Consider the following 95,006-nt stretch of genomic DNA (forward strand, 5'->3'; position numbering starts at 1 on the left):
TGCTGATAAAATCAAGGTTTCTTGATGCCGGCATATTGGTTTTTATCGTTTTGAGTACTTATAATCCGACTTTAGGGATAGAAAGGAAAAAATATGAATGATTTGGTAATTAAAACAGAGAATTTAACAAAGATTTATGGAGAACAGAAAGCTGTCAAGTCCGTAAACCTGCACGTGAAAAAGGGGCGTATCTATGGGCTGCTTGGACGTAACGGAGCAGGAAAGACAACGATTATGAAAATGATTTTAGGATTGACTTCCATTACATCTGGAGAAGTGCAGGTGTTTGGGAAAAACATCAAAGGACAGGAAAAAAGGATATACCCTCGTATTGGTGCAATCATTGAAACGCCTGGGTTTTATCCGAATCTGACTGGAACGGAAAATCTGGAGATTTTTGCAAAGTTGCGTGGTACATCCCGCCCAGATGCTGTAAAAAATGCGTTAGATGTTGTAGGACTGCCATATCGAGATAAAAAGCTGTTTAGCAAGTATTCTCTTGGCATGAAGCAACGGCTTGGAATTGCAAATGCTATCATGCATGACCCCGAACTGTTGATTCTTGACGAACCGATAAATGGTCTTGACCCGATTGGCATAGCGGAAATCAGAAAATTTTTGCAGGATTTAAGCAAAGAACGAGGGAAAACTATCTTGATTTCCAGTCATATCCTATCAGAGATTGACCTGCTTGCAGATGATATAGGAATCATTCACGAAGGAAACCTGCTGGAAGAAAGCAGCATGGACGAATTGAGAAAGAAAAACCAGAAATATGTTTTATTCCGTGTATCATCTACAGTAACCGCGGCTCGGATTCTGGAGCAGAAATGCGGCGGAGTAAATTATCTTATTGAAGATGATAATGTTATGCGGGTTTATGATACGGACATTGATTTAAGCAGGATAAATCAAGAGTTTATAACGAATAACATTGGTGTTTATGAAAGTAGGGTTTGTGATGAAAGTCTTGAGGATTATTTTAAAGAAATTACTGGAGGTGTTGGCATTGCTTAAAATGTTGGATACAGAGTTTAGAAAGATAAAACGGCAGAAAATATGAACCAAATTTCTCTAATTACCAGATGTCAGCAGCAATATTTGTACTTGCAGTATGCTTGTTTTTTTCTTTGCTCATTATAACTCTTGCAAGGAGGAATCTTTATGATTAATCTGATACAAACTGAATTTTCAAAACTTAAGAGACAGAAGACCATACTTATCATTACGGGAGTATTACTCTTATTTTGGGCAGGTATGGCATTTTGGAATTATCATGTCCCACAAAAGAGCTTCGAAGATTTTTATATGAAATATAGCAGCTATTTAGCTATGCTCCTTCCGTTTCTGTTAGGGCTGCTCTTTATTGAGATATACCATGCGGAATACAAAAACGATACTTTGAAAGAATTGCTGCAAATCCCTGTTTCAATGAACCAACTATTTTATGTAAAAATTCTGTTTTCGTTTTTGGCTGCGGTTATCATTATGTTGCTAAACTGTCTGCTCATTGTAGTTAGTGCTGTTATATGCAGGAGTACGGACATATGCATTTATCAGATTTTGATGCTGATAAGATTCTTTCTGCTTATTGCATTGGCTATGCCATTTACAATGTTTCCTGTGTTTCTGGTAACTGCTTTGACATCAGGAAACACGATTTTTTCAAGTACAGTATGCTTTATCTATTCGTTGTCAGGAATAATCGGGATTTCACAGTTGGCAGGAACGCATCCCTTATCCAGTATGTTAAATATTTTGTTTGGCAATCAACTTTCGTCAATAGCAACGGATGGGAAAAATCTAATATATATCGTAGATGTAATGCTTTTTGTTTTGATAACTGTTGTTTCTGTGAAAGTTTTTTATAAGGTGAAACGTGGAGATAAGTATAAGTAAGAACAAGAGGATTATCGAGTGAGAAAATGGAATAATTTTAAAGAATTTTGTGTTCATGTAATCATGGGAATAGATATTGTCTTGATTGGAATCCTGCTGATACTTATGGAAATATTATTTATGATTATTTCTGCTATTTGGGAAAGTGCGGACAAGATAATCCACAGATTGGAGGTGAAAATATGAAGCGAATATTGTTAGTTGACGATTTCACAGATTTCTTAAAGATTTTAGCACAGGCATTAGAACGAGATTTTGAAGTGCATACTGCAACAGGTGTTTCAGAAGCAATGGCGATAATTGGAGAAATAGAGATGGATTCGATATGTTCTGATTTGGAGATGAAAGATGGAACAGGTTTGGATATATTGGATTCACTGAGGAAAAACCATATAGAAATTCCGTTTATTCTTATGTCTGGAAAAGATGACTGTTTTGAAATTAAAATAGCAAAATGTTATGGTGCTGTCTTTATATCGAAAACTTCTTCTGATTTTCTGACGCAAATTAAAAATAATTGCGATAGAAGCAATTGACTGATTAATTAGTGTGGCGAAAATGTATATGTCTGCCAAATAAAAAAACAGCGTTTTGGCGGGCTGCATCTTCATGCCTGAATAAAAAATGATTTACCCTCTAAACCTGTTTTTGTGTTTGGAGGGATTTTTTATGTTCTTTTTTCGGGCAGTTATCCATCTGCTCATGCAATCGTCACCGCTATAGCTTTCAATTGACTTTTTAAGAATTTCGTAAATCCTCATTTCAATATCGTGTCTCTCTTTGTCGATGACTCCCAAGTCAAAATCTAAATTGCTATTTTCTTTGTACTCTATCAAGAGTTTTTCCAGCATTGTGCGCTTATTTTTTTGCCGCTCATATAAACGATGAAATTCAGTTCATTCTTTTTAGCATACTCTTCAGCATCCCGCAGCGATTTTTTAAAGATTTCTTTTGCCGTCATTGTATATCCTCCTCGTTGTGGTTTATGTATCCCGATGCCCTGTCACGGGCATTTCGTCTTAATTCTCAAAGACTCTTCAGGGGATTTACAGTTGTGAGAAAACTTTCATGTATTCGTATGCCACTTTCCGTGCTGCCCTGTCAACCTTTTCTACTCGTTCCCTTGCAGCTTGTGCTGTTTTGGCTACTTCAGGATTATCAGTATGTCTACTTTCAAAGGCTAAACAATATTTCCAATTACCAGCAAGGGAACTTATCTTCTTTTCGACTGCTGGATGCACGATCATGCTGAATGCCGTATCCATAAGCTTTATAAAATCAGCTTTGGATAGTTCGCAATCGGTGTAGATAGGCTCAATCTCGTTTGTGTATTCGGTGTAGGATATGTAGTTTTCGGTCTTGCCTGACAGTGTGAGGAATTCGCTGTACATCATAGTTTTTTACCTGTCCTTTCGTTTTGTTTGGTTTGTTAGTGTTCTTTGGTTGTTGGTATTTCTACCGATAGGGAAGCGGAGAACTGAATCTCCCACGGCTTGACCGTCACTCCCTGTTGTTGTTGGCCTATCACTTAACCCTTAACACATTGAAGAAGCTGACTTTCTCAAACGGTTTCAGGTCATCTCCCAGGATATCCGCCCATACCCACTAACCAAAGCACATTGACAATTCAATAGACTTTGCATCCTGAATGTGGTATACTCATTACATTGGGAGGTACAAGCGTATGACTGATAGTGAAAAGCTTGATTTGCTTTTAGCCGAAATGCAAGAGATGAAAACGGAAGTAAAGGAAATCAACCAAAGAGTGGCACAACTGGAAAAGAAAGTGGACAGGCTGGCAGTGGAAGAGACTAAAACACAAGGAGAACTGTTCAAAATTGACCGTAAGATTGAAAATGTCTATGGAGTAGCCCTTGACGCACTCGCAGCTACAGCCGAAAACAGGAAATGGCTTGAAACAGGCAGTGGCTCACTGATCTAACTGAAAACCGAATACCAAAAAAAGGATGCAAGGCCTATTGGATTGTCAAAGGCTTTGCATTTTTCATTCATGGAGGTATTCAGGTATGGGAAGATATTTCATCAATGTGAACACGCTGGAACAGCTACGGAGGCAGTACAAGGAGTTGCTTAAGAGGTTTCACCCTGACAACGGTGGATCTGAAGAAATCATGAAAGCTGTAAATGTCGAATATGATAAGCTTTTCAAGGTGCTGAAAGACAGGCACGAAAGCAAGTCGGCAGACGGTCAGGAAGAAACAGACAAAGCAAAGTCAGCCTATAACGCTAACATGTACGACTGGGAGAATGACAAGGCCTTGCGTGAAGTGCTTCAGAAGATAATCAACTTTTCAGGAATCGAGATTGAAATAATGGTATTGGCATAGCGAGGTTTTCAGGAAAAGGAGCCACAAGACGCTGAGCATGGAGGCCATAAGGGACTATTACGGCAGCACTAGAGTCGATACCATGCAGATGGTACTGGAAGCATAGAAGCATGTTACAGAAAATCGTAAAAAATGGGTGTAACCGTTTGATTGGCTACACCCTGGCAATATAAAGAATGGAAATGCCGTAGATACATGATTCAAGGCCATAGGATTGACTTTCACGGCCTTTTTTTACTTGGTTCTGATTATAGCTATATAAATGATTTTGGGGGCAAATTCGGCTTTAAATTGCTTTGGTGTATACTTTATCGGCTTGATAGAAAAGTGGCTAAATGGGGCAAATATCGCTTTGTAAATGGCAGTCTGATTGGCCGTTTTAGGGCATGATTAGCATGGCTGAAAAGGTAGTGCTGCATGTAGCCCAGGTGGGTTTACATTATTTTTTGAATGTTTTGAGTCGGGGAAGCGCCCATCTGTTCATTCTATACATCAGGCCTATTTTTCAGCCCCACCGAACCAGATATATAGGGGTAGGGGGTATGTTTCCATCTAAAATATATAAGTACCTAATGTATACCCTATACCCCTCTAAAAACAGGCTCCTTAATCAGCCAGTTATCAATATAATCCTATCAAAACTCTACCGGCTTGTACTCTCTCATATCCGGAATAAACCTGTCCTCATAAAAGTCAAGAAAGATTCGATAACATTCTTCCTCAGAACACATTTTATAATACAGTCGTGTTCCTTCCTCCTCAATCCCCAATTCTACCTCGATTTCACCATCATGTATACAGGCTTGGACATAGCGGACTTTATTTTGTGCCACAGATGCTGTCAGAATCACAAATTCATCTGGTGTAACGAACATATCCGACAGATAATCCTCGATGTCTACATCCCTGAAATCAGTAAGCTTTCCTTCCTGGTTTTCCAATGTGAATCCTTGTTGGCTCTTCACTTTCTGGAAGACTATTTCTTTATTCTTCTTAAATGGTAACTTCATGTTCTGGCCTCCTGGTGCAGATGACAATCCTTCTTAAGGATTCAAAATACTGATTCATTTGTTGCATGGCAAAAAATATTTACATGGATATCATACCACAAATACATCTTTATTTCTACATATAGTATGAAACCGTAAAAAAATAGGGCATACCAGATAAGTCCCCCTATCCGATATGCCCCTATAAACCGCTTAGATGACATCATGCTTTTTCAGTATCTGTAGATAACCCTCTGCAAGCTTTGGGTTAATCCTGACCAGTCCGCTGATGTTGTCATACATCCTCTGCTGCATCTCCTCCGCTTCTCTCTTTTCCTTCTGTTCCATCTCAGCCGCTTTCACTTTCTCCTTTCATAGTGCTTGCCATCAGATGCTTCCATGGCATCCTTCATTTCTTCCTGTTCCTCAAAAAATGCTTTTACGAACCTTTTGAATTTCCTGTCATCCAGGATAACCTTATCTGCATTGCATGGTTTACGGTGCCTGGGCTTCTTCTTTCTGCTATTGGAAGATTCCTTTTCTTTGCCCTTCTCAGGCGCATCAACCACGATGACACCCATGGCATTATTATCGCTCCGCTCATTCTGGAACGGCTTGAAGTGGACACTGCATCCCCTTTCTATATGCTCGCCGTCAAGATTGGCATGATGGATGAAATAAGTCTTCCTGTCCTCTCCAAGGATGAAGCCGTAGCCCCTATCCTGGAAATATCTCGTTACCTTGCCATACATAGTCTCCTGATCTCCTCCTGTAGATTTTCTGTAGTAATGAAATTGTTGTTTTAAGTTACTGGGATGCAAGGGCGTAGGATACCCCTGTAACGCGCTGTGGTGCCCATATAAGGGCTTTGATGGATGATGTATAGATTTTGTGTGTATTTATGTGTCTGTGGGATTCAGGCACTAAAATAAGCCCACCATCGACTATATTTCTATAATCAATAATGGACTTATTCAGATGTCCAAATATTCTATTTTGTGCCAAACTCTTTTACCGCACCATTACCGCACCATTTATCTATCGAACTATATAGAATTATATGGTGTTTCATACACTTTGAGTTTCCTGCAAACCCTTTATTCATGCTACTTTATAGCAATTCATGGAGTTATATAGAATTACATGAAATCGCTAGTAAAACAACGATTCCTAATTTCATTTTCTCTTTAACCCATCCAGAAAGCCTTATATTTTCAGGCTTCTTCCTTTCTCTATATTTCGCTCATTTTTTCATGCATTTTCATCCGTCATAGCGTAATCACCTGCCCCGCTGCCTCCGGTTCCCTTCCCGCTGCCGCATCTGATTCAGCTCCTCATACAACAGGCAATAGTTCTCATAGCGCATCCTGCTGACGGTGCCCTCCGCCACCGCCGTCTTCACGCCGCAGTCCTTTTCCCCGATATGCGCGCAGCCGCCGAACCGGCAGAATTTCTCACAGGCCGCAAATTCCGGGTAAAAGCCCGCCAGCTGTTCTTTCTCCAAATCGAACAGCCCCAGCGAGCTGAACCCGGGGGTGTCCAGAATATAAGCGCCCTCCCCTATGGCTATCAGTTCAGAATGCCTGGTGGTATGTTTCCCGCGCTCAATCTTCGCGCTGATTTCGCCGGTCTCCATGACCACGCCGCTCTGCAGGCAGTTGATGAGAGAGGACTTCCCCACGCCGCTGGGTCCGGCCACAGCGGTGGTATGTCCGGCCAGCAGGGATTTCAGTTCCTCTATGCCCAGCCCCTGCTTCGCGCTGACCGCCAGAGTGCGGTAGCCGCAGGCATCGTAAATCTTCCTGTGTTCTTTGCTGCTTCCGTCCTCGTCCATGTCCAGCTTGTTGAAACAGATGATGCAGTCGATCCCCTGCTGCCCCATCATAATCAGGAACCGGTCCAGCAGGTTGAAATTCGGCCGGGGTTTGACGATGGCGAAAATCACCAGAGCCTGATCCACATTTGCCACCGCGGGGCGTATCAGTTCACTGTCCCTGGGCAGCAGCCGGCTGATATTGCCCAGCCCCTCTGCCTCGTCCAGCACGTCCATCTCCACCCGGTCGCCCACCAGAGGCTTTCGGTTGTCCTTGCGGAACACGCCCTTCGCCTTGCATTCATATATCCTGTCTTCGCAGCACACATAATAGAATCCCGCGATTCCCTTGATGATTCTTCCCCTCATAATCTCTTTCCGGGCTGACCTCCAAATTTCCATGGCACTGCGGAATCCCGCAAGCTCAAAGCCGCCAGGCCGTCAAATCCGTGCCCGCTACTCCTCCACAAACTCGATTCTTCTGGTAAAGCTTCTCTCCTCCGTGGCGGGCTCCGGAGCAATGGGATTGCCCTCGGAATCCACACCAGGCTCCCCCTCTATAGTCACGGTATAAGTCATAGTGATAGTACCTCCCGAAGCAGTCAGCCCATAATAATTCGCCGCCTGGGGGAAGCTTGCCGTCCTTGTCTCCAAAAGCACATTGCCGTCATCCGTGACCAGCGTAATCAGCACCTCTGTCCCGGACGAGTAATCCGGCGCCTCCTCCACAGAGGGAGCCAGAATGCTGGCATTACATTTATAAGTGACAGCTTTCGGCCCTGTGCTGACCCTGATGTCTATAGTAGTCCCCGGTTCCACATAGGAGCCTTTTGAGTAGCTCTGGTAAAAAATCTTTCCTTCCCCCTGTTCATCGCTGCTCTCATAGGCCACATCCCCAATCTGCAGTCCGGCCTCCTGTATTTCCACTCTGCCGTCTGCCTCCGACTGCCCTATCAGGTTCGGCACCCGGATTTTCTCCTTGCCCTGGCTCACTATGACAGTGATATTGGTCCCCTTTGCCACCTTGGTCTGGGCGGCAGGCACCTGGGAGATGATCAGCCCCTCGGCCACATCGTTGGAGGACGCCTCCTCCCTTGTCACTGTGAATCCCTCGGCAGCAAGTCTGCTCTGCGCCTCCTCATAGGAAATCCCTGTCACCGAGGGCACCTCCACGCCCTGGGGGCCTGCACTTGCCACCAGCTTCACCTTGCTTCCTGCCTCGATTTCTGTACCGGCTTCCACATCCGCGCTGATTACCTTGCCCATCTCCACCTCGTCCGATTCCTCGTAGCCCACCTCAGACTCGATTTCCAGTTCCTTCAGCTCATTCCTGGCCTCTTCCACGCTCTTGCCCCTTACCTCCGGCATCTTCACATATTTTACTTCCGGCGACGGTGTAGGGGACTCTTCCTCCGAAGCAATCAGCGGATTATTCTCCTCTTTCCCGTCGCCGCGGTCTCCGAATACCTTGATGGCCAGAACTACCACAATCACGCAGATGACCACTCCTGCTATCAGGGCGAGAAAAGTAGTCACTTTCTCCATCTTGGGGTTATAATCGTAATCGTCCTCGTCCTCCGGCTCCTCCTCATCCTCATATACGGGCTCGGACTCGGCCCGCAGGCGCATGGACTCCTCTCTGGAATGCCTCTCTTCCATCTCCTCGTAATCCCGCTCATGATAGGCTGTCCGGCGCTTAATCTGCGCCCTCTCGCTGTCCGTAATCTTGCGGGTGCCCGCCTCCATGTCCGGGTCATTCTGCACGATGACCTCCTCCGGATTCATCAGAGACTGCTTCAGATCGGCAATCAGCTCCTGCATGTTCTGGTATCTGCGGTCAGGAGATTTCTGACAGCATTTCATCACGATGCCTTCCACGCTGGCAGGGATTTCCGGGACGAATTCCTTGGGCGAGGGCAGCTCCTCCTGGATATGCTTGATGGCGATGGCCACCGTGGTCTCCCCGTTAAAGGGCACTCTGCCGGTGAGCATCTCGAATATGGTGATGCCCAGGGAATAGATATCGCTCTTCTCATCGCTGTAGCCGCCCCTGGCCTGCTCCGGCGATGTATAGTGGACGGATCCCATCACATTGGAGGTGATGGTATTACTGGTGGCGGCTTTCGCGATGCCGAAATCCGTCACTTTCACCTTTCCGTCCTTTGAAATGATGATGTTCTGCGGCTTGATGTCCCTGTGGATAATGTGATTGTTGTGGGCCGCCTCAATTCCCATGCTGACCTGTATGGCGATGCTGACAGCCTCCTTGAAAGACAGCCTGGCCTTCTTCTCGATATACTTCTTGAGGGTGATGCCCTCCACAAGCTCCATGACTATATAGTAAATGCCGTTCTCCTCGCCAACATCGTACACATTCACGATGTTGGGATGCATCAGCCCGGCCGCCGCCTGGGCTTCTGTACGGAATTTCGACACAAAATTAGCGTTTTCACTGAACTCCTGTTTCAGGACCTTGATGGCCACAAAACGGTTCAGCTTATGACATTTTGCTTTATATACATCTGACATGCCGCCTGTACCGATTTTCTCCAATACCTCATAGCGGTCTCCTATCATCATTCCAATTTTAACCATATACGTTCTCCATTCTAACTATTCGGACAAAACAGGGACTTTCCGCCTGTATTATGCCAGAGGTTCAATCAAAATCACGCTGATATTGTCCTTGCCGCCGTTGTCATTGGCAGCCTCCACCAGCTCCTGCGCCCTTTCCACGATGTCCCGGGCCCCATTCATAATCATCCGTATCTCTTCATCCTCCAGCATATTGGTCAGCCCGTCCGTACACATCAGAACCGTATCCCCCTCTTCCAGGCGCACGGAAAAGAAATCTGCCTTCACCGTATCCTCGGCCCCCACCGCTCTCGTAATGATATTCTTATCCGGGTGGTTCCTCGCTTCCTCCCTGCCGATTCCGCCTCTCTGCACCATTTCCTCTACCCAGGAATGGTCCCTGGTAATCTGCCGTATTCCCCGGCGTCCCACTATATACAGCCTGCTGTCCCCCACATTCGCCACAGACAGGCGGTCCCCCTCACAGGTAGCCGCCACCACCGTAGTCCCCATGCCGGCTAACAGCGAAGACGCTGCCGCCAGCCTGCGTATCCGTGCATTGGCAGAATGTATCGCCCCGTCAAAAATGCGCGCGGCATCCGTCTCCGGCGAATCCGCTATATATTCCACAATCGTCTCCACCGTGACCTTTGACGCGTATTCCCCCGCGTTATGGCCTCCCATGCCGTCCGCCACCAGAAACAGATTGGGCAGACGCCCTATGGGCTGCTCTGACGAATACACGTAATCCTGATTCATTTTCCTCTTCCTGCCGATATTTGTTACGGAAAATGTCTTTAGCACGCTTTATTTCCTCCATATCCCCTGATACACTACTAAAAACGCAAACCCGAAAGCCGGCGCAAGTCCGGCAGAATCCTCTTCACCGGGTTCTGCCACGCGGGATTTAGACTTTCTTAGCCTGCGTCCTTTGCAGACTTGGAAACTCCTGCCGCATTGCGGAGCTGCCCGCAGGCCCCGTCAATATCCCGGCCCATTTCCCTTCTAATACTACCATTAATTCTATTTTTTTCAAGTATATTTTGGAAAGCCCTGATTCTGTCCGCATCCGGCCGGGTGAAATCCCGCTCTTTCACAGGATTCACCGGAATCAGATTGATGTGGCAGCGCAAAGGCCTGGCAAGACGGCAGAGCCTCTCCGCGTCCCGCTCCGAATCATTGACTCCCCTGATCAGACTATACTCCAAAGTAATCCGCCTGCCGGTCTCCTCGAAATAATACGCGCAGGCCTCCATCAGCTCTTCAATCGGATACCGCTTCGCTATGGGCATCAGCTGCATGCGCTTCTCATCCGTGGTGGCATGCAGGGACAGCGCCAGCGTAATCTGCAGTTTCTCCCTGGCCAACAGCTTCATCCGGGGCACAAGGCCGCAGGTAGATACTGTCACATTCCTCTGGCTGATATGAAGCCCGTCCTCATCCGTGAGCATCCGGATGAACGTCAGCAAATTATCGTAATTATCCAGAGGTTCTCCTATGCCCATGACCACCACATTGCTCACCCGCTCCCCTGTCAGTAGCGTGATGGCATAAACCTGATCCAGCATCTCCGCAGGCGTCAGGTTCCGCTCCAGTCCCCCCAGCGTGGAGGCACAGAAACCGCAGCCCATCCGGCAGCCCACCTGGGAGGAGATGCAGACACTGTTGCCGTGCTTATACTGCATCCAGACGCTTTCTACTAAATTTCCGTCCGACAGCTCGAACAGAAACTTTTTCGTGCCGTCGATTTTGGATTCCTGCACGCGGACTGCATGCAGGGCCGTATAGGTATACCGCTGCCTGCACTCCTCCCGCAGGGCCTTGGAGAGGTTCGTCATCCCCTCAAAATCCCTTGCAAGCTTCACATGCATCCACTCGTACATCTGTCTGGCACGAAATCCCTTTTCCCCTATGGAGGTCATCTCTGCCATGAGCTCCGGCAGCGTCAGGGACTTGACATCAATTCTTTTCCTGATTCCTTTATCCATTGTTTTATCCATTTCCTTTTTTCATTTTCTCATGGGTTTATACGCCTGAACCTTGCCAGGAAAAAGCCGTCCGCCTCAAAAAATCCCGGCAGAAGCTGTATACACGCCGCCTCTTCCGCCTCTGTAAGCGGAATGGCAGGCGCTGTCCCGCTTATCTCCAGCTGTGCCGCCATCTGTCTCTTCACGGCAAGAACCTCCTTAGGCAGCACACCCTCCAAAGATACCGGCTCGAACCCAAGGTCTCTTACCAGAAAGCGCACCATAGCCTGATTCTCCCTGCTGTGGATGGTGCAGGTGCTGTAGAGAAGCGTCCCGCCCGGCTTTACATATCCGGCGCTGGCTTTCACAATCTGCCGCTGAAGCTCCTGCAGACTCTCCAGATTCTCCGGCTTTATCCGATATTTGATATCCCTTTTCTTGCCCATGACTCCCAGCCCGGAGCAGGGCACGTCCAGCAGAACCACATCCGCTTTCCCCAAAAGGCTTTCATCCGTACATGTACCGTCAAACAGCTGCAGCTGTATATTTTCAGCTTTCATGCGCTTTGCGTTCTCCGCTATCCTGCCAAGCTTCTCCTCCGACAAATCTCTTGCCAGCACTTTTCCGCGACTGGCTTTCTCGGATGCCAAAATGCTCTTCCCGCCCGGTGCGGCGCAGACATCCACCACAAAATCCGACTCGCCGATTCCTGCCGATTCCACCGCCAGCACTGAACTGATGTCCTGCACCGTGCACAGCCCCTGCCCAAATCCCGCCAGCATTTCCGCTCCCTCCGCATGTTCCACCAGGTACACATACGGCAGATAGGGGCTCTGTCTCAGCGTCATCCCTTTCTCCCTCATGGATGCGCACAGTCTTTCCCGCTCTGCCTCCGGTATTCCAAGGGAAAAGCGCAGGGATACCGGGTGAATCGCCATCAGTCCCCGCAAAATGGTTCTGGTAATCTCCCGGCCATATTCCCTCTGCCACAGCTCCACCAGCCATTCCGGCATGGAATATTTGACGGAATCATGTAAAACAGGGGACGTTATTTCATCCGGCAGGGGGAGATTTCTTATGCCCGTGCACTTCGGGCCTTTTTCTCTGGAAATCCTGCGAAGCACGCCGTTCACAAAGCCTTTCAGGCTCTGGAACCCCCGCCTGGCAGCCAGCTTGCAGGCCTCGTCGCACACGGCGCTGTCAGGCACCGCATCCATGTATACCAGCTGATAGACGCTCATACGCATCAGGCAGCGTATCAGGGGCCGCATCTTATTTACGGGCAGACTGGAATAATGATTCAGATAATAATCCAGCTCCAGTCCCCGCTCCAGCGTCCCCTCTGTCACCCGCTTGATAAAAGCCTTTTCCCGGCCCTCCAGATAGTCATATTTGTCCAATACCGCTTTGATCAGCCTGTGGGAGTAATCCTCCTCCCGCTCCAGGGCAAGCAGTATATCCAGCACAAGTTCCCGCGCGTTCACGCCCACTGTCAGTCTCTCCTTCTATTATTGCCGCCAAAGAGCAGTACCAAACGCAGCAGCTGCAATCCGGCGGAAGCCGTCGCCGCCACATAGGTCATGGCTGCCGCGGTGAGCACCTTTTTACAGCCTTTTGCCTCCTGCGAGGTCAGCAGCCCGTACTGCTCCACTTTCGCCACCGCCCTGGCAGAGGCATTGAACTCCACCGGCAGCGTCACCAGCTGGAACACCACCGCCAGAGAGAATGCCAGGATACCAATCTGAATCAAAGTCTGATTCCAGCTTAAAATCACACCCAGCAAAATCAGGGGCATCCCCAGGCGGCTTGCGATATTCACCACCGGCACCAGAGCCGATCTGATGTTCAGCGGCGCATAGCCCTTTGCGTGCTGAATGGCATGGCCGCATTCATGGGCCGCCACCCCCACCGCCGTCACGGAAGCGTAATTGTAATTCCCCGCGGACAGCCGCACGGTATTGGTGCGGGGGTCATAATGGTCCCCGCTGTTCGAGGGCAGGCATTCCACCTGTACATTGTACAGGCCTTCATTGTTCAGAATCTGTCTGGCCGCCTCGGCCCCTGTCATGTTCCTGACATTGCGCACTCTGCTGTATTTACTCATGGCGCTGTTCACCATGGCGCTGGCGCCCATGCAGATAAGCATACCGATGATTACCAGGATATACGTAGGATCCCAATACATACTTTACCTCCTGTTCCGGCCCCATCTGCGGGGCCTGTCTCCCAGACCACTGTCTTTCCTGCAGGCAAATGCATTCGCCGCTTTTCATCCTGCAGCGTTGCAGACAAGTCACGGAAAATATCTCTGTCACTCTTCTCCCAGGACTTCTCCCGGCCGCATTCTGACTCCAAGCAGGAAATCATGGGCCGTCATCCTCTTTTTCCCCGCTAACTGCAGCTCGCGGATGCGCAGCGCTCCCTGTCCCGCAGCCACAGTCACGGAATCCTTATCCGTCCCCAGGATTTCCCCCGGGGTACGTCCGAAGACGTTCTCTGCCACCGCGGGCTCTGCCCGCCATATCTTCAGCTGCTTCCCCTTATAGCTGGTAAAGGCGCTGGGCCACGGGGTCATGCCGCGGATCAGGCGGTCTATCGCCATGGCATCCCGGGAAAAATCGATTTCCCCCATCTCCTTGCCGATAAGGGGCGCGTAACAGCTTAAGGCATCATCCTGCTTTACCGCTTTCAGTTTCCCCTGTTCCAGCAAGGACAGAGCCTCCACGATGGCCTCGCCGCCCAGCGCCGCCAGTTTGTCGTGGAGCGTTTCATAATTGTCTTCCGCCGAAATCCCGATTTCTTTCTGATAAAGAATGTCCCCGGTATCAATTCCTGCATCCATCTGCATGATAGTGATTCCCGTCCGCTCCTCGCCGTCTATGATGACATGCTGGATAGGGGACGCCCCTCTGTATTTCGGCAGCAGAGAGGCATGAATGTTCAGGCTGCCAAAAGGCGGAATGTCCAGAATCTCCCGGGACAGAATCTGACCGAACGCCGCCACCACGTAAGCCTCCGCCGGAAATCCGCGCAGCTCTTCTATGGCCTCCGGCCGCTTGATCCGCTTCGGCTGCATCACCGGAATACCATGCTCCATGGCACAAGCCTTCACCGGAGGAGGGACCAGCTCGCTGCTCCTCCCCTTAGGCTTATCCGGCTGAGTCACCACCGCCGTAATCTCATGTCCCGCCTCAATCAGGGCCTGCAAAGCCACCGCCGCATAATCCGGCGTCCCCATAAATACAATCTTCATTCCAAAACCTCCCATTCGCCGCAAACCATCAGGACTTCCTACACAAAACAAACTTTCCATCTGCCGCAAACCTGGAAGTTCTTAGCCTGTGTACTTTACAGGCTTAGAACTTCTTCTCACGATTCTTCCTCTACAGCGTCCTGAAGCGGCCCCTCTGCCTTTTCCACATACAGATGCCCGTCCAGATGGTCCAGTTCATGACAGATAGCCCGGGCCAGCAGCTCCGTGCCCTCCACCTCAAATTCCCTCATGTTCACATCCAGCGCCACCGCCTTGACATAATTGGGCCTGGTGACCTGGCCTGTCTTGCCCGGCACGCTCAGGCAGGCCTCCATCCCTGTCTGCTCGCCGCTGCTCTCTACGATTCTGGGATTGATGAGGATATAGGGATCCTCCCCTGTGACGTCTATCACCACGATGCGCTTGAGCACTCCCACCTGGGGAGCCGCAAGGCCTACGCCGTTGGATTCGTACATGGTGTCCAGCATATCCTCGATGAGCTCCTTTGTGCGCGGCGTCATCTCCGTCACCAGCTTGCAGGTCTTCCCAAGTACCTCTTCTCCCATTTCCCGTATGTTCCTGATTGCCATTTTCCTTGTCCCCTCCGATTGTCTCTTTACATTGTATTCATAGGATTGAAATCAAATTGCACCAGTTCGTTTGTGAGCTGGCGTGTTTGTATTTCCTCTTCCAGTAAATCCTTTATCTGTATCAGTTTATCATACTTTGGGCATTTCACATAGAACACAAATCTAAAAATATCATTAATTCTGCCGATGGAGGCCGGCGCAGGACCGATAATCTGCAGCTGTCCGGGCCTTTCGGAGGCGTTTTGGGGAGCATCTGCACATGTCCTCTCTTTCCTATTATCAAAATACCGCCTCGAAATATCCGCTAAATCATTCGCAAGTGTATGGCCCCTCTCCTGGGCTTTGGCAAAAATCTGCACTGCCAGCATATGAGCCGCAGGCGGATATCCCATCATCTCCCGATAGATGATCTCCTCCTTGTAAAAACCCTCATAGTTCTGGGCTGCCGCCTGGACCACTGCGTAATGATCCGGCTGATAGGTCTGGATTACCGCCTCGCCGGGCAGCGTCCCCCTTCCTGCGCGGCCTGCGGCCTGGGCCAGCAGCTGAAAGGTCTTTTCCCCGGCGCGGTAGTCCCCCACGCTTAAGGAGAGATCCGCCGCCAGCACGCCCACCAGCGTCACTTTCGGGAAATCATGTCCTTTCACGATCATCTGGGTGCCGATGAGCACATCCGCCTCCCCGCCCATAAAGGCCGACAGAATTCTCTCATAACTGTCTTTGGTCCGGGTGGTGTCCCCATCCATGCGCAGGGTCCGCACCCCCGGGAACATTTCCCTCAGCTTTTCCTCTATCTGCTGGGTCCCCGCCTTGAAGCCGCTGATATATTTGGATCCGCACTTCGGGCAGTTCTTCGGCTTCGGCTCGTGATAACCGCAGTAATGGCACATCAATATGCCCCTGTCCGCGCCTTTCCCCTCATTATGCTCTGACAGGGACACATCGCAGTGGGGGCATTTCATCACATGGCCGCAGGCCCTGCAGGACACGAAGCCCGCATAGCCTCTCCTGTTCAGGAACAGGATGCTCTGCTCTCCCCTGGAGAGCCTGTCTGCCAGAAGTTCCTGGAGTTTCCTGCTGAAAATGGAGCGGTTCCCCTCTTTCAGCTCCCTGCGCAGATCCACGGTATGGACCTGGGGAAGATGTCCCCCTGTCAGACGCTCTTTCAGGGTAAAAAGCTTATATTCCCCTGTCTCGGCCCGGTAATAGGACTCCAGCGAGGGCGTGGCGGACCCTAACAGCACGCTGGCCCCATGAAGCCTGGCCGCCTCGATGGCAGTCTCCCTGGCGTGGTACTTGGGGGAAGCTTCGCTTTTATAGCTGCCCTCATGCTCCTCGTCCATGATGATCAGTCCGATCTCGGGAAAAGGAGTGAACAATGCCGAGCGGGGGCCGATGATCACATCGATTTCCCCATTTCTGGCCCGTTCGCACTGGTCATATTTTTCCCCGGGAGAAAGGTTGGAATTCAGGATGCTGACCCTGTCGCCGAATCTGTTATAGAAACGCAGGAGCGTCTGGTAAGTCAGCGCGATTTCCGGTATCAGCACGATGGCCTGTCTGCCCCTGTCCACCATCTCCGACACCAGCTGCATATAGACCTCCGTCTTGCCGCTGCCGGTGATGCCGTGGAGCAGATAGATATCGGGGCGGCCTCTGTCAAAGTCCGCCATTATCTCTTCCACGATACGCCTCTGGTCGGCGCTCAAATGCTTTTTCTGCTCCTCCGTGCCGCTAAGCCTGACCGGATTGCGGAGGGTCTGGGTGCTTATGACCCGGACAGCCCCTGTCCTCTCCAGGCTTTTCACTGTCTGGGAAGATACGCCCAGCTTTCCTGTGACCCATTCATAGGGAATGGACTCCTGATTCACCAGTTCCTGCAGAAGCCGCTCCTTGGCCGCCTGTTTCTTTCTTCTGCTCTCTCCCAGCAGAGAGATGATTTCCTCTCTTCCCATGACCCGCTGCAGCGTCCTGTGCTCCAGCTTCTTCACGGAGCGCCTGGCCGGCAGCACTACCTTCAGGGCCTGTATCATGGTGGAACCATAGTTTTTCCGGATCCAGCCGGCCAGCGCGATCATTTTATCCTCCGCGCCTGCGCCGCCCATTTCGACGCCCCGGATTTCCTTTATCTTCCCGGCATCGTATTTGCATACGGTCCCTATGCCCACCACATAGCCCTTTAAAAGCTTATTGCCGTTTCCAAAGGGAATCGTCACGCAGGCCCCTGTCTCCAGCTTGCCCCAAAGCCTTTCAGGGATACGGTATTGGAAAGGCCTGTCCAGTTTCTCGTGAGAGATGTCCACAATGACATCCGCGTACCATTCGCTCACAGCTTTCCCTCCGCCCTCTTTCCGCCCTTTTGCTGCCGCACCGCCTTCATCCGAATCCACGCACAGGCCATGCAAAGCGCACCGCTTGACAGCATCCACAGCATGGCCGCTATCCTCGCTTTTTCCTGCTGTTCCTCTGTAGGCGCTGTCTCAAAAGAACCGCCCAGATACCAGCATAATGCCAGTATGAATCCGAGAAGAAAAATGACAATGCCCATATCGCAGATGAATCGAATTATTCCGGATTTCCTCATCCTTCGCCCTCATTTAAATATGCTCCAATCCCCCGTCCAGCAGCTCCTGAATGATGACCCGCTCGTCCATGGGGTATTTTACGCCCTTGATTTCCTGGTAGTCCTCATGGCCTTTTCCCGCCAGGACAATCAAATCGCCCTCCCGGGCATGGGAAATCACATAGGCGATGGCTTCTTTCCTGTCACAGATCTCCACATATTTCCCTTTTGTCTTTCCGATTCCAGTCTTGATGTCCTCGATGATATCCTGAGGTTCCTCGAATCGCGGATTGTCGGAGGTGATGACCGTGAAGTCCGCCAGATTCCCGCTGACCTCGCCCATCTCATAGCGCCTCTGCCTGGAGCGGTTGCCGCCGCAGCCGAACAGGCATACCAGCCGCCCGGGCCGGTATTCTTTCAGCGTGGACAAAAGGCTCTCCAGAGCCATGGCATTGTGGGCATAGTCAATCAGCAGAGTGAATTTGTCGGAAATCTTCACCCTCTCGATTCGGCCCTTGACTTTCGCTTCCCTCAGGGCGCGCTGGATGTCCGGGACATGCACCTGGAAATGGCGGCAGATGGCAATGGCGCACAGGGCGTTGTATACGCTGAACCGTCCGGGAGCAGGCACATGAGCGTCAAATTCCATCAGGCCCGCCACATGGAAATTCACTCCCAGCTCACCGGGAACATGGACCAGCTCCGGATTTTCCGCGCGGAGCATGCAGTCCGCACCCATGCCATAGGTCTCCAGCTCACAGCTGTGGCCCTTCACCAGTTTCTCGGTATGGGCATCATCGCCGTTCACGATGCCCACGCGGCACTGTCTGAACAGGAGACCTTTACAGGCCATGTATTCCTCGAAGCTCTCATGCTCATCGGGTCCAATGTGGTCTGGCTCCAGATTGGTAAAGATGCCGTAATCGAAAATAAACCCCTGGGTCCTGTGGAGCTTCAGCGCCTGAGAGGACACCTCCATGACCACTGTGTCCAGCCCGGCCTCCACCATCCTGGCGAAATCCTCCTGCAGGAGATAGGATTCCGGCGTGGTGTTCTCCGCATGGGTATGGACATCTCCAATGATGGTCTCTATTGTCCCTATCAGGCCCACGCGGAAACCTGCGTTCTCCAGGATGGACTTCACCAGATAGGCGGTGGTGGTCTTACCCTTGGTGCCAGTGATGCCGACTATTTTCAGTTTTTCGGCCGGGTGTCCGAACCAGGCGGCCGAGATGCAGGCCATGGCGTATCTGGTGTCTTTCACTTTGATTATAGTCACGTCTTTTTCCGCCACTGCATCTGCAGCCCGGGAGACGATCAATACTTTTGCCCCTTTTTCCACCACCTCCGCGGCATAGTCATGGCCGTCGAACTTTGCTCCCTCGATACAGATGAAGAGACAGTCAGGGACAATCTTTCTGGAATCGTAGACGACTGCAGACACCTCTGCGTCGGCGCTGCCCCGGAGACATTCGTAATCTATTTCTTTTAGTAAATCCGTCAGCCTCATATCTTTCCTCCTAATTCGATTTTCCTGTTATAAAATGTTTAAATTTTCTATGATTTGGAAACATTCTTTTCTATTTTACTCTAATTTTGTATTTTCTACCACCCCCATTTTTTATTTGTCTATCTTATTTGCATATATTTTCTCTTCAGAACATTTTCCATTGCAGAAAAGGAGCCTCCGCCCGACAGGATAATACAATTCCGTCTTCGCGTCAACTCCTTTTTTTGCATATTTCTTTTTTGTTGTATTCTGTCGCAGACAATGTCCGGAACTTACATCATGCCGCCCATTCCGCCTGCGCCTGCGGGCATAGCGGGTGTCTCTTCCTTGATGTTGGCCACGACGCTCTCGGTGGTCAGCAGAGTGCTTGCCACGCTGGTAGCGTTCTGCAGGGCGCTTCTGGTCACCTTAGCGGGATCCAGGATGCCTGCCTCAACCATGTTCACATACTCTTCCTTCAGCACGTCGAAGCCTACGCCGGGCTCGGACTCTCTCACCTTGTTGATGATGACGCTGCCCTCAAGGCCTGCGTTCGCAGCGATGTGGTACAGAGGGGACTCCAGAGCCTTCAGGACCAGGCTGGCGCCTGTCTTCTCATCTCCCTCCAGGGTCTCAGCAAGCTTGGCGACTTCCTTGGCAGCATGGATATAAGCGGAACCGCCGCCGCAGATGATGCCCTCTTCCACAGCAGCTCTTGTAGCTGCCAGAGCGTCCTCCATGCGGAGCTTCGCCTCTTTCATCTCGGTCTCGGTAGCAGCGCCTACGCGGATAACAGCAACACCGCCGGCCAGCTTTGCCAGTCTCTCCTGCAGCTTCTCCCTGTCGAAATCGGAAGTGGTCTCTTCAATCTGCTTCTTAATCTGGGCGATGCGGGCCTGGATTTCACTCTTGTCGCCCTCGCCGTCCACGATGACGGTATTCTCTTTCTGAACCTTTACGGACTTGGCATGGCCCAGCATATCCATGGTAGCATCTTTCAGCTCGTACCCTAAATCGGAGCTGATGACGGTACCGCCTGTAAGGATGGCGATATCCTGCAGCATATCCTTCCTCCTGTCGCCGTAGCCGGGGGCCTTTACAGCCACTACATTGAAGGTGCCGCGCAGCTTGTTGACGATCAATGTGGTCAGGGCCTCGCCCTCCACGTCCTCGGCGATGATCAGCAGCTTCGCGCCGGACTGTACGATCTGCTCCAAAATAGGCAGAATCTCCTGAATATTGGAAATCTTCTTATCTGTGATCAGGACACAGGGATTCTCAAGAGTCGCTTCCATCTTGTCCATGTCTGTAGCCATGTAAGCGGAAATATAGCCTCTGTCGAACTGCATGCCTTCCACCAGGTCGAGCTCGGTCTGCATGGTCTTGGACTCTTCGATGGTGATGACGCCGTCTCCGCTGACCTTCTCCATAGCGTCGGCAACCAGCTGTCCTACTTCCTCATCTCCCGCGGAGATAGCGGCGACTCTGGCGATATGCTCCTTGCCGTTCACCTTCTGGCTCATCTTGGAGATGGCTTCCACAGCGCACTCGGTGGCTTTCTTCATGCCTTTTCTCAGGATGATGGGGTTGGCGCCTGCTGCCAGGTTCTTGATGCCTGCGTTCACCATTGCCTGGGCCAGAACGGTGGCGGTGGTGGTGCCGTCGCCTGCCACGTCATTGGTCTTGGTAGCCACTTCCTTCACAAGCTGTGCGCCCATGTTCTCAAAAGCGTCCGCCAGCTCGATCTCCTTTGCGATGGTCACGCCGTCGTTGGTGATCAGGGGCGCTCCGAAAGATTTGTCCAGTACTACGTTTCTTCCTTTGGGTCCAAGGGTCACTCTCACGGTGTCGCTGAGCTGATTGACGCCGGACTCTAATGCTGCACGGGCTTCCGCTCCGTATTTGATCTCTTTTGCCATGATAATCATGCCTCCATTTTCTAAATGATTTATTTTTCTGACTTATCTTGCTTCACAACCGGAAGAAACACCGCTGCGTTTCTTCCGACAACTTATACTGCCTAACGATTTCACATGCCGTGAAACCAGACTGCATAACGCTGACTGGTTCAATCACATGATTACATTAGGCAGTATTCAGCGTTATGCAGTATAGAAACCTTTGGCCTGGTGCTTTCAGGCCTTAGATTTCCTTAGTTGTTTATGACTGCCAGGATATCGTTCTGCTTTACTACGATGAACTCTTCCTCGTCAAGCTTCACTTCTGTCCCCGCGTATTTGGAGTAGATCACGTTGTCGCCGGCCTTCACCTCCATCTTAATCTCCTTGCCGTCCACCATGCCGCCGGGGCCTACCGCGACTACCTCTGCCTGCTGGGGCTTCTCCTTGCTCTGTCCGGGAAGGACGATACCGGATTTGGTGGTCTCTTCTGCAACTAACTGTTTTAATACGACTCTGTCACCTAAAGGTACTAATTTCATGATAATTGCCTCCTGTTGTCTTCATTTTTTGTATCCAGGCCTCACGCGTGATTCCTGAGATATATTTGTTAGCACTCTTTTTATTTGAGTGCTAATCGTTAGAACATATGATAGTTTTATATGGAAATCTTTGCAAACATATTCACAGAAATCCAAAAACCTATTTCTCTCTTTTCCTCCTGTTTTCTTTCATTATCTCCTATTTTCTCATTTTCCTCCCTATGTCCTGATTTAATATTTATTTTAGAAATCCATTATTTTTTCCGCCTTTTTCGCCGATATATCTTATAACAAAATAAATGGCACTGTTGAAATACACATCCAAGGAGGGATTAACGCAGCAAACGGAATTCAAAGCTATTTCAAAGTGTATCCTGTTCAGATGGTATCCGGCGTATCAAAGCCCAGAAGGGAACATGAGGGCTCCAGGCAGAGAGATTCCCGGTCTTCAAAGCCCGCGGCTTTCAGCGCCATCCTCGAAGAGACCGCTCCGGAGAATTGTCCGAGTGAATGCTATATCGTGACTTATGACAGGCAGAGCAGGCTCCGGACTTATTCTTACCAGCAGTCCAGAGAGTATACCTTTTGAGCATGCGCCCCACAGGCGCAGAGGAAACCGGCATATGTCTTGTGCATATGCCGGTTTCTTTATATCAACCCTGTATCAATCATATTCTCCTGCCCCCGGGCAACTAGCACTTAATCTCCAGATATCCCAGCAGCTTGGACATGTCATACTCTTCCAGCACTCCCAGGTTGGAATCGTAGAATTTCCCGTCGAAATGCACCAGGTAATGGCAGAAGCGCCCCATCTTCTCCATCATGATACAGCATTTCGGCAGCACGGTATCACGGCCTTCCGTATAATTAATGACGTCGGCATGGTCGATTCCATAATAGTTCAGCGCGGAAATCATCATTCCCATGGTGGCCTGCCACTCCCTGCAGTCCATGACGCTGATTACCTCCGCTATGGTATTCCCCGCCAGCATGGCCACGCAGGACTGGCCGCAGAGCCCGTCCTCCGGCTGAATGATGACGTTAATGCCGTCTATCCTGCGGATCGGATTCTCAAAGCTGTAGGGGCTGTTCTGATCCATCCGGATCAGAGAACCGGATATATGGAGCAGGATTTTGTGGGGCACCCCCAGCTCCACGCTCACCGCGTCGTCGTCACCGATATGAATCTCGTAATTCCCTTTCTCTATGGGAAGCAGCTCACACTCGATAATCTTGTTGTCCAGAATCACCTCCGCCTGGATGAGATCCCGCTGCTTGCAGACCTCCCACACATTGAAAGGAATCTGAATCATATAGCCTTTGTCCTTCTTCTCTACCACCGATTGAAAGAAATACCTCATAGGTTACCTCCGTCCCGTTTTTTCTTACCAGAATCTATAGCAGAAACCAAAAGATGATTCTGTTATCATGCATTATAACAAAATCCGCGTCATCTTAAAACACTTTTTCGATAAGTTAAAAATTTGACAATCTTTCGGCTCACCCGCTCCGCCTGGCCTGGGAAGGGGAAATCCCGTACCGCTTCTTGAACAGCTTGCTGAAATGGTACGCATCGTCATATCCCACCCGGGCGGCCACTTCCTGGATGCTCCCCTCATACCCGCCCTCCAGCAGTTCTTTTGCCTTCTCCAGCCGGATGTTGATCAGATGCCTGATTGGCGCGTTTCCCGTCTCGTTTTTGAAAATCCGTGAAATATAAAACGGGCTTAAGTACATATTCTCCGCGATCTGATCCAGGGAAATCTTCTCGCTGTAATGGTCCTCGATGTAGCTTATGATCTGCTCCACCACATACTTCCTGTTGGCAGACTCGAAAGCGCAGCCTTTGGGCCTCTCCATAGGCTCGCACTGCTCCCTTATGATCAAGAGCAGAAGCTGTACCAGATAGGACTTCATCATGAAATACCGTCCCTGCCTGCGCACGGCGTTTTCCGCCTCCATGGAGGAACAGATCTTCAGGAACCTCTGGCGCAGTTCCCCTGCGGTATGCAGGATGTATTCCCCGCCCGGAAGCGGGAGAAAATTGTCCTGGCAGCCTGTGATCCTGATATCGGAAAAGCCCACGAAAAACTCCGTAGACGGCACTTCCGCCTCCGGGCAGCTCAGGGCCTGATGCCTGACACCGGGATTTAAAATGAGCAGGTCTCCCTCCTGCACCAGATAAATCTTGTCCTCAATGCGATACTTCCCCTCCCCGGCAAAGATATACGCTATCTCCAGATAATCATGGCTCCTGTATTCGCTGGGCTCCATATCTTTTTGTCTGATCCCCTTCCATATAAATAGGAAAGTAGGGTTCATCTCGTCTATGGAAATTTCTCTCATCTGCTGATTTTCCATCTTCACACCTATATCCTGTCTTTCTGCTTTCTGCGGGGCTCCACCTACTGGTTCCCGATTAATCCTGTTTCCTTATTTTACCCTTTTTGGGTTCAAAAGTAAAACAATTTTTCACTTTCTTTCCGGGTACAAAATTTTCCATCAAGGGTGCAAGATACTCCATTTCTTTTTGTATTCCAAAAAGTACAATGTACCATAAGCCCGAAACATTGACCGGGCGGAAGGAATGTAAAAACAACCTAGAAGACACATTCCAGGGAGGATTTGCGTATGACACCTATGAAATGGTTCTATGGCTTCTTGAAGAAGTACCGGAAACTGATGATCAGCGGCCTGTTCCTGACCACGATCATCGCGGCTCTGTCCATCGTCAACCCCTACATATCGGGCATCATGGTGGACGACGTCATCGTGGCAGGCAATTATGACCTGCTGCCGAAGCTGATCGGGTGCCTGGTGGCGATCACGCTGGTGACCTGCGTACTGCGCTTTCTGTACCTGCTCATGTTCGAGACAGCCTCTCAGGGCGTCCTCTACGACATGCGCAGCACCGTGTACCGCAAGCTTCTGGAGGAAGACCTGAACTTCTACAACAAGAAGCGCACAGGCGACCTGATGAGCCGCCAGACAGGAGATATGGACGCCATCCGGCATTTCGTGGCGGGCATCATCTACTCCGTCTACCAGAACGTACTGCTGTTCGCTTTCGCTCTGGTGATGATTTTCACGGTGAGCCCGAAGCTGGCTCTGTGCATGCTGGTGGTGCTGCCTTTCACGGCCATCTCCACTTTCATGCAGTCCAAAGAGGTGAAGCCCGCTTTCCAGCGTAACCGCGACTGCTTCTCCTCGCTGAACGCTTTCGTCCAGGAGAATATCAGCGGCAACCGGGTGGTAAAGGCTTTCGCCAAGGAAGAATACGAAAAAGGAAAATTCCAGGTTGAGAACGACAGATTCCGGGACGCCCAGATAAAGGGTTCCAGGGTGTGGATGAAATATGTGCCCATCTTCGAAATCCTGGCCTATGCCCTGACCGTGGTGCTGATGCTCTACGGCGGGTACATGGTCATCCAGGGGGAAGTCACTCTGGGAGACCTGGTCAAGGTCAACGGGTATCTGTGGATGCTGAACTCGCCGCTGCGCATGGCCGGTTGGTGGGTAAATGATATCCAGAATTTCGTTACATCCGTAGAGAAGATTTACGCTACCTACAGCGAGGAGCCCAAAGTGCGCACTCCCCGCTTCGCCCCGACACAGAAACCGGAAGCGGAATTCGACTATTCCCATGAGAAGATACGCGGGGAAGTGGAATTCCGGGACGTGTCCTACAGCGCGGACGACGAGGATATCGTAAAGGATATCAGCTTTAAGGTAGAGGCCGGACAGACCGTGGGCATCATCGGCTCCACCGGCTCCGGAAAGTCCACGCTGATGAACCTGCTGTGCCGGTTTTACGACGCCACCACCGGGCAGGTGCTGGTGAACGGAACGGACGTTCGGGACATGGACCTCTACAATCTGCGGGACAATATCGGCATGGCCATGCAGGATGTGTTCCTCTTCTCCGACACGGTGGAGGGCAACATCGCCTACGGCAGGCCCGACTGCAGCTTCGATCAGGTGAAGAAAGCCGCCATCATGGCGGATGCCAACCACTTCATCAAATCCATGCCGGACGGCTATGACACCATCGTGGGCGAGCGGGGCATGGGCCTCTCCGGCGGCCAGAAGCAGAGGATTTCCCTGGCCAGGGCCCTTTTGAAAGACCCCTCCATCCTGATCCTGGACGATACCACTTCCGCCGTGGACATGGAGACGGAGAGCTATATCCAGAAACAGTTGAAGAGCATCAAGGAGGGCTGCACGGTATTCATCATCGCCTACCGCATCTCTTCCATTAAAGACGCCGACCTGATCCTGGTCATGGACGAGGGACGCATCATCGAGCGGGGCACCCACAGCGAGCTGCTGGCAATGGACGGCTACTATGCCAAGGCTTTCCACAACCAGTACGGTGAGATTCCCGAGGAACTGCTGCAGAAAAAGAGCATTGCTTAAAAAGGAGTAAATCATGGCACGCAATCGATATGATATGGACGAAGTGTTGGAAGACAGCTTTGACGTCGGACAGCTGAAACGTCTGGGAGCCTATGTCTCCCCTTATAAGAAAAAAATGGCGGTGGTCATCGCCCTGATGCTCAGCGCCTCCGCCGCCACCATGCTGGTGCCCATTTTCTTTCAGAGGATCATGGACATCTATATCCCCGAAAAGGATATGAGGGGGATATGGATTGTCAGCCTCCTGACGCTGGCGGTAGCCGCCTATTCCGGCATCGCCATGCGCTTCAAGATCAAGATCATGAGCACGGTGGGCCAGAACATCATACACGCCATCCGCACGGATATCTTCAACCACCTGCAGGAGCTGCCTTTCTCCTACTATGACGACAGGCCCCACGGCAAGATACAGGTGCGCGTGGTGAACTATGTGAACAGCTTGAGCGACCTGTTGAGCAATGGTATCGTGAATACCATCACGGACCTGTGCAACCTGTTCTTCATCATCTTTTTCATGCTCTTCTGCGATCCGAGACTGACCCTTGTGTGCCTCTGCGGCCTGCCGCTGCTGGCCCTGGTGATTGTCTTCATCAAGAAGAAGCAGAGAAAGGCCTGGCAGATTCAGTCCAACAAGCAGAGCAATCTGACCGCCTATATCGCTGAGAGCATCAACGGTATCCGGGTCACCCAGTCCTTTGTCCGCGAGAATGAGAACAACCATATCTTCAACAACTTAAGCGGCAACTACAAAAAGGCCTGGATGCATGCGGTCAAGTTCAACTTTACCTTAGGCCCCAGCGTGGACATGATTTCCGTCATCACCACCTCCTTCATCTACGTGCTGGGCATCCGCTGGATCCTGGCTCCGGACGCCACGCTGACGGTAGGTGTGCTGATTGCTTTCACCTCCTACATCGGGCGCTTCTGGGCCCCGATCAATACGCTGGCCAACTTCTACAACTCGCTGCTGACCGCCATCTCCTACCTGGAGCGCATCTTCGAAACCATCGATGAGCCCGTTCTGGTAAAGGACGCGGAGGGCGCTGCCGAGATGCCTCCCATCAGGGGCCAGGTGGAGTTCAAAGACGTGTGCTTCAGCTATGAGGCGGGTCATCGGATCCTTGACAACATCAACTTCACCGCTAAGCAGGGGCAGACCTACGCTTTCGTAGGCCCCACCGGCGCCGGCAAGTCCACCATCGTGAACCTGATCTCCCGGTTCTACAATGTGGATTCCGGACAGGTGCTCATAGACGGCACGGACATCTCCACCGTGACCATCCGCTCCCTGCGGACCCAGATGGGCGTGATGATGCAGGACAGCTTCATCTTCTCCGGCACCATCATGGACAACATCCGCTACGGCAACCTGGAGGCTACCGACGAGCAGGTCATACAAGCCGCCAAGACCGTGTGCGCCCATGACTTCATCTCTCAGATGGAGAACGGCTATTACACGGAGGTAAACGAGCGGGGAAGCAGGCTCTCCGCAGGGCAGAGGCAGCTGATTTCCTTTGCCAGGGCATTGCTGGCCGACCCGAAGATCCTGATACTGGACGAAGCCACCTCCAGCATCGACACGGAGACGGAGATCCTGCTGCAGAAAGGCCTGAACGAGCTGCTGAAAGGGCGTACTTCCTTTATCATCGCCCACAGGCTCTCCACCATCAAGAACGCGGACTGCATCATGTACATCGACAAGGGAGGCATCCTGGAGCGGGGCACCCATGACGAGCTGGTGGCCCAGAAAGGCGCTTACTATGAGCTGTACATGTCACAGTATGACTTCCTGACCCAGGAGGCTGCGGGGGGACAGAGCCAGATGCCCCTGAAGTTCGAGACTGCCCAGTACACTGGTGCATGAATTCCCAAGCAATCATTGCTCGATGTCCGCGCCTGGCCCCATATAGCATTAATCACATAAAAGCTGCAGCCGGAACCGGGATTCCATCCCCATTCCGGCTGCTTTCTTTACGGGAAATACCACTATGCATTTGTCTTCATTCTAACCCTACAGCTTCCTGACCTGCACCGCCAGAGCCTCCCTGTCCGCGCACCCCGCCTTCTCCAGGATATGGGTCATATGCTTCTTCACAGTCCCCTCCGCGATGTACAGCTCCTTTCCGATCTCCCGGTTGCTCATGCCGCCTGCCGCCAGCCTGGCCACCTCCGACTCCCTGTCCGTAAGCCCCATGGCCCTGAGCCCAAAGTACACTCTCTGGCCGTCCGCCTCCGCCCGTTCCGCCTCGCTGTCCTGGGGCTCCTCCATGTAGGAGATCAGCATCCGCTCCAGCCTGAACTTCACAGGCATCAGCAGAAGAATGAGAACCGCCGTAAACAGGATGTCGCCGCTCATCATTACCGTAAGGAGAGAGACTACCGTGACAAACATATCCGCATTTCCCAGCATGTTTGCGGAAAACCCGTCGGCGAGCATATCCATAATATTCATCAGGAATGTGATGATACAGGCTACCACAGCCGCCTTCTCCACACACCGGACCGCCTCCACAGACCTCCGCAGCTCCATCCTGGAGCATCCCTTCCCTTTCCTGGCAAAGGCTCTTGCAAATCCCCGGAAGAAATCCTTCACCATTCCGGCCTGGTACAGAATCAGTACAATGATACAAACCTGGAGCATAGGAACCCATACGTCGCAATAGCGGATAATTTTCCACACTCTGCGGGGCCCTCCATATATCGCCAGACCTAAGTACAGAATCCAGGCAATCCCCAGCGCTGACCATAACCATCTGCATCTCAGTACCTTCCCTAATTTCTTCAGAAATTTTTTCATCTCGCTTCCACCTTCCCTCTTATTCCAGTTCCGCGTCTGCCCCGCCAGCACCCGGGCGTTGGCAGACGCTGTTTTCATTTTACCAGGCATGGCAGCCCGGCCTCCGCCCTTCCCGAAACAGGTCAGAGCACAACCATCTGCAGATGCCCTCATTTTACCGAAAGCGCCCTGCATTCTGCAAGATGATTTCCCATACCACCCTTGAAAAAGGGGGTGGTATCCTTCTACCACCCCCGTCATTCCGCTATTTATACTGCTTAACAGTTATAATTTCCGAGTAACCGGACTGCACCCTCAGGAATTTACCGGCGCTCCTCCGGTCCCTTAAATCCCCAGCAGCATAGTGGCGAACCGAAAGTACACCAACAGCGACAAAGCGTCCACAATCGTCGTGATGAACGGGCTGGCCATCACCGCCGGGTCGAATCCGAGCCGCTTGGCCCCGATGGGCAGCAGGCACCCCACCACCATGGCCATCAGCACCGCCGCCACCAGTGTCAGGCACACCGTAAAGGCCACCAGTATCCCCACCCGGTCGAACAGCATCAGCTTGGCGAAATTCGCTATCGCCAGCGTCCCGCCGCAGAGAACGGCCACCCTGATCTCTTTCCACACCACTCTGGGCACATCGCGATAGGTGATTTCCCCCAGGGAAAGCCCGCGGATGATGGTCACGCTGGCCTGGCCGCCCGCATTCCCCCCTGTGTCCATCAGCATGGGAATGAACACCGTCAGCACCGCGCATACGCTCAATGCGTCCTCAAAGGAAGCGATGATCGCCCCTGTAAAGGTGGCCGACACCATCAGCAGCAGCAGCCAGGGAATCCTTTTTTTGAAAGTCTCCCCCACCGTCGTCCGCATGTAGGGCTTGTCGCTGGGCACGATAGCCGCCATCTTCTCCATGTCCTCCGTGGTCTCCTCCTCCATGATGTCAACGATGTCGTCCACCGTGATGATGCCCACCAGACGGTTCTCGTTGTCCACCACGGGCATGGCGATGAAGTCGTATTTCTTGAATTTCTCCGCCACCTGCTCCTGATCCATCAGGGTATTGACGGAAATCACGTTCTCATGCATGATATCGGCGATGATCTCGTCCCCCTGGCTCAGCAGCAGATAACGCAGGGCCACTGTCCCCACCAGCTCCCGCCTGGCGTCCAGCACATAGCAGATATTGATAGTCTCGCTGTCCAGCCCCACGGCCCGGATGCGCTCAATGGCCTGATCCACCGTCAGGCTCTCCTTCAGGGACACATACTCCACCGTCATGATGCTGCCCGCAGAGTCCTCCGGATACCGCAGCAGCTGATTCAGGGCCTGCCTGGTCTCAGGGTTCGCGTTGGCCAGAAGCCGCTCCACCACGTTGGCAGGCATTTCCTCCAGCAGATCAGCCGCGTCGTCCGCCATCAGATTGTCGATGACATTGCCCGCCTCTCTGTCGGACAGGGAGTTGATGATCGCCTCCTGGCTGTCCACCTCCAGATAGGAAAACACATCCGCCGCCAAATCCTTTGGCAGGATACGGTACACTTTCAGCCGCTCTTCTTCCTCCAGCTCTTCCATGAGGAAAGCGATGTCCGCTTCATTGAGCTCGGCAAGAAATTGACGGATATTCGTATACTTCTTGGCGGCAAGAAGTCGCTTAAGTTCTTCTAACTCGATTCTTCTCTCCATAGCATTTCTCCTTATGTGGTTTTAATATTGGCTGGCTACTTCGACCAGGAAGAGGGTTGTCGCTGTTCATTTTCTGACTCTTCATATTATAACCACCACCTTTCGAAATGCTGTACTTTTCAGAACCTTCCGCGGCTCCCGGGACCTGCGCCGCTCTTTTTATTTTAACCTCAGCCTGTTTCTTTGTCAATGTAATAAATTTCTTTGAGCCCCTCCGGCTTCGCCCGGCCGCTGGTGGCATCTGCCATTTCTTTCCGCAAAGCCTCCAGCGCCTCGGCCGGGACGTTCAGGCGCAGGGCCGCCTTTTCCCCATAGTCCGCGGAAAGCGGCTCTATCCCGGCATTCCCCAGCAGGTACAGAAGCTTTCCCACATCTCCGTAGTCCGCCTCCACCGTCATCTCGTACCCATGGCGCATCCTGCCCGTGACGCAGTTTCGCAGCCCTTCCTTCACCGCCTGGGTATAAGCCCGGACCAGGCCCCCGGTGCCTAACAGCACGCCGCCGAAATACCTGGTGACCACCACCGCCACATTGCGGATGCCCTCTCCCGTCAGCACCTCCAGCATGGGCCGTCCCGCCGTGCCGGAGGGCTCCCCGTCGTCGCTGCAGCGGGTCAGTTCTCCCCTGGCCCCGATCACAAAAGCGTAACAATTATGCCTGGCATCCCAGTACTTCTTCTTCATCTCCTCCAGGAAGCCCAGCGCCTCCTCCTCGCTCTCACATTTGCGCAGCGTGGCGATGAAGCGGGACTTCTTCTCCACATACTCCCCCTGGCCGCCCTCAAGGAGCACCCGGCAGGAAGTCTCTTTTTCCTTATTTTTATCCATATGTTTCCCATCCAATTCTTTTCTGATTCCTGCCTTTAGGATAGCATAATTTGTCCAAAATGTGAAACAATTATTAAGAAGAAAAAGAAAACCTTTATTTACATAGTATTTTTTGGTATAATAGGATTTGATTATAGGTTTCCAAAGACTGTCCCTGTAATCGATACAAATACGCGTGTGACCCGGATTATCGGGATCAAAACCGATAATTACATGCGTCTCATCAGAAAGGCGAATCAAATGAATTATGGAAAAAGAGGTGTCCGGGCCAAACAGAGGGCACTTAACGCTAAGTCAAAGAAATGGAGCAGAAAGCTGGCGCTGACTTTGGTGAAGCTGAGCCTGGCGGCAGTCATCGGCGTGGTCATCTGCTGTGTTTCCGCCGGTATAGGCGCTTTCAAAGGCATCCTGGCCTCCACCCCGCGGATTCATTTAAGCGATGTTGTCGCCACAGGCGAAGCCACCATCGTGTACGACTGCGAAGGCAATGAAATCGACCAGTATGTCAGCATGAACTCCAACCGTATCCAGATCAACAACATGGACCTTATCCCGAAGCATCTGGGCGAGGCTTTCGTGGCGCTGGAGGATGAGCGTTTCTACCAGCATAACGGCATCGACATCCAGGGAATCGTCCGTGCCGGCTGGCATTTCGTAGAGTCCATGGGCAAGAAAAAGGAAGGCGCCAGCACGATTACCCAGCAGCTTCTGAAGAACACTATCTTCACCACCTGGACCGAAGAAGACGGCAATATGATTAAAATGGTCAAACGTAAGATCCAGGAGCAGAATCTGGCTCTGGCCATCTCCAAGGAATTCTCCAAGGAAGATGTGCTGCTGCGCTATATGAATGCTATCAATCTGGGCCAGAACACCCTGGGCGTGGAATCCGCCTCCCAGCGGTATTTCGGCAAATCCTGCAGCGATCTGACACTGTCGGAATGCGCCGTCATCGCCTCCATCACCCAGAATCCCACCGGTTTCAATCCCATTCATTTCCCCAAAGCGAATGCCGGCCGCCGGAAAGACTGTCTGGACAATATGCTGGAGCTGGGCTTTATCACGGATGAGGAATATGAGGAAGCCATGGCGGATACAGATGCCGTATACGACCGCATCAAGCTGCATGACATCGATTTCCAGACCACTACCAATACTACTGCGGGCTCCTATTTCTCGGATGCCGTGTACGAACAGGTGCGGGACGATCTGGTCAATATCGCAGGATACAGCGAGTCTATGGCAGAGACCCTGCTGACTTCCGGCGGCCTGCGTATCGAGTCCACCATGGATCCTACTATCCAGGCCATAGCCGACGAGGAATTCTCCAATCCGGAAAATTATCCGGAAAACGTGTACTGGTATCTGAATTACGCCCTCACTGTGTACGGTGCAAACGAGGAACAGTACAACTTCAGCAAGGAAAATATGATGACCTGGTTCCAGGATAACCTGGACAAAGGCTTTAACCTTATATTCAGCTCCCAGGATGCGGCTTATGAAGCCATCGAAACCTACCGCACGGCTGTGCTGGCTGATTTGGGCATAGCCGACAGAGAGGACAATTATGTCGAGACAATCTCCATGACCGCAGAGCCGCAGGCCGCGATGACCATCCAGGACCAGTCCACCGGTTATGTAGTAGCCATCGTAGGCGGGCGCGGCGCCAAGGAAGGACGGCGTACCCTGAACAGGGCCACCGATGCCAAACGCTCTCCAGGTTCCACATTTAAGGTGCTGGCTGCTTTCGCTCCCGCTCTCGACAGCGCGGGGCAGACACTGGCCACCACTTATATGGACGCGCCGTTCAACTTCAGTGACGGTACTCCTGTCAAGAACTGGTACAGCGGCTACCGCGGCATCAACTCCATCCGGGAAGCCATACGGGAATCCCTGAATATCATAGCCACCAAGACAGAGACTGTCATCACGCCCCAGCTTGGTTATGATTATCTCTTGAATTTCGGCTTCACGACTTTGACAGACGGCGTGTGGCTCAGGGACTCCAATGGCGAGGAACGGTTCTACACAGATATCAACCAGACATTGGCTTTAGGAGGGCTGACTTTCGGAGTGACCCCTTATGAACTGACTGCCGCTTATGCAGCCATCGCCAACATGGGGGCCTATGTGGAGCCAAAACTCTACACCAGGGTCACCAATACGGACGGCGATATCCTTTTGGACAATACCAATCCCACCTCCAGGCAGGTCATCAAGGAGACCACTGCTTTCCTGCTGACAGATGCCATGGTGGACGTGGTAAAAGGAGGCGGCACCGGGGCCAGCTGTAACTTCAGCAATGCTATGGCCATCGCCGGAAAAACCGGTACATCCAATGACTATCATGATGTATGGTTCGCCGGTTTCACCCCTTATTACACTTGCAGCGTATGGACAGGCTATGACAATAATGTGGGCCTGCGCACCACAAATCCCGGAAAGGAATCCGACCTGGCGAAGATTCTCTGGACAGCTATCATGAGCCGCATCCACGAGAACCTGCCCGATGAGAAGTTCACCACACCCCAGGGCATCGTCCGCGCTGAAGTATGCATCGAATCAGGCCTGCTGCCCATCCCTGGTGTCTGCACGGCCACACGTGGTGAATATTTTGCCGCGGGAACCGTTCCTACGGATCCATGCAACATACATTATGTGGGAGATATCTGTCATTATGACCTGCTGCCCGCAAGCCCTGAGTGTCCGATGAAAATACCCGGTGCGCTGGATCTGCCGTTCCAGGAGGATCCGGCCCTGCTGCAGGGTTCCTCTGGTGTCACGCAGCCGCTTGGTCCTGATGGACAACCGCTGCCATACGGCTCTGATACCCCTCACTGCCAGCATGATGCCGCATTCTTTGCGAATCCGGACTACGAGGCAATCCTGGCACAGCAGGAATGGGCCGCCAACGAACGCGATATACAGAATGCGCTGCAGGATGCCGGCTTAGAAGACACAGAATAACTTCCCTGAAATACCGCTCAAAGCCATGACGTTTCCACATGTGTCATGGCTTTTTGCCAGGCTGCATCTTTTCTTATATACTTGCATATAAATGTCGAATTATGATATAATATTGGCACGGAAAACATCTTGTTCTTTTCTTAAATTTAAGGTACACAAAGGCGTATATAGTTATGAGATAATAAGTATCAGCATACACCAAGGAGGTCAATCATGGAACAGCCATTATATACTTCAGTGAAAGTGAACAATGAAATAGAGTTATGCGAAGTCGCAGACTTGGAATGCAAGCAGCTTATCGAAAAGGCTCTCCTGAGCAAACGCATTTCCTATTATATCCGCTGGCCCAAGTCCTCTATCTTTCATCTCAGCAAAAGCAACTGTATCATATGCGTGAACGACAGTTCAAGGGAGATTGCCGAAGATATGGTCCGTTCCATTTGTGAGGAAAAGGGCTATTCCGTAAAATTTCTGATGCGCAAATCCCAGAACCAATATCTGTAAAGAACGATTTTTTATAAAATAACCAAAGCGAGGACACATATGAATTCCATAAAACTTTCCAGACTACGCGCAAAGCACATCGTGATTGGCCTACAAATCATTATTCTTCTAATCGCTGCCAGCAGCTGGCTTCTTAACCGCGGCAATGCTTACAGCAAAAACTTTACAGTTGACGACTATCTTCTCGCAGAAAACGCAATAATAGACGGCACGTTGATTTCCATGGATGATTCCTCAGGAAGTCAAGGAGTTTTTTTGTCCACGCCTTCGCTCAGTCTGAGTAAAGGCGTCTATCAGATACAGATTGATTATGCTGTGAATTGTCCTGGAAATTCCGTATCTGTCAGCTCCGGTCTGGGAAGTCTGGAAATGAAGTGCCCTTCTCTTGAGCTGGATTCCACCTGTTATACCCAAACTATGGTTTTAGATATTTCCCGTAGTGTAGATGATGCTGTTATTCATGTCTCTTTTTCCGGGAATGGCTATATCCGTATAAGTAATATCGGGATTTATGAAACCAGTTCCCTTTACAAAAAGAATTTTTTCTATGCTTTCCTACTATGCGTGCTCATCAATCTGGGCTATTTTTTTCTACGCTCTGATATCAGGATCAGAAAAATCATTTTGGCTCTGGCCGGTATCTTTGGGATATCCTGTTATCCGCTCTATACCGATTTTCTCATGGCCGGCCATGATATTTTGTTTCATTTGATAAGAATCGACGCCATCAGCCAGGGCCTTTCCCTTGGCACTTTTCCTGTAAAGCTCCATCCTCTATGGGCCAATGGATATGGCTATGCAGTGGGAATATTTTACGGCGATGCCTTCCTGTATTTCCCTGCTTTCCTCCGCATACTCGGTTTTTCCATTCAGGCTTCCTACAAATTTTTTGTAGCATTCATAAATCTGGGAACTGTCCTGATTGGCTATTATTCTTTCCGCAAGATGTTCTCGGATGAGAAAATTGCCCTGTTAGGTTGTCTGGCCTATACGCTGGCCCCCTATCGTCTCATGGACGTGTACACAAGAGCAGCGGTAGGAGAATATTGTGCCATGATGGTCCTCCCACTGATATTATGTGGATTTTACTTGGTTTTTCAGGACAGCAGAAAGGAAAATTGGTGGAAGCATTCCATTCTCATCGCCTTTGGGCTCACCGGGTCGATTCAGTCTCATGTGCTAAGCACTCTCATCGTAGGGCTTTTCATCATATTGACCTGCCTGATACTTATAAAACGCGTTTTCAGGAAATATGTGTTCCGTTCTTTGGTCACTGCCGCTGCACTGGCCATTCTTCTCAACTTGAATTTTATTGTTCCGTTCCTCGATTTTTATACGGAGGATATCATGGTTAATTCTCCAGAATGGTCAGGCGCTCCGCGTGGCTCCTTTCAGACAGGCGGACTATTTCCAATACAGCTGTTCGCGCTATTCCAAAAAGGTACCGGCAGCGCCTGGTCCACATCAGCCGGAATTGCCACAGAACCTACTTTCGGCGTCGGTATCCTGATGACGATTGGCCTGTTTGTATTTATCTATCTCCTCTGCATCCATAAGAAAGATTGCCAAAAAGACCGCAACTATATTCCAGCAATCCTGTGCGCACTGTTTGGCGTTCTCTCACTATATATGGCTACCTGCTATTTCCCATGGGATGCCCTTATATCTATAAATGAGGGCATCGAAAAAATCATTCTGACCCTGCAGTTCCCATGGAGAATGCTCATGCCCGCCACGATACTGCTGGTATTCGTTGTATGCTATTCCTTTCATATAGGCAAAAAGGTATGGGGGAACTGCCAAAATTATCTTCTCGCCGGCATCTTTCTCCTGATATTAAGCTGTGGATGGTATTTTTACGATTTCTCGTTTTCCGGGGAGCCCTATCGTATTTACAGCACATCAGAATTAGATACAATGCAGCTTTGCACATGTGATTACTTACCTTCCGGTACTGACCCTAATCTCATCCATGCGAACCTTGTCTATGCAAATGGAGTAGCCCCTCTGGAAGCCTATCAACAGCTGGGGACGGCAATTTCCTGCAACGTCAAGGCTCAATCAGAGGATGCGTATGTAGATTTTCCTTTATTATATTACAAATACTACCGCTGCACTGATGCGGACACCTCCCAGGCTCTCCCTGTATGCGCAGGCACCAACAATATGGTTCGTGTCCAATTTCCAAAGGGATATTCCGGCTCTATTTCTATCCGTTTTGTCGAGCCATGGTTCTGGAGATTGGCAGAGATAATATCTGCCCTTACATTAATTGGCATAATTTGGGGGCTGCCAAAACTAAAAAAAGTCCATTAAGAATTGTGCAAAAAATTTAGAATTTTTTGTTGACAAGGCTGCCGATCTTTGCTATAATATCATTTGTGAGCGCGGGAATGTTGCTCATGTGCTGCTGTGGCTCAGTCGGTAGAGCGTCGCATTGGTAGTGCGGAGGTCACGGGTCCGATTCCCGTCAGCAGCTTAAATAAAAATAGCGGAAATCCTGATAAAATCAGGATTTCCGCTATTTTGTATGCCAAAGGTTATGGGCCGCCGGAGGAATTCATTTATCCTACCGCGTTTTCAGCTTCCGATACAGCGTAAAATACATGGTGATAAAACATGCAAGTCCCCCGATGCAATTGGAAATGGGTTCCGCCCAGAACACACCGTCCACGCCCAACCCCGTTTGGGGCAGCATTATCGTCAGCGGCGCCACGATCACGGCCTTGCGCAGCAGGGAAAAAAAGACCGCATGTCTGGAATATCCCAGAGCGGTAAAGGCCGACTGCCCGGTAAACTGGAATGCCATAAAGAAAAATCCCAGGAAATACAGCTTCAGCGCGCTGATTCCTGCCTCCAGCATGGCGGCGTCCTCCGTAAAAATCGAAAGCAGAAAATGAGGACATTGTATCACAGCTCCCCAGGCCAGTAAGGTATACAGAATCCCCATACAGGCCGTAAAGCGGATTCCCTGACAGACGCGGTCATACCGTTTCGCTCCGTAATTGTACCCCAGCACCGGCTGGGATCCGCTGGTTAGGCCGCTTACCGGCAGCGACAGGATTTCCCTGACGGAATTGAGGACCGTCATGATGCCCACATACAAATCCCCTCCGTATATCTTCAGCGTCGCATTGCACACCACCTGCACCAGGCAGTTTGTCCCCTGCATGATGAAACCCGACATGCCAAGGGAGACGATTTCCCGGGTCAGTTTCCAGTCTGCCCGCAAATGCTGTTTCTTTATGCGGAGCCCCGCCTTTCTCCCGGTCAGGAAATTCAGGACCCAGATGCTAGATACAATCTGGCTCAAAATAGTGGCCAAAGCCGCTCCCCTTACCCCCATATCCATTACAAATATGAAGACAGGGTCCAGGATTAGGTTCAGCACCGCTCCGATCAGCGTGGTCATCATGCCCATCTTAGGGAAACCCTGGGCATTGATAAAGCCATTCAGCCCCGTGGAAAGCATGACGAAAGGAGTTCCAAACAGATAAATCCGCAGATACGCATCCGCATACACATAGGAAGCGTCGCTTGCCCCGAACAGATAGAGCACCGGCCTGCGGAACAGATAGCAGAAAAGAAACATCAGCGCGGAACAGCCAAGGAGCAGCGAACATGTGTTTCCCAATATCAGTTCCGCCCTCTCCTCCTCACCGGCTCCTCTGGCTATGGAAAACAGCGGCGTCCCTCCGGTACCGAACAGATAAGTGAACGCGGCAATCAGCGTAGTCAGCGGAAACGCCAGCCCGATGCCTGTCAGCGCCATACTGTCCGCTCCCGGCAGATGTCCGATATAGATGCGGTCCACCACATTGTACAAAAGCAGCACCAGCTGCGCCAGCATCAGAGGGATAGCCTGGGATATAATGTTACGCCATATCTTTCCTTTTGAAAAATCGTTCGTCATGAATGCCTCCCTCTCCATCCGCTCTTCTGCCGGAATATTTTACCTGTATCTTAATAAGTCTTGCTGTTGTCCACGATTACCTGGGACTCCTTTTTCACGATGGCAGAAGTCCTGATTTTCTCCTGGAGCAGCTCATAGAACCGATCATCCGGGAAGTTCTTCACATCCACAGTCTCTCCTGTCCATGCGCTCAGATGGATGGCATTGGAAATCGTAAGCCCTAATACCCCCTCTTCTCCCGGCGCCAGAAGCTGCCCGCCATGCAGCACGGCGAAAGCGAAATTGTTCAGAATCCCCACATGCTGAGGTCCGCCGGAGAAATCCGCCGGAATATTGCACTCCCAGCACTCCGGCTTTCCAAAAGGCTCCGCGTTGACTTTATTGTGCTCCCGCTCCGATATCACATTGCGGTGGAAGACAATCCTGTTATCCTCTACCACCACCTTGCCCATGTCGCAGGCAATCTCCAGGCGGTTGGTGCCCGGCGCTTCCCCGGTAGAGGTAATGTATTCTCCTGTGGTGCCGTTTTCGTACTCAAAATATGCCATCACATCGTCTTCCACTTCGATGTCATAATACTTTCCGAAGCTGGCCTTGGCAAATATCCTGTCCGGCATCCCGAACATCCACTGCCAGAGATCCAGCTGATGGGGATTCTGATTAATCAGCGCGCCGCCGCCCTCTGTCTTCCAGGTGGAACGCCATGTGCTGCTGTCATGATAAGCCTGGGGGCGGTACCAGTCCGTGATGATCCAGGTAATCCTCTTGATATGGCCCAGCTCGCCCTTCTGAATCATCTCCCGCAGCTTCTGGTATACCGGATTGGTCCGCTGGTTGTACATGATGCCGAACTTCCTGTCAGACTGCGCCGCGGCGGCGTTCATCTCCTTTACCTGTCCGGTGTAGACTCCGGCGGGCTTTTCCGTGATGACATGCAAGCCCTGGGCAAACGCCTCTATGGCAAGGGGCGGATGATAGTAATGGGGCGTAGCGATGAGAACGGCGTCGCACAGGCCGCTGCGGTACATCTCCCCGGCATCGCCAAATACCGGGATTCCGGGATACTGCTGCCTGGCCGCCTCGCATCTGGCCGGAGCGATATCGCAAATCGCGCCCATTACCATGTCGGGCACCTTACCCTCCGTCACGTTTTTCACATGTCCCGTTCCCATGTTTCCAAAGCCGATTACACCTAATCTTACTTTCTCCATAAAGCAAATCCTCCTACTCGATTATCTTATCTACAATCTCTTCCAGGGCACGGTAAGCCAGCGTAAAGGTTCCCTCTCCTCCCTGGGGGAGATCCAGCATCTTGTCGTCCAGTTCCAGCGAAGCCAGCCCTGCAAAGCTTCCCAGATGGGGCTCAAGGCTTAAGAAGCCGTCATATCCGTTGTCCAGAAGGCTCTTCAGAATATACTCCACATTTCCGTCGCCCGCTCCCGCCGGCACTACTTTTCCGTCTTCCAAAAATGCATCCTTGATATGTACATAGCTGATGAATTTTTCCAGCTTCTCATAAGCCTCTTTTGTATCCTGTCCGCACTGCACGAAATTAGCGGAATCGAATACGGCCCGGAAATGCTCGCAGGACAGTTCCTTCATTAAATCCGCACAGCGCTCTGCGGTATCTCCGTAAATGTCTTTTTCATTCTCATGGAGCAGCACCACATCCTGCTCTTTGGCATATGCCGTCATCCTGCGCAGACGGCCGATTACCTCCTCCCTCTCTTCGGCGGACCAATCCTGAGCGGTTTCTCTTTCAGCACCGCTGGCAGCGCCCTCTGCCGAATCGGGTTTCGCAGGACGATAGAAGCTGAACATCCTGATATATCTGGCATCCAGTTTTTTTGCTACTTCCACTACTCTCTGGAACTTTCTGAAATGCGCCTCGAAATCCTCGTCAAGCCTTATCTTCCCGATGGGAGAACCAATGGAGGATACTCTGATTCCGGCCTGCTCCATCTTCTCTTTCAGAGCCTCCGCCTCTTCATCGGAAAGATCCGCGATATTCTTCCCGTCAATTCCCCTTGGCTCAAAATAGCTGATATTCAGTTTCTGCAGCACCCTGAACTGGGTATCCACGCCCTCCGCGATTTCATCCGCAAAACCGCTGATTTTGTCATATTTCATCTGGCTTTTCTTCCTCCTTTATTTTGAGACTCTTTCGAATCTCCTCTTAATACCTTTAAAATAAAAGTACCATATTTTGTTCAATCTGTAAAATGTTTTTCATTCTATTTTCTCTAAAATAAAATGAGATAATGGCAGTTGGAATCCGTTAGTCCAGCTGCCATTTATACTGCTTAACAGTTATAATTTTCGAGTAACCAGACTGCATAACGCCAGCCATATGCGTTTAACCAGTGTAATACAGTAAATTCTGGCGTTATGCAGTATAATATTATGGGGCATCTAATCTGAAGTCTCTCTGCTGCCTGTAAATACGCACAGGACCCATTAATCCCGACACAAGATCCTCACTTTCTCTGTCAATATTGTCTTCATTCCAATAACGGTTCCATCCCAGAGCCATTCCTTCGTCTACCAGCATATGTCTTCTGGCCGGAGCAGCTGAATTGGACACTATGATAGTAATCTCATTTTCTCCTTCCTGGAGAAATTCCGTGATGTCTGCCCGATAAGAAGCCCATGGGGTCACTGCTGCCAGCTGATGATCGATCCAGACCTCCGCACAGGACTCTCTCTGTCCCCACTGCAGAATATAACGCAGCTCCTGCCCCTCTTCCCGGAAAACATCCGGTTTCCACCAGAAACGGTTACGATAAAGCGCCTGCCCTGAAAACCAAGGCAGTCCCAAAGAAGCCCATTCCCTATAAGATATAGGCACTGGTTTCAGGAGCACCTGTAGCGGTTGCTGCAGCCCATCCTCAGGGCTTTCCGCTTCTACATCCAATTCCAGCATCCGCACCCGGTCTATCGGCCGTACCCTCAATGCCTTTTCTTCTGCAAAGGATACCTCCACACCATCTAACCGACATCGATATCCGCCTTTCACACAAGGCGCCGCTATTTCCGCTGTTCCCACAGGCAATGTAATCTGATAGGCTACTCGCCTGGGCCATGAAAGTCTTTCCCCATACAAAGGCAAATCTCCCCACGGTTGAAGCGGCACATTTCCCCTTTCCCAGGCGTATAGCCACACGCCGTCCCTTTCCGCCCAAAGCTGGCGGGCAGGATCATGGCGACGGGCCTGGAGACGACGGCTCAGATTTTCCCAGCTTTCCTCATATTGATTGCTCACAATCCATTCAGAGTTACTCTGTATGCACACCGGATTTTCTCTCATGTCTTTCAGGTACAGTTCTCCTTCAAGCAGCAAGGAAATCATCCTGTCAGCCGGGAGCTTTTCCACAGAGCAGATATTGCTGTCCGGATAAGGGTTGGGATTGTGTACATGAACTGCAATCAGATTCTCCCCTTGATGGAAAAAATCACCTAACTCCAATGTAACAGGCTTCATGCCGCCCTCTCCTGCCAGATGCCCGTTCACATAGAGCGTAAACTGCTGCACTGCTGCAACACAGATTCTTCCTCCGGATACATCACTTTCCAAAAATACTTCTTTCTGAAAGTACAAATCCGCCTGATCCATGCTGTCCTGCCAATGAGGCCTCCTGGTAATCCAGGATGCTTTCCACAGGCTTAAATGCCTCCCGCACCTCCCCATTTCCCATCGAGTATTGCAGATACGGATCGGTTTGGCCTCCTGTCCATACCCCAGGCGTTTCCCCCAGGTTTCCACAGGTTCCTCCCCTTTCAAAGGCTCTACCAGAAGATAGCAGGCTTCATCTGCTGCAAGCATGATTTCCACCTGGACTTTCCCATCTACACATCTCGCACTGACGGGCCATATCTTCCCAGTGGCCGAATCCATTCGGCTCACTCTTCCCATAGCGTTAAGCCGTAGTTGCAGCGTTTTCTCCACATCTTCGCTGTTGCTGATAAAATAACTGTCACAGTTTTCTATTTTCCTGTGATTCACATATATCTCAGAGGAGTCACCTTTCAATATCTCCACATCCCGGCCAATCAGCCCTGCAATCTTCTCCGGCAGTTTACAGGATGGCAATTCCTCCCCATAGAAAAGCACTTTTCCGCCCGATATCTGATAACGATTCAGCCATGTCTTCAGCTCCGCTGTCAATACCGCCTCCTGCGGGAATAGAAGCACCTGGATTTTCCTTCCGCCGCTTTCCAGATATCCCTCCCTCACAGGAGCGGCCAGAATGGTATCTTCATCTATCACATCCGCATCCATCTGGTTCTCCACCAGACTGTATAAAGCCTGATTGTATCCCTCTTCTATATGCCGGGCCGTCCAATCAGATTCAATCCCTATGGTATGCCGCTGTATATCCCGGATGGGATAATAGAGCCCAATCTGCACTACCGGATTCCCAAGAGAATTCATATAACAGATTCTGCGAATTTCGTCCGCAAAGTGCCGGAAATATTTCCAGTAGGGATTCTGGTAGAAAAAGCTGGCGGGCCAATCTGCCTGGGATCCCTGATGGTCACATTCATAATACATGCCATGGAGTACAAAGAAATTGATTCCCATAGCTCCCATAGTATGCACGCCCCTGCGATATTCCTGAAGGCTGCAGCCCCATCCGGCGCCTCCCATGGCCTCTGACATGGCACGCTCTCTTCCATAGGCCCTTGCCACTGAAACCGAATACTTTGGCTCATGGAAAGAAATCTTTCTGGGCAGGCGATACCGATAGTCATGGCAATCAGCTTCGGGAATCTGCAGATGGCGCATAGTCCTGAAATAGTCTCCTTGCCGCCAGGAATGCATCGACAGATACTCCTCCGTATGGCCGGTGAGCATCAGATGGTGTTCCCTGCACCAGTCTCCCGTCTGCTTAAAAAATGCTGTCTCATACATATGTGCCGCAGTCTCAAAGTAGTCCTCGCGTACCTTGTCTTCCCGGGAACTACCCTCCTGTAACAGCCAGGGAAGATTTTCCAGCAAATCATAGTGATGCCTCTCCCGGAAAGTTTCCGGCAGCTTCTCTGTCCAGGCAAGCCCCCTGGCCGCCATATAAATCTCATCAAAGAAGATTCCGGGAATCTTCCCTCCAAAATGTTTTCCGTATCGAGCCGCGTATTCCTCATGGGTGCTGAAATCCATATTCGAAGGTACTTCCCGCTGTCCCGCTGGGCCACGCATATTCATCGTACAGCCAGGGATAAAAACCGATCCTCTCACCCTCTTCCACACAGGCCGATATCGCTTCCCACCATTCCTTCTCCAGGTAAGGCGTAGTGATATACGCCCTTGCATGCATAAACGCACCGCAGATTCCCTGCTCTTTCATCATACCCATTTGCCGTTTCAGCTCTCCCGGCTCCAGAGTTCCGTTCCAGAACCAAAACGGTATCACACTAAATTCCTCAGGTGGTTCACGAAATCTGTCTTTCCAATTCTCTCCCATAGTTAACTCTCCTCACTGCACATGCGGTAATGGAAAAGGCGGACACCACTGCGTCCGCCATGCCCGCCGCTTTCCAGCTCTTATGTCTTATCTCAAACCATAATAAGTATACAGCATTTCAATGTAATCCTGCAGCCCCATGCTGTCCAGCTGATCCAGATACGCCTGCCACTCGCTGTCATCATTAATATTCTTTCTTCCCATGACGAACTCTGTATCTGTCGCCTTGATATAATCATTGATGGTAGCACTGTAGTCTGTAACCGCCTGCACTACCTGCTCGTCCTCGCACCAGACAATATCAGGAATATGGTGGTTTACATAATAGGGTTCATAAGTTTGTGCTGCTTTCAGCAATGTAAACGTATTGTCCGTTTCCTTGGTGCTCTCATCCAAAACAGCCGCATAGCGTATTTCCTCCTTGTCATAGCGGGGGAAACAGCCAGAGTTCCATAAATATTCCGGAATCAGCCTGTCAACCGTCAGCTTGACAGCCCCATTGGTGCCGTAAAGGTTCTGTTCATCCACCATCTCATAGGTAATCCCCTCCATGCCCCAAACGCCCATCCAGGAACCTTCTTCACTAATCAGATAATCCAGAATTTCAAACGCTTTCTCCGGATGTTCGCACTGGCTGCTGATAGCGCCTACCAGATTGAAGTTGCCGCCGAAACGGGCTGCAGACTGCTGATAATCACCCTTCAAAGGCGCCATAGCCTCATAAGTGAACCAGCTCATAACCGTAGTGTCGATTTCTGCCCCCTGATACCAGCAGGGGAAAGTGCCGATTTGAGCCTCCTGCCCATCCTTATTCAGTATTGCCTTGAAAGTAGCCTGATCCTGAGCATATGTCGCTTCATCAATCAGACCCTCCGCATAGAGATCCGCAATATAGGCCAGACCCTCTCTCCACTCATCTGTGATGGCAGAAAAATGGATTTCATTGTCCTCGGTGATATAGTAATAATTGTTTGTATACAGCTCAAAAGGATTCATCAGGAAACAGATAGGATCCGTCTGTCTTCCATTGTTATATCCCATCAGAGGAATTTCATCGCCCGCATCCCCGTTTCCATTGGCATCCTTATCCCGGATGTCGATCAGAAAATCCTTGAATTCCCCGGGAGTGGTCGGCGGAGCATCCCACCCGATATTTTCCAGCCAATCTGTACGGTACCACATCTTGTACTCAGATGCCTTATGCACTCCTGTGTCATTGTAGAAAAAAGTATAGATATTTCCGTCCGGGCTGGTCGTAATTCTACCCCCATTCCTTGTTGTCCTATGGCTGTTCTTTCTCCCCATGTGGCAGCATCACTACCCTGCCGCATGTACAGATATGCCAATTCCAACAATTAATATTGACTTTATTTTTAAAGAATAGTATAATTTGACATATTCCACAATCATGATTCTTGTCATTTCTGATTGAATATTGCTATTATGTGCAGAATGCTGTTTCTTATGAGACAGCATTTCCAATGCGGCCAGACCTATAAATTATGCCTTGCGGCAACAATTAGGAGGAATCCATGCGTCCAGACCACACAGCCAATGACAGCGACAGTCTGTTCAGATTTTTTGAACCCTCTGACGTTTCCACCATTTATCCACTATATATCGCTTCAGCGGGCTATGTCTCCGGTCATTCTGACGACTGTACGGGCAGCAAAAACGAAGACGGAGCTATTTTCCTGTACACCATCGCCGGGAATGGCCTTGTCCAGCAGAAAAGCAAGTCTGTATCCCTGCCCCCAAATTCCTGCTGCCTTATAGACTGCAGGAATGGATACCGTTATGAGGCCTCTCCTTCAGAAGAGACCTGGAGCTATTATTATCTCTGCCTAAACGGCAGAGGGCTCCTTTCCTATGCGCCCCATCTGTTCCAAACTCTCCGGTGCCTGTATCCGCTACAGCCGGAGCGCATCCTGGAAATCTGCCGCATTTTCCTGCACGAACTGCCAGGGAAAATGACTCTATCGGCTTCCAGAGCCTGTCTTCTTCTGCAGGAATTGCTCAACAGCCTTCTGGAGTCCCGTCTGTGCGCACAAGTCCCGGTGAAAAGCAATGTTTTAGGAGAACAGAATCCGCTTTCTCCGGCTTTCGCACATATCCGCGAACATTATGCCGAACTGATTACTGTAGACGAACTGGCACGGATATGCCATCTTTCCAAATACTATTTTGTTCATTTGTTCAAGGAATTTTGCGGGGAATCCCCCTATCAGTATCTGAGCAGATACCGTATAGATGTCGCCAAGCATCTCCTTGCCGACAAGAACATTCCGCTCCATCATGTGGCGGCTATGGTAGGGTATCCTACCTACACCAACTTTTTAATGCAATTTAAGAAATATGTAAACGCCCCCCGCACTGTTCCGAGAGAACCTTACCAGTTAGGCGCAAAAGCGTCTGTCTGCAAATGATCGGAAAACCACGATTTGTCTAAAAAGCAAGCAAAAAGGTCTTGGAACCGAACTCCATACAGTACCAGAGTTTATTTCCAAGACCCAGAATATCTGCAATCTCAATATTGTTCCCCGGCTATCCGAAAATCGCCGCTGTCTGGCTGGGGCAAATATGTCATCCTTGCCCCAGCCATGCGGCAAATTCCCTTTGGATGCGCGACTTTAACTCCGCTCTCTCCTCTTCTGTGACAAAGGCTCCCTCTGCGGCGTTGAGCGCCAGCTGTTTCAATGCATCGTCTGTCAGGGCGAACTGCTTCTTCAGCAGCAGATATTCTTTTTTCAGATTGGTATCGGAGACGGTCATATTGTCCGTGCTGACCGTGACATAAAGCCCTTTCTCCATGAATTCCGGCAGCGGGTAATCCTCCGGCGAGTCCACCGCCCTTGTCTGGAGATTGCTGGAATAGCACATTTCCAGATAAATCTTCCTGTCCCTGAGAAGCTCCATCAGCCCAGAGTCCTCCATGGCGCGTATTCCATGTCCGATGCGCAGGGCTCCCGATTCCAGCGCTTTCCTGACACTTTCCGCTCCGGCCGCTTCACCGGCGTGGATGACCACAGGCACATGACGTTCCTGTGCCCTGCCGAAGACATCGGAAAACATTTCTGTGGGATAGGCTGCCTCGTTTCCGGCCAGATCCACGGCACAGACGCCCTTTCCAAGGAATCTCTCCGCCGCGGCCACAGTCTCCGTATTTTCCGCCCCATTCCCCGCTCCGCGCATGCAGCACAAAATCAGCCCGGCAGATATCCCGAACTCCCTGATTCCCTGTCCAAGCCCTGAAACCGCCGCGTGTACGGCAGCTTCCTGGGTGAGCCCCTTTTGCGTGTGCAGCTGGGGCGCGAAACGGATTTCCGCATAGCACAGCCCTTGTGTCCGCAATCTCTTTAGCAGACGGTAGACCGCATATTCCATGCTCTCCTTAGTCTGCAGCACCTGAAGCGGAAGGGCGAATTTTTCCAGATATTCGCCCAGATTCCTGCAGCCCGGTTCTACCATGAGCATTTTCCTGATTTCTTCTTCCCGCTCCGCCGGAAGCGCCGCACCTGACATTTCCGCCAGTCGGAACATGTCTTCCGGATGGATGGAACCGTCAAGGTGTAAATGTAAATCAATCATCAGGGCCCCCTTTTGCAGATTTTTGTACTTATTATACTACATAGCGCCAGAATTTACCATACTGCATTGGTTAAACGTATATGGCTGGCGTTATGCAGTCAGGTTACTCGGTAATTTTAACTGTTAAGCAGTATATATTGTACCAAGTCTTTCGCGTGACAGCAAGAGCAAAAAGATTTTTATGGGACTCAGGAAAATATCAAAAACATCTTTCCCGGCTCTCTTAAATATGGTAGAATGTTGAAACGGAAAATGGGAGCGCAGGCTGCCGCCTGTGGCGCTGCCCATGAAATTCAGAAGGATAAAAGATATGATAAACAAAACCACATTGCGACAATCCCTGATCCTGTTCACAGCCGCCCTGATATGGGGCTTTACTTTTGTGGCCCAAAGCGTGGGCATGGACTATGTGGGCCCTTTCACTTTTATCGCGATGCGGAATATCGTCGCCCTGATGGTGCTGCTGCCCATGGCGGCCATCATGGACAGACACGGCAAAAAGCAGCCCCGGCAGACTGACCGGAAAAAGAACAACCGGCTGCTCCTTTTCGGCGGCGTCTGCTGCGGCATCTGCCTGTTTCTGGGAAGCACTTTGCAGCAGTTCGGCGTGAGGGATACCACTGTGGGCAAAGCGGGCTTCATCAGCGCGCTGTATATGGTGCTGGTGCCGCTGCTGGGGATTTTCCTGGGGAAAAAGATTGGACTGCGCATCTGGGCCGCCGTAGGGCTGGCGGCTTTTGGCATGTATCTGCTCTGCATGACAAAGGGGGACTTTCATCTGCAGAAAGGCGACTTGTACCTCTTTGCCTGTGCCATTGTCTTTTCCCTCCAGATTCTGTCCGTAGACCACTTCTCTCCCATGATGGACGGCGTGAAGCTCTCCTGTATGCAGACCCTGACCAACGCTGTCCTGGGCGCAATCTGTATGCTTTTGTTCGAGCGCCCGGATTTCGGCAGCATCCTTGCGGCCTGGATGCCGATTGTATACGCGGGGGCGCTCTCCAGCGGAATCGGCTACACTTTCCAGATCATCGGGCAAAAGAATCTGAATCCCGCCATCGCCTCCCTCATCATGAGCCTGGAATCCGTGATCTCTGCCCTGGCCGGATGGCTGCTCCTGGACCAGATTTTAAGTCCCAGGGAACTGGCCGGATGTGCGCTGACTTTCCTTGCCATCATTCTGGTGCAGCTGCCGGGGCGGAGCCAAAAGCGTATTGCGGAAAAACCGGGGAACAGCGCCTGATTCATTTCAATGGGTTGAGACTTTTTCAATCCATGCCCGGATTCCGCTTCCGGAGATTCCGTGTTGTCAGCCCTTTTTCTTTTTGCCCTATATCTTCACCCACCAATCCAACAGAACACAGTAATGATTGTCTCCAGAATCAGGCGGATGATGTGGTGATGGACATGGACTTTCTTTTGCCGAAAGCCGTTCATCAACGCACCGATGGAAATGCATATCATTCCGAAGATTAAAATGAGGATAAAGTTTCTGTTCCAGAACACGTTGCATACAGTGTATCCCAGATTCAACAGGCATCCCGCTGTTATGAATGCGGAGGATGCGCTTTTCGTTTTTTCGGCGGAATGTGCTTCTTCCGCGGGAAGCATCCTTCCCGTGGGATGCACCCTTCCTGTGGAATGCTTCTCTTCCATGGGATGCGTCTCTTCCGTGGGATGTGCACCCTTTCTGGAATGCTTTTTTTCCATATATAATGCGAACAACATCAGCGCCACATAGAGCACTACCAGAATACATCCAAAGATTTTCATCTCAATCCCCCTCGTTTCTCTTATATTCTAAAATATCTCCCGGCTGGCAGTCCAGCACATCGCAGATGGCTTCCAACGTGGAAAAACGGATGGCGCTGATTTTACCTGTCTTCATTTTGGACAGATTCACATTGGCCACGCCCACCTTTTCCGACAGCTCTTTCAGGGATATCTTCCGGTCTGCCATGACTCTGTCTAATCTCATGATGATTGGCATTTGCTTCACCTCACAAAGTTTCGTCCGATTCCTGCTGCAGGTCGCAGCCGTAGCTGAATATCAGGGAAATGCTGTAAATGATGGCCGCGATCATCAATCCGATTGCATTGACCCGCCAGGTCAATTCCCCGATGGTGTAATAGTCCACCAAAGCGTCGGAATAGCTTCCCACTATGCCCAGAACGGCAGTAACCAATGCGATTTTCCGGATTCGGACGGTGTTCCGGCGGGAAAATGGCGTGCAGCCCTTCTTCATTTCCTCGAAGATGGCGTGGACAAAAAAGATGGCCAGTGATATCAATGCCGTATCTACCAGCATGAATGCGAACATGGTCAAAAGGGGCCGCGGCCCAATGCCGATTGTAGTCCCGTTGTTGGCCGTGACTTCAAAGGCGGCGAGAAAAGAGGACTTTAGCTCTTCTCCCGAAAACAGCAGGATACCGATTGCCATCAGTGCCAGCGCCATGATGACAACGGAAACGATAAGCCCCAGTTTGAGGATAATGCTTATTTTTCGGCTCAGTTCTTTGACTTTCTGTTGACTTGGTTTCATCTGTTTCCCTCCTTGTGATAATAAACCTGATATTGATTATATGAGCAATATAGATGAAAGTCAATATTTATTTTATGATAATCGTTAATTTTTTTATGTTAAAATAGGGTTTGGTCAGATGGCGCCGCACCGTTTGACAGCAGTCGTCAAAAACCTGTTATGTCCGCTGAAGCCGCTTCATATTTAAAACCGCTAAAGATCAATAAGGAACCGAACCGCCAAAACGGCATTAATTTGACACAGTTCTGTCAATAAGACTTGCATATTCAAGATAAAACAAGTATAATCAAATACAAACAGGCTTTATCAATTGCAAATACGAAATCGAGGTATTAATTATGTTTATGGAAGAACGGCAGAAGGATATTCTTCGCAAAGTAAACCAAACAGGGCGAATCCTGGTATCAGAGATTCAGGAATGTTATCAAATTTCGGCGGATTGTGCAAGGCGGGACTTAAAAGTATTGGAAAGCAGAGGATTGTTGCAAAGAACACATGGCGGCGCCATTGCAGTTCATCCAAAAGAAATATACCCCACGCCGACATATAATCCAATAGACATAAAAGAAATACAGACTGATTATCTGGCAGTTGCCAAAAAAGCAATCGAATATATTCAAAACAAGGAGGTCATTTATATTACCACGTCTTTGGTCGGATATTATATGGCTGAAAACTTACCGGGAGATGTAACCATTACAGTATTGACCAATTCCGTTACCATTGCAGAAGTATTGCGAAAAAAAATAAATATATCCGTTATATTATTGGGCGGAGAAATGTCTCATCGTGGTCACTGCCATGATTTTTATACCATTCAAATGGTAAAAAATATCCGCATGGATAAAGCGTTTTTATCGCACGCAGCATTGTCTTTGGATTTTGGAGCCTCGATTCACAATCCCGCTGGTGTGGAATTTGGAAAAGCTGTTATGCAGAACAGCGGAATGAATATCGGGCTATATCCGTCTAAAAAGATAGGAAAAAATTCTATCCATTCTGTATGTGAGGTAAAAGATTATGATTTACTGATTACGGACGATAATGTATCTGAGGATTTTCTGATACAGGCAAGGGAACTCGGAGTGGCTATAGAAACAGTTAATTTGAAGGGAGCATGAAAAATGTATTGTATATTAGTGACCGGTATTCCGGCAGCAGGAAAAAGCACTATGGCAGAAGCCATGTCAGAAAGGTTGAAATTGCCTGTTATTTCAAAGGATACCATAAAAGAACTGCTGTTTGACAATGTTGGTTTTCAGTCGAGAGCAGAAAAAGTAAATCTTGGAATTGCCAGTATGGAAATCATGTATCATGTCGCAGGTCAACTTATGAAAGCGGGACAACCTTTTATACTGGAGAATAATTTTGAACATTCATCAGAACATGGAATAAAAAATCTTTTGGAAAAATATCAATATTCCGCATTGACCATTACCTTGACAGGTGATTACAAAGTTATCTACCAGCGTTTTCTGAAACGGGAAAGCAGTCCTGACAGGCACAGGGGACATGTAGAGAATGACTGTTATCCAGAAAAGAAAGAGAATCATCCGAAAACTCCAAAAACAAAAACTATTTCTTATGAAAACTTTGTCTGCGGAATAGAACAAAGGGGATTTGATGCCTTCCTGATTGATGGCAGACAAATCAAAGTTGACACCACAGACTTATCAAAAATAAATATGGAAGAATTATTTTCACAGATTGCGGCATGGAAGGAGGAGATTCCGCATGATTGATGCGCATGTTCATTTGGAAAAAGGCGATTATTCAGTAGAATGGATAGAACAGTTTATTAAGTATGCTGTAAAAAGAAATATAGACGAAATTTACTTCTTGGAACATACCCATATCTTCCAGGAATGCCGTAATCTATTGTAAAGTGTAATGTGCCAATTCTGACAGCGTCAGATGCCCACTCGCCACAAAATGTCGGCTTATATATTAAAGAAATGAACGACTTAATCCAATCTGACCATTTTTTTCTATTCGAAAGTATTTCGGGATGATGATATCGGCGGAAAATTGTACGAAAGATATTATATTTTCTTGCATAATGATGCATACCAGCGATGAAATCTGCCGATATGTACCCGGAATCTTTCGCTTGTGAGTCAAATGAGTCGGATTGCACGGTAAGTTTTCGTGATTGCGAAGCATAAAATCCAGCTCAAAGAATTGCCAGGGAAGCAAAATTTCAGCAATCATATGGAATTGTCTACAAATAACTGATGCGAGTTTATAGCCGTTTTCCTTGTATTTCCGGGCTTTCTCCTAAACAAGCTGCATCAGTTATTTTCCGACAGTTCCTATGTAGGAATCTACATGGGAAGGCTTAGCGGATTACGGACGCTTATTCTTTTGACAGCTTCTGCATGACGGAACTGCTGCAGAACGGGCAGCTGTTATACGGCGCCGAAATCCGCAATCAGCTTGCGCTGCCCGTCCTACTGGAGATTCCGGCGGTCTGCAGTATAAGTCTCCGGGCAATCCGCTTTGATGGTCTTGACCCTGAAGCAGAAGTACAGAATATGGAACAACCACACGCATCCCAGCACGATGCGGCCTACGGGAACCTGATCCATCATGAGGAATCCCACGGACATCAGCAGGGTCACCGTGACCATGATGCGTATCTTGGTCTTCCGGGTCATGCCCCTCCCCTGGACATAGCTTTCCAGGTTGTTCTTGTACAGCCGGGTATTGGTAAACCACTTATGCAGCCGCTCTGAGCTTTTGGCAAAGCAGTAGGAGGCCAGCAGCAAAAAGGGGAAGGCGGGAAGCAACGGAAGCACTGCGCCCAAAGCCCCAAGCCCTACCACGATACAGCCTATTACGACATAGAATAGCTTTTTCAGTTTCATGACACTTTCTCCAATCTTTTCTTCTCTTTTTTCGTCTCCATGAAGGATGGGGGCATCATCTTTTTTCCGCCTAACTCTTCCGCCCGGTTTTACTTTCCACCGTGTATACGGTATCGGCAATCCGCATAGTGGACTGGCGGTGGGATACCAGCGCCACTGTTCTACCCTCCCCTTCCTCGCAGAGGGATTTCAGGATGACCGCTTCGTTCAGGCTGTCCAGGTTGCTGGTGGGCTCATCCAGGAGCAGAAAGGGCGCGTCGTGGAGGAAAGCCCTGGCCAGCCCCAGCCGCTGGCGCTCTCCGCCCGACAGGGTGTCGCCCAGTTCGCCTACGGGCGTGTCGTACCCATTCGGCAAGGTCATGATGAAGTCATGGACGGATGCCTTTCTACAGGCGGCTTCTATCTCTTCCTCCGTGGCATCCAGTTTTGCGATTCTCAGATTGTTCCGGATGCTGTCGTGGAACAGATGGGTCTCCTGGGTGACAAAGCTTTCGCAGTCCCTCAGGGATGCTGTGTTGATGCTGTGGAGCGAAACGCCGGATATGCGGATATCCCCGCTGTCCGTCTTCCAGAAGCGCATGAGCAGTTTCAGCAGCGTGGATTTCCCGGAGCCGCTTTTGCCGGTGATGCCCGTGATCCGGCCCGGCTCGCACACAAGGCTCAGATCCTCCAGAATCCTTTCGTTCCCGTAGGAGAAGCTGACTTTCTCTGCCTTCGCGCCGCCGAAGGCCATTCTGTCGAGAGCAGCGCCCCCGGTGATTTCCTCCGCCACAGGCTCCTCGTCCAGGATGTCCAGCACTCTGTTCCCGGCGGCAAAAGTGCTCTGGAGGGTGCTTCCCAGATTGGCCAGGGCGATGGCCGGGCCGAAGGAAGAAAACAGGGCCGCCGTGGGGATCAGCACGCCGGAGAAATCCACTTTTCCGGCCTGACAGAGCATGGCACTGGCGAACAGCATGCACAGGTCAAAGAGCAGAATCACCGTGTTCGCGGCGGCCATGTTCCTTCCGGAGATGCGCTTCATGCGTCTCTCGTCGCCGGAGAGCCCGTCTGTCCTGGCGTTCATTTCCGCCAGGCGCGCTTCCCCCTGTCCGTACTGAAGCGTCTCAGGAAGCCCACGTAGGCTGTCGAGGACGAAGCTGCTCAGTTCCCCGGATTTGGCGCGGAATTCCATGGCGGCGTTTCTCCTGGGTGATTTTCCTCCGGGGATTCCGGCATTGTTAAGTCCTGTTCTGGCCGGGTCTGTCCCAGCCAGGCCTGTGGATTCAGAACATTCTCTGTCCGCAACAACTTTTACTATGCTTTCTCTACCAAAGCCACTTCGCCTTGTCCGCGCTCCACTGTTGCTTAACCTTGATGTCACCAACGGAATTACAACTCCGACCACAAGGTACGCCACAAGCGCCAAAAGTCCCAGCGCCGGGTGGAAGGCACCGATGAAAAGGCTCATGACCACGGTGAAAAGAAACGCTATCGCCACCGGAGAGATGGTGTGGGCATAGAAGACTTCCAGCAGCTCGATGTCCGAAGTAATCACCGAAATCAAATCCCCTTTGTCCCGGCCCTCCAGTTTGGCCGGACAGAGCTTCCGCAACGCCTGGAACACCTTATCCCGAATCAGCGCCAGCAGCTTGAAAGCGATATAGTGGTTGCATCCCTGTTCCGCATAGCGCAGCACCGCCCGCAGCAGGGCAAACAGCAGAACGCAGATGAACACTGTCTTCGCGCCTATTGCCGTTTCATACCCCAGCACGTCAAGCACCGCAAAGCCGCCCAGGATGGTGATAAAGGCGGCGCAGAGGTGTCCGATGAATCCCATGAGCACCGCCAGAATCATATAGCCTGTCAGCGGCTTCACAAGGCCGATCAGCCTTGCCATCACCGCGAATCCGCTTCGTCTCTTCATCTCTCCGCCGTCTCCTTTCTGTTTTCATCGCTTTTTGAATCCGCCGCCTCCTGCCGGGTATGCCCGAAATTCTCCAGGCTCTGCTGGGCGTTCCACAGCTTGGCGTACACGCTTCCCTTTGCCAGCAGCGTCTCATGGCTGCCGCTTTCCGCCACGTTTCCATGCTCCATCACGTAGATACGGTCGGAAACCGTCACATTGGCCAGGCGGTGGGAAATCAGGATGACGGTCTTCTTCCCCGCCAGCCGATGAATCTCCCCCATGATGTCGTTCTCACTCTCCACATCGATATTGGAGGTGGCTTCATCGAAAATATAGACCGGGCTGTCGTGGAGCAGGGCCCTGGCCAGCGCCAGTCTCTGGCATTGGCCGCCGGAAAGGTTGGAGGCCTTCTCCGCCAGGGCCGTGTCCAGTCCGTTCTCGCCTTTCAGGAAGTCCGCCAGCTTTACCCGCTCCAGCACGGCCCACAGCTCGCTGTCGGAAGCGCCTGGCCTGGCCGCGGTCAGGTTTTCCCGCACGGAGCCTTTGAACAGGTAGCTCTGGTGGCTGATGTAGGTCAGGTTCTTCATCAGGCTTTCCTCGGAAAGCTCCGACAGCTCCTGGCCGCCGATTTTCACCCAGCCGCTATAGCCCCTGCTCCGTCCCATGAGGATTGCTGCCACCGTGGATTTCCCGCAGCCGCTCTCGCCCACGATGGAGGTAAAGCTGCCTTTGGGGAATTCCATTTGGATGCCGTGGAGGATTTCCCTGCCCTCTTCATAAGAAAAACGCAGCCCCTGGCACACAATGGAGCAGTCCTCCGGAACCGGAACCGTCTTCGCCGCGGGCTCCGGCAGATCCAGCAGCCGGAAAATCTTGTCGCTGGCGGCCATGCCGTTCATGGCGATGTGGAAAAAGCTTCCCAGCTGCCGCATGGGGATGAAGAAGTCCGCCGCCAGCCAAATGATCAGAAGGCATCCCGCCAGGGACACTTTCCCAGCCCCAAACTGGGTCACCGCCATGATGATTCCCAGCGCCGCGCCGCCGTAGGCAATCAGGTCCATGATGGTGATGGAGTTCAGCTGCATGGTCAGCACTTTCATGGTGATTTTGCGGAATTTCTCCGATTCCTCGTTCATTTCCTGATTCTTGAAGCCGTCCGCCTGGTAGATTTTCAGGGTGGTCAGGCCCTGGAGGTTCTCCAGAAAGGTATCCCCCAGCGCCGTGTACTGGCCCCAGTATCTGGACAGCAGTTTCTTCGCCCAGGTCTGGACTGCCGCTATGGCCACAGGAATCAGCGGGACGCAGATCAGCAGCACCACGGCGGAGGGGACGTTCACAAAGCAGAGGTACCCGAACAGGGTCAGGGGCGCCAGCATGGCGTAAAAGAACTGGGGCAGATACGCGCCGAAGTAGGTCTCCAGCTGATCCACGCCCTCCACCGCCACCTGGACGATCTCCGAGGTCTTCACCTGTTCCCGGCAGGAAGTCCCCAGCTTCAGCAGCTTCCGATAGATTTTCTCCCGTAGGGTCTTTTTCACCGCTTTGGAGGACAGGTAGCTCATGGCGCTGGAGCCTGTGGTGCAGACGTAGCGGACAATGACGGCAAGGGCCGCCAGGATGGCCGTCGCCAGGATATCGCCGCTGCCCGCCGTGCCCCGGAACAGTCCGGCCAGCAGCCTAGTGATGGCTGTCATCATGACGATATTGGCGGCAAGGGAACACCACTGCAGCGCCACGTTCCCGGCTATGTATTTCTTGCTTTCGCTGACTGTGCCTATCAGCCTTTTATTGATCATCATGGCACATCCTCCTAGGCTAATATTAATTAGATTCATCTAACCTTGATTCAAATAAAGGCGACTACCCATTGTTAGTAGTCGCTAACTATATATAGTATACTCCCTATGGTACAATTTTGTCAACGATATTTTGGTTCTTTCTGATCTTGGTTGAAATGATAATCCATTTCCCATATTTTGTGTCTTTGCCGGAAACGCCTGGGCGGAAAGCAAAAATAAAGGGCTGACAAAAATCCTGTCAGCCCTCATCTGTTGCCATGGATCGCTGCCGTGGCGGTCACGGCTTTCTCCGGACGCTTCCCTCCGCCGCGGCAATCCAATCATGGCCTTCCCACGGATACGAGTTTACTTCCTCTTGACCGGGATCCATATCTCGCTCTCGTAATCCGCCGCCTGGGTATTCCCGCTTCCGCTGTACCATTCCACATTGCCCGGAAAAGCGATTTCATACTCCGGGTTGCCCGGCAGCCACTGGCTGAAGATCTTCGTGTTCACCGCCTGTATGGCCTCCGGCATGGGGCCTGTGCAGCGGAACTTGGCCCAGGTCAGCTCCGGGAACCGGAACACCGACATCCCCTGGGGCACCTTTCCTCCATGGTAATCGCCCGCTATCATATAGCGGAATTTCCCACTCCCCACGTCTTCGATGCAGACGCCGTACATCCCGATGCCGCAGCTGCGAATCACTTCTTCCTCCTCATTCCGGGGCTCTTTCCCGGCGCACAGGCCAGCCATCTTCCCGGCGCGCACCTCATTCCAAAAACCGGGGATTTCCCGGTGCGCATCCTCAAAGCCGAACTGCCTCTCATAACCGATTACCTGGAACGCAATCTTCTCCTCCACACGATAGTCCATCTCATTTCCTCCTTTGATGTCCACTTGTATTTTCAGAGGCAGGAATACCCTGATGCCGGCCGGATTCGCCCTCACCTGCACGGGCGTGGCCCCATGGAACCTGGAAAACGCCCTGGAGAAGCTCTCCGGCGTCTCATAGCCATACTTGAACGCCAGGTCGATCAGTCTCTCCTTGTCGGCGATGATGTCCAGCGCTGCCAGATAAAGCCTTCTGTTCCGGATATACTCTGCGCAGGAATACCCGGTCATGACCTTGAAGCCCTTCTGCAGATAGAACTGCGAGAGGTACACCGCCCCGGCCACCTCTTCCGCCCCCTGCAAAGTCAGCAGATTCGTCTCCATGTAGTCTATGGATTTCCGTATGCTCTCCAACCAGTCCATCTTAGTTCCTCCCGGGAACTGTCACTGTTCCCTGTCCTCTGATGGGATTATGATAACATCTGTCGGCCGCTTTCGTCCTGACTTTTCCGGCACGAATCTGTCCGCGTGGACAGAGACCGCCGGAATCGTCTTTCCGGAAAGCGGATAGCTGCAAAATGACGAAACCCCCCGGTCTCAGACCGAAACCGCCGCCCCGTTCCTCTTCCGGGACTCCTCCGCCAGGAACACCAGCCTGTGGCCGGTCATGGAATCGTCCAGAGTGGTGCAGCAGGGCGAGGGCTCCCCGCCCCGGAGCAATGTGACGAAATCGTGGATGATGGCCTGATCCCCGCCGCCGTGGGCATTCCCGTGCTGGTCCCGGGAGACGTCCACCACCTCGGTGATCCTTCCCCCGGGCGCGTCCGGGGCGATACGGTGCACGGTGAACCGCTCTTCCTCGAAGAGCCCCAGGATTTCCCCCTTGGTGCCCGTGATGTGGATGTGCCGTCCCGAGGCGGAAGCGCCGCCGTTCATGGAAAATGTCCCCGTAGCGCCGTCCGCGAAGCTTACCAGCATGGACTGGTGGTCCACAATCTGGAGATTGCAGCGGTATACGCAGCGGCTGAAGGGATTCTCCGGGTCGCTGAGCACAGCCGTCTTCTCCTCCTCGGATATCTTCTCGTAGCCGATGTCATGCCAGATATTGCCTGTCCAGCGCTGGGGATGCTCTATATAGAGTCCTCTGGCCGAATAGGGGCATGTCCCCTCTATGGGGCAGTCGATCAGGCAATGGTTCCCCGCGCCCTCGGGCGCCATCTCTGGCTTGAACTGGAATATGTTCCCCACGCTGGACACGCTCACGGGGTCGTTCCCCCGCATGAGCCAGGTCATGATATCGATGTCATGGCAGGATTTGGACAGCAGCATGCCGGAGCCGCATATCTCCGGGGAGGCGTACTTTCCCCTCACGTACGACACGGATTCATGGAAGTAGCTCACCTGCTCCGCCATCCGGATGTCCACCACTTTGCCGATTCCTCCCGCCGTGAGGATTTCTTTGATTTTCCGATAAAAAGGGGCGTAGCGCAGCACATGGCAGACCATGATATGCCGGTCCGTCACATGCTCGCAGGTGAGCAGCCGCTCCGCTTCATGCATGTTCACCGCAAAGGGCTTTTCCAGCAGGATGTCATAGCCGTGCCGCAGCAGCGGCAGGGACGTGGGCACATGCTGCTGGTCCATGGTGCCGTTGATGACGCCGTCCGCGAACTTCGGCACTGCCACCAGCTCCTCCACGGAGGAGAAGCAGTGCTCCTCCGGGATTCCGAAGGTCTCACGAGCCGTCCGTATCCGCTCGGGATTGATATCCACCACGCCCACGATCTGGAACAGATCCGGATGCTCCAATGCCTCACGGGCATAAACCATGGACCTGACGCCCATGCCTACGATGATAATGCGAATTGGTCTTGATGTCATTTTCTTCTTGCCATTCCTTCCCGGTAAAATCGGCAGCTCTATTCTGTGCAAACGGAGCGGCTTCTTTCATTTTCCTATCCATAATAAACCATTGCTCCATATTTTTCTACAGTAATTTTATTTTCCGGATAACTTTTCCCTGCTTTACGTCTGCCCCATCTGGGTCATGTACATCCGGGCATACTCTCCTCCCAGCGCCATCAGTTGCTGATGCGTTCCCTGCTCCGCTATCCGGCCGTCCCGAATCAGAAGAATCAAATCCGAATCCCTTATGGTGGACAGCCTATGGGCAATGAGAAAGGAAGTCCTCCCCCGGGTGATGGCGAGCATCGCCTGACGGATATGCTGCTCCGTCACCGTGTCCACAGAGCTGGTGGCCTCGTCCAGTATCATGATGGGTGCCTGTTCCAGCACGGCCCTTGCAATGGTCAAGAGCTGCCTCTCTCCCTGGCTCAGCTCCGCGCCGCCCTGGTGCAGGATGGTCTCATAGCCCTGCGGGAGCCTGCGGATGAAGCTGTCCGCCCCCGCCGCTTTTGCCGCGGACGCCACCTGCTCCATGGGCACATCGTCATGTCCGTAGGCGATATTCCCCCGAACGGATGTCCCGAAAAGCGCCGTATCCTGCAGCACCACGCCGAAAGCCTGACGCAGCTCTCCCAGCCGGTACTCCCGCAGGTCCGTGCCGTCCAACAGTATGGCGCCCTCCTGCACGTCATAGAAGCGGGTGAGAAGATTAATCAGCGTGGTTTTTCCCGAACCGGTAGGCCCCACCACGGCCACTTTGGTTCCCGCGGGGATCTCCAGATTGATATTCCGCAGAATCGGCTTATCCGGCCGGTAACCGAAAGTCACATTCCGGAAGCTGACAGCGCCGCCCACTCCCACTGCGCTTCTGGCATCCGCCGCGTCCTCCGGCTCGCATTTCTCATCCAGAATCTCCAGGATGCGCTCTGCCCCTGCCACCGCCGTCTGGAAATTGTTATAGATATTGGCGATATCCACGAAAGGCCTGGCAAACTGCCTGGAATACAGCAAAAAGCTGGAAATCTCGCCCACTGTCAGCTTTCCCTCAAGGGCCATCACGCCGCTGACGATGGCTATCAGCACATAAATCAGGTTATTTATCACATTCGTCATGGGCATGAGATAGCCGGAGGCAATCTGTGCCCTGGTAGCTACCTGGCAGAACGCGTCATTGTTCTCCACGAATTTCTCCACCATCTCCTGCTCCCGGGAAAAGGCTTTCACCATGCTGATGCCTGAGATGCTCTCCTCCACCTGGCCGTTGAGTTTCCCCAGAATGGCCTGCTGCTCTCTGAACAGCACTTTCGTCCGCTTTGTCACGGCCCTGGTCAGCAGGAAAATCAGGAGCACCGCAAGGAGCGCGATACAGGTCAGCAGCGGACTCATGTATATCATGGCACAGAAAATACCTGTTATCGTAAAACCGTACATCATCAGCTGGGTCAGCGAATCCGATATGGTGGAGCTGATATTGTCCACATCATTGGTCAGGCGGCTCATCAGTTCGCCGTGCTGCCTGGTGTCGAAAAAGGACAGGGGCAGCTTTTCCATATGGGCAAAGAGGCTGGAGCGGATATGCAGGATCATCCGCTGTCCCACGCCCGCCATCAGGAACTGCTGCAGGAAACGAATCAGCCAGTCTCCCAGGTACAGAGCCGCCAGAATGGCCAGCAGATACAGGCCCGGATTTCCGTTGTCGATGCTGTTGACCGCCCTGCCGATCAGGTAAGGGGACAGAACGGCGGAGCCGGAGGCCAGTGCGGACAGGAGCAGAATCCAGCCCAGCCCTTTCCGATGGCCCTTTGTCAGATTCCACAGCCGCACCAGCGTGCCTTTCATGTCCTTGGGCTTCACGGCGGGGACCCCTCTCGCCCGGCCAAGCTGCGACGGCGGTGTCGCCATATTCTTATCCATGGAAACTGCCTCCTTCCTTCCCGGGCACCTCCGGAGCCAAAGCCGATTCTGCTTTCTCCGGTGCCTTTTCCCTCATTTCTTCCCGCACTTCTCCCTGCGCTTCCTCCGAAGTTCTTCCCTGCGGTTTCCCTTGCGTCCTTTCCCGGAATTTATTCTGCATTTTCTGTCGGGCTGCCTCCTGTCTCATTTTTTCTGTGAACGAATCCATTTCGGCTGCCTTTATGTCTCCCAGACCATTCCCTGCCGCTTCTTCTGTCTGGCTCTCGTTTCCAATCTGGGAGCGGTAGATAGCCTTATAAGGCTCGCAGCCAGCCATCAGCTCTTCGTGGGAGCCAAAGGCGCAGACTCCTCCGTCCTCCATGCAGAGGATATGGTCCGCTTTCATCACCGTGGAAATCCGCTGGCTCACCAATAGCACTGTCATTCCCGCGGACTCCCTGCGGATTCCCGCCAGCACCCATGCCTCCGTGGTGGCGTCCAGGGCGCTGGTGCAGTCGTCCAGAATCAGTATCCGCGGCTTTTTCAGCAATGCCCTGGCAATGGACAGGCGCTGCTTCTGCCCGCCGGAAAGGTTCACGCCTCCCTGGCCCAGCTGCGTCTCGTAGCCTTCCGGCAGCTTTGACACAAATTCATCCGCACAGACCGTCTCCGCAGCTTTACGGATTTCCTCCAAACCGGCCTGTCTATCTCCCCATCGCAGATTCTCCTGAATCGTGCCCGTGAAAAGCAGCGCTTTCTGGGGCACCACGGCTATCATTTCCCGCAGTTTTGACATGGGCATCCCAGTCACGTCACAGCCACCTACCAGCACCTGGCCCTCTGAGGCATCGTAAAACCGCGGAACCAGGTTCACCAGCGTGGACTTTCCTGAGCCGGTGGGGCCGATGATGCCGATGGTCTCTCCTGCCTTGATGGAAAAGCTGACCCTGTGCACTGCCGGGCGGGATGTGCCCGCATAGGCAAAGGATACCCGCCGGAACATGACGCTGTCTTTCCTTTCGTCCAAAGTTTCTTCTACTCTCCGATGCCCAAGCGTCCTGTCCAAATCCTCTGCTTCTTCTCCTTGTCCATGCATCCCGTCCAAGGCCTCTCCTGCCCCTCTCCGCCCAGGCATACTGTCCAGAAGCTCTCCCCGCTTCCCCTGCCCAGATATCCCGCCCGGAATCTCTCCCGCCTCTTTCTGCGCAGGCACCTCGTCCAGAATCTCCCTCACCCTGGCGGAGGATGCCACCGCGCGGACGGCGGAATTCAGGATATTGGACACCATCCCCAACGCGAACAGCACCTGAGTCATATAGTTGACACAGGCCATCAGACGTCCGATTTCCCCGCTCATCTCCCGCCCGGAAAGCCACAGCAGCAGCACGATTCCCTCGTTGACCGTCAGATTGATCATAGGGCCGAATACAGCCATGACCCGCATGGAAGAAATGCCCGCTTCGGCCAGCTGTTCGGCGACATCCCCGAATTTCTCCTGCTCCTGGCGCTCTGCCCGGAACGCCTTTACCACCCGGATGGCGCTCAGGAATTCCCTGCTGGTGCGGTTCAGGCTGTCCAGCTTTCTCTGCATCCTGTCGAACCTGGGATATCCCATCTTCATATTGCCGTAGATCAGCAGACCGGCACAGACCAGAATCACCAGCATCAAAGGCAGCAGCCCGGGCATCTGGAAAATAATCAGCATCACTGCGCCGATACAGGTCACAGGGGCTTTCAGCATGATCCGCATGATGCCGTTGATGAAATTCTGTATCTGGGTCACGTCGTTGGTGATTCTGGTGATGATGGACGCGGGCTGAAGCCTGTCGATATTTTCATAGGACAGGGTCTGTACTTTCTCATAGATGGCAAGCCTGATTTCCTTGCCAATCAGCTGGGACGTCCTGCTGGCGTAGATATTGCGCACCACCGCGCCCACAGCCCCCATGGCGGTAATCCCCAGCATAATCAGGCCATACCGCAGGATAGCCCCCATCTCCTGCCCTTTCACCCCTCTGTCCACGATGTAGGACATGAACGTCGGCTGCAGCAAATCCGCAAAGGTCTCTATGGTGAGGAACACCACCGCTGTCAGGAACATGCCCATGTGTCTTTTGATATAATGCATCATCAGCTTCATATACCATCCCCCCATGCCATGCGAAAAAGAGAACAAGCGCCTTTCCGTAAAGGTAAAAAAGGAGATAGCCGCATAAGGTATCTCCTTTTCATCAGTTTCGCATTCTTTCAGTTGGTAATTACATTTCCTATCTTATCCATTCTATGCCGGAATTGTCAATAGTATTTTTATGCTGCTTCGGTTTTTATTTTTTCTATGGCTTACCGCTTGATATCATAATTCAGTGGGCATAGCGCACATGGCGGGTCAAATCGCCCAGGCCCGAATACTGGAGCATGTACCGAAGCACACCGCCGCATGCTGTCACCAGGAGAATCAGCCCTGTGGGCTCCAGGGACTTTGTCATAATTTTTTCCAGTTCTTCCATTTTATACCCATGCTTCAGGCCTAAGACCAGCATGGCGACAATGGTGGCAATCAGCAATGCCACGAAAGGCTCTCCCAGGAAACCGAACACTGGTGCCAGCCCGCTCAGCGCCGGAACCACCCCCGCTACGGAGTCCAGGATAATCAGCACCAGGGGGATTAGGATGATGCCTACAATCGTCCAGAACTTGGGAAGCTTGGACTCGTCAAAGTCCGCCTGGTAAGCAATACTGCGAGCCCTACGATTGCCGCTATCACCAGTCTGGTAGGATTCAATGCCATTTCCTGCGTCATTTTCATGAGCTCCTTCATTGCAATTTCGTTTCTTTGTTTACTTTTGCATGCATGCTTTTGATTTCCGGATAACATTTCCATTTTTTGCACAAAAAAGAGGGGCCTTTCGATATAGCGTCCCTCTTTTTTTGTCTATTATGCCTATTCTATTTTTCAGGTTGTCTGTGGGGCGTTTCAATCTCCCTCTCTTCCAATATCTTCAGGATGGCCTGACGGTTGTAGGTCAGATGCATCATCATGGCGCAGCGGGCTCCTACCGAGTCCCGCTTCAAGATGGCATCCGTGACGGCACGGTGAGTCTCCAGCGTCTCTTCCAGCAGCAGGCGGTGGGTCACTTTCGCGAAAGTATAGACTGCTGTGTTGATCACCGGAATCAGAGTCTCCACCACCTGGTTCTTGCTGCAGCGGACAATGCAGGTGTGGAATTCTATATCCTTGCTGATATGATTATGGCCGCCCAGGTAGAGCTGTTCGGTCTCATCGCACAGCCTTTTCAGCTGCCGCAGCTCCTTTTCGGTGGCGCTCTTGCAGGCCAGGGCGGCTATCTCCGGATCAATCATGAGACGCACCTCGAACAAGTCCAGGGCAAGCTTATTCTTGTCCTGGATCCTGTCAAGCCCCAGAGGGTCTGTGTCTGTAGCGCTTGGTGCTGATGACATAGGTTCCCGCCCCTCTGCGCACTTCCAGGATGCCCCGGGACACCAGGCCCTTTACCGCCTCTCTTTCCTTTACCTCATCCAGCCGTATTCCGCAATGGTGAAGCCTGTCATTTTCGCTCTTCCGCCATAAGCTCCATTCTGCTTCGGATAATGTCTGCCACCTCTTCCAGGCTTTTCTGACCCGCAAAGTAATATGCCGCTTCCTCCTGCACAATCCGAAGACCTTCCATGTCCCCTCTCTTTATCATCCTGGCTCCCTCCACCATCTGCCTGAGACTGTCTGTGTCCTCCGGCCTGGGGGCGAAGACCTCTATTTCCTCCCCATTCATGTCATAGGTCAAAACAGGCGCTTCCTGCTGCCTGCCGTCCCTGTCGGTATACCATTGCTTCTCTTCCGCATCTTTCAGCTGCTGCTCAAACCTGTCCCTGTCTACGGAAAAAGCATAATTGGGGGTTATCTTCTCCTGCCATTCCCGGGTGAAGAAGCTTTCCACAAATTTCCAGGCGCCGTCTTTATGGCGGCTCTGGGCGCTGACTGCGTAACAGTTGTCCGGATACAGCATCATGCCGTTTCCCGCCCCTCCCGGAAATCCCACGAAAGCCACGTCCTCTCCCCACTGGGATTTATAGTACATATAGGTCTCCGAATCCATCAAGACGAACTGCTCAAACAGGAGCTTCCCATCCCGCCTAAGGGAATCATCAGTGATATATACTGCTTCTTCCGGCATATATTCCGCCAGCCGGATATACTTTTCCAGCAGACCGTCCTCCAGGACGGAAGTACCATCCTCCCCTCCGGCTCCAAACATGACCGAAAGACAGTATTCCAGCATATGCCTCTTACTGGACATGTTATCCCGCAGTTCAGGCTCCTCCTCCAGGACGCGCAGCAGTTCGTCTGCCGTCCATGTCTGTCCCGCTGGTGCCCACTTTTCCTTTGTGATGAATCCTCCCAGCTGGAAATTCGTCGGGAGCATGTACACTTTCCCCTCCGTCTGCAGAGCCTGATAGACAGAGGGCAGCAGATTCTGCGGGCTGACGACCTGGCTGCTCTCCAGGTACGGCGTCAAATCTTCCAGTATCCCCCGTTCACCCATGGTTCTGTCGTCCATATAACCGCCGTCCATCTGGAAGATGTCAGGCCCTGTCCCAGCTGTCAGCTCCGTATACAGGCGCATTGCCGCCGCAGACTCGTCTTCCGTGCCATAGTCCACCATCCGAATCAGGAAATCCGGATTCGTCCGGTTGAACATGGCCACCGCCTGCCGGGTGGCAGCGCTGTCCGACACGTACCCAAGTCTCAGTTCCGTCCGTTTCGTTCCTGTATCCCCTCCGTTCCATTGGGCCTCATACAGGATATCGTCTTCCCTGAAGAGGAACCGGGGGGCTTGTGTATCTCCATACATCCCGAGCACGCTGTCCCCCTGGATTCCGATATCTGTCCAATCGAATATTTTTGTATGTTCTCCCGTTGAAAGGTCGCACAGGGACGCTTCCATGTTCGTATACATATACAGGGTGTCTTCCCCGTTTCCTGTCCTGTTGAAGCGAGCGCCCTGGGAGATGTCTTTCAAAGTCCCAATCTTTCCGTTTTCCCGCCGGAACGTGCCATGGACGGTCTGGAAGTTCTCTGCCTGTAAAGTCAGCGCGTACTTTCCCCCGGCATACAGCACGTCATAGCTTCTGGGTTCTTTCCAGTCTTCCCTCCGGACAATCTCCCCCTCCTGGGAGATCAGGCGATATCCGTATTTTGAGACCAGGAGGAAATCCCCTCCTGGTACTGCCCTTATGCCCCAATCCCATATGCTTCCTTCGCCGCTGCCCAGGCAGATGTCGTTCAGATCCGCCACTGTCCTCTCGCTGCCGTCTGCAGACACCTCCAGCAGCTTTGCCAAATCCTCTTCCTCTGCGGCTTCTGTCAGGATGAAACAGACATTTCCGTCTTCTCCCGCAATGAAGTCTATCGCGCTTCTCTCATTATAGTCAAAACTGCAGAATGGCTCCTCCGGGAAATCTGACCCGGCTTTTGCATAATAGAACCTCTGCACATATGTAGTCTCCGATGATTCCGCGTCCGCTCCATCCTCGTCATCTGTTTCTGCAGCACCTGTTTCCACTATGATTCTGTCCCCGCAGCATCGGATGCCGGAAAAGGTTTCGTCCTCTTTCATCGGTATCTCTGCCATACTCATCACTGTCATTCCGCTGCCGCTCTGCTCCTGTGGGGCAGCATCCGTTGCCGCCCCGCAGGAGCAGAGAATTGCAGCACATAAAGCCAATAAACTAAATGCCTTTGCTCTCTTCATCATGTCCTGTCCTGCTTATTACTAATTAACCGAAATCAACTTGACGGTTCTGTTCATATTGCTCCATGTATTAACTGTACTCTTTCCAAGTCCCATAAAGACATCAATCTTATAACCTTTAATACTCCCTCCTCCATCTTCAGCTACACGGTTTCCTATGCCGGATATGTTGACAGTGGCCCTCTTCCAATTCCCTCCGACCTTCGCTCTGGGAATGAACTCGGGATCCACCGCAATCGTCCGGCCTGCCGTTGCCTCAGTTCCTGTCGCCGTAGTAGGTTTGCTAATATACGAATAGCCGCTGCCATTCCAATAGATGTACCTTCCTGAATCAGCTTTTCCTGTTCCATTCAATTTCACGGCGGCAAGGAAATCAGACCTAAATGTTGCGCCGGTGAGTCCAGAAGCAGACACCTTTGAAGCGCTGTAATCCTTTTCCAGCGCCACTATGTAAGCTGTACAATAAAAAGGATTCTGATAATTCGCAGACACTTTCGGCGTGGCGCTGATTTGATTTGACCAGGGAACCACCCCCTTTCTAAACCCACGACATCCCATAAAAGCTTTCCGCATAAAACACTATTCTACGCTGTTTATAGTATTTTTATATAAAATACAGGGCGGCAACCATACACTGCCGCATTACCGCCCTATACCTTATACCTCCGCCTTCTTCTATCTCTCAATAGATAAGATGTAAAGTCTCAGTAGACACGATACGAACCATCCACATCTACTGCCGTTCCAGTTCCGTTTTCTACGAACACTTTGTAGCTCCCTGACACTGAAACTGAAAAATCATGTGCCACTTTATCTCCCTTTCCCCAAATATACGTCTTCGTTCCATCCGGTTTGATGATTCCCACCTTTACGCTTATATTATCCGGCGAAATCCCCATGCTCACAGATATGGTATCCCCTTTCTTGCAGGAGAACGCTTCCGTCTCTGCCGCTTCCCCACCGTTTATCGTCCATTCCATTCCGACATAAGACCGTGTAATCCTGTATACCTCCCCAGTCCTGACCACAATCCCCTCTGCATACCCCTCCTCCGTATACTCCACATAATCGTCCACCCAGGGCACATACTCTTCTTCCTCCTCCACAGTCGTCAAATGATGCAGATACACATACAGATCCGCGCTCTTCACCGTGGCCGCATAGGCGGACACGGAGCCTGCCGCATAGACTGCTCCCGCCAGCCCCACTGCTGCCAGCTTCGTCATAAACCCTTTCTTTCTGTTCCTGTTCATTTCCTTCACCTTCTCAATCCTTTCTACCAATTCATTTTTGCTTTCCGTCAGCTGTGCCGCCAATGTTCCCTCCGCGGAGAACAGCGCCATGTCCGCTATGACCCGGAAGTACTGTTTTGCCCCTCCGATGGCACTGCACGCTCTGATGTCACAGGCATATTCGCTCCATTTCTGCACCTCCCGGCACAAAAGCCAGGCCAGCGGATTGAAAAAGTGCACGGCCCGCAGCAGCAGGATTCCCCATTTCAGAAGCATGGCTCCTTGCAGATAATGTGTGATTTCATGGGTGAAAATCACCTGTAATTCGTCCTTTTCATAACGCTGTGCCGGTAAGATGACCATTGGGCGCAGCACGCCGCACATACAGGGAGCCGCAAAACAGTAAGAATAGCACACCCGCAGTCTCCGTCCCTTTCCCCCCAAGGCTCCGGTACGCCTCCTGAAACTGTGTGCGGACTTCCGTCTCACAGGGCATGCAGCTTGAGAGCCTCCGGTGCTGCTGCCAGGCATCCCGGACCAGGCTCAGCGCAAGCGTCCCTGCCCCCAGAAGCCAGACCGCCAGGAATATCTTGCCAGCCAGGAACAGCCCGTATGACTTGCTGAACAGATAGCCATGCCCCAGCTCCCGGTTCACCGCTTTCTGCTTTAAAAACGCATAGGCCGCTGGCAGGAAAAAGCTGATCGCCGTCATCTTCAGCAGCCCGAATCCCGCTCTGGCCAGGCCGGCCCTCTCCAGCCCTTGCCAGGCCAGGCGCCAGACCAGGAAGAACAGGCTCCCCGTAAAAGAGGTCAGCAGAATCCCCCAGCCGAATTCAATCATCCAGTCCATCCAGAGCCCTCCTGATCTGTTCCTTGTCCTCCTCCGTCATCTCCCTGGCATGGAACAGACCGGCGACCAGCTCCGCCGGATTCCCCCGGTACCAGAAGTCCATCTCCTCCCGCAGAAGCTTCGCCTTGTAATCCGCCCCGTCTTTGAGCGCTTGGACATAGGACAGCTTTCCCTTTCGGTAGACCCGGACGAAGCCTTTCCCGGCCAGCTTCAGCAGAAAGGTCTGCACCGTAGTCCTGGCGTAGTCTTTGGCATATTTCACCTTCAGGGCTGTCATCAGATCCGGTACCGAGATATCCTCCCCCGCGTCCCAGATGGTCTTCATCACTATGGATTCTGAGCCGCTGAGGTTCCTCTCTTCATACGAAAGGGGGTCTTCCGTTTTTGCTGTTTTTTCCATATTTTCCATCTTCTCCTCCGTTTTCCGAATGCCTAACTGTCTGTCTTTTTCCATTTTACGATATTTATAGTATTTTGTCAATAAAAAGGCATCATTTGTATCCGCTCCACCTTTTTCGCCGGCTGCAATTATTATTATCTTTATGAATCATCAGACAGGCCGGCTGCAATTGTGGCTTGTGCAATTGCAGAGGACATCCTCATCAATGAAGACGCTGACGACATTACCAGCGAAAGTGATTGCTATGCTGAGACTATAACAAAAAATCCAGCCCGGCAGCCGCGTTCTTCTTTCCTGTTATAGTTTTTCTGCTTTTCTTTTTAAAGGCTACATCATCCCGCTGATGAAGATTTCCAGGCCGATGGCAATCAGGATGATGCCGCCGAAGATTTGGGCCTTATTGGAAAGCTGCGTCCCGAACCTCTCCCCTATGGCCAGCCCGGCCATACATATCCCAAAGGTGACCGCCGAGATAATCAGCGCGGCCGCCAGCGCCATCAGCCAGCCGTATTCCGCAATGGTAAAGCCCACGGACAGGGCGTCGATAGAAGTGGCGACACCCTGCACCAGCAGCGCCCCGATGCCCAGGCCCGGCTTCCCCTGACCGGACTCTCCGTTCCTGATGCCCTCCACCAGCATCTTCCCGCCGATGAATCCCAGGAGCAGCAGCGCAATCCACGGAATGCATCTTTCAAACATTTTGAAATACTGCACCACTGTCCGGACGCAAATCCACCCGATCATGGGCATCAGCGCCTGGAATCCGGCGAACACACCGGCTATGCCGCACATTTTGCCTCTCTTCATGTCCGGCTCGTTCAGGCCGTTGGCCATGGACACCGAAAAAGCATCCATGGCAAGCCCCACCCCAAGCAGCACGCTGTTGAAAAAGAAAACAAACCCCCACTCCATTTTTTATCCCTCCCTGCTCCTTTCGGCGGCTGTCGGCGCAGCCGAAAAGCTCTGCCCCGACCCCGGCTCTCTTCAAAGCAAAATTTCTCCTCACTGTATCACTTTTCGACAGGAAAGTCAACTGTTTGCCGTCATTTTGGAAAAAACCGGCCCCGACAAGCAGACTGTGGTCTCCTCTCTGCATTTTCGGATGGTATTCCAGGTTCAGACAAAGCCTCGCATGGAAGTCAGCTTTTCCATCTGATAGGCCAGGACAGACACTGCTTTCTTTCCCTGAAAAGGAATACTGCGTGGTCGCCGGAGGAAGTTATGGTTTTACATAAGGTAAGCTTTTTTAGTATTGGATACTTCAGAATTGATGCGCAGACATTTCACTGTGGATTGGCCGGACGCGCTGCATCGATTTTCCTGACGACAGAGCGATACAGGGCTGCCGCAGCCGCAGCCGTAAGGGCTTCCGCAATCCAAAAGGCATGCCAGACTCCCGCCACGCCGAAAATACGGCTCAGAATCCATGCCGCCGGCAATATGACCGCCACATATCTAAGCAGCGAAATGACAAAGGACATCCCGCCGAATCCAAGTCCCTCCAGCGTCCCGCACACCACCACGGATACGGCGGACACCATGAATCCGGCGCAGATGATGCGCAATGCAGACGCTCCCGCGCTGATTGTATCCCCATTGGACGAAAACATGCCGATCAGGTTCTGCGGAATCAGCAGGCAGAGGGCCGTCCCCAGGACCATCACCAGAAACGCCGAACCAAGCGCCGTCCTGAAAATCCCCCGGACACGCCCCATGAGACCGGCGCCATAATTGTACGCCACCAGAGGGCGGATTCCCTGGACAATTCCATTGGCCGTGAGATAGATAAAGGTCTGAAGCTTATAATAGACCCCCAGAATCAGGATATCCGTCTGGGAAAAAGCCGCCAGAATGGAGTTCAGTACCGTAATCAAAAGCGAAGGGAGCGCCTGGTTCAGAACCGCCGGTATGCCGATGCCATAAAGCCTCCCCGCAAGCCTGCGGCAGCGCCATCCCTCCGCCAGGGAGAGGTGCAGGCACAGCAGGCCTTTCGCCTGGGCAATGAGATAACAGGCGAGCGACACCGCCTGCCCGATGACCGTGGCTGTGGCGGCACCATGAATGCCCATGGCCGGGCAGGGCCCCAGCCCGAAAATCATGATTGGATCCAGAATGATATTTGTGACGCAGCCTGCAATCATGCTGAACATGGTGATGCGGACACGTCCGATGGCCTGAAAAAGTTTTTCATAAATCAGGCCGATCTGGCCCACGAACAGGAAGCCGAAGACAATGCGGGCATATTGGATTCCATAGGTGAGAATTTCCCTGTTTTCGGTAAAGCTCCTGAGAAAAGGCACCGCCGCAGCAAACAGGAGCGCTGTCAGGACAACGGAATGCGCAATGGACAAAAGCAGGCTCAGAGATGCCGCTCCATCCGCGTTTTTCTGGTTTTCCTCCCCCAGAAGGAAAGCCGTCACCGCATTGGCCCCCACGCCAAACCCGATGCTGACCGCGGCGGCTATATTCTGCAGCGGAAAGACCAGTGAAATCGCGGTCATGGCGTCCTCGCTGATTTTCGCTATGAAGAAACTGTCCACTATATTGTACAGCGCATTGATGAGCATCGACAATACCATCGGCACTGCCATGGACATCACCAAGGGCAGGATTTTTTTCGTTTTCATGTAAGTCTGATCCATACGTCGCACCTCCGCAGTAACTCATAAAAAAGCCACAGAGCCCGCAGGATTGTCATCCCTGCAGGACTCTGTGGCGAAAAAAGATTGCTCTGAAAAATCCACTTCCCGGCATCAGCCAGGTTTTAGTTATGTAACAGTATTTCTCACATCCATATCCTATTATATTTGCCCTTAAGCGAAATGTCAAATATTATTCCATTATTTTTTTATGATTTTTTCCCCCTGCACAGTTACTAATATCCTGGTTATAGGTGTCTGACCTGAAAGTTTCTCTGCATAATTTTCCGCCTGCTCATATGGAAGATATATCCCATCGGCCGGCGATGATAAAATTCCGGCTATCAGACAGGGTTCCCAATCTTCTAATTCATCATTGCTTTCTATTTTATCAATATCAACCAGGCAATATTGCCAGTCTATTTCCTGATAGCAATCCAAAAGCCCTTTTTGCTTTTTTTCTGAAATCTTATGTCCATTCACATCTTCCATCATCGCTATGCTGTTTTCTCCCAAAATCAATACAGGCGTATTTCCTACCTGCACTTCATTTGATTCTTTTACTGTCATAATCAATTCTGTCAAATCCACCCCCTGCAAAGAGATTTCCATTGTATAGCCTTCCGCACGGATCTTTGCCGGAATTTCTATGACAGGCGTAACAGAACGGATACCGGGAATCTGTCCTGCTTCTTCTAAAAATTCTTCATGACCAACTATAATAATGACGAAAACCGATATCTGCCAGGAATTTGTTTCCGCTTCCTCATTCACGGTGAGCGACAAAATCTGTGCCTTTTTAATCTCTGTCCGGAAATCCCGCTCTATCTCATAAGTCTTTCCCTTTGCATCCTCATATTTTAGGGTGATTGTTCCCTTCACCTCTCCATACTTTTCTTCATCACTTTTCCCCACGTCTGTACCAATCTCCGTCATTGTCCGTGTTCCTACATAAATGCGCATGGTTCCGGGCCTTTCCGTACCTGCCTCCATATTTCCAATAAATATGTCTTCCATTGGAAATAATCCGGTTCCCGATAAGCTGATCCGCACATTATATACACCGGTACGGCTAAGATTCAGCGCCTTAACGCAAAGTTCCTGCGTTTCAGAAGCATATACAAACGGCGGTATCTCTGCCGCATCCAGTTCCATTTTTATCGGGTAAGCCACAGACAGATTGGCTGTCTCCTGTCCGCTGATTCCCGTTCCCTCTTTATCCTCATAATTAAAATCAAAAGTCAATGGAATCACGCCGCTTTCCGCATCCGCTGCCACCGCTGCCTCAGTTTGCAGTTCTATTTTTTCTCCGGCCCCGATTTCACATTATACATAGCCTGTGATTTTCTGCAGTTTCTAAAAAAAGCCGCCATCTGCTCCTGACTGCCCGCTTCTAATTCTTTACCTGATAAATTATAGCTTTCTAATAATATTTGAGGCGATCGGGTAATCGGTTGTTCCGCAATAGATAAAACTACCCCTTCTTTCCCGACTATGACTGTTCCTTTTTCATCCTCGTATTCCAATTCAAACCCTAACGGAATCATACCGCTTTCTGCTTTTGACGCTACTTTAAGATTACCTTCTATATGAATCACTTCTCCAGGGCCAATTTGAGCAAAGTGAAACGACCCTGGTATCAGCTGCAAAACAGAGCCTGTAGAAACAGCTAGCGAGCATATGGGAGAAGAATTTACCCTCTTTCTGCCAATGTCAAAACAGAGTAGACTTTGTGACTATTTGGACGAGGCCGGGGAACCCGTATATGAATTTAGCTGTTTTGTTGAGTCTAATGTTGCTTACTCTATCGACAATCCGAAACTGGTATCGGTAGCAGAGAGAGATAAGGCGCTGCTGACCTATAAAGAAGAAATGCAGAATTACTTGAATGGACTAAGCGAAACTGAAATAACAGACGGTGATGTCAAAACAATGCTCATAGATAAGTCTGCTGAACTTGCAAATAGCTTGTCTACCGAAAATATGAAACTATCACCTTGTGAAATTTATATGCTTGATATCAACGACGCAGGAACAGAAATTCCCGCCTTCCAAGCGATTTTCTGAAGTCTGCCTGCGGAAACGGCAGACCGCCGCATATGACACTGCGCCATAGCGGCGGTCTTTACATGATTAGTGGCATTTCATCATAAGAATCGTAATCCTATTTGTCAGTCGGCACATTTGCCATTCTCAGGCATTGAACCATTTTTATCCATTCAATATCCGAATCCGAATACTGCATGTATTTCTGGCTTGTCCGGGCAATCTGCGGCAATAGCTGTTCCTTTTCATAATACCTTAATGCTGCTGTCGATAATCCCGTCATTTCTGCTGCTTCTTTTGCTGAATACATATAAATCCACCTTTCCCTGTTATCATAAACTATGAAGTGCGCTTCAAGTCAACAGCAATATTATGATATGCTTCCTCTTTCTGGTTAACTCCGTTTTTCTATATCAATTATCCGTTGCGCCCATTCCCTGTAAAAATTTTCCTCATGGGAAACAAGGAGAACTGTACCGGCAAATTCCGCCAATGCAGTTTTCAGCATCTCTTTTGCCTGAATATCCAAATGGTTCGTCGGCTCGTCCAGTATCAAAAAATTACACGGCTTTAGCGTCAGCATACACATCTTTACTTTAGCCTGCTCACCGCCGCTTAGCGTTCCAACAGGCTGCATGGCATGTTTACTTGAAATGCCGCACAGGGCAAGGGCTTTGCGGACTTCCTTCATTACCATATCAGGATAGCTGTCTGAAACAATCTGTATAGGAGTTCTTGCTGTATCTTCCCATATCAAATCCTGTTCAAAATATCCTATTGTAACCTGATCCGAAAATATGTAATGTCCATGCATGGATGGGATCTGTCCTACCAGTGTTTTCAATAAAGTGGATTTCCCAACCCCATTGAACCCCGTTATCACTACTTTCTGTCCGCCCTTTATTGTAAAATCGACCTCAGATAAAACCGGATGATAATAACCTACCGATAAGTCCTTTACTAAAAGGTGTTCTGTATTTGTGAACGATACTTCCGGGAAACGGAAATAAGGCGTTATCTCTTTTCGATCCAATGCCTCCATCTTCTCCATTCGCTCAAGTTGTTTTCTGCGTCCTCTGGCCATTTTAGATTTTCTTCCGGCAATATTTTTACGGATGAATTCCTCTGTCTTCTGAATCTCCTTCTGTTGGATTGAATACCGATGCACATAATCTTCCCTCAGAAGCGTTTTCTTTCTTAGAAATTCAGAATACGTCCCATAATACTTTGTGATACTGCCATTGTCGATATCGCATATCCGGTCTGCGGTTTTCTCCAGAAATGCGTAGTCATGCGATACTACCATAAATGCATTATCCAAGCCTGACAAGTAATCCGAAAGCCATGTAATATGTTCTTGATCTAAAAAATTGGTTGGCTCATCAAGCAAGAGAACATCTGGTTTCTCAAGAAGTAATTTTGCCAGTATCACTTTTGCTCTTTGGCCGCCGCTCATTTTATCAATCGGTCTGTCCAGCCCTATTGCCAGCAACCCCAAGCCATTAGCCACTTGTTCAATCTGTGTATCAATCGAATAGAAATCATGGATTTCAAGCTGCTCCTGATGCTTCGCCGCGAGGCTAAGATACTCCATATTTCCCATAGCTGCCCTTTCATAAGCCATTGTCATTTCTCTTTCAAGTTGGTATAGCCTTGAAAATGCTGATTTCAAAAAAGACTGCATTGTCAAGCTCTTTTCTATCTCTGCATATTGATCGAGGTATCCGACTGATATATTCGGCTGCCAGACAACACGGCCGGCATCCGGCATAATCTGTTCCGTACAAATTTTGATCAATGTACTTTTTCCGGTTCCATTTTGTCCCACAACTCCAATATGCTCACCTCTATTCAATGAAAAACCCGCATTTTTATAAAGCAGATTTTCTCCAAAAGAATGAGTCAAGCCTTCAATATCCAATAAGCTCATGTGAATCACATTCCTTTCATTTTTCATAATATACTGCCAAAAATACAAAAAGCAGAAAGCACCTGTACACATCCGTGTACTGCCTTCTGCCTCTATGGTTCCAAGCCCCCTATGGCAAAAGGCTACAGACAAAACATTGTCCATAGCCTTTCTTACGCTCAATCTGCATACGGAAAATAAACAATAAACATACTGGCATACAGTATCTCTATTGTTTCATTTCCCGATGAAATCCAAATGCGTTATCTATACGCTATACTCTGCACAATGTTTCATCGGAATGGATTGTACAGAGTCCAGTTTCCTCTTAGGTTGGTTCGTCAAATAGAAATTCATGCCACTTCCCCTTCCTTTGGTGAATAACTTCACCTCCGTCATAATACTATAATTGTGTTGATATGTCAATCTTCAATTTTTCAAATCCTATTTCCCAATGGCAATTCCAAAGCCCTTATCTTTTTCATAAACAGGCTCATCCAGAACAAAAAAACAGCGTATTCTTAATCCTGTCTTTATGCGTAATGATACCTGTCCTTGTTACGATTATAGCAGGAATTTCTATTCTTCTTTTCATCTATCTTGCGGTTTTAGTGATTTTAAAGCCTGAAATGGTTTCTGTACGTTGGGGCCGAGGTTTCCCACACCTTCCCTCAGCCCTCTTGAACCTCACGGCGAGAACCTTGGTGTTCAGCCATATCCTTCCCACTGCCGGGCGGATTCGGGACTTTCACCCGTTAGAACGCGCGCCCGCCGGGCGCACATGAAAAACAGCCGAAACCATTTCCGGCTGTTTCTTATGGTGCGATATTTGTTACGGCCGTCCTTTGAGAGAACCTCTATTTCCCCAGCCTGCCTACAGTCGGATATCTATAGGAACATAGGCATACTTTTTCAATGCCTCCTTGACTTCATCTCTGTAGTCATTCGTTATATAAAACCATCCCCTCTGTCATTCCATCTCTCTGAACGTGCCGGCCGTTCCCCCGACAAGGCTCCACTGGCGCTGCATATAAGATTTCAGATTTTCCGTGCTTTGCCTGTAGGCTCTGAAAGTCACTATGCTTTTGCGTCAAAACTATTCTGCGGATTTTCCACATTCACTGCTTCTTCACTCGTCAGAGGAATGCCTCTCTTTGCGTTTCCCCATGCCTCATTATAAATCATGCACATTTCCGTCTGTCTGGAAGCCTCCGCATTGGTGGTATACATCGTCCACCCATTATTGGAATAAGTCGCCACCATCTCCCCGTTCTTATCGTAAAACTCTATGTAATCGCTGTTTCCTGACGGCAGTTTCTGATATTTCACTTTCCCTTCCAGCAGCGTCGCCACAAAATCTATGGGCTTAAGCACATTCTGCCTGTTTTTAGAAACAGCTTTCAGACCGGAAGTGATGATTCCCTTTCTGTCCGGGGACACTTCCGATGTGTAGCTTTTCATCAGCCTGTTAAACCCTTCGGATTTGTTCTGGAACTGCCCTTTTGCAAAATCCTCATATGCCTGTTCCCTGATCTGCTTCCGGTATTCCTCATCACTGATGCCGCTTCTCTTCCTGGAGAAAACATATTTATCATTAAAGTCGGGCAGATGGATACCGCCTATGCTTCCTGTCCCTGAAAAATATCTGTTCTGCAATGAGCCATTGGACGAACTGACCTGCATTATTTCACCCTCCCCTGTAAATTTCCTAATCTATCCAACATTTCATACATCCTGCTATTCCCAAAAGTAAAATTCTGTAAAACAATTGCCATACATTTTTCCTCCCTATCCTCCATAATTCTGGGCAAATGCTTTAGGAATTGTCGGAAAATAACTGCTGCAATTGCTTCAGGCAAAAGCCCGGAAATACAATAAAAATTGCCATAAACTTGCAGCAGTTATTTGTAGACACTTCCTTATTCAGCCAAACAGTAAGTCTCCATCCGCTACAATGACATCTGTGACTGCCAACGCATTTGTCTTCCTGTTCTGTATTCTGCTTTCCGGAAAACTCCCAAAGAAACACTGCGGGCAGTATCCCTGGAACATGGCAGAAAACACTTCCAGCAGGCCGCTCACCACGTTTCTGCCGTCACTTAATTTATCGGCAGATTTTCTGTTTTTTTGGGGTGCAGGGAACGAAAAGCTTATAAAAGCACCTGCCGCAGTACCTGTTCCTTTCATACCAGCGGCTTAAGCGCAGGGCCGTAGCCCCGGCAAAGAAAGCCCATTCCGGAAGGACAGGAGGTTCCTGCGCCCGTCCCCCATATTACCTTGAACAGATGGAACGGATATAGTATGCTGCCTGAAGGAGGGACTCACATGAGCGACATGAAATCGCCGCTGCTCCAAGGCGCGGCTATGGTCAGGGTACAGAACATCTTAAGCGGGAAATGGAAGATAACGATATTAGATGTAAAAACGATAATAGAAACAGGCCGGGGATCAGAAATGCGCGACGCTACGCGTCTGATCCCGGCTTGTAAAATCAGGGAGGGAATCGAGATTATGTGCCGGGCTATGGAAGATATGAGAAATCAGACATTGAAAGAGGGAATGATAAATGTTGCCTTCTGGTAATAGCTCAGCCTTGGCATAAGCTTTGACCAGAAGTGGCAGCAGAATGCCCCGGTCTGCTGCTTTAGCTCCCGGCACTGCTCCAGTATGTCAGCCGCCGTGTACCCTTTGCCCGCCAGGGCGAGCGTGCCATCGTCACCGCTCTCCGTCCCGATGGTCAGCCCGTTTATCATATCCAAACTTGTCCTCCCGGGCTGTTTCCTATTACTGCAATGGTTCCTATACTGTGTCGTCCTTGATTGCCTCTACAATGACATCATCCCTGATTTTCTTAGATGCCAGCATATAAATCCCGTTGATTACAAATAGTACCAGAACAATATACACCATCAGCGCCCACACCGGGAATGCGTATAGGAATTCCATGACGGACACCCCCATCATATAACACTGTGCAACACATACAATGATAAGCATTGGAAGCCCAATCAGTATCGGCTTGACCGACAGCAGAAACCCTTCCATCCCAAGCAGCCGCCGGATTCCCTTTTCATCCACGCCTACCGAGCGGAGTATGGCAAATTCCTTCCGCCTCTGCCCTAAACTGTTCAGGATTGCTGAAAGCACCGAGGAAATGCCCACAACCCCGAACAGCACCGCAAGGCTGCACACGACAAACATTGCCGCCCCTGTCATCCTCCCGCGGTCCCTCATCCGCTCCGTCTTACTGGAAGTCATAAAATCGCTGCTGCCCAGATAGGCGCCGCATATCCTTTCCGCCTCGCCCTGGATTTCTTCATCCATTCCATCCGGCACAGCGTAATTTACATAGTTCCTGTAATTATAAACCTCCATCTCATCACTGAAATTCCCGATGATGGCATAATACTCCTCCATGGGCACGATAACAGGCAGCGTATAAAACGAAGGATCAAGCCCGATCTCCGGCATTGACGGAATCACTGCCGCAACATCCACGACAAACTCATAGTCACCCTGAGCATCATCCGAATACTTCTCTGTCAGCTCCACCCTCTGCCCCTGCCGGAGATTCAGATAAGGGACTGTTTCCTGCATTGCCTCATAATCCCTTGCACCGGGGTTCTTTGCCACACTGTTTACAATGATGGCGGAAGATTCCGGTAAAGCTTCCATGCCCGCTTCCCGCAGAACGCTTTCATAGGCATCCTGCTCCATCCCCACCAGCACACAGGTTACACGGTAACGCCCGTCCCGCTCCACGATATAGCCGTCTGCGGCATCAAAGCCTCCCGCCTGCAGGAATTCTGCCGCCTGGTCACTCCCGGAAAGCCAGACAGCGCATTTCGCCCTTGCATAAACAGATGTTTCCTGCACGCCCGGCATGGCTTTCAGTTCCGCAAGGAGCGCACCGTCTATCCGCTCCCCCGTCCCCAGCGTGATATTCACATCAAAATGATTCATATTCTCCGCCTGCGCATTGCTGATATCGGAAGCCGTAAAGACTGCAAGGAACCCAAAGGCAAGGAGCATACACAGGGAAAGCGTCACCATGCAGGTATGGTACAGTTTTTTCCCCGCATTTACCGAGTTTGCCGCTATCTCCCCAAGGAATCCGAAATGTTTTGCCAATATGGGATGGCTCTTTGCTTTCTTCGATGTGCGTCCCCACATTGCAATGCTGTACTGCTCCCCGCGCACTGCCTCTATGGGCAGAACCTTTGACATCTGTCTCGCCGGCCCGTGTGCGGCAAACAGGACCGTAACAAAGGAAAGCACTGCCGCCATGAGCGCCGCTGCCGGTGAAAAGGAAACCTCCATCCGGCTCCCGAACACCTCACTGATCATACCGGAATAGACCGACAGGACACCGAAGGAAAAAAAGTATCCCAGAATCATCGAAAGCAGGATCGGGATAACCGAGAGGATGCACGCCTCATAAATGACCGTCCTTCCTATCTGCTTCGGCCCCGCCCCTACAGATTCCAGGATGCCGAGCTGATGGATCTTCTGTTTCGCCGAAATCCCGAAAGCGCCCCTTATGATATAGGCAAATACCGCCATCGATGCGCCTGCCGCAAGCACAAGCCCCAGGAACAGCTTCGGCACATCACTCCGGAAAAAACTCCCAGGCGCATATACTCCATGCCATGCAAGCAGCGCGGCATGGTAGCGGCACGGGTAGTCCCCGTATTCATCCTTTGGAAGCCCTATTGCCTCCGCAATCTGCGGGACTGCCGTATATACTTTCCCCCTCCGCTCCATCTGGAGATAGACCGCCACCTCCCTTTCCGGCGAAAGCGCTTCCGGCTCCATAAAGCCATAGGCGAGGTATCCTTCATAGCCGGAGGAAACGGACACATCCAGTTCCCCCACAATGGTCAGGCTGGCCGCATCCTTCTGCCGGTTTTCTTCCATGTGCGTCCGCACATTGCTGACCATTTCCACGGCGAGCGTGTCGCCAATGCCATATGCCGGGTTCTGCAGGAAGAACTCCTTGCTGACCGCCACCTCGCCGGAAGCCTGCGGGACACGCCCCCGCAGGAGCATATTCTTCTCATACATGGCATCCCAATAGCCGCTGTCACAGTTCTGTATCAGCAGGCGGGGAAGCGCCGTCCCTTCCGGCAGGAACGCGGTCTGGTTGTCCCCTTTTACAAACATGGCTTTTACACCCGCATTGTCCCTCACCATGCCAAGCCTGTCTGCCGGGACATCCATAAGCTCCGCATCCCAATCACCTCCAATATAAATTTCCTGCTGCACCATCTGGTTCCAGAAACTCTGTGCAAAAACAAATAATGTACATAATAAAGTGGAAGCGATCAGAACCGCCACAATAATGGAAACTGAGGTGCGGCGGTTTTTACGCACCTGGTCTAAGCTGTATTCCCGTATGATGTTCATGGCTATACCTCCCTGCCCGCCACTGCGGGCCTCCATGCAATTACACCGCCTTATCCGAGACAATCTTCCCATCCTCTATCTTGATGATGCGGTCTGCTTCCAGTGCCACATTCTCATCATGGGTGACCAGCAGGATGGTCTGTTTATACTGGCGGTTGGACAGTTTCAGCAGGGAGACGATTTCCTCCGTATTCTTCCGGTCAAGGTTCCCTGTCGGCTCGTCCGCCAGCAGGATCGCGGGCTGGTAGATCAGGGCGCGCCCGATTGCCGCCCTCTGCTGCTGTCCCCCGGAAAGCTGCCCCGGCAGGTGTTCCAGCCTGTCACCCAGCCCTAGTGTCCTTACGATATCGTCAAACCGTTCCTTACCCGGCTCCTTATTATCCAGGAGCATGGGCAGACAGATGTTCTTCTTCACACTGAGCGTGGGGATAAGGTTGTAAAACTGGTAGATAAGCCCCACCTTGCGCCTGCGGTACTGCGCCAGCCGTTCCTCCCCAAATGTCGCTATGTCCACATCTTCCACAAATATCTTCCCGCCGTCAGGGCGGTCAACGCCTCCCAGCAGATGGAGCAGCGTTGACTTGCCGGAGCCGGACGCCCCGATGATGGCAACGAACTGCCCCCTTTCCACCTGCAGGTCCACATGGTCTAAAGCCGTCACCATTGTCTGCCCCGTCCCATACTGCCTGGTCAGCCCCTCGGTCCTTAAAATATCCATAAACAGCACCTCTCATTTCTCCGGATTCCGGAAGAACGCCGTCTTTGCGTTCTTCTACATGAACTTCTTTTCATGTTACCGCCCTTATGTGCTAATTTGGTGACAATGGTAAAATTTAATATAGAATCCTGCGCCCCCTGTCTCTGTATTTTCTGCCGTGACCGTCCCGTTTTCTTTCTCAATGATGGATTTTGCCAGGGAAAGCCCGATTCCTGCACTGTCTTTGGAAGAGCCTGCGCCCCGGTAAAACCTCTCAAACAGGCGGGGAAGGTCTGCTTCGTCAAATCCCCCGCCGCTGTCCTGAATAACGATTTCCGTATAGATAGGATTGTCCCGGCAGACAATGCTGATATCTCCCCGCTCCGGCGTATGCTCCACGCAGTTTTTGATGATATTGCCGAACGCCTCGCTGCACCATCCGAAATCCCCGGAAAGCGAAATCCCGTCAGCGCCCTGTATCCCAAAGCATATCCCCTTTTCTTCCATCTGCCGGACAAAGGGCTGGACTGCATCCACCAGCATCTCCTCCAGGTCAAACTCTTTTTCTTCCAGCTTCAGCACGCCCGCGTCCAGCCTTGACAGGGTGAGCATGGAGCCGACCAGGCGCTGGAGGTGGCCGACCTGTCCTTCCATCCGTATGATGTCCTGTTTTGTCTCTTCATCCCACGCTTTCTTTTTCAGCAGCGAAAGGGTAAGCCCTATGGATGCCGCTGGGGTCTTTAACTGGTGGGACAGATCGGCGATGTTGTCCGCAAGGTTCTCCTTTGCCCTCTGCGCCTGCTCCCGTTCTTCCCGGAGAAGCACCACCGCTTTATAGATGCTGTCCTCCAGCGCGGAACCGGTATCATCTTTCATCAGGGTGTCGTACTGCCCTTCCATAATCCTGTCCAGATAGCCGGAAAGCGCCTCTGTCCGCTTCTCTGCCTCCTTCCTCTTGCGCCTCCAGCAAAGCCCAAAAGAAAACAGCATCACCGATATGATACAGAAAGGGATGGCATATGCCGCTGCCCCAAACCATGCCGGGACAAAAGAATATGCATCCCTCCCATAACCGTACTGCCCTAAGATTTCTTCCCCCGCAGCCCTCAGGCCATCGCCGGACTTGTATAGATGCATGATATCGCCAAGCTGTTCCGGTGCAGCAATCCCCACAGCCCCGGCCATATCCGCAATACCGCTTCTGATGAACGTTTCTGACAGATGTAGGGTAACACCGCCTGCCAGAACGCACAGGCAGACGGAAAGCGCAATCCCGCATATAAAAATCCTGTTCCCCTTCTTTTTATCCCTCATAGTCCACCGCCTTATACCCAAATCCCCGGACGGTCAGGAGCATCTTCGGCATCTGCGGATGCTCCTCCACCTTCTGCCGCAGGCGCTTTACCAGCGTGGTAAGCGTATTGTCATTGACATAATTGCCGTCCACATCCCACAGCTTTTCCAAAATCTGCTCACGGGTTATGGTCTGGTTCTTATGTTCCAGAAGCAGGAGGAGGAGCTGGTACTCATTCGGCGTCAGTTCTACCGGGCAGTCTTTTTTATAGACTTTGGATGTCTTTTTATTGATGCAGACATCCCCGCAGTAGAGGCTTCCGTCCTCCGGCCTGCGGTTCCTCACCCTGCGCAGCAGGGCCCGCATCCTTGACACAAGGACATCCATGCGGAAAGGCTTCGTCACATAGTCATCCGCCCCGATGGACAGCCCCTGCACCATGTCCCGCGCCCCGTCACACACCGTCAGCAGAATGACGGGAATGGCTGTATTTTCACTTAAGCTGCGGCAGAAAGCAAATCCGTTGCCATCCGGCAGGTTTATATCCAGCAGGCATAAATCAATCCCGCTGTCCAGGTATTTCCGGGCCTGCGCGAGACTTGATGCGGCATACGGCGTGAAGCCCTCCGCCTGCAGGCTGCGGCAGAGGGTATCAGACAGTTCCGCGTTATCTTCAACCACCAGAATTTTATCCATACAAATTCCCCTTTCTTTGGGAGTATGGTTTTTATTATGCCACTGTACGCCTTTATCTTCAACTTCTGTTTCAGGAATATTTTTTAATTCTTAGGAATTGTCGGAAAATAACTGATGCAACTTGTTTAGGAGAAAGCCCAGAAATACAACGAAAACGGCTATAAACTTGCATCAGTTATTTGTAGACAATTCCTTAGTATCGCTCTGTATCCTTCCCGTGACATTTACCTCACAACCTACACCCAGTCTGGAGGCCCGTATTGCATCCCTTCCCCATACGATGCAAGGAATCTAGTCGGATTTTCCATAGGGACGGTTTACCGCCTTGTCTTTCATCGTCTCTTCCCTCTCTTTTGATGTTACAGAACACGCTATATTGATTGACAATCACAGAGCTATTCCAGTATAATGAATAAAACAGACAAAACCGCAGATATACAGGTGAAAGGAGTTAAAATGGAGCTAAACATTCAGACCGCGGAAATGGCATTAAAGGAAGCTGCGCAGTCCAATCCGGGGGCATGGGTAGCCCATTCCTGGTATGTAGCCAAAGCCTGTAAAAATATTGCTTCACACTGTAAGGATTTATCTTCTGAACAGGCGTATCTTTTCGGGCTGTTACATGATATTGGACGTTATGCCGGAGTGAGTTCGGAAAGGCATTTGATAGACGGCTATCGTTACTGTATGGAGCGCGGGTGGGGAAAAGCTGCACAAATATGTATATCCCATGCATTTATGATACAGGATATTGATACTTCTATCGGAGTGTTTGATGTCAGTGATGAGGATTACCTGTTTATGAAAAATTTTGTTGTAAATGCGGTATATGATGATTATGACCGTCTGGTACAGCTATGTGACGCATTGGCTATGCCTACGGGATTCTGCCTTTTGGAAAAGAGATTTGTGGACGTGACAATACGGTACGGCGTCCATCCGGCGACAATAGACAGGTGGAAAAAAATTTTAGAGATTAAAGAACTGTTTGAAGAACAGATTGGCTGTTCTATTTATACTTTGCTTCCGGGCGTTGTGGAAAACAGCTTTCGTTAAGGGAGGGATATTGCGTATTACGAGGCAAGCGATTTTTTGGAAACTGCGGACAGCGATACGTTAGAGCAGATTGCCCGCACAAGGGAATTTTGATTGCTTCAAATGAGCACTACGATCAATACCAATTTCCTGATGCTGTCAAAACGCCGGGTTTCAGCTTTTCAATTTGTGCGGCGCTCAACTTTAGCGGCGAAAACGCATCAGAGCAGCCTTAAAAGCTGTACCAGCTCATGCGACTCGTCCGCATCTGATGCGGTCTGTCTGGTATCAAACTGAGAGAAACGATTATCACGGTAAAATGATAATAGCTTTTCCTCTTTTTCCGCTTCCAAGAATGTTACTATGCCTCCGCCCAAATACTGTATCTCTTTAATTTTGTCCCATGCAAGTTTCAGAAGTTCTGCCCCCGTGATTTCTGTTCCGCCACTCTCCGAGAAATTTTTCCCAAGTTGTGCAATCAGATATGCCGACATGGTATAGGTATCCGATTTTTCATCCAACTCACTAATTCGCAACAGCTTTCTTTTCATGGTATTGCTCACTGTTTCACCCCTTACCGTCAATGGTTTTAATGCAAGGGTAAAATATCCAAGCAATCTGACATCCTCTGCTGAAACTACAAGATATGTAACAGACTGGTTCTTTTTCGTGAACTCTATGGCACTTTTTTTCAAAAAATGTTCCACGTCCTTATTCTTCGGACTGGAAAAACCGGAAAGCAACTCAACCAATGCTGGCTCTCCGGCTTCTTCATCATTCCCCAATGCCAAATACTCACGGATATTGACTGAAAAGAATTTATCATTTCCTGGCATTTTCCTTCTCCTTTATTTTCATCTTCCGCAGCCGCATCATTTCCCTCAATTCAGGTTCTCCCTTTATCTCTCTCGCAGCCACAGATATATGAACAGGACGGTTCTTGGCAGATTCTTCAATCGCATTAACAAACATCTCCACCTGTTCCTTGCCGGAAATGACAAAATTCTTTGTGATACTTGAAGTTGCCATGATATACACCTCCTTTGTTAGTATGGTTCTTCCGCTATAATTCATACTTTTCTATCTCTATTTTATTATCTTATATCGGTTAATGCAACAAAACATTTTATGAATTTTTTATAACTTATTTTCCGCTTGCTATCCCGCCAAAACAGAGTTAAGATACGACACCACAGAGAGGAGGGATTGGAGCATGTCAAGGAGCGTCTCGTAGCGCCCCTGCTCTTTTTTCAGCTTTTCCTCTATGATGGATTTATCCCGCAGCACTTCCGTCTGCCCTACCCCTGCCGCACCGAGGCCGAGGATTGCCGCTGCTTCCCGGAGCGTCCCCTCCGGGTCATCGAAAACGGCGTGGAGGACCTTCTGCGCATCGTGTGTATCTGTCCGAGCCACTCCACATAGGGAGCGCAGCCCCTCGTGACATAGCGGAACCGGGGATCAATCCTTTCATTCCGCAGTTTGTCCGTGGAGGCATAGGCTTTGGGGTGCTGCACCTGCGCACGGATGCCAAGCTGGGGCGTTTCAAAGGATAGCCTCGTTTTGCCCCTCTGCGTCACTCCAAGGCCGCAGAAATTGTTCTGCGGAAGAGTGACCGCAGAGCCTTCCCCGATGATGTGCGTATCTACGATATGCCCCACCGCCACAAGGCTGAAAATAATGACCTTCTTGAAGATGCTCATCCATCTTCTTATAGATGCTGTATGTCTCCCCGCCGTGCAGAACACGTTCTTATGCTTGCTGGTCTCGATATAGATGATATCGTCCACCCGCAGGCTCACATTCCCCTCCACGAAGCCGAACTCCACCACACGCTCCTCACGCAGAATGTCCTCCACGCACTCCGACAGCGTCTGTTCCAGGTCATCCTTTAACAGGAAACGGCTGGCTTTCACCTTAATAGACAGACCGCCGCATATGGCAGTTTGCCATAGCGGCGGTTAGCTTTTGTGTATTTCTTTAGTTTGCTTACATCAAAGCAAATTTCTCATTACGGAAATTTAAGCATCCGAAATGATCAGTTTTCCTCAGTAGCATAATCAGCGGAAGCTGTGGGCTTATTTGCCTGCAGCAGTAATTGTGCATCACTTTCTGAAATGGTTTCTATTTCTGTGATGTTATGGTTTCCGTCTCGGCTGACAGAAAGACATATTCCCTTTTCATCTGTGTAATAAACAATAGCCCTTTCGCTATCAATCAGTATCTTAATCTCATTACCGCCATAAAACCAGCGGCCATACGCGCCGTCAAAGGATACACCATACTCTTCATACTCCTTTAACGACTCTCCGTTGCTCTTCCCTGTTTCGGCTGCCATTGCTGCATTTGGTTCCGTACTGATAGACATATCCTTAAAATGCTCCTGCTTCTGCGTATGACGGTCATATACTTCCTGAGAGCATTCTTCGATACCGACAAGGTTATTGTCTGCGTCACGCTTCGCTTCAATATCCACCGTCCCCGTGAAGAAATTCGTAAAGCTCGCCCCTGCTGCCGAATCATTGAAGAAACGCACGATGTTCCCATTGTAGGTATAGCAACCCGTCTTTTCATCATAGGACAGCCCATATGCTTCATATACAGACCAGTCCACGCTGCCGGGAATTTCCGCCGCAGACGAATCCTCTACCATTCCAGTGTCATATGCAGGTATTGCAGACAGCAAAGTTCCATTCTGAACGCTTGCGGCTACATTTCCCGCACAGCCCGTAAGCATACATATACTGATCAGGACAGATGCGGATAAAATCCTTTTTATCATTTTTAATTTCATTTGAAGTTCTCCTCTCTTTTTGATAGTTCTATCTTATCAAAAGTATTTGGAGTTTCCTTGTGGACTTTATGTGTTTTGTGTGAAGTTTCCCACAAAAGAAGGCGGCAGGCAAATCATATGCCGCCACCCAGTTTCTGATGATTATATAAAAATTCAATGTTAAAACATACGCCTTGTTGGGTATTCCTTATCTGATAGTCCGCTCCATGCTGCTCCAGAATCATCTTTACAATATAAAGCCCCAATCCGCTGCCACCCGTTTGTCGGCTGCGTGACCGTTCCACCCGGTAGAAAGCGTCAAAGAGTTTTGGTATGTCATCTTCCGGCAAATGAACCCCCGTGTTCTCTATGGAAAATTGTATCCTCCCGCTCCTGGAATGAGCCGTAACAAAAATATCACTGCCTTCCGGCGAATAATGGATTGCATTGGAAACAAGGTTATTTACCACTTTCCCCAAGAGTGCTTTGTCTCCCCGGAGCATCAGCCCATTCTGTATATCCTCATGCCATTCCTGCCCCTTGCCTACAATCATATCTTCAAATAGTCCATACTCACTTTTTATCATGTCTGAAAAATCAAATATTTCCTCCTGCAAGGCAGTTTCTGATGATTTGATGCGGGAAACAGTCAGGATTTCCTGCACCATCCCTCCCATTGCTTTTACCACTTCAAGAGAACGAGCAAGATATTTATCACGTTCTTTGTATTTCCCCACATTCAGCAGCATCCCTTCAAGTTGCCCCTTAATGACTGTGATTGGTGTTTTCAGTTCATGGGATACTGCCGAAAAGAAATCAAGCTGTGCCTGTTCCAACATACGCTCCCGCTCAATGTCCGCTTCCAACCGGCTGTTTGCCGCCTGCAGTTCACTGAGCGCCGAAGACAATTTCCGGGCCATTTCATTCAGGCTGTGCGCCAGTATCCCTAATTCGTCGGAGCGGCTTTCCGTACAATCCCATGAAAAGTCAAGGTCGGACATTTTTTCTGACACCCTGCTGATCTCTATGACAGGCTTTGTGACATACCTAGAATAAAGTGCTGCACCTATGGCTGAAATGAATATCACCATGACCAACAGAGGCGGGACTATATTGCCGATGGTATCCATCAGCCGATTTACCGGCTCTGCGTCTCCGGCAACAGACAGGGTATAGACCATCCCGGAATCGCTGAAACGAAACAGGTAGCTGTGCGTTACCCCATACGCAGAAGGCGCCCCTTCAAAAACAATGCCGTCACGAACCGCACCCGGGAAATCCGTGTTATGCTGTGAGGGCAATGCAATCTCCCTTCCGTCCTCATCATACAACTGGAGCAGCACATCATTGTTCAGCAGAAATTCGTCAAACAGAATCCCACTTTCCTCTCCCGCAGTAAACTCCAGTTCTGAAATGAATGCATTCACTTCCTTATCCAGTGCTGCATCCAGATCTGTGCTGTATGATTCTGGAACCAGCCATGCGATAAAGCAGTAGGTGGCCAGGCAGCTTATCACCATCAGCAGGCAGGTTACGGCAAATATTTTAATAAACAGGCTTTTCTTTCCCCTCTTTTTCAATTTTATATCCAACTCCCCGGATTGTCTCTATGTAGTCAATGTCCAGCTTTTTACGGAGATTTTTGATATGCGTGTCAACCACCCTCTCATCCCCGTAAAAATCGTACTTCCACAGTTTGTTCAGGAAATGCTGCCGTGAAAGCACCTTCCCCTGATTCAACAGCAGCTCTTTCAATACCTCAAATTCCCTTTGTGTCAGGTCATATTCCACATCCCCGGCGTAAATCCGGTAACCATCCATATCCAAAGTAAGCCCTTTGTAATGGAGCAATGCACTTTCGCCATCCTCCCGGTTTCCGGTCCGCCGCAGGACAGCCGCTATTTTTCGCAGCAGCACCGGCATGGAAAAGGGTTTTGTTACATAGTCGTCGGCCTGCAGGTCCAGCCCTTTAATCTGGTCTCCTTCACTGCCCAGGGCCGTCAGCATAATAATGGGAACCTGTGACTGTTTCCGGATCAGTTCGCAGACAGTGAACCCATCTATTTTAGGCAGCAGGATGTCCAGCAGAATCAGGTCATAAAGATTCTTCGCAAACATATCCACAGCTGCCACGCCATCACCTGCAATATCGGCCTTATATCCTGCCTCCTGCAAAAATTCCTGCAGAAGTTCCTGAATATCCATATCATCTTCAACAATTAAAATCCTCTGCATGGTATCACCTCCACACTCTTTAACCATCATACCATACTTTTTTGTAGTTTGTGTGTAGTTTGCCTAAGTTATATAAAACCATCGCCTCTGTCATTCCATTTCCTTGAACGTGCCGGCCATGACCTCCACGCCGCTCTCCTTTGCTTTCCCCGCAAGGCACTCGTCAAAATGACTGCGCCATACATTCAGCCCCTCCTGCTCGAAGCGGTATTCTTTCCCTGTATCATTTGTGAATATCATGCCCCTGTTCTCTGTCGGGGTACACATGGCAGATTCCGGCACATCCTCCCCGAAATAACTTTTCACAAGTTCCATTGATTTCTTTATCAGAACGCCCGAACAGGACTTATACCTTGGCATTTTGAACTTCTCCACCAAGAGAACCTTATAGTCTTTTTCCGCTAAAGCCTAGGCAACCGTGCATCCCGCAGGCCCCGCTCCGACCACTATCACATCATACATCCGTATATCATCCTCTCTGCTGTTTTCTATTACTTCGGCAGAAAGCCGTTCCTGCTAAAGCAAAAGCATCCTCTGAATTATACCATAAAAATTTTCTGTTTTTCACCCGCTGGCACTAAACGACTATTTTTCGGGAATGGAAAGCAGGGGCCATTGGATGAGTATATCCGCTGCCGCTTCATCAATGTACATACGCTGTCCTCTTGCCACTTGTGCATTTAAGACTTTACGGAAATATCATACTGAAAGATGGCGACCGCGAAATGCTGATGCTTTTAACTCACAAGTGAAATTTATAGTAGGATTTTTTAAGTGTCAGTACCATTCAGCTTCTTCCGTCACCCAGAATCTAATCCTCGCCCCTGTTCAATTCTTTTTTCGTTAAGCGCTTTTCAAAGCAACAGCTTTATCTCAATTTTGGCGCTATCGCCTTTTTTATTGTTCTTCACAGATTCTCTGCTCTCTTTATTTCATTGGAGATTCCTTCTGCAATTCTCTGTGCCAAACTTTCCTGATAATCGTCATCCAACAGCTTTTGACTCTCAGAATAATTTGAGAGGAATCCCATTTCTACCAAGACAGCGGGCATTTGCGTGTTTCGCAAAACATAATAGCCCTCTGTTTTCGCGTGCCTCGTTTCAATATCCTCGCTTAGCGAAACTGCATCGATGATGCTTTCTGCATATCTTTTGCTTTCTGTCGCATTTGAATTGTCGTAATAACATTCCAAGCCTGCTATCCGGGCATCTTCCTCATAGTAATTGCAATGAAGACTGATAAAGAAATCCGCATTGGAGTCATTTGCAACAGAAGTACGATCTGGAAGGCTTATATTTTCATCGGAGCTTCTGGTCAGAATAACTTCTATATTGTCATTCTCCAGAATAGCTTTCAGCTTCCATGCAACCGAAAGGTTAATATCCTTTTCTACTGCCTTGCCGCTGACAGTACCTCCGTCAATTCCTCCATGCCCCGCATCCACGACAACACAAAACCCCGGGGCGTTATTCTCTGTTGAAGCAACAGGAGCAGCATCGTTGCCTGCGTTTCTATCTGTGTATATATCCGTGTATTTATTTACCTTTTCATCTTCCTTTGTAAATCTCTCGTATATGTAAAGACATCCGCAAACCATAAGTATCATCATTATAATCGGTATCAGTATGACGATCGCCCTCAGCAGATACGCAATCATAAGCCGCTTAATCTTTCTCTTCCTGAGTCTTTTCCTCTTTCCGTATTGTTTCCTGTTCATTGCCGCATTTGTTCCTCAATCTGGAATAAGTCAATACCCCCGCGGGAATCAATGGCTTTTTGGTAAAACGATTTCCTCACCGCTTTCTTTTGATAACACATAAATATTTCCCGTATCACAGGTAACAGACATTGCAGGTATATGACTGATCAATTTCTTGTTATTCCCATCCTTGCCGCAGGAATACAAGTCTCCGCCGTCCGTCCTGGAGACATAATAGATTGACTGCTCATCCATGCAGAAATCATATGCAACTATATTTTCATAAGTGTAAGTTTCATTATCGGAAACGTCATATCTTGTTAAAACCCCCTGTTCATTTTTGTAAAAGATGCTTTCCCCGTCGAATGAAATATTTCCGTTTACAGGAATGTCCAGCTTTACAGTTTTTCCGGTATACCGGTTTACTTTTGTTATGCCATCGTTGCCAATGAAAAACAGATTGTCGTCATTCAGGAAAAAAGCCTGGTGAAAATCCAGGAACTTCCATTTATCCCCCGTTTCATAGTCAATGCCCAAAAGAGAACGCCCGGAATTCGTCATCTGCTCAAAGATTGTTTTTTCCGCAAAGGTATCCAGATTCAGCTCTACAACCGACACTTTCGTTATATTGCTGTTATAGTTTCCCACCCGGTTGACATAGCTTTCCATAACCGATGTGGTGTAATACAGATATGGCGGGCACACATAAAACGCACGTATTTCTTCGTCATCAGAAAATACCCCAAACACAGGGGAACGTGCGAAAGGATATGTTTCCCCCGTGGAAGTATTTCTGAGAAAATACTCAAAATTCTCTTCATCCCATATGATTTCATAACCCATACAGTCATAGACTGCCGATGAATTATAGACAACGCTTCCCGTTTTTCCACGGCCTGAACATCCCGTCACTGCCAATGCCAGGCCAAACATGACAACGAAAGCCGCCCCACGCTTCTTTTGCCCTGATTTCATCAGCCAACTGTTAGAATTGCGCCGTAAAATCCAGACAACGGCCAAAGCACACAAAAGCACGGATACAGAGAGCAGGGGCAATAGCGTAACCGTGCCGACCTCCGCAAAAATAATTTTCTCATCACCCGTCAGGGCATCGCTCATAACAATATCCCCTGCAAAAAAGTCTGTTCCAAGCAGAAACGGCAGCGGCAGCGGCAGACGGTAAATGCTGGTCTTCGATAAGCCTATATAGGGAATCATCACGGACACCGCACCAGCCAGCAGGGTGACCGCATACTTTTTTGCCAAAACGGAAATGAACATCAGGAGTATGGCAAGAAACATACCGCCAAACATCCGGAGCAGCCCTATAGATACATATCCCTCCAGCAGGGACATCCCCTTGCTGCTGCCTGCAAAGTAACGAATGCTCTGAATCGGATAATCCCCATCCGGCAGTCCGTATTTGAACCTGTAAAATCCGTATTCCATAAGCGAAATGCAAAGCGACAGGAAAAGGACAACTGTGGTAATAATGAGCAGCTTATACAGAGCGCTTTTTCGCCCCTCCCTTGCGGTCAGGATCAGGGTGTCCATCTGGCAGCTGTACTCAGAACAGAAAACAGGCGTAACAATCAGCAAAATGCCAAGGAAGAGAATGAAATTAAGCGTACCCTTGCCAAGAAGCCCCATCCATCCGTTTGTCTGGAGAAAACAGCGGTTCCCCGGGTTTTCGCAGATATAGAGATACTGCCGATAGATAACCTCAAATCCATTTTGACGCTCCAGAACCTTCTCTATTTCCCGGCTCTCCTTTTTATATTCACTTTCACCGATCTTCCCGTCATAGTAGTTCTCCAAAAGGCTGTTCTGCCTCTCCTTCGCTTCCGCAATCCTCTCCGCCTCCTGCTCCAGATAAAGGGAAGATTCCTCGGTGCAGTATCCGTTTACCTTTTCCAGATACCATTCATATTCCTTTTTATACTGCTCCATCGCTATGTCTGCGGGGTTGTCGGACAGGGCAAGCCAGACCGTGCCAAGGAGCAGGACAAGGGCAATATAGAACAGCCCCCTTTGCCAGAGCATAATCTTTTTTACTTCATACATAAATCCAGACATTTTATCCTCCCTATAATGTCAAGTGATTTTCCTTAAAAAATCAAGGAATTTTAAGTTTCATATCTCAGATGAATGAGCCAAGGAGATGGACATTTCTCTGTATCTGGTACGAAAATAGATGGTGTAGGGTACACGAAGTAGAACGTCTTTGTTTTCGCTCTACATGGCCTTGTGTATACCCCTCCTTCTACGGCAGCGAACCTCCCGTGTCTACCAGGATCACCGTCTCGCGGGTCCTAACTTCCTTCGTTCCGCCTGTCCATAACCAGGGTGTCAGCTCAGCTCCTTTACAGGGTCCTGCCCTATGGAAAATATTCCTGCCGACTACTGGCTCATTCTTTGTCATAAGTCTTACTGACCTGCATGGCCCCCGGCTGGCACCTTGCGGTGGACGTTTCGCCCAGCCTGTCCCTCATGTCCCCCAGCCTTTCCTGTCATGGCTGGACTCAGCTCCCGGCGGTGCCTGCCGGAGGCCC

The 95,006-nt window shown here is 50.5% G+C and carries 86 protein-coding genes, 1 tRNA gene and 4 pseudogenes; 20 read left to right on the forward strand and 71 right to left on the reverse strand.

The genetic code is table 11. The features are described 5' to 3' along the window. The first annotated feature begins 93 nt into the window (after positions 1–93). The 4 genes from NFS35_RS19210 (at position 94) to NFS35_RS19225 (ending at position 2,435) form a co-directional block, all read left to right on the forward strand. Positions 94–1,017 carry an ABC transporter ATP-binding protein gene (locus NFS35_RS19210; RefSeq protein WP_160253988.1) on the forward strand — a complete coding sequence of 308 codons (924 nt, stop codon included), beginning with the start codon at positions 94–96 and terminating at the stop codon, positions 1,015–1,017. A gap of 147 nt (positions 1,018–1,164) precedes the next feature. After that, positions 1,165–1,899, forward strand: a complete 735-nt coding sequence (locus NFS35_RS19215; protein WP_251208716.1) for an ABC transporter permease — start codon at positions 1,165–1,167, stop codon at positions 1,897–1,899. Positions 1,900–1,917: 18 nt separating this feature from the next. Continuing rightward, positions 1,918–2,085, forward strand: coding sequence for a hypothetical protein (locus NFS35_RS19220; RefSeq protein WP_251208717.1), 168 nt, complete (start codon positions 1,918–1,920; stop codon positions 2,083–2,085). After that, positions 2,082–2,435 (forward strand): response regulator, encoded by a 354-nt coding sequence (locus tag NFS35_RS19225; protein ID WP_251208718.1) that lies wholly within the window; start codon positions 2,082–2,084, stop codon positions 2,433–2,435. The genes NFS35_RS19220 and NFS35_RS19225 overlap by 4 nt, the downstream gene beginning before the upstream one ends. A gap of 296 nt (positions 2,436–2,731) precedes the next feature. Here the strand turns inward: NFS35_RS19225 and NFS35_RS29075 are convergent, their stop codons facing one another. Then, a complete protein-coding gene (locus NFS35_RS29075; protein WP_275564710.1) occupies positions 2,732–2,860 on the reverse strand; it encodes a hypothetical protein in 129 nt (42 codons plus the stop codon). Positions 2,861–2,945: 85 nt separating this feature from the next. Then, positions 2,946–3,293 carry a hypothetical protein gene (locus tag NFS35_RS19230; protein ID WP_251208719.1) on the reverse strand — a complete coding sequence of 116 codons (348 nt, stop codon included), beginning with the start codon at positions 3,291–3,293 and terminating at the stop codon, positions 2,946–2,948. A gap of 290 nt (positions 3,294–3,583) precedes the next feature. Between NFS35_RS19230 and NFS35_RS19235 the strand changes: the two genes are divergently transcribed. Next, the gene (locus NFS35_RS19235; protein ID WP_251208720.1) at positions 3,584–3,841 is read left to right on the forward strand and encodes a hypothetical protein; all 258 of its coding nucleotides are present in this window, start codon (positions 3,584–3,586) and stop codon (positions 3,839–3,841) included. 85 nt (positions 3,842–3,926) lie between these two features. Further along, positions 3,927–4,247, forward strand: coding sequence for a hypothetical protein (locus NFS35_RS19240; protein WP_251208721.1), 321 nt, complete (start codon positions 3,927–3,929; stop codon positions 4,245–4,247). Positions 4,248–4,882: 635 nt separating this feature from the next. Here the strand turns inward: NFS35_RS19240 and NFS35_RS19245 are convergent. From NFS35_RS19245 to NFS35_RS19315, 16 genes are all read right to left on the reverse strand, one after another. Beyond that, the gene (locus NFS35_RS19245) at positions 4,883–5,257 is read right to left on the reverse strand and encodes a hypothetical protein (RefSeq protein ID WP_251208722.1); all 375 of its coding nucleotides are present in this window, start codon (positions 5,255–5,257) and stop codon (positions 4,883–4,885) included. Between the two features lie 192 nt (positions 5,258–5,449). Next, the gene (locus NFS35_RS29080) at positions 5,450–5,584 is read right to left on the reverse strand and encodes a hypothetical protein (protein ID WP_275564711.1); all 135 of its coding nucleotides are present in this window, start codon (positions 5,582–5,584) and stop codon (positions 5,450–5,452) included. Between the two features lie 11 nt (positions 5,585–5,595). Further along, positions 5,596–5,988, reverse strand: coding sequence for a cold shock domain-containing protein (locus NFS35_RS19250; RefSeq protein ID WP_251208723.1), 393 nt, complete (start codon positions 5,986–5,988; stop codon positions 5,596–5,598). A gap of 527 nt (positions 5,989–6,515) precedes the next feature. Further along, a complete protein-coding gene (gene rsgA, locus NFS35_RS19255) occupies positions 6,516–7,418 on the reverse strand; it encodes a ribosome small subunit-dependent GTPase A (protein ID WP_251208724.1) in 903 nt (300 codons plus the stop codon). Positions 7,419–7,505: 87 nt separating this feature from the next. After that, positions 7,506–9,644, reverse strand: coding sequence for a Stk1 family PASTA domain-containing Ser/Thr kinase (pknB, locus tag NFS35_RS19260; RefSeq protein WP_251208725.1), 2,139 nt, complete (start codon positions 9,642–9,644; stop codon positions 7,506–7,508). Positions 9,645–9,695: 51 nt separating this feature from the next. Continuing rightward, on the reverse strand, positions 9,696–10,382 hold the full coding sequence (locus NFS35_RS19265) for a Stp1/IreP family PP2C-type Ser/Thr phosphatase (protein WP_251208726.1): 687 nt from the start codon (positions 10,380–10,382) through the stop codon (positions 9,696–9,698). Positions 10,383–10,540: 158 nt separating this feature from the next. Further along, positions 10,541–11,611 carry a 23S rRNA (adenine(2503)-C(2))-methyltransferase RlmN gene (rlmN, locus tag NFS35_RS19270; protein ID WP_251208727.1) on the reverse strand — a complete coding sequence of 357 codons (1,071 nt, stop codon included), beginning with the start codon at positions 11,609–11,611 and terminating at the stop codon, positions 10,541–10,543. 29 nt (positions 11,612–11,640) lie between these two features. Beyond that, positions 11,641–13,080, reverse strand: a complete 1,440-nt coding sequence (rsmB, locus tag NFS35_RS19275; RefSeq protein WP_251208728.1) for a 16S rRNA (cytosine(967)-C(5))-methyltransferase RsmB — start codon at positions 13,078–13,080, stop codon at positions 11,641–11,643. 2 nt (positions 13,081–13,082) lie between these two features. Beyond that, positions 13,083–13,775: a zinc metallopeptidase gene (locus tag NFS35_RS19280; RefSeq protein ID WP_251208729.1), complete on the reverse strand. Its 693-nt coding sequence runs from the start codon at positions 13,773–13,775 to the stop codon at positions 13,083–13,085. Positions 13,776–13,901: 126 nt separating this feature from the next. Then, positions 13,902–14,843, reverse strand: a complete 942-nt coding sequence (gene fmt, locus NFS35_RS19285) for a methionyl-tRNA formyltransferase (RefSeq protein WP_251208730.1) — start codon at positions 14,841–14,843, stop codon at positions 13,902–13,904. Positions 14,844–14,959: 116 nt separating this feature from the next. Next, positions 14,960–15,433, reverse strand: a complete 474-nt coding sequence (def, locus tag NFS35_RS19290) for a peptide deformylase (protein ID WP_251208731.1) — start codon at positions 15,431–15,433, stop codon at positions 14,960–14,962. 26 nt (positions 15,434–15,459) lie between these two features. Next, positions 15,460–17,763 carry a replication restart helicase PriA gene (gene priA, locus NFS35_RS19295; protein ID WP_251208732.1) on the reverse strand — a complete coding sequence of 768 codons (2,304 nt, stop codon included), beginning with the start codon at positions 17,761–17,763 and terminating at the stop codon, positions 15,460–15,462. Next, positions 17,760–18,017: a hypothetical protein gene (locus NFS35_RS19300; protein ID WP_251208733.1), complete on the reverse strand. Its 258-nt coding sequence runs from the start codon at positions 18,015–18,017 to the stop codon at positions 17,760–17,762. The genes priA and NFS35_RS19300 overlap by 4 nt, the downstream gene beginning before the upstream one ends. Positions 18,018–18,030: 13 nt before the next feature. Continuing rightward, entirely contained in the window at positions 18,031–19,506 is a 1,476-nt protein-coding gene (locus NFS35_RS19305) for a UDP-N-acetylmuramoyl-L-alanyl-D-glutamate--2,6-diaminopimelate ligase (RefSeq protein WP_251208734.1), read from the reverse strand. 272 nt (positions 19,507–19,778) lie between these two features. Further along, positions 19,779–21,404 carry a chaperonin GroEL gene (gene groL / locus NFS35_RS19310; RefSeq protein ID WP_251208735.1) on the reverse strand — a complete coding sequence of 542 codons (1,626 nt, stop codon included), beginning with the start codon at positions 21,402–21,404 and terminating at the stop codon, positions 19,779–19,781. A 233-nt stretch (positions 21,405–21,637) separates the two neighbouring features. Continuing rightward, a complete protein-coding gene (locus NFS35_RS19315; RefSeq protein WP_251208736.1) occupies positions 21,638–21,925 on the reverse strand; it encodes a co-chaperone GroES in 288 nt (95 codons plus the stop codon). A gap of 367 nt (positions 21,926–22,292) precedes the next feature. Here NFS35_RS19315 and NFS35_RS19320 point away from each other — a divergent pair, with 367 nt between their 5' ends. Next, positions 22,293–22,514 carry a hypothetical protein gene (locus NFS35_RS19320; protein ID WP_251208737.1) on the forward strand — a complete coding sequence of 74 codons (222 nt, stop codon included), beginning with the start codon at positions 22,293–22,295 and terminating at the stop codon, positions 22,512–22,514. 103 nt (positions 22,515–22,617) lie between these two features. Here the strand turns inward: NFS35_RS19320 and NFS35_RS19325 are convergent, their stop codons facing one another. Together NFS35_RS19325 and NFS35_RS19330 are read right to left on the reverse strand one after the other, a co-directional pair. Further along, positions 22,618–23,286 (reverse strand): DUF1905 domain-containing protein, encoded by a 669-nt coding sequence (locus NFS35_RS19325; protein ID WP_251208738.1) that lies wholly within the window; start codon positions 23,284–23,286, stop codon positions 22,618–22,620. 139 nt (positions 23,287–23,425) lie between these two features. Beyond that, on the reverse strand, positions 23,426–24,286 hold the full coding sequence (locus NFS35_RS19330) for an AraC family transcriptional regulator (protein WP_251208792.1): 861 nt from the start codon (positions 24,284–24,286) through the stop codon (positions 23,426–23,428). Positions 24,287–24,556: 270 nt separating this feature from the next. On the opposite strand from NFS35_RS19330, the gene NFS35_RS19335 reads away from it, so the two are divergent. After that, on the forward strand, positions 24,557–26,341 hold the full coding sequence (locus NFS35_RS19335) for an ABC transporter ATP-binding protein (RefSeq protein ID WP_251208739.1): 1,785 nt from the start codon (positions 24,557–24,559) through the stop codon (positions 26,339–26,341). 13 nt (positions 26,342–26,354) lie between these two features. Next, positions 26,355–28,205: an ABC transporter ATP-binding protein gene (locus NFS35_RS19340; RefSeq protein WP_251208740.1), complete on the forward strand. Its 1,851-nt coding sequence runs from the start codon at positions 26,355–26,357 to the stop codon at positions 28,203–28,205. Positions 28,206–28,352: 147 nt separating this feature from the next. Here the strand turns inward: NFS35_RS19340 and NFS35_RS19345 are convergent, their stop codons facing one another. The 3 genes from NFS35_RS19345 to NFS35_RS19355 all read right to left on the reverse strand — a co-directional run bounded on the left by NFS35_RS19345 (position 28,353) and on the right by NFS35_RS19355 (position 31,639). Continuing rightward, the gene (locus NFS35_RS19345) at positions 28,353–29,228 is read right to left on the reverse strand and encodes a response regulator transcription factor (RefSeq protein ID WP_251208741.1); all 876 of its coding nucleotides are present in this window, start codon (positions 29,226–29,228) and stop codon (positions 28,353–28,355) included. A 234-nt stretch (positions 29,229–29,462) separates the two neighbouring features. Then, complete coding sequence (mgtE, locus tag NFS35_RS19350; RefSeq protein WP_251208742.1) at positions 29,463–30,812, reverse strand: magnesium transporter; 1,350 nt, start codon at positions 30,810–30,812, stop codon at positions 29,463–29,465. A 170-nt stretch (positions 30,813–30,982) separates the two neighbouring features. After that, on the reverse strand, positions 30,983–31,639 hold the full coding sequence (locus NFS35_RS19355; protein ID WP_251208743.1) for a YigZ family protein: 657 nt from the start codon (positions 31,637–31,639) through the stop codon (positions 30,983–30,985). A gap of 240 nt (positions 31,640–31,879) precedes the next feature. On the opposite strand from NFS35_RS19355, the gene NFS35_RS19360 reads away from it, so the two are divergent. The 4 genes from NFS35_RS19360 (at position 31,880) to NFS35_RS19375 (ending at position 37,589) form a co-directional block, all read left to right on the forward strand. Next, positions 31,880–34,606, forward strand: coding sequence for a transglycosylase domain-containing protein (locus NFS35_RS19360; protein WP_251208744.1), 2,727 nt, complete (start codon positions 31,880–31,882; stop codon positions 34,604–34,606). Positions 34,607–34,819: 213 nt separating this feature from the next. Beyond that, a complete protein-coding gene (locus NFS35_RS19365) occupies positions 34,820–35,110 on the forward strand; it encodes a hypothetical protein (protein WP_251208745.1) in 291 nt (96 codons plus the stop codon). Between the two features lie 39 nt (positions 35,111–35,149). Next, complete coding sequence (locus NFS35_RS19370) at positions 35,150–37,426, forward strand: hypothetical protein (RefSeq protein ID WP_251208746.1); 2,277 nt, start codon at positions 35,150–35,152, stop codon at positions 37,424–37,426. Between the two features lie 90 nt (positions 37,427–37,516). Continuing rightward, positions 37,517–37,589, forward strand: a tRNA-Thr gene (locus tag NFS35_RS19375). Between the two features lie 90 nt (positions 37,590–37,679). On the opposite strand, the gene NFS35_RS19380 is transcribed toward NFS35_RS19375, so the two are convergent. From NFS35_RS19380 to NFS35_RS19405, 6 genes are all read right to left on the reverse strand, one after another. Further along, the gene (locus NFS35_RS19380) at positions 37,680–39,023 is read right to left on the reverse strand and encodes an MATE family efflux transporter (protein WP_251208747.1); all 1,344 of its coding nucleotides are present in this window, start codon (positions 39,021–39,023) and stop codon (positions 37,680–37,682) included. A 50-nt stretch (positions 39,024–39,073) separates the two neighbouring features. Continuing rightward, the gene (locus NFS35_RS19385) at positions 39,074–40,234 is read right to left on the reverse strand and encodes a Gfo/Idh/MocA family protein (protein WP_251208748.1); all 1,161 of its coding nucleotides are present in this window, start codon (positions 40,232–40,234) and stop codon (positions 39,074–39,076) included. 13 nt (positions 40,235–40,247) lie between these two features. Next, positions 40,248–41,153 carry a sugar phosphate isomerase/epimerase family protein gene (locus NFS35_RS19390; protein ID WP_251208749.1) on the reverse strand — a complete coding sequence of 302 codons (906 nt, stop codon included), beginning with the start codon at positions 41,151–41,153 and terminating at the stop codon, positions 40,248–40,250. A gap of 271 nt (positions 41,154–41,424) precedes the next feature. Next, on the reverse strand, positions 41,425–44,181 hold the full coding sequence (locus NFS35_RS19395) for a glycosyl hydrolase (RefSeq protein WP_251208750.1): 2,757 nt from the start codon (positions 44,179–44,181) through the stop codon (positions 41,425–41,427). Further along, positions 44,162–44,485 (reverse strand): hypothetical protein, encoded by a 324-nt coding sequence (locus NFS35_RS19400; protein ID WP_251208751.1) that lies wholly within the window; start codon positions 44,483–44,485, stop codon positions 44,162–44,164. The genes NFS35_RS19395 and NFS35_RS19400 overlap by 20 nt, the downstream gene beginning before the upstream one ends. 87 nt (positions 44,486–44,572) lie before the next feature. Further along, on the reverse strand, positions 44,573–45,790 hold the full coding sequence (locus NFS35_RS19405; RefSeq protein WP_251208752.1) for a type 2 periplasmic-binding domain-containing protein: 1,218 nt from the start codon (positions 45,788–45,790) through the stop codon (positions 44,573–44,575). 227 nt (positions 45,791–46,017) lie between these two features. Here NFS35_RS19405 and NFS35_RS19410 point away from each other — a divergent pair, with 227 nt between their 5' ends. After that, on the forward strand, positions 46,018–46,911 hold the full coding sequence (locus NFS35_RS19410) for a helix-turn-helix domain-containing protein (RefSeq protein WP_251208753.1): 894 nt from the start codon (positions 46,018–46,020) through the stop codon (positions 46,909–46,911). Between the two features lie 157 nt (positions 46,912–47,068). Here the strand turns inward: NFS35_RS19410 and add are convergent, their stop codons facing one another. Continuing rightward, a complete protein-coding gene (add, locus tag NFS35_RS19415; protein ID WP_251208754.1) occupies positions 47,069–48,073 on the reverse strand; it encodes an adenosine deaminase in 1,005 nt (334 codons plus the stop codon). A 310-nt stretch (positions 48,074–48,383) separates the two neighbouring features. On the opposite strand from add, the gene NFS35_RS19420 reads away from it, so the two are divergent. Further along, positions 48,384–49,316, forward strand: coding sequence for a DMT family transporter (locus NFS35_RS19420; protein ID WP_251208755.1), 933 nt, complete (start codon positions 48,384–48,386; stop codon positions 49,314–49,316). A 95-nt stretch (positions 49,317–49,411) separates the two neighbouring features. On the opposite strand, the gene NFS35_RS19425 is transcribed toward NFS35_RS19420, so the two are convergent. From NFS35_RS19425 to NFS35_RS19435, 3 genes are read right to left on the reverse strand one after another with little or no spacing between them, the layout of a single operon-like run. Continuing rightward, positions 49,412–49,846: a hypothetical protein gene (locus NFS35_RS19425; protein ID WP_251208756.1), complete on the reverse strand. Its 435-nt coding sequence runs from the start codon at positions 49,844–49,846 to the stop codon at positions 49,412–49,414. Position 49,847: 1 nt separating this feature from the next. Continuing rightward, positions 49,848–50,063 (reverse strand): helix-turn-helix domain-containing protein, encoded by a 216-nt coding sequence (locus NFS35_RS19430; protein ID WP_251208757.1) that lies wholly within the window; start codon positions 50,061–50,063, stop codon positions 49,848–49,850. Positions 50,064–50,073: 10 nt separating this feature from the next. Continuing rightward, positions 50,074–50,616 (reverse strand): DUF2975 domain-containing protein, encoded by a 543-nt coding sequence (locus tag NFS35_RS19435; RefSeq protein WP_251208758.1) that lies wholly within the window; start codon positions 50,614–50,616, stop codon positions 50,074–50,076. Positions 50,617–50,954: 338 nt separating this feature from the next. On the opposite strand from NFS35_RS19435, the gene NFS35_RS19440 reads away from it, so the two are divergent. Both NFS35_RS19440 and NFS35_RS19445 read left to right on the forward strand, forming a co-directional pair. Further along, positions 50,955–51,737, forward strand: a complete 783-nt coding sequence (locus NFS35_RS19440) for a DeoR/GlpR family DNA-binding transcription regulator (protein ID WP_251208759.1) — start codon at positions 50,955–50,957, stop codon at positions 51,735–51,737. Positions 51,738–51,740: 3 nt separating this feature from the next. Then, positions 51,741–52,358 (forward strand): AAA family ATPase, encoded by a 618-nt coding sequence (locus NFS35_RS19445; protein WP_251208760.1) that lies wholly within the window; start codon positions 51,741–51,743, stop codon positions 52,356–52,358. A gap of 708 nt (positions 52,359–53,066) precedes the next feature. On the opposite strand, the gene NFS35_RS19450 is transcribed toward NFS35_RS19445, so the two are convergent. The 19 genes and pseudogenes from NFS35_RS19450 to NFS35_RS19535 all read right to left on the reverse strand — a co-directional run bounded on the left by NFS35_RS19450 (position 53,067) and on the right by NFS35_RS19535 (position 74,316). Continuing rightward, on the reverse strand, positions 53,067–53,483 hold the full coding sequence (locus NFS35_RS19450; RefSeq protein WP_251208761.1) for a YbaN family protein: 417 nt from the start codon (positions 53,481–53,483) through the stop codon (positions 53,067–53,069). 70 nt (positions 53,484–53,553) lie between these two features. Further along, positions 53,554–55,386 (reverse strand): amino acid ABC transporter ATP-binding/permease protein, encoded by a 1,833-nt coding sequence (locus NFS35_RS19455; RefSeq protein WP_251208762.1) that lies wholly within the window; start codon positions 55,384–55,386, stop codon positions 53,554–53,556. Next, complete coding sequence (locus NFS35_RS19460; RefSeq protein WP_251208763.1) at positions 55,383–57,167, reverse strand: ABC transporter ATP-binding protein/permease; 1,785 nt, start codon at positions 57,165–57,167, stop codon at positions 55,383–55,385. Before NFS35_RS19460 ends, NFS35_RS19455 begins: the two co-directional genes overlap by 4 nt. Before the next feature lie 345 nt (positions 57,168–57,512). Further along, positions 57,513–58,403, reverse strand: a complete 891-nt coding sequence (locus NFS35_RS19465; protein ID WP_251208764.1) for an AraC family transcriptional regulator — start codon at positions 58,401–58,403, stop codon at positions 57,513–57,515. Positions 58,404–58,577: 174 nt separating this feature from the next. Further along, positions 58,578–59,861 carry a Gfo/Idh/MocA family protein gene (locus tag NFS35_RS19470; protein ID WP_251208765.1) on the reverse strand — a complete coding sequence of 428 codons (1,284 nt, stop codon included), beginning with the start codon at positions 59,859–59,861 and terminating at the stop codon, positions 58,578–58,580. A gap of 144 nt (positions 59,862–60,005) precedes the next feature. Further along, positions 60,006–61,799: an ABC transporter ATP-binding protein gene (locus NFS35_RS19475; RefSeq protein ID WP_251208766.1), complete on the reverse strand. Its 1,794-nt coding sequence runs from the start codon at positions 61,797–61,799 to the stop codon at positions 60,006–60,008. Next, positions 61,792–63,918 carry an ABC transporter ATP-binding protein gene (locus NFS35_RS19480; protein WP_251208767.1) on the reverse strand — a complete coding sequence of 709 codons (2,127 nt, stop codon included), beginning with the start codon at positions 63,916–63,918 and terminating at the stop codon, positions 61,792–61,794. The genes NFS35_RS19475 and NFS35_RS19480 overlap by 8 nt, the downstream gene beginning before the upstream one ends. Positions 63,919–64,165: 247 nt before the next feature. After that, a pseudogene (locus NFS35_RS19485) lies at positions 64,166–64,513 on the reverse strand (GntT/GntP/DsdX family permease); the annotation flags it as partial. Continuing rightward, complete coding sequence (locus NFS35_RS29085) at positions 64,456–64,578, reverse strand: hypothetical protein (protein WP_275564713.1); 123 nt, start codon at positions 64,576–64,578, stop codon at positions 64,456–64,458. The pseudogene NFS35_RS19485 and the gene NFS35_RS29085, both read right to left, overlap by 58 nt. A gap of 146 nt (positions 64,579–64,724) precedes the next feature. Beyond that, on the reverse strand, positions 64,725–65,237 hold the full coding sequence (locus tag NFS35_RS19490; protein WP_330640367.1) for a FadR/GntR family transcriptional regulator: 513 nt from the start codon (positions 65,235–65,237) through the stop codon (positions 64,725–64,727). 107 nt (positions 65,238–65,344) lie between these two features. Beyond that, positions 65,345–67,549, reverse strand: coding sequence for an ABC transporter substrate-binding protein (locus tag NFS35_RS19495; RefSeq protein WP_251208768.1), 2,205 nt, complete (start codon positions 67,547–67,549; stop codon positions 65,345–65,347). An 18-nt stretch (positions 67,550–67,567) separates the two neighbouring features. Beyond that, complete coding sequence (locus NFS35_RS19500; protein WP_251208769.1) at positions 67,568–68,104, reverse strand: 3D domain-containing protein; 537 nt, start codon at positions 68,102–68,104, stop codon at positions 67,568–67,570. A gap of 146 nt (positions 68,105–68,250) precedes the next feature. Beyond that, the gene (locus NFS35_RS19505; RefSeq protein WP_251208770.1) at positions 68,251–69,222 is read right to left on the reverse strand and encodes a M56 family metallopeptidase; all 972 of its coding nucleotides are present in this window, start codon (positions 69,220–69,222) and stop codon (positions 68,251–68,253) included. Beyond that, positions 69,113–69,628 (reverse strand): hypothetical protein, encoded by a 516-nt coding sequence (locus tag NFS35_RS19510; protein WP_251208771.1) that lies wholly within the window; start codon positions 69,626–69,628, stop codon positions 69,113–69,115. Before NFS35_RS19510 ends, NFS35_RS19505 begins: the two co-directional genes overlap by 110 nt. After that, positions 69,612–70,028: a BlaI/MecI/CopY family transcriptional regulator gene (locus tag NFS35_RS19515; protein WP_251208772.1), complete on the reverse strand. Its 417-nt coding sequence runs from the start codon at positions 70,026–70,028 to the stop codon at positions 69,612–69,614. The genes NFS35_RS19510 and NFS35_RS19515 overlap by 17 nt, the downstream gene beginning before the upstream one ends. Positions 70,029–70,355: 327 nt before the next feature. After that, positions 70,356–70,940, reverse strand: a complete 585-nt coding sequence (locus NFS35_RS19520; RefSeq protein ID WP_251208773.1) for a manganese efflux pump MntP — start codon at positions 70,938–70,940, stop codon at positions 70,356–70,358. 371 nt (positions 70,941–71,311) lie between these two features. Continuing rightward, on the reverse strand, positions 71,312–72,670 hold the full coding sequence (locus tag NFS35_RS19525; protein WP_251208774.1) for an MATE family efflux transporter: 1,359 nt from the start codon (positions 72,668–72,670) through the stop codon (positions 71,312–71,314). A gap of 198 nt (positions 72,671–72,868) precedes the next feature. Further along, a complete protein-coding gene (locus tag NFS35_RS19530) occupies positions 72,869–73,822 on the reverse strand; it encodes a COG1361 family protein (protein ID WP_251208775.1) in 954 nt (317 codons plus the stop codon). 143 nt (positions 73,823–73,965) lie between these two features. Continuing rightward, the gene (locus NFS35_RS19535; protein ID WP_251208776.1) at positions 73,966–74,316 is read right to left on the reverse strand and encodes a hypothetical protein; all 351 of its coding nucleotides are present in this window, start codon (positions 74,314–74,316) and stop codon (positions 73,966–73,968) included. A 31-nt stretch (positions 74,317–74,347) separates the two neighbouring features. Between NFS35_RS19535 and NFS35_RS19540 the strand changes: the two genes are divergently transcribed. Next, positions 74,348–74,734, forward strand: coding sequence for a hypothetical protein (locus tag NFS35_RS19540; RefSeq protein WP_251208777.1), 387 nt, complete (start codon positions 74,348–74,350; stop codon positions 74,732–74,734). Positions 74,735–74,831: 97 nt separating this feature from the next. Here the strand turns inward: NFS35_RS19540 and NFS35_RS19545 are convergent, their stop codons facing one another. The 3 genes from NFS35_RS19545 to NFS35_RS19555 form a co-directional block, all read right to left on the reverse strand. After that, the gene (locus tag NFS35_RS19545; RefSeq protein WP_251208778.1) at positions 74,832–75,023 is read right to left on the reverse strand and encodes a MerR family transcriptional regulator; all 192 of its coding nucleotides are present in this window, start codon (positions 75,021–75,023) and stop codon (positions 74,832–74,834) included. Between the two features lie 84 nt (positions 75,024–75,107). Then, the gene (locus NFS35_RS19550) at positions 75,108–76,643 is read right to left on the reverse strand and encodes an ABC-F family ATP-binding cassette domain-containing protein (RefSeq protein WP_251208793.1); all 1,536 of its coding nucleotides are present in this window, start codon (positions 76,641–76,643) and stop codon (positions 75,108–75,110) included. A 1,056-nt stretch (positions 76,644–77,699) separates the two neighbouring features. Further along, the gene (locus NFS35_RS19555) at positions 77,700–78,305 is read right to left on the reverse strand and encodes a hypothetical protein (protein WP_251208779.1); all 606 of its coding nucleotides are present in this window, start codon (positions 78,303–78,305) and stop codon (positions 77,700–77,702) included. Between the two features lie 810 nt (positions 78,306–79,115). Between NFS35_RS19555 and NFS35_RS29940 the strand changes: the two are divergent. Further along, a pseudogene (locus tag NFS35_RS29940) lies at positions 79,116–79,196 on the forward strand (nuclease); the annotation flags it as partial. On the opposite strand, the gene NFS35_RS29390 reads toward NFS35_RS29940, so the two are convergent. The 6 genes and pseudogenes from NFS35_RS29390 to NFS35_RS29945 form a co-directional block, all read right to left on the reverse strand. Continuing rightward, complete coding sequence (locus tag NFS35_RS29390; RefSeq protein ID WP_330640369.1) at positions 79,163–79,381, reverse strand: hypothetical protein; 219 nt, start codon at positions 79,379–79,381, stop codon at positions 79,163–79,165. The pseudogene NFS35_RS29940 and the gene NFS35_RS29390 overlap by 34 nt on opposite strands. 40 nt (positions 79,382–79,421) lie before the next feature. Then, positions 79,422–82,028 (reverse strand): ABC transporter permease, encoded by a 2,607-nt coding sequence (locus NFS35_RS19570; RefSeq protein WP_251208781.1) that lies wholly within the window; start codon positions 82,026–82,028, stop codon positions 79,422–79,424. Positions 82,029–82,068: 40 nt separating this feature from the next. Continuing rightward, complete coding sequence (locus NFS35_RS19575; protein ID WP_251208782.1) at positions 82,069–82,746, reverse strand: ABC transporter ATP-binding protein; 678 nt, start codon at positions 82,744–82,746, stop codon at positions 82,069–82,071. Positions 82,747–82,830: 84 nt separating this feature from the next. Beyond that, positions 82,831–84,039, reverse strand: coding sequence for a sensor histidine kinase (locus NFS35_RS19580; protein ID WP_251208783.1), 1,209 nt, complete (start codon positions 84,037–84,039; stop codon positions 82,831–82,833). Next, positions 84,029–84,715 (reverse strand): response regulator transcription factor, encoded by a 687-nt coding sequence (locus tag NFS35_RS19585; RefSeq protein ID WP_251208784.1) that lies wholly within the window; start codon positions 84,713–84,715, stop codon positions 84,029–84,031. Before NFS35_RS19585 ends, NFS35_RS19580 begins: the two co-directional genes overlap by 11 nt. 171 nt (positions 84,716–84,886) lie before the next feature. Then, positions 84,887–85,039 (reverse strand): annotated as a pseudogene (locus tag NFS35_RS29945) (single-stranded DNA-binding protein); the annotation flags it as partial. 132 nt (positions 85,040–85,171) lie between these two features. On the opposite strand from NFS35_RS29945, the gene NFS35_RS19590 reads away from it, so the two are divergent. Continuing rightward, entirely contained in the window at positions 85,172–85,771 is a 600-nt protein-coding gene (locus tag NFS35_RS19590; RefSeq protein WP_251208794.1) for an HDOD domain-containing protein, read from the forward strand. A 200-nt stretch (positions 85,772–85,971) separates the two neighbouring features. Here the strand turns inward: NFS35_RS19590 and NFS35_RS19595 are convergent, their stop codons facing one another. The 10 genes and pseudogenes from NFS35_RS19595 to NFS35_RS19635 all read right to left on the reverse strand — a co-directional run bounded on the left by NFS35_RS19595 (position 85,972) and on the right by NFS35_RS19635 (position 94,530). Further along, positions 85,972–86,586 (reverse strand): GNAT family acetyltransferase, encoded by a 615-nt coding sequence (locus NFS35_RS19595; protein ID WP_251208785.1) that lies wholly within the window; start codon positions 86,584–86,586, stop codon positions 85,972–85,974. After that, the gene (locus NFS35_RS19600) at positions 86,573–86,779 is read right to left on the reverse strand and encodes a hypothetical protein (RefSeq protein ID WP_251208786.1); all 207 of its coding nucleotides are present in this window, start codon (positions 86,777–86,779) and stop codon (positions 86,573–86,575) included. The genes NFS35_RS19595 and NFS35_RS19600 overlap by 14 nt, the downstream gene beginning before the upstream one ends. Positions 86,780–86,908: 129 nt before the next feature. Then, positions 86,909–87,037, reverse strand: coding sequence for a hypothetical protein (locus tag NFS35_RS29090; protein WP_275564714.1), 129 nt, complete (start codon positions 87,035–87,037; stop codon positions 86,909–86,911). A 113-nt stretch (positions 87,038–87,150) separates the two neighbouring features. Next, a pseudogene (locus NFS35_RS29730) lies at positions 87,151–87,372 on the reverse strand (N-acetylmuramoyl-L-alanine amidase); the annotation flags it as partial. 413 nt (positions 87,373–87,785) lie between these two features. Then, positions 87,786–88,541, reverse strand: a complete 756-nt coding sequence (locus NFS35_RS19610; RefSeq protein ID WP_251208787.1) for a hypothetical protein — start codon at positions 88,539–88,541, stop codon at positions 87,786–87,788. A gap of 113 nt (positions 88,542–88,654) precedes the next feature. Then, positions 88,655–90,100, reverse strand: coding sequence for a sensor histidine kinase (locus NFS35_RS19615; protein ID WP_251208788.1), 1,446 nt, complete (start codon positions 90,098–90,100; stop codon positions 88,655–88,657). Then, entirely contained in the window at positions 90,066–90,755 is a 690-nt protein-coding gene (locus tag NFS35_RS19620; RefSeq protein WP_251208789.1) for a response regulator transcription factor, read from the reverse strand. Before NFS35_RS19620 ends, NFS35_RS19615 begins: the two co-directional genes overlap by 35 nt. Positions 90,756–90,845: 90 nt before the next feature. After that, complete coding sequence (locus NFS35_RS19625; RefSeq protein WP_330640372.1) at positions 90,846–91,115, reverse strand: NAD(P)/FAD-dependent oxidoreductase; 270 nt, start codon at positions 91,113–91,115, stop codon at positions 90,846–90,848. A 547-nt stretch (positions 91,116–91,662) separates the two neighbouring features. Then, entirely contained in the window at positions 91,663–92,472 is an 810-nt protein-coding gene (locus tag NFS35_RS19630; protein WP_251208790.1) for an N-acetylmuramoyl-L-alanine amidase family protein, read from the reverse strand. A gap of 48 nt (positions 92,473–92,520) precedes the next feature. After that, positions 92,521–94,530, reverse strand: coding sequence for an ABC transporter permease (locus tag NFS35_RS19635; protein ID WP_251208791.1), 2,010 nt, complete (start codon positions 94,528–94,530; stop codon positions 92,521–92,523). Positions 94,531–95,006 lie beyond the last annotated feature (476 nt).

The sequence above is a fragment of the Acetatifactor aquisgranensis genome (assembly GCF_943193215.1).
Taxonomy (GTDB): domain Bacteria; phylum Bacillota; class Clostridia; order Lachnospirales; family Lachnospiraceae; genus Acetatifactor; species Acetatifactor aquisgranensis.

Excerpts from the sequence above, each read along its gene's own strand:
- NFS35_RS19210 (WP_160253988.1), top strand. The coding sequence starts at position 94 with ATGAATGATTTGGTAATTAAAACAGAGAATTTAACAAAGATTTATGGA.
- NFS35_RS19215 (WP_251208716.1), top strand. The coding sequence starts at position 1,165 with ATGATTAATCTGATACAAACTGAATTTTCAAAACTTAAGAGACAGAAG.
- NFS35_RS19225 (WP_251208718.1), top strand. The coding sequence starts at position 2,082 with ATGAAGCGAATATTGTTAGTTGACGATTTCACAGATTTCTTAAAGATT.
- NFS35_RS29075 (WP_275564710.1), bottom strand. The coding sequence starts at position 2,860 with ATGACGGCAAAAGAAATCTTTAAAAAATCGCTGCGGGATGCTGAAGAG.
- NFS35_RS19230 (WP_251208719.1), bottom strand. The coding sequence starts at position 3,293 with ATGATGTACAGCGAATTCCTCACACTGTCAGGCAAGACCGAAAACTAC.
- NFS35_RS19235 (WP_251208720.1), top strand. The coding sequence starts at position 3,584 with ATGACTGATAGTGAAAAGCTTGATTTGCTTTTAGCCGAAATGCAAGAG.
- NFS35_RS19240 (WP_251208721.1), top strand. The coding sequence starts at position 3,927 with ATGGGAAGATATTTCATCAATGTGAACACGCTGGAACAGCTACGGAGG.
- NFS35_RS19245 (WP_251208722.1), bottom strand. The coding sequence starts at position 5,257 with ATGAAGTTACCATTTAAGAAGAATAAAGAAATAGTCTTCCAGAAAGTG.
- NFS35_RS29080 (WP_275564711.1), bottom strand. The coding sequence starts at position 5,584 with ATGGAACAGAAGGAAAAGAGAGAAGCGGAGGAGATGCAGCAGAGGATG.
- NFS35_RS19250 (WP_251208723.1), bottom strand. The coding sequence starts at position 5,988 with ATGTATGGCAAGGTAACGAGATATTTCCAGGATAGGGGCTACGGCTTC.
- rsgA (WP_251208724.1), bottom strand. The coding sequence starts at position 7,418 with ATGAGGGGAAGAATCATCAAGGGAATCGCGGGATTCTATTATGTGTGC.
- pknB (WP_251208725.1), bottom strand. The coding sequence starts at position 9,644 with ATGGTTAAAATTGGAATGATGATAGGAGACCGCTATGAGGTATTGGAG.
- NFS35_RS19265 (WP_251208726.1), bottom strand. The coding sequence starts at position 10,382 with ATGAATCAGGATTACGTGTATTCGTCAGAGCAGCCCATAGGGCGTCTG.
- rlmN (WP_251208727.1), bottom strand. The coding sequence starts at position 11,611 with ATGGATAAAGGAATCAGGAAAAGAATTGATGTCAAGTCCCTGACGCTG.
- NFS35_RS19280 (WP_251208729.1), bottom strand. The coding sequence starts at position 13,775 with ATGTATTGGGATCCTACGTATATCCTGGTAATCATCGGTATGCTTATC.
- fmt (WP_251208730.1), bottom strand. The coding sequence starts at position 14,843 with ATGAAGATTGTATTTATGGGGACGCCGGATTATGCGGCGGTGGCTTTG.
- def (WP_251208731.1), bottom strand. The coding sequence starts at position 15,433 with ATGGCAATCAGGAACATACGGGAAATGGGAGAAGAGGTACTTGGGAAG.
- NFS35_RS19300 (WP_251208733.1), bottom strand. The coding sequence starts at position 18,017 with ATGAGGAAATCCGGAATAATTCGATTCATCTGCGATATGGGCATTGTC.
- NFS35_RS19305 (WP_251208734.1), bottom strand. The coding sequence starts at position 19,506 with ATGAGGCTGACGGATTTACTAAAAGAAATAGATTACGAATGTCTCCGG.
- groL (WP_251208735.1), bottom strand. The coding sequence starts at position 21,404 with ATGGCAAAAGAGATCAAATACGGAGCGGAAGCCCGTGCAGCATTAGAG.
- NFS35_RS19315 (WP_251208736.1), bottom strand. The coding sequence starts at position 21,925 with ATGAAATTAGTACCTTTAGGTGACAGAGTCGTATTAAAACAGTTAGTT.
- NFS35_RS19325 (WP_251208738.1), bottom strand. The coding sequence starts at position 23,286 with ATGAGGTATTTCTTTCAATCGGTGGTAGAGAAGAAGGACAAAGGCTAT.
- NFS35_RS19330 (WP_251208792.1), bottom strand. The coding sequence starts at position 24,286 with ATGGAAAATCAGCAGATGAGAGAAATTTCCATAGACGAGATGAACCCT.
- NFS35_RS19335 (WP_251208739.1), top strand. The coding sequence starts at position 24,557 with ATGACACCTATGAAATGGTTCTATGGCTTCTTGAAGAAGTACCGGAAA.
- NFS35_RS19340 (WP_251208740.1), top strand. The coding sequence starts at position 26,355 with ATGGCACGCAATCGATATGATATGGACGAAGTGTTGGAAGACAGCTTT.
- NFS35_RS19345 (WP_251208741.1), bottom strand. The coding sequence starts at position 29,228 with ATGCCTGGTAAAATGAAAACAGCGTCTGCCAACGCCCGGGTGCTGGCG.
- mgtE (WP_251208742.1), bottom strand. The coding sequence starts at position 30,812 with ATGGAGAGAAGAATCGAGTTAGAAGAACTTAAGCGACTTCTTGCCGCC.
- NFS35_RS19355 (WP_251208743.1), bottom strand. The coding sequence starts at position 31,639 with ATGGATAAAAATAAGGAAAAAGAGACTTCCTGCCGGGTGCTCCTTGAG.
- NFS35_RS19360 (WP_251208744.1), top strand. The coding sequence starts at position 31,880 with ATGAATTATGGAAAAAGAGGTGTCCGGGCCAAACAGAGGGCACTTAAC.
- NFS35_RS19365 (WP_251208745.1), top strand. The coding sequence starts at position 34,820 with ATGGAACAGCCATTATATACTTCAGTGAAAGTGAACAATGAAATAGAG.
- NFS35_RS19370 (WP_251208746.1), top strand. The coding sequence starts at position 35,150 with ATGAATTCCATAAAACTTTCCAGACTACGCGCAAAGCACATCGTGATT.
- NFS35_RS19380 (WP_251208747.1), bottom strand. The coding sequence starts at position 39,023 with ATGACGAACGATTTTTCAAAAGGAAAGATATGGCGTAACATTATATCC.
- NFS35_RS19385 (WP_251208748.1), bottom strand. The coding sequence starts at position 40,234 with ATGGAGAAAGTAAGATTAGGTGTAATCGGCTTTGGAAACATGGGAACG.
- NFS35_RS19390 (WP_251208749.1), bottom strand. The coding sequence starts at position 41,153 with ATGAAATATGACAAAATCAGCGGTTTTGCGGATGAAATCGCGGAGGGC.
- NFS35_RS19395 (WP_251208750.1), bottom strand. The coding sequence starts at position 44,181 with ATGGATTTCAGCACCCATGAGGAATACGCGGCTCGATACGGAAAACAT.
- NFS35_RS19400 (WP_251208751.1), bottom strand. The coding sequence starts at position 44,485 with ATGGGAGAGAATTGGAAAGACAGATTTCGTGAACCACCTGAGGAATTT.
- NFS35_RS19405 (WP_251208752.1), bottom strand. The coding sequence starts at position 45,790 with ATGGGGAGAAAGAACAGCCATAGGACAACAAGGAATGGGGGTAGAATT.
- NFS35_RS19410 (WP_251208753.1), top strand. The coding sequence starts at position 46,018 with ATGCGTCCAGACCACACAGCCAATGACAGCGACAGTCTGTTCAGATTT.
- add (WP_251208754.1), bottom strand. The coding sequence starts at position 48,073 with ATGATTGATTTACATTTACACCTTGACGGTTCCATCCATCCGGAAGAC.
- NFS35_RS19420 (WP_251208755.1), top strand. The coding sequence starts at position 48,384 with ATGATAAACAAAACCACATTGCGACAATCCCTGATCCTGTTCACAGCC.
- NFS35_RS19425 (WP_251208756.1), bottom strand. The coding sequence starts at position 49,846 with ATGAAAATCTTTGGATGTATTCTGGTAGTGCTCTATGTGGCGCTGATG.
- NFS35_RS19430 (WP_251208757.1), bottom strand. The coding sequence starts at position 50,063 with ATGCCAATCATCATGAGATTAGACAGAGTCATGGCAGACCGGAAGATA.
- NFS35_RS19435 (WP_251208758.1), bottom strand. The coding sequence starts at position 50,616 with ATGAAACCAAGTCAACAGAAAGTCAAAGAACTGAGCCGAAAAATAAGC.
- NFS35_RS19440 (WP_251208759.1), top strand. The coding sequence starts at position 50,955 with ATGTTTATGGAAGAACGGCAGAAGGATATTCTTCGCAAAGTAAACCAA.
- NFS35_RS19445 (WP_251208760.1), top strand. The coding sequence starts at position 51,741 with ATGTATTGTATATTAGTGACCGGTATTCCGGCAGCAGGAAAAAGCACT.
- NFS35_RS19450 (WP_251208761.1), bottom strand. The coding sequence starts at position 53,483 with ATGAAACTGAAAAAGCTATTCTATGTCGTAATAGGCTGTATCGTGGTA.
- NFS35_RS19455 (WP_251208762.1), bottom strand. The coding sequence starts at position 55,386 with ATGAAGAGACGAAGCGGATTCGCGGTGATGGCAAGGCTGATCGGCCTT.
- NFS35_RS19460 (WP_251208763.1), bottom strand. The coding sequence starts at position 57,167 with ATGATGATCAATAAAAGGCTGATAGGCACAGTCAGCGAAAGCAAGAAA.
- NFS35_RS19465 (WP_251208764.1), bottom strand. The coding sequence starts at position 58,403 with ATGGACTGGTTGGAGAGCATACGGAAATCCATAGACTACATGGAGACG.
- NFS35_RS19470 (WP_251208765.1), bottom strand. The coding sequence starts at position 59,861 with ATGACATCAAGACCAATTCGCATTATCATCGTAGGCATGGGCGTCAGG.
- NFS35_RS19475 (WP_251208766.1), bottom strand. The coding sequence starts at position 61,799 with ATGGATAAGAATATGGCGACACCGCCGTCGCAGCTTGGCCGGGCGAGA.
- NFS35_RS19480 (WP_251208767.1), bottom strand. The coding sequence starts at position 63,918 with ATGAAGCTGATGATGCATTATATCAAAAGACACATGGGCATGTTCCTG.
- NFS35_RS29085 (WP_275564713.1), bottom strand. The coding sequence starts at position 64,578 with ATGACGCAGGAAATGGCATTGAATCCTACCAGACTGGTGATAGCGGCA.
- NFS35_RS19490 (WP_330640367.1), bottom strand. The coding sequence starts at position 65,237 with ATGTCATCAGCACCAAGCGCTACAGACACAGACCCTCTGGGGCTTGAC.
- NFS35_RS19495 (WP_251208768.1), bottom strand. The coding sequence starts at position 67,549 with ATGATGAAGAGAGCAAAGGCATTTAGTTTATTGGCTTTATGTGCTGCA.
- NFS35_RS19500 (WP_251208769.1), bottom strand. The coding sequence starts at position 68,104 with ATGGGATGTCGTGGGTTTAGAAAGGGGGTGGTTCCCTGGTCAAATCAA.
- NFS35_RS19510 (WP_251208771.1), bottom strand. The coding sequence starts at position 69,628 with ATGGACTGGATGATTGAATTCGGCTGGGGGATTCTGCTGACCTCTTTT.
- NFS35_RS19515 (WP_251208772.1), bottom strand. The coding sequence starts at position 70,028 with ATGGAAAAAACAGCAAAAACGGAAGACCCCCTTTCGTATGAAGAGAGG.
- NFS35_RS19520 (WP_251208773.1), bottom strand. The coding sequence starts at position 70,940 with ATGGAGTGGGGGTTTGTTTTCTTTTTCAACAGCGTGCTGCTTGGGGTG.
- NFS35_RS19525 (WP_251208774.1), bottom strand. The coding sequence starts at position 72,670 with ATGGATCAGACTTACATGAAAACGAAAAAAATCCTGCCCTTGGTGATG.
- NFS35_RS19530 (WP_251208775.1), bottom strand. The coding sequence starts at position 73,822 with ATGGAACTGGATGCGGCAGAGATACCGCCGTTTGTATATGCTTCTGAA.
- NFS35_RS19540 (WP_251208777.1), top strand. The coding sequence starts at position 74,348 with ATGGGAGAAGAATTTACCCTCTTTCTGCCAATGTCAAAACAGAGTAGA.
- NFS35_RS19545 (WP_251208778.1), bottom strand. The coding sequence starts at position 75,023 with ATGTATTCAGCAAAAGAAGCAGCAGAAATGACGGGATTATCGACAGCA.
- NFS35_RS19550 (WP_251208793.1), bottom strand. The coding sequence starts at position 76,643 with ATGAGCTTATTGGATATTGAAGGCTTGACTCATTCTTTTGGAGAAAAT.
- NFS35_RS19555 (WP_251208779.1), bottom strand. The coding sequence starts at position 78,305 with ATGCAGGTCAGTTCGTCCAATGGCTCATTGCAGAACAGATATTTTTCA.
- NFS35_RS19570 (WP_251208781.1), bottom strand. The coding sequence starts at position 82,028 with ATGAACATCATACGGGAATACAGCTTAGACCAGGTGCGTAAAAACCGC.
- NFS35_RS19575 (WP_251208782.1), bottom strand. The coding sequence starts at position 82,746 with ATGGATATTTTAAGGACCGAGGGGCTGACCAGGCAGTATGGGACGGGG.
- NFS35_RS19580 (WP_251208783.1), bottom strand. The coding sequence starts at position 84,039 with ATGAGGGATAAAAAGAAGGGGAACAGGATTTTTATATGCGGGATTGCG.
- NFS35_RS19585 (WP_251208784.1), bottom strand. The coding sequence starts at position 84,715 with ATGGATAAAATTCTGGTGGTTGAAGATAACGCGGAACTGTCTGATACC.
- NFS35_RS19590 (WP_251208794.1), top strand. The coding sequence starts at position 85,172 with ATGGAGCTAAACATTCAGACCGCGGAAATGGCATTAAAGGAAGCTGCG.
- NFS35_RS19595 (WP_251208785.1), bottom strand. The coding sequence starts at position 86,586 with ATGCCAGGAAATGATAAATTCTTTTCAGTCAATATCCGTGAGTATTTG.
- NFS35_RS19600 (WP_251208786.1), bottom strand. The coding sequence starts at position 86,779 with ATGGCAACTTCAAGTATCACAAAGAATTTTGTCATTTCCGGCAAGGAA.
- NFS35_RS19610 (WP_251208787.1), bottom strand. The coding sequence starts at position 88,541 with ATGAAATTAAAAATGATAAAAAGGATTTTATCCGCATCTGTCCTGATC.
- NFS35_RS19620 (WP_251208789.1), bottom strand. The coding sequence starts at position 90,755 with ATGCAGAGGATTTTAATTGTTGAAGATGATATGGATATTCAGGAACTT.
- NFS35_RS19625 (WP_330640372.1), bottom strand. The coding sequence starts at position 91,115 with ATGCCAAGGTATAAGTCCTGTTCGGGCGTTCTGATAAAGAAATCAATG.
- NFS35_RS19630 (WP_251208790.1), bottom strand. The coding sequence starts at position 92,472 with ATGAACAGGAAACAATACGGAAAGAGGAAAAGACTCAGGAAGAGAAAG.
- NFS35_RS19635 (WP_251208791.1), bottom strand. The coding sequence starts at position 94,530 with ATGTCTGGATTTATGTATGAAGTAAAAAAGATTATGCTCTGGCAAAGG.